The sequence below is a fragment of the Citrobacter sp. 172116965 genome (assembly GCF_013458095.1).
Lineage (GTDB): Bacteria > Pseudomonadota > Gammaproteobacteria > Enterobacterales > Enterobacteriaceae > Citrobacter > Citrobacter braakii.
In genome coordinates, this window is sequence record NZ_CP046673.1 from 2,640,128 (window position 1) to 2,755,470 (window position 115,343).

The 115,343-nt window shown below is 51.4% G+C and carries 106 protein-coding genes, 2 tRNA genes, 2 other RNA genes, 5 pseudogenes and 1 other annotated feature (2 of these 116 running past the window's edge); of the genes and pseudogenes, 56 read left to right on the forward strand and 59 right to left on the reverse strand.

Annotated elements, in window-relative coordinates; translation table 11 throughout:
- Positions 1 to 585 carry the 5' portion of a carbohydrate ABC transporter permease gene (locus GPJ68_RS12750; protein ID WP_003840754.1) on the reverse strand. 297 nt of this gene lie to the left of the window's left edge, so only the first 585 of its 882 coding nucleotides appear in the window; its start codon is at positions 583 to 585; its stop codon lies off the left edge, out of view.
- Between the two features lie 20 nt (positions 586 to 605).
- Positions 606 to 1,949, reverse strand: coding sequence for an ABC transporter substrate-binding protein (locus tag GPJ68_RS12755; RefSeq protein WP_180836699.1), 1,344 nt, complete (start codon positions 1,947 to 1,949; stop codon positions 606 to 608).
- Positions 1,950 to 1,973: 24 nt separating this feature from the next.
- Between GPJ68_RS12755 and GPJ68_RS12760 the strand changes: the two are divergent.
- Positions 1,974 to 2,896, forward strand: a pseudogene (locus tag GPJ68_RS12760) (IS5 family transposase).
- An 83-nt stretch (positions 2,897 to 2,979) separates the two neighbouring features.
- Here the strand turns inward: GPJ68_RS12760 and GPJ68_RS12765 are convergent.
- From GPJ68_RS12765 to pspA, 5 genes are all read right to left on the reverse strand, one after another.
- Positions 2,980 to 4,686, reverse strand: coding sequence for a sugar phosphorylase (locus GPJ68_RS12765; RefSeq protein WP_304488132.1), 1,707 nt, complete (start codon positions 4,684 to 4,686; stop codon positions 2,980 to 2,982).
- Positions 4,687 to 4,850: 164 nt separating this feature from the next.
- Positions 4,851 to 5,081, reverse strand: a complete 231-nt coding sequence (gene pspD, locus GPJ68_RS12770) for a phage shock protein PspD (RefSeq protein ID WP_047500373.1) — start codon at positions 5,079 to 5,081, stop codon at positions 4,851 to 4,853.
- A gap of 8 nt (positions 5,082 to 5,089) precedes the next feature.
- Positions 5,090 to 5,449: an envelope stress response membrane protein PspC gene (pspC, locus tag GPJ68_RS12775; protein ID WP_003020497.1), complete on the reverse strand. Its 360-nt coding sequence runs from the start codon at positions 5,447 to 5,449 to the stop codon at positions 5,090 to 5,092.
- A complete protein-coding gene (gene pspB / locus GPJ68_RS12780) occupies positions 5,449 to 5,673 on the reverse strand; it encodes an envelope stress response membrane protein PspB (protein ID WP_016153227.1) in 225 nt (74 codons plus the stop codon). The genes pspC and pspB overlap by 1 nt, the downstream gene beginning before the upstream one ends.
- A 54-nt stretch (positions 5,674 to 5,727) precedes the next feature.
- Positions 5,728 to 6,396 carry a phage shock protein PspA gene (pspA, locus tag GPJ68_RS12785; protein WP_016153228.1) on the reverse strand — a complete coding sequence of 223 codons (669 nt, stop codon included), beginning with the start codon at positions 6,394 to 6,396 and terminating at the stop codon, positions 5,728 to 5,730.
- A 155-nt stretch (positions 6,397 to 6,551) separates the two neighbouring features.
- Here pspA and pspF point away from each other — a divergent pair, with 155 nt between their 5' ends.
- Both pspF and GPJ68_RS12795 read left to right on the forward strand, forming a co-directional pair.
- Positions 6,552 to 7,541, forward strand: coding sequence for a phage shock protein operon transcriptional activator (gene pspF, locus GPJ68_RS12790; RefSeq protein WP_161800416.1), 990 nt, complete (start codon positions 6,552 to 6,554; stop codon positions 7,539 to 7,541).
- A gap of 93 nt (positions 7,542 to 7,634) precedes the next feature.
- Entirely contained in the window at positions 7,635 to 8,279 is a 645-nt protein-coding gene (locus GPJ68_RS12795; protein WP_032492467.1) for a quinolone resistance pentapeptide repeat protein QnrB10, read from the forward strand.
- A gap of 8 nt (positions 8,280 to 8,287) precedes the next feature.
- On the opposite strand, the gene GPJ68_RS12800 is transcribed toward GPJ68_RS12795, so the two are convergent.
- The gene (locus GPJ68_RS12800; RefSeq protein WP_104652053.1) at positions 8,288 to 8,611 is read right to left on the reverse strand and encodes a hypothetical protein; all 324 of its coding nucleotides are present in this window, start codon (positions 8,609 to 8,611) and stop codon (positions 8,288 to 8,290) included.
- Positions 8,612 to 8,924: 313 nt separating this feature from the next.
- On the opposite strand from GPJ68_RS12800, the gene sapA reads away from it, so the two are divergent.
- From sapA to sapF, 5 genes are read left to right on the forward strand one after another with little or no spacing between them, the layout of a single operon-like run.
- The gene (sapA, locus tag GPJ68_RS12805) at positions 8,925 to 10,568 is read left to right on the forward strand and encodes an ABC transporter substrate-binding protein SapA (RefSeq protein WP_104652054.1); all 1,644 of its coding nucleotides are present in this window, start codon (positions 8,925 to 8,927) and stop codon (positions 10,566 to 10,568) included.
- Complete coding sequence (gene sapB, locus GPJ68_RS12810; protein ID WP_003020545.1) at positions 10,565 to 11,530, forward strand: peptide ABC transporter permease SapB; 966 nt, start codon at positions 10,565 to 10,567, stop codon at positions 11,528 to 11,530. The genes sapA and sapB overlap by 4 nt, the downstream gene beginning before the upstream one ends.
- The gene (gene sapC / locus GPJ68_RS12815) at positions 11,517 to 12,407 is read left to right on the forward strand and encodes a peptide ABC transporter permease SapC (protein ID WP_016156640.1); all 891 of its coding nucleotides are present in this window, start codon (positions 11,517 to 11,519) and stop codon (positions 12,405 to 12,407) included. Before sapB ends, sapC begins: the two co-directional genes overlap by 14 nt.
- On the forward strand, positions 12,407 to 13,399 hold the full coding sequence (sapD, locus tag GPJ68_RS12820; RefSeq protein WP_016153234.1) for a peptide ABC transporter ATP-binding protein SapD: 993 nt from the start codon (positions 12,407 to 12,409) through the stop codon (positions 13,397 to 13,399). The genes sapC and sapD overlap by 1 nt, the downstream gene beginning before the upstream one ends.
- Position 13,400: 1 nt before the next feature.
- Complete coding sequence (sapF, locus tag GPJ68_RS12825; RefSeq protein ID WP_016153235.1) at positions 13,401 to 14,207, forward strand: peptide ABC transporter ATP-binding protein SapF; 807 nt, start codon at positions 13,401 to 13,403, stop codon at positions 14,205 to 14,207.
- A 38-nt stretch (positions 14,208 to 14,245) separates the two neighbouring features.
- On the opposite strand, the gene GPJ68_RS12830 is transcribed toward sapF, so the two are convergent.
- A complete protein-coding gene (locus tag GPJ68_RS12830; protein WP_016156641.1) occupies positions 14,246 to 14,935 on the reverse strand; it encodes an EAL domain-containing protein in 690 nt (229 codons plus the stop codon).
- Positions 14,936 to 15,377: 442 nt separating this feature from the next.
- On the opposite strand from GPJ68_RS12830, the gene fabI reads away from it, so the two are divergent.
- The 7 genes from fabI to osmB all read left to right on the forward strand — a co-directional run bounded on the left by fabI (position 15,378) and on the right by osmB (position 23,492).
- A complete protein-coding gene (fabI, locus tag GPJ68_RS12835) occupies positions 15,378 to 16,166 on the forward strand; it encodes an enoyl-ACP reductase FabI (protein ID WP_016156642.1) in 789 nt (262 codons plus the stop codon).
- A gap of 199 nt (positions 16,167 to 16,365) precedes the next feature.
- Positions 16,366 to 17,511, forward strand: a complete 1,146-nt coding sequence (locus GPJ68_RS12840; protein ID WP_172860449.1) for a carboxymuconolactone decarboxylase family protein — start codon at positions 16,366 to 16,368, stop codon at positions 17,509 to 17,511.
- A gap of 89 nt (positions 17,512 to 17,600) precedes the next feature.
- Entirely contained in the window at positions 17,601 to 19,535 is a 1,935-nt protein-coding gene (locus GPJ68_RS12845; RefSeq protein WP_047417275.1) for an exoribonuclease II, read from the forward strand.
- Between the two features lie 265 nt (positions 19,536 to 19,800).
- Positions 19,801 to 21,792: a cyclic di-GMP phosphodiesterase gene (gene pdeR / locus GPJ68_RS12850; protein WP_029139557.1), complete on the forward strand. Its 1,992-nt coding sequence runs from the start codon at positions 19,801 to 19,803 to the stop codon at positions 21,790 to 21,792.
- Between the two features lie 182 nt (positions 21,793 to 21,974).
- Positions 21,975 to 22,157, forward strand: coding sequence for a hypothetical protein (locus GPJ68_RS12855; protein WP_016153241.1), 183 nt, complete (start codon positions 21,975 to 21,977; stop codon positions 22,155 to 22,157).
- 95 nt (positions 22,158 to 22,252) lie between these two features.
- The gene (locus GPJ68_RS12860; protein ID WP_016153242.1) at positions 22,253 to 23,005 is read left to right on the forward strand and encodes a DNA-binding transcriptional regulator YciT; all 753 of its coding nucleotides are present in this window, start codon (positions 22,253 to 22,255) and stop codon (positions 23,003 to 23,005) included.
- Between the two features lie 268 nt (positions 23,006 to 23,273).
- Positions 23,274 to 23,492: an osmotically-inducible lipoprotein OsmB gene (gene osmB / locus GPJ68_RS12865; protein WP_003020583.1), complete on the forward strand. Its 219-nt coding sequence runs from the start codon at positions 23,274 to 23,276 to the stop codon at positions 23,490 to 23,492.
- Between the two features lie 90 nt (positions 23,493 to 23,582).
- Here the strand turns inward: osmB and yciH are convergent, their stop codons facing one another.
- The 5 genes from yciH to pgpB form a co-directional block, all read right to left on the reverse strand.
- A complete protein-coding gene (gene yciH / locus GPJ68_RS12870; RefSeq protein WP_016153243.1) occupies positions 23,583 to 23,909 on the reverse strand; it encodes a stress response translation initiation inhibitor YciH in 327 nt (108 codons plus the stop codon).
- Positions 23,910 to 24,647 carry an orotidine-5'-phosphate decarboxylase gene (pyrF, locus tag GPJ68_RS12875; protein WP_049043127.1) on the reverse strand — a complete coding sequence of 246 codons (738 nt, stop codon included), beginning with the start codon at positions 24,645 to 24,647 and terminating at the stop codon, positions 23,910 to 23,912.
- Between the two features lie 189 nt (positions 24,648 to 24,836).
- Positions 24,837 to 26,006 carry a lipopolysaccharide assembly protein LapB gene (gene lapB / locus GPJ68_RS12880; protein WP_047417273.1) on the reverse strand — a complete coding sequence of 390 codons (1,170 nt, stop codon included), beginning with the start codon at positions 26,004 to 26,006 and terminating at the stop codon, positions 24,837 to 24,839.
- Positions 26,007 to 26,012: 6 nt separating this feature from the next.
- Positions 26,013 to 26,321, reverse strand: coding sequence for a LapA family protein (locus GPJ68_RS12885; RefSeq protein WP_006684318.1), 309 nt, complete (start codon positions 26,319 to 26,321; stop codon positions 26,013 to 26,015).
- 149 nt (positions 26,322 to 26,470) lie between these two features.
- Positions 26,471 to 27,235 carry a phosphatidylglycerophosphatase B gene (pgpB, locus tag GPJ68_RS12890; RefSeq protein WP_046275276.1) on the reverse strand — a complete coding sequence of 255 codons (765 nt, stop codon included), beginning with the start codon at positions 27,233 to 27,235 and terminating at the stop codon, positions 26,471 to 26,473.
- A 202-nt stretch (positions 27,236 to 27,437) separates the two neighbouring features.
- Here pgpB and ribA point away from each other — a divergent pair, with 202 nt between their 5' ends.
- On the forward strand, positions 27,438 to 28,028 hold the full coding sequence (gene ribA / locus GPJ68_RS12895; protein ID WP_016153247.1) for a GTP cyclohydrolase II: 591 nt from the start codon (positions 27,438 to 27,440) through the stop codon (positions 28,026 to 28,028).
- 50 nt (positions 28,029 to 28,078) lie between these two features.
- On the opposite strand, the gene acnA is transcribed toward ribA, so the two are convergent.
- The 5 genes from acnA to topA form a co-directional block, all read right to left on the reverse strand.
- Entirely contained in the window at positions 28,079 to 30,754 is a 2,676-nt protein-coding gene (gene acnA, locus GPJ68_RS12900; RefSeq protein WP_180836702.1) for an aconitate hydratase AcnA, read from the reverse strand.
- A gap of 267 nt (positions 30,755 to 31,021) precedes the next feature.
- Entirely contained in the window at positions 31,022 to 31,192 is a 171-nt protein-coding gene (locus GPJ68_RS12905) for a hypothetical protein (RefSeq protein ID WP_172452829.1), read from the reverse strand.
- 3 nt (positions 31,193 to 31,195) lie between these two features.
- A complete protein-coding gene (locus GPJ68_RS12910; RefSeq protein WP_213238933.1) occupies positions 31,196 to 31,336 on the reverse strand; it encodes a YmiA family putative membrane protein in 141 nt (46 codons plus the stop codon).
- A gap of 314 nt (positions 31,337 to 31,650) precedes the next feature.
- A complete protein-coding gene (cysB, locus tag GPJ68_RS12915; protein ID WP_016153251.1) occupies positions 31,651 to 32,625 on the reverse strand; it encodes an HTH-type transcriptional regulator CysB in 975 nt (324 codons plus the stop codon).
- 208 nt (positions 32,626 to 32,833) lie between these two features.
- Positions 32,834 to 35,431, reverse strand: a complete 2,598-nt coding sequence (gene topA / locus GPJ68_RS12920) for a type I DNA topoisomerase (protein ID WP_016153252.1) — start codon at positions 35,429 to 35,431, stop codon at positions 32,834 to 32,836.
- 397 nt (positions 35,432 to 35,828) lie between these two features.
- Here topA and GPJ68_RS12925 point away from each other — a divergent pair, with 397 nt between their 5' ends.
- Positions 35,829 to 36,080: a YciN family protein gene (locus GPJ68_RS12925; RefSeq protein WP_003020616.1), complete on the forward strand. Its 252-nt coding sequence runs from the start codon at positions 35,829 to 35,831 to the stop codon at positions 36,078 to 36,080.
- Positions 36,081 to 36,133: 53 nt separating this feature from the next.
- Here the strand turns inward: GPJ68_RS12925 and sohB are convergent, their stop codons facing one another.
- The gene (gene sohB / locus GPJ68_RS12930) at positions 36,134 to 37,180 is read right to left on the reverse strand and encodes a protease SohB (RefSeq protein WP_016153253.1); all 1,047 of its coding nucleotides are present in this window, start codon (positions 37,178 to 37,180) and stop codon (positions 36,134 to 36,136) included.
- Between the two features lie 210 nt (positions 37,181 to 37,390).
- Here sohB and GPJ68_RS12935 point away from each other — a divergent pair, with 210 nt between their 5' ends.
- Positions 37,391 to 38,152 (forward strand): YciK family oxidoreductase, encoded by a 762-nt coding sequence (locus GPJ68_RS12935; RefSeq protein ID WP_016156651.1) that lies wholly within the window; start codon positions 37,391 to 37,393, stop codon positions 38,150 to 38,152.
- Positions 38,149 to 38,739, forward strand: coding sequence for a cob(I)yrinic acid a,c-diamide adenosyltransferase (cobO, locus tag GPJ68_RS12940; RefSeq protein ID WP_019076877.1), 591 nt, complete (start codon positions 38,149 to 38,151; stop codon positions 38,737 to 38,739). Before GPJ68_RS12935 ends, cobO begins: the two co-directional genes overlap by 4 nt.
- Before the next feature lie 83 nt (positions 38,740 to 38,822).
- Here cobO and rluB read toward each other — a convergent pair whose 3' ends face one another.
- From rluB to rnm, 3 genes are all read right to left on the reverse strand, one after another.
- Positions 38,823 to 39,698 (reverse strand): 23S rRNA pseudouridine(2605) synthase RluB, encoded by an 876-nt coding sequence (rluB, locus tag GPJ68_RS12945; RefSeq protein WP_006684306.1) that lies wholly within the window; start codon positions 39,696 to 39,698, stop codon positions 38,823 to 38,825.
- A 100-nt stretch (positions 39,699 to 39,798) separates the two neighbouring features.
- Entirely contained in the window at positions 39,799 to 40,419 is a 621-nt protein-coding gene (locus GPJ68_RS12950) for an L-threonylcarbamoyladenylate synthase (RefSeq protein WP_016153256.1), read from the reverse strand.
- Positions 40,416 to 41,294, reverse strand: a complete 879-nt coding sequence (gene rnm, locus GPJ68_RS12955) for an RNase AM (protein WP_104652189.1) — start codon at positions 41,292 to 41,294, stop codon at positions 40,416 to 40,418. The genes GPJ68_RS12950 and rnm overlap by 4 nt, the downstream gene beginning before the upstream one ends.
- Before the next feature lie 135 nt (positions 41,295 to 41,429).
- Here rnm and trpL point away from each other — a divergent pair, with 135 nt between their 5' ends.
- From trpL to trpA, 6 genes are all read left to right on the forward strand, one after another.
- Positions 41,430 to 41,474, forward strand: a complete 45-nt coding sequence (gene trpL, locus GPJ68_RS12960) for a trp operon leader peptide (protein ID WP_012905981.1) — start codon at positions 41,430 to 41,432, stop codon at positions 41,472 to 41,474.
- Positions 41,451 to 41,545 (forward strand) — a sequence feature (Trp leader region). (Overlaps the previous gene by 24 nt.)
- A gap of 23 nt (positions 41,546 to 41,568) precedes the next feature.
- Entirely contained in the window at positions 41,569 to 43,131 is a 1,563-nt protein-coding gene (locus tag GPJ68_RS12965) for an anthranilate synthase component 1 (protein ID WP_104652188.1), read from the forward strand.
- Complete coding sequence (gene trpD / locus GPJ68_RS12970) at positions 43,131 to 44,726, forward strand: bifunctional anthranilate synthase glutamate amidotransferase component TrpG/anthranilate phosphoribosyltransferase TrpD (RefSeq protein ID WP_003020639.1); 1,596 nt, start codon at positions 43,131 to 43,133, stop codon at positions 44,724 to 44,726. Before GPJ68_RS12965 ends, trpD begins: the two co-directional genes overlap by 1 nt.
- Before the next feature lie 3 nt (positions 44,727 to 44,729).
- A complete protein-coding gene (gene trpCF, locus GPJ68_RS12975) occupies positions 44,730 to 46,088 on the forward strand; it encodes a bifunctional indole-3-glycerol-phosphate synthase TrpC/phosphoribosylanthranilate isomerase TrpF (protein WP_104652193.1) in 1,359 nt (452 codons plus the stop codon).
- A gap of 10 nt (positions 46,089 to 46,098) precedes the next feature.
- Complete coding sequence (trpB, locus tag GPJ68_RS12980) at positions 46,099 to 47,292, forward strand: tryptophan synthase subunit beta (protein ID WP_003020645.1); 1,194 nt, start codon at positions 46,099 to 46,101, stop codon at positions 47,290 to 47,292.
- A complete protein-coding gene (trpA, locus tag GPJ68_RS12985; RefSeq protein WP_104652187.1) occupies positions 47,292 to 48,098 on the forward strand; it encodes a tryptophan synthase subunit alpha in 807 nt (268 codons plus the stop codon). Before trpB ends, trpA begins: the two co-directional genes overlap by 1 nt.
- Before the next feature lie 32 nt (positions 48,099 to 48,130).
- Here the strand turns inward: trpA and GPJ68_RS12990 are convergent.
- The 3 genes and pseudogenes from GPJ68_RS12990 to ompW all read right to left on the reverse strand — a co-directional run bounded on the left by GPJ68_RS12990 (position 48,131) and on the right by ompW (position 50,821).
- Positions 48,131 to 49,589, reverse strand: a pseudogene (locus GPJ68_RS12990) (GGDEF domain-containing protein).
- Positions 49,590 to 49,774: 185 nt separating this feature from the next.
- The gene (locus GPJ68_RS12995; protein WP_016153262.1) at positions 49,775 to 50,050 is read right to left on the reverse strand and encodes a hypothetical protein; all 276 of its coding nucleotides are present in this window, start codon (positions 50,048 to 50,050) and stop codon (positions 49,775 to 49,777) included.
- A 132-nt stretch (positions 50,051 to 50,182) separates the two neighbouring features.
- Positions 50,183 to 50,821, reverse strand: coding sequence for an outer membrane protein OmpW (gene ompW / locus GPJ68_RS13000; protein WP_016153263.1), 639 nt, complete (start codon positions 50,819 to 50,821; stop codon positions 50,183 to 50,185).
- Positions 50,822 to 51,104: 283 nt separating this feature from the next.
- Between ompW and GPJ68_RS25205 the strand changes: the two are divergent.
- The 4 genes and pseudogenes from GPJ68_RS25205 to yciA form a co-directional block, all read left to right on the forward strand.
- A pseudogene (locus tag GPJ68_RS25205) lies at positions 51,105 to 51,191 on the forward strand (YkgJ family cysteine cluster protein); the annotation flags it as partial.
- Between the two features lie 28 nt (positions 51,192 to 51,219).
- Positions 51,220 to 51,963, forward strand: a complete 744-nt coding sequence (locus GPJ68_RS13005) for a YciC family protein (protein ID WP_016153264.1) — start codon at positions 51,220 to 51,222, stop codon at positions 51,961 to 51,963.
- A 54-nt stretch (positions 51,964 to 52,017) separates the two neighbouring features.
- Positions 52,018 to 52,557: a septation protein A gene (locus tag GPJ68_RS13010; RefSeq protein ID WP_019076883.1), complete on the forward strand. Its 540-nt coding sequence runs from the start codon at positions 52,018 to 52,020 to the stop codon at positions 52,555 to 52,557.
- A gap of 165 nt (positions 52,558 to 52,722) precedes the next feature.
- On the forward strand, positions 52,723 to 53,124 hold the full coding sequence (gene yciA / locus GPJ68_RS13015) for an acyl-CoA thioester hydrolase YciA (RefSeq protein WP_016153266.1): 402 nt from the start codon (positions 52,723 to 52,725) through the stop codon (positions 53,122 to 53,124).
- Positions 53,125 to 53,199: 75 nt separating this feature from the next.
- On the opposite strand, the gene tonB is transcribed toward yciA, so the two are convergent.
- The gene (gene tonB / locus GPJ68_RS13020) at positions 53,200 to 53,916 is read right to left on the reverse strand and encodes a TonB system transport protein TonB (protein ID WP_046275300.1); all 717 of its coding nucleotides are present in this window, start codon (positions 53,914 to 53,916) and stop codon (positions 53,200 to 53,202) included.
- 224 nt (positions 53,917 to 54,140) lie between these two features.
- Here tonB and GPJ68_RS13025 point away from each other — a divergent pair, with 224 nt between their 5' ends.
- Positions 54,141 to 54,437, forward strand: a complete 297-nt coding sequence (locus GPJ68_RS13025; RefSeq protein WP_003020675.1) for a YciI family protein — start codon at positions 54,141 to 54,143, stop codon at positions 54,435 to 54,437.
- A gap of 51 nt (positions 54,438 to 54,488) precedes the next feature.
- Here GPJ68_RS13025 and GPJ68_RS13030 read toward each other — a convergent pair whose 3' ends face one another.
- Positions 54,489 to 54,662, reverse strand: a complete 174-nt coding sequence (locus tag GPJ68_RS13030) for a YciY family protein (RefSeq protein WP_016153268.1) — start codon at positions 54,660 to 54,662, stop codon at positions 54,489 to 54,491.
- A 142-nt stretch (positions 54,663 to 54,804) separates the two neighbouring features.
- On the opposite strand from GPJ68_RS13030, the gene cls reads away from it, so the two are divergent.
- Together cls and GPJ68_RS13040 are read left to right on the forward strand one after the other, a co-directional pair.
- Positions 54,805 to 56,265 carry a cardiolipin synthase gene (gene cls / locus GPJ68_RS13035; RefSeq protein WP_016156727.1) on the forward strand — a complete coding sequence of 487 codons (1,461 nt, stop codon included), beginning with the start codon at positions 54,805 to 54,807 and terminating at the stop codon, positions 56,263 to 56,265.
- Between the two features lie 34 nt (positions 56,266 to 56,299).
- Positions 56,300 to 56,629 (forward strand): HI1450 family dsDNA-mimic protein, encoded by a 330-nt coding sequence (locus GPJ68_RS13040; protein ID WP_003020691.1) that lies wholly within the window; start codon positions 56,300 to 56,302, stop codon positions 56,627 to 56,629.
- Between the two features lie 36 nt (positions 56,630 to 56,665).
- Here GPJ68_RS13040 and GPJ68_RS13045 read toward each other — a convergent pair whose 3' ends face one another.
- The 7 genes from GPJ68_RS13045 to ychE all read right to left on the reverse strand — a co-directional run bounded on the left by GPJ68_RS13045 (position 56,666) and on the right by ychE (position 64,591).
- Positions 56,666 to 57,502 carry an ion transporter gene (locus tag GPJ68_RS13045; RefSeq protein ID WP_104652185.1) on the reverse strand — a complete coding sequence of 279 codons (837 nt, stop codon included), beginning with the start codon at positions 57,500 to 57,502 and terminating at the stop codon, positions 56,666 to 56,668.
- 46 nt (positions 57,503 to 57,548) lie between these two features.
- Positions 57,549 to 58,553: a murein tripeptide/oligopeptide ABC transporter ATP-binding protein OppF gene (gene oppF / locus GPJ68_RS13050; protein WP_016156729.1), complete on the reverse strand. Its 1,005-nt coding sequence runs from the start codon at positions 58,551 to 58,553 to the stop codon at positions 57,549 to 57,551.
- Positions 58,550 to 59,563: a murein tripeptide/oligopeptide ABC transporter ATP-binding protein OppD gene (gene oppD, locus GPJ68_RS13055; RefSeq protein ID WP_003833364.1), complete on the reverse strand. Its 1,014-nt coding sequence runs from the start codon at positions 59,561 to 59,563 to the stop codon at positions 58,550 to 58,552. Before oppD ends, oppF begins: the two co-directional genes overlap by 4 nt.
- 11 nt (positions 59,564 to 59,574) lie before the next feature.
- The gene (gene oppC, locus GPJ68_RS13060; protein WP_003020701.1) at positions 59,575 to 60,483 is read right to left on the reverse strand and encodes an oligopeptide ABC transporter permease OppC; all 909 of its coding nucleotides are present in this window, start codon (positions 60,481 to 60,483) and stop codon (positions 59,575 to 59,577) included.
- Positions 60,484 to 60,497: 14 nt separating this feature from the next.
- Complete coding sequence (gene oppB / locus GPJ68_RS13065; RefSeq protein WP_003020708.1) at positions 60,498 to 61,418, reverse strand: oligopeptide ABC transporter permease OppB; 921 nt, start codon at positions 61,416 to 61,418, stop codon at positions 60,498 to 60,500.
- 121 nt (positions 61,419 to 61,539) lie between these two features.
- Positions 61,540 to 63,171 carry an oligopeptide ABC transporter substrate-binding protein OppA gene (oppA, locus tag GPJ68_RS13070; protein WP_016153271.1) on the reverse strand — a complete coding sequence of 544 codons (1,632 nt, stop codon included), beginning with the start codon at positions 63,169 to 63,171 and terminating at the stop codon, positions 61,540 to 61,542.
- 772 nt (positions 63,172 to 63,943) lie between these two features.
- A complete protein-coding gene (ychE, locus tag GPJ68_RS13075) occupies positions 63,944 to 64,591 on the reverse strand; it encodes an NAAT family transporter YchE (RefSeq protein WP_003020714.1) in 648 nt (215 codons plus the stop codon).
- A gap of 487 nt (positions 64,592 to 65,078) precedes the next feature.
- Here ychE and adhE point away from each other — a divergent pair, with 487 nt between their 5' ends.
- Positions 65,079 to 67,757 (forward strand): bifunctional acetaldehyde-CoA/alcohol dehydrogenase, encoded by a 2,679-nt coding sequence (gene adhE / locus GPJ68_RS13080; protein ID WP_016153272.1) that lies wholly within the window; start codon positions 65,079 to 65,081, stop codon positions 67,755 to 67,757.
- Positions 67,758 to 67,994: 237 nt separating this feature from the next.
- On the opposite strand, the gene tdk is transcribed toward adhE, so the two are convergent.
- Positions 67,995 to 68,612, reverse strand: coding sequence for a thymidine kinase (gene tdk / locus GPJ68_RS13085; RefSeq protein WP_019076935.1), 618 nt, complete (start codon positions 68,610 to 68,612; stop codon positions 67,995 to 67,997).
- Positions 68,613 to 69,235: 623 nt separating this feature from the next.
- On the opposite strand from tdk, the gene hns reads away from it, so the two are divergent.
- A complete protein-coding gene (hns, locus tag GPJ68_RS13090; protein WP_003020723.1) occupies positions 69,236 to 69,649 on the forward strand; it encodes a histone-like nucleoid-structuring protein H-NS in 414 nt (137 codons plus the stop codon).
- A 137-nt stretch (positions 69,650 to 69,786) separates the two neighbouring features.
- On the opposite strand, the gene galU is transcribed toward hns, so the two are convergent.
- The 3 genes from galU to rssA form a co-directional block, all read right to left on the reverse strand.
- Positions 69,787 to 70,695 carry a UTP--glucose-1-phosphate uridylyltransferase GalU gene (galU, locus tag GPJ68_RS13095; RefSeq protein ID WP_016153274.1) on the reverse strand — a complete coding sequence of 303 codons (909 nt, stop codon included), beginning with the start codon at positions 70,693 to 70,695 and terminating at the stop codon, positions 69,787 to 69,789.
- A 204-nt stretch (positions 70,696 to 70,899) separates the two neighbouring features.
- On the reverse strand, positions 70,900 to 71,913 hold the full coding sequence (rssB, locus tag GPJ68_RS13100) for a two-component system response regulator RssB (RefSeq protein ID WP_016153275.1): 1,014 nt from the start codon (positions 71,911 to 71,913) through the stop codon (positions 70,900 to 70,902).
- A gap of 90 nt (positions 71,914 to 72,003) precedes the next feature.
- The gene (rssA, locus tag GPJ68_RS13105; RefSeq protein ID WP_016156731.1) at positions 72,004 to 72,915 is read right to left on the reverse strand and encodes a patatin-like phospholipase RssA; all 912 of its coding nucleotides are present in this window, start codon (positions 72,913 to 72,915) and stop codon (positions 72,004 to 72,006) included.
- A gap of 111 nt (positions 72,916 to 73,026) precedes the next feature.
- Between rssA and GPJ68_RS13110 the strand changes: the two genes are divergently transcribed.
- From GPJ68_RS13110 to GPJ68_RS13135, 6 genes are all read left to right on the forward strand, one after another.
- Positions 73,027 to 73,482, forward strand: coding sequence for a YchJ family protein (locus tag GPJ68_RS13110; RefSeq protein ID WP_029139563.1), 456 nt, complete (start codon positions 73,027 to 73,029; stop codon positions 73,480 to 73,482).
- Positions 73,483 to 73,537: 55 nt separating this feature from the next.
- Entirely contained in the window at positions 73,538 to 74,380 is an 843-nt protein-coding gene (purU, locus tag GPJ68_RS13115; RefSeq protein ID WP_016153278.1) for a formyltetrahydrofolate deformylase, read from the forward strand.
- Between the two features lie 156 nt (positions 74,381 to 74,536).
- Positions 74,537 to 74,621: transfer RNA gene (locus GPJ68_RS13120), tRNA-Tyr, on the forward strand.
- Positions 74,622 to 74,657: 36 nt separating this feature from the next.
- Positions 74,658 to 74,742: transfer RNA gene (locus tag GPJ68_RS13125), tRNA-Tyr, on the forward strand.
- Positions 74,743 to 74,786: 44 nt separating this feature from the next.
- A non-coding RNA gene (locus GPJ68_RS13130) (RtT sRNA) lies at positions 74,787 to 74,918 on the forward strand.
- 44 nt (positions 74,919 to 74,962) lie between these two features.
- Positions 74,963 to 75,094, forward strand: a non-coding RNA gene (locus tag GPJ68_RS13135) — RtT sRNA.
- A 166-nt stretch (positions 75,095 to 75,260) separates the two neighbouring features.
- Here GPJ68_RS13135 and narI read toward each other — a convergent pair.
- From narI to GPJ68_RS13160, 5 genes are all read right to left on the reverse strand, one after another.
- Positions 75,261 to 75,938 (reverse strand): respiratory nitrate reductase subunit gamma, encoded by a 678-nt coding sequence (gene narI / locus GPJ68_RS13140; RefSeq protein WP_016153281.1) that lies wholly within the window; start codon positions 75,936 to 75,938, stop codon positions 75,261 to 75,263.
- Positions 75,938 to 76,648 (reverse strand): nitrate reductase molybdenum cofactor assembly chaperone, encoded by a 711-nt coding sequence (gene narJ / locus GPJ68_RS13145; RefSeq protein WP_016153282.1) that lies wholly within the window; start codon positions 76,646 to 76,648, stop codon positions 75,938 to 75,940. The genes narI and narJ overlap by 1 nt, the downstream gene beginning before the upstream one ends.
- Complete coding sequence (gene narH / locus GPJ68_RS13150; protein ID WP_003833388.1) at positions 76,645 to 78,183, reverse strand: nitrate reductase subunit beta; 1,539 nt, start codon at positions 78,181 to 78,183, stop codon at positions 76,645 to 76,647. Before narH ends, narJ begins: the two co-directional genes overlap by 4 nt.
- A complete protein-coding gene (locus GPJ68_RS13155; protein WP_016156733.1) occupies positions 78,180 to 81,923 on the reverse strand; it encodes a nitrate reductase subunit alpha in 3,744 nt (1,247 codons plus the stop codon). The genes narH and GPJ68_RS13155 overlap by 4 nt, the downstream gene beginning before the upstream one ends.
- Before the next feature lie 396 nt (positions 81,924 to 82,319).
- Positions 82,320 to 83,711: a NarK family nitrate/nitrite MFS transporter gene (locus GPJ68_RS13160; RefSeq protein ID WP_016153284.1), complete on the reverse strand. Its 1,392-nt coding sequence runs from the start codon at positions 83,709 to 83,711 to the stop codon at positions 82,320 to 82,322.
- Positions 83,712 to 84,051: 340 nt separating this feature from the next.
- Between GPJ68_RS13160 and narX the strand changes: the two genes are divergently transcribed.
- Together narX and narL are read left to right on the forward strand one after the other, a co-directional pair.
- Positions 84,052 to 85,848, forward strand: coding sequence for a nitrate/nitrite two-component system sensor histidine kinase NarX (gene narX / locus GPJ68_RS13165; protein ID WP_016156734.1), 1,797 nt, complete (start codon positions 84,052 to 84,054; stop codon positions 85,846 to 85,848).
- A complete protein-coding gene (narL, locus tag GPJ68_RS13170; protein ID WP_003020756.1) occupies positions 85,841 to 86,491 on the forward strand; it encodes a two-component system response regulator NarL in 651 nt (216 codons plus the stop codon). The genes narX and narL overlap by 8 nt, the downstream gene beginning before the upstream one ends.
- A gap of 21 nt (positions 86,492 to 86,512) precedes the next feature.
- Here the strand turns inward: narL and GPJ68_RS13175 are convergent, their stop codons facing one another.
- Positions 86,513 to 87,898 carry a YchO/YchP family invasin gene (locus tag GPJ68_RS13175; RefSeq protein ID WP_104652219.1) on the reverse strand — a complete coding sequence of 462 codons (1,386 nt, stop codon included), beginning with the start codon at positions 87,896 to 87,898 and terminating at the stop codon, positions 86,513 to 86,515.
- A gap of 175 nt (positions 87,899 to 88,073) precedes the next feature.
- Between GPJ68_RS13175 and GPJ68_RS13180 the strand changes: the two genes are divergently transcribed.
- Positions 88,074 to 88,427 (forward strand): DsrE/DsrF/TusD sulfur relay family protein, encoded by a 354-nt coding sequence (locus GPJ68_RS13180; RefSeq protein ID WP_049042858.1) that lies wholly within the window; start codon positions 88,074 to 88,076, stop codon positions 88,425 to 88,427.
- A 262-nt stretch (positions 88,428 to 88,689) separates the two neighbouring features.
- A complete protein-coding gene (locus GPJ68_RS13185) occupies positions 88,690 to 88,935 on the forward strand; it encodes a DUF1883 domain-containing protein (RefSeq protein ID WP_003833405.1) in 246 nt (81 codons plus the stop codon).
- A 54-nt stretch (positions 88,936 to 88,989) separates the two neighbouring features.
- On the opposite strand, the gene GPJ68_RS13190 is transcribed toward GPJ68_RS13185, so the two are convergent.
- Both GPJ68_RS13190 and chaB read right to left on the reverse strand, forming a co-directional pair.
- Positions 88,990 to 89,685, reverse strand: coding sequence for a gamma-glutamylcyclotransferase (locus tag GPJ68_RS13190; RefSeq protein WP_104652218.1), 696 nt, complete (start codon positions 89,683 to 89,685; stop codon positions 88,990 to 88,992).
- A gap of 197 nt (positions 89,686 to 89,882) precedes the next feature.
- On the reverse strand, positions 89,883 to 90,113 hold the full coding sequence (chaB, locus tag GPJ68_RS13195) for a putative cation transport regulator ChaB (RefSeq protein ID WP_016153288.1): 231 nt from the start codon (positions 90,111 to 90,113) through the stop codon (positions 89,883 to 89,885).
- A gap of 275 nt (positions 90,114 to 90,388) precedes the next feature.
- Here chaB and chaA point away from each other — a divergent pair, with 275 nt between their 5' ends.
- A complete protein-coding gene (gene chaA / locus GPJ68_RS13200) occupies positions 90,389 to 91,489 on the forward strand; it encodes a sodium-potassium/proton antiporter ChaA (RefSeq protein WP_016153289.1) in 1,101 nt (366 codons plus the stop codon).
- Between the two features lie 152 nt (positions 91,490 to 91,641).
- Here the strand turns inward: chaA and kdsA are convergent, their stop codons facing one another.
- Genes kdsA through hemA form a run of 6 tightly spaced genes read right to left on the reverse strand, consistent with a single transcriptional unit; the run spans position 91,642 to position 96,946 of the window.
- Positions 91,642 to 92,496: a 3-deoxy-8-phosphooctulonate synthase gene (kdsA, locus tag GPJ68_RS13205; RefSeq protein ID WP_016156739.1), complete on the reverse strand. Its 855-nt coding sequence runs from the start codon at positions 92,494 to 92,496 to the stop codon at positions 91,642 to 91,644.
- Between the two features lie 35 nt (positions 92,497 to 92,531).
- Positions 92,532 to 93,341, reverse strand: coding sequence for an invasion regulator SirB1 (gene sirB1, locus GPJ68_RS13210; RefSeq protein ID WP_104652217.1), 810 nt, complete (start codon positions 93,339 to 93,341; stop codon positions 92,532 to 92,534).
- A 2-nt stretch (positions 93,342 to 93,343) separates the two neighbouring features.
- Complete coding sequence (gene sirB2, locus GPJ68_RS13215; RefSeq protein ID WP_053389598.1) at positions 93,344 to 93,736, reverse strand: invasion regulator SirB2; 393 nt, start codon at positions 93,734 to 93,736, stop codon at positions 93,344 to 93,346.
- The gene (gene prmC / locus GPJ68_RS13220) at positions 93,733 to 94,566 is read right to left on the reverse strand and encodes a peptide chain release factor N(5)-glutamine methyltransferase (RefSeq protein ID WP_016156740.1); all 834 of its coding nucleotides are present in this window, start codon (positions 94,564 to 94,566) and stop codon (positions 93,733 to 93,735) included. The genes sirB2 and prmC overlap by 4 nt, the downstream gene beginning before the upstream one ends.
- Positions 94,566 to 95,648: a peptide chain release factor 1 gene (gene prfA / locus GPJ68_RS13225; RefSeq protein ID WP_016153293.1), complete on the reverse strand. Its 1,083-nt coding sequence runs from the start codon at positions 95,646 to 95,648 to the stop codon at positions 94,566 to 94,568. The genes prmC and prfA overlap by 1 nt, the downstream gene beginning before the upstream one ends.
- A gap of 41 nt (positions 95,649 to 95,689) precedes the next feature.
- The gene (gene hemA, locus GPJ68_RS13230; RefSeq protein ID WP_016153294.1) at positions 95,690 to 96,946 is read right to left on the reverse strand and encodes a glutamyl-tRNA reductase; all 1,257 of its coding nucleotides are present in this window, start codon (positions 96,944 to 96,946) and stop codon (positions 95,690 to 95,692) included.
- Between the two features lie 211 nt (positions 96,947 to 97,157).
- Between hemA and lolB the strand changes: the two genes are divergently transcribed.
- The 4 genes from lolB (at position 97,158) to dauA (ending at position 101,601) form a co-directional block, all read left to right on the forward strand.
- Positions 97,158 to 97,781, forward strand: coding sequence for a lipoprotein insertase outer membrane protein LolB (gene lolB, locus GPJ68_RS13235; RefSeq protein WP_016156741.1), 624 nt, complete (start codon positions 97,158 to 97,160; stop codon positions 97,779 to 97,781).
- A complete protein-coding gene (gene ispE / locus GPJ68_RS13240; protein WP_016156742.1) occupies positions 97,778 to 98,629 on the forward strand; it encodes a 4-(cytidine 5'-diphospho)-2-C-methyl-D-erythritol kinase in 852 nt (283 codons plus the stop codon). Before lolB ends, ispE begins: the two co-directional genes overlap by 4 nt.
- A 217-nt stretch (positions 98,630 to 98,846) precedes the next feature.
- Complete coding sequence (gene prs / locus GPJ68_RS13245) at positions 98,847 to 99,794, forward strand: ribose-phosphate diphosphokinase (RefSeq protein ID WP_001518537.1); 948 nt, start codon at positions 98,847 to 98,849, stop codon at positions 99,792 to 99,794.
- Positions 99,795 to 99,918: 124 nt separating this feature from the next.
- Entirely contained in the window at positions 99,919 to 101,601 is a 1,683-nt protein-coding gene (dauA, locus tag GPJ68_RS13250) for a C4-dicarboxylic acid transporter DauA (protein ID WP_029139565.1), read from the forward strand.
- A 97-nt stretch (positions 101,602 to 101,698) separates the two neighbouring features.
- Here dauA and GPJ68_RS13255 read toward each other — a convergent pair whose 3' ends face one another.
- The 4 genes and pseudogenes from GPJ68_RS13255 to GPJ68_RS25385 form a co-directional block, all read right to left on the reverse strand.
- Positions 101,699 to 103,162: an aspartate aminotransferase family protein gene (locus tag GPJ68_RS13255; protein WP_103283771.1), complete on the reverse strand. Its 1,464-nt coding sequence runs from the start codon at positions 103,160 to 103,162 to the stop codon at positions 101,699 to 101,701.
- Between the two features lie 15 nt (positions 103,163 to 103,177).
- A pseudogene (locus tag GPJ68_RS13260) lies at positions 103,178 to 104,485 on the reverse strand (diaminobutyrate--2-oxoglutarate transaminase); the annotation flags it as partial.
- A gap of 11 nt (positions 104,486 to 104,496) precedes the next feature.
- A complete protein-coding gene (locus GPJ68_RS13265) occupies positions 104,497 to 105,705 on the reverse strand; it encodes an IS4-like element ISVsa5 family transposase (RefSeq protein ID WP_001339197.1) in 1,209 nt (402 codons plus the stop codon).
- Positions 105,706 to 105,811: 106 nt separating this feature from the next.
- Positions 105,812 to 105,901 (reverse strand): annotated as a pseudogene (locus GPJ68_RS25385) (hypothetical protein); the annotation flags it as partial.
- 611 nt (positions 105,902 to 106,512) lie between these two features.
- Here GPJ68_RS25385 and lysC point away from each other — a divergent pair.
- Entirely contained in the window at positions 106,513 to 107,874 is a 1,362-nt protein-coding gene (gene lysC, locus GPJ68_RS13270; protein ID WP_104652216.1) for a lysine-sensitive aspartokinase 3, read from the forward strand.
- Between the two features lie 124 nt (positions 107,875 to 107,998).
- Here the strand turns inward: lysC and ychH are convergent, their stop codons facing one another.
- On the reverse strand, positions 107,999 to 108,280 hold the full coding sequence (gene ychH / locus GPJ68_RS13275) for a stress-induced protein YchH (protein ID WP_016153301.1): 282 nt from the start codon (positions 108,278 to 108,280) through the stop codon (positions 107,999 to 108,001).
- 274 nt (positions 108,281 to 108,554) lie between these two features.
- Between ychH and pth the strand changes: the two genes are divergently transcribed.
- Entirely contained in the window at positions 108,555 to 109,139 is a 585-nt protein-coding gene (gene pth / locus GPJ68_RS13280) for an aminoacyl-tRNA hydrolase (RefSeq protein ID WP_016153302.1), read from the forward strand.
- A 115-nt stretch (positions 109,140 to 109,254) separates the two neighbouring features.
- A complete protein-coding gene (gene ychF, locus GPJ68_RS13285) occupies positions 109,255 to 110,349 on the forward strand; it encodes a redox-regulated ATPase YchF (RefSeq protein WP_016153303.1) in 1,095 nt (364 codons plus the stop codon).
- 390 nt (positions 110,350 to 110,739) lie between these two features.
- Here the strand turns inward: ychF and GPJ68_RS13290 are convergent, their stop codons facing one another.
- Entirely contained in the window at positions 110,740 to 111,789 is a 1,050-nt protein-coding gene (locus GPJ68_RS13290; RefSeq protein WP_016153322.1) for an alpha/beta hydrolase, read from the reverse strand.
- 219 nt (positions 111,790 to 112,008) lie between these two features.
- Between GPJ68_RS13290 and GPJ68_RS13295 the strand changes: the two genes are divergently transcribed.
- The 4 genes from GPJ68_RS13295 to GPJ68_RS13310 all read left to right on the forward strand — a co-directional run.
- Positions 112,009 to 112,689, forward strand: a complete 681-nt coding sequence (locus GPJ68_RS13295; RefSeq protein WP_180836704.1) for a heavy metal response regulator transcription factor — start codon at positions 112,009 to 112,011, stop codon at positions 112,687 to 112,689.
- Positions 112,690 to 112,704: 15 nt separating this feature from the next.
- Positions 112,705 to 114,174 carry a heavy metal sensor histidine kinase gene (locus GPJ68_RS13300; RefSeq protein ID WP_180836706.1) on the forward strand — a complete coding sequence of 490 codons (1,470 nt, stop codon included), beginning with the start codon at positions 112,705 to 112,707 and terminating at the stop codon, positions 114,172 to 114,174.
- 70 nt (positions 114,175 to 114,244) lie between these two features.
- Positions 114,245 to 114,895, forward strand: a complete 651-nt coding sequence (locus GPJ68_RS13305; protein ID WP_046275297.1) for a flavodoxin — start codon at positions 114,245 to 114,247, stop codon at positions 114,893 to 114,895.
- Positions 114,896 to 114,946: 51 nt separating this feature from the next.
- Positions 114,947 to 115,343: the 5' portion of a DUF4405 domain-containing protein gene (locus tag GPJ68_RS13310; protein WP_180836708.1), read on the forward strand. 251 nt of this gene lie beyond the right edge of the window; only the first 397 of its 648 coding nucleotides appear in the window; it begins with the start codon at positions 114,947 to 114,949; the stop codon falls past the right edge of the window.

The following is a 115,343-nucleotide window of genomic DNA, read 5'->3' on the forward strand; positions in this document are numbered from 1 at the left end:
CTCATACAACGATTTATCAATCGTCTGTAAAATCGCCAGAAACGAGATAAAGGCATACGGGAAGTAGCGCCAGATGGCGAACAGCACGACCAGCGCGAAGCTGCTGCCGGGATTGTCGAACCACAGCGGTGCCTGATCGTAGAGATGCAACAGATCCACGCCGAGGTAGTTCACAATGCCGTAGCCGTTGTTGAACATGTATTTCCAGGCAAACACCAGCGAAATTGATGGCGTCACGTAAGAGAGGATGACCAGTGAGCGCGCCGTTTTCCGCAGACGAAACTCACGGTTAAAAAACATCGCTACGCCCAGCCCCAGTACCGTGCTTCCTGCCACAACCAGCGCGGTATACCAGACCGTCATCCACAGCGAATGCCAGAATCCGGGATCGGATAAGATACGGATATAGTTGCTCAACCCGACAAACGTAGACTCAATTTGCGGATTCAGCGGCAGTCGCATAAAGCTGATTTCGATGTTTGATATCATCGGCCACGCCACTAAACCGCCCAGCAACAGCAAGCTGGGCGCCAGCAGCAGCATGGCGAATGGCATATCAGATCGACCTGAAAAGAACTTATTCATCACGGCTTTCCATTTCCCCATTAGCGCTGTTCAACGAGGTCATCCAGTTTTTTCTGGCTCGCTTCAATCGTGGTGACGAGGTCGGCTTTACCTACCGTCACGTTGTGCACCATTGAGCTCACAACACCGGAGCCTGTGACGTCGCCCATGCGGGTGAAGTTCTTATCGCCGACGGCACCAAACACCTGGATATTCGGCAGTTCGGCAATCAGCTGATCGGGTAATTCACCCAGCGCTTTGATGACAGTGTTATCTTTCCACGTCGGGGTATTCACCACTGCTTTGTTGACCGGCAGCGCCGCCCCTGGCGACATCATGACCCAGTCCGCGATGTTGTCGGCCTGCTCCATAAAGGTGACAAATTTCTCTGCCGCTTCTGTCTCTTCAGACTTTTGACCCGCGGTAATGGTTAACGACGTCAGCATGCCGTAAACAGCAGAGTTTTTTTCCGTCGGCACCATAAAGCCCACATTTTTAGGATCGCCCTCTTTAATCACCGCCGGGAGGATATAGGTGGAATAAATCGCCATCGGCGCCGTGCCGTTCATGAACGCGTCTTTGACTTCCATGATGTCGTTTGAGCCCGGCATGGTGTTCATTGCCAATTGGCGGTAATACTGCAGCGCCTGCGCCATTTCAGGTGTGTTGAGCGTTATCTTTCCTTGCGCATCAAAAACGTTGGCCTGGTTTGAGAGCGCGAACTGGGAAAATGACTGTTCGGTCAAAACGCTTTCCGCCGTGGGCAGCGCAATACCATATTTCTTACTACCAGGATTGTTTAGCTTCTGCGCCACGCTCAGCAGTTGTTGCCAGTCTTTTGGCTCTTCCAGCCCAGCTTTTGCCAGCACATCTTTGCGATACCAGATCCCGCCAATCCAGGCGCTAACCGGAACCCCGGTCCAGGCGGTACCGTCTTCAGTGCGCACAATACGCAGCACGCCATCATAAAAAGTACCTTCACCTACGGCGTTGATGACCTGCGCTACGGCTTTACGATCGATAAGTGATTCTTTATCCATAACTTTCGCGTAGTCATGGCTGGTTTCAATGACTTCAGGCAGTGAACCGCTCCGCGCCAGGGTGATGACCTTGGTGTTGTACGCATCTTCTTCTACAGGAACCTGTTTGACACTGATCCCCGGGTTCTCTTTTTCAAAACGCTCAATCAGTTTTGCAATAACCGCCTGCCGCTCCTGTTCAACAGAAGAGTGCATAAATTCAATCGCAACAGAGGACGTTTTATCATCCTTACACCCGGAAACCAGGGCGCAGGAAACCAGTGCTGAAATCAGCACAATTTTAGTTTTAAGCGGCTTTGTTGAATAAATCGAACTTTTGCTGAGTTGAAGGATCAGATCACGCATCTTCCCGACAACGCAGACCGTTCCGTGGCAAAGCAAAAGTTCAAAATCACCAACTGGCCCACCTACAATAAAGCCCTCATCAACCGTGGCTCCATAACTTTCTGGCTGGATGATGAAGCTATTCAGGCCTGGTATGAGTCAGCAACACCTTCTTCACGAGGCAGACCTCAGCGCTATTCTGACCTTGCCATCACGACTGTGCTGGTCATTAAACGCGTATTCAGGCTGACCCTGCGCGCTGCGCAGGGCTTTATTGATTCCATTTTTTCTCTGATGAACGTTCCGCTACGCTGCCCGGATTACAGCTGTGTCAGCAGGCGGGCAAAGTCGGTTAATGTCAGTTTCAAAACGCCCACCCGGGGTGAAATCGCACACCTGGTAATTGATTCCACCGGGCTGAAGGTCTTCGGTGAAGGCGAGTGGAAAGTCAAAAAGCATGGCCAGGAACGCCGCCGTATCTGGCGTAAGCTGCATCTCGCCGTTGACAGTAAAACACATGAAATCATCTGCGCTGACCTGTCGCTGAACAACGTTACGGACTCAGAGGCCTTCCCGGGTTAATCCGGCAAACCCACCGGAAAATCAGGTCAGCCGCCGCCGATGGCGCTTACGATACCCGGCTATGTCACGATGAACTGCGGCGTAAGAAAATCAGCGCGCTTATCCCTCCCCGAAAAGGTGCGGGTTACTGGCCCGGTGAATATGCAGACCGTAACCGTGCAGTGGCTAATCAGCGAATGACCGGGAGTAATGCGCGGTGGAAATGGACAACAGATTACAACCGTCGCTCGATAGCGGAAACGGCGATGTACCGGGTAAAACAGCTGTTCGGGGGTTCACTGACGCTGCGTGACTACGATGGTCAGGTTGCGGAGGCTATGGCCCTGGTACGAGCGCTGAACAAAATGACGAAAGCAGGTATGCCTGAAAGCGTGCGTATTGCCTGAAAACACAACCCGCTACGGGGGAGACTTACCCGAAATCTGATTTATTCAACAAAGCCGTTTTAAGCATGAAATGTTCCTTTTTATTACTTAACCCACATGACCTGCCAGGCGTTCAACGTTAATTCTTTACCTGAAATAGTTTTACCGCTAATCAAATCAAATCCATTTTCAACATCAATACTAATGGTTTGCGTATGACCGCTGACATTAAATAATCCGGTAATTTTTTCGCCTGTTTCCGCCGTACGTTTAATTTGCATTACAGCCGGTGTAACACTGATAATCTGAAAATCACTATCAGGGTGAAATGCTTTATTACTACGACGTATTACAATTAATCGGGATAATTCATGATAAATAGCGTGGCGCAAACTGGTTTCATCTGCCAGCTCCGTTTCGATTTGGCTTATTTGATATTTTTTGCGGTTGATCGCGCGGTTATAACCTAGCGCCTCGACACCTTTATAATCATTGCGTGACCCAAGAATGCTTTGAATGTAAACCGCAGGTACACCCGGAAAACTCAGCAAAATGGCATGTGCGAGAATAAAGCGGGAAAAACGCTCGGCATCACTACAATTGCCTGGCGTCAGTGCGTCCATATATGTCACGTTAATTTCATACGGACTGCGACTACCATCAGGGTTATTTTTCCAGTTAACCAGCGCGCCTTCCTGTTGTAATTCCGTCACCAGGCGCACGATCTCGTCTTCAGGTAACAAACCACGTAATGGGTTGAGACCAATGCCGTCATGCGATGCGAGGAAATTAAACCAGGTGGTCTCACTGGACGGCAGTTCCAGTGATTGCGCCCACTGGCACAAGGTTGAGGTATCCTGGCGTTGTACCGCATGCAGCACCAGCGGCGGTAACGAGAACTGGTACACCATATGCGCTTCATCACGGCCATTTCCGTAGTAGGACACATTATCCTTATGCGGAACGTTTGTTTCGGTAATAATCGCCGTACCAGGCGCCGCGCAGTCAGCAATAGCGCGAAATAGTTTGATAAGCTGATGCGTTTTTTCCAGGTGAATACAGGTCGTTCCAGGCTCTTTCCACATAAAGCCAACCGCATCCAGGCGGACATAATCGGCGCCCTGCTCAAGATAACTCAATAGCACATCGACCATCGCCAGTAACACTATCGGGTTGGCATAGTTGAGATCAATCTGGTCGTCGCTGAACGTCGTCCATAAATAGCGTACGGTGTTATCTTTCAGCGTAAAAGGCGTCAGTAACGGTAATGCGCGTGGACGCGTTACGTTGCTCAGGTCCGTATCAGGATCCATCGCAATAAAGAAATCTTCATAACCGTCAAGCTGTTGCAAATAGTTATTAAACCATTCGCTTTTCGCTGACATATGGTTACAAACAAAATCAAACATCAGTCGACTGGATTTACCCAATTGCTTAATATCATTCCAGTCACCGGTTTCTTCAGCAACCTGATGGTAATTAATTACGGAAAAACCATCATCCGATGACCACGGATAAAACGGCAACAGATGCACATGAGAAAATGTCGACTTAAGCCATTCATTATAAAATTGATTAAACATCGGCAGTGGTTTTTTGCCTGCCCCGTGGAATTGATCGGCGTAGGTAATAAGAACCACATCGCCCTCGTCCCAATGCGCTTTACGGATTTTTTTAATTAATCCCTGTGATTTCTCTAAACGTGCAATCAGCGCTTCATAGTGGCATGAAGTAAACGTATCACCATAAACTTCTGCCAGGCATTTTTGGATTTTTTGGTTCACCTTCAATTCTCGTGGTAGCGGTCCCATGAATCAAGAGACTACTCTGCGGGAAATAAGCTGTCAATCGGCTGAGGTGGCCAGGAGGGGGATAATAAAAGAATTTTGGCAGCCAAAAAATCGTATTTGTGAGCTGCCGCAAATTAACAGTGGGAATGTTGATTAATTGTTGCTTGCTTTTGCTGATTCGGATATCAGCGTTGATTACCTGAATAGCGTTTCGATAATTTTGCCGCTGCCCGACTCAAAACCGGCTCCAGGACCAACGCCAGCAGCATTTTAAGCGGGCGTCGGGCGACGGACTTCACCGCCCACCCTGCTACCCCCGCCGGGCCGTAACGAAGCGCAGTTAAAAGCACCAGCTTACCTGCTATTTTAAAGCCCGGCTTAACCCTTTGCCCGGCACGTTGCCAGCGATTGTTCATTTCTATCCTCACAATTGGCGGAAACGGCTGCGCAATGAAAAGGTATCAGACGTGACATAACGCTCCATTTCACGCAAACGCTTTTCACTTGCCGCCAGCTCGCGATCGACGGCATCCAACAGCTCGCCGCTTGATGGCTGCTGCTCACCGGAAACCACATTGTCCGGCATCGGGTCCAACACAAACGTCAGCACGATGTAAGCGACGAAGGTGAAAAAGGCCAGACCAAAAAAGACGGACAACACCACCAGGATCCGTACCAGCTTCACAGGCACATCGAGGTAATGCGCAATACCTGCGCAAACCCCCTTCACCATGCCCTGTTGCGGAATACGCCACAGTTTTTTGTTCAGATTAACGCCTCCCATTAGCGGTCCCTCCAGTTTGGATGTTCAGCATCAAGGATGTCTTCCAGCGCCTGAATGCGCTCGCGCATCCGCTGTGCGTCATCGTTGAGTTCTACCAGACGTTGCTGTTCACTTTGCGCCAGTTCGCCACGACTGGAACGGTTGCTGTAATGCAGCCAGAGCCAAATCGGTAAAACGAACAGCACAAAGATGGTTAATGGGATAGCCAGAAATAGCGCGCTCATGAGTACTCCTTACAGGTGATGAGCGGCGGCGCGTTCGGGCGCCGCCAGATGTTATTATTGCTTATCTTGCTGCATTTTGGCTTTAAGTTGCGCCAGCTGCTCGCTGATTTCATCATCTGCTTTCAGATCAGCAAATTGCTGATCCAGAGACTGCTGTTTACCGAAGTTATGGCTTTCGGCCTCAGCTTCCATCTGATCGATACGACGCTCAAAAGATTCAAAGCGTGCCATCGCTTCATCCAGCTTACCGCTGTCCAGTTGACGACGAACATCACGCGAAGAGCTCGCAGCCTGATGGCGCAGCATCAATGCCTGCTGACGAGCACGGGTTTCACTGAGTTTATTTTCCAGCTCACCGATCTCTTTTTTCATTCGCGCCAGCGTATCGTCAACCAGCGTCACCTCATGCTCCAGAGAAGCAATCAGATCAGTCAGTTTCTGTTTTTCGATTAAGGCAGAACGCGCCAAATCTTCTTTCTCTTTACGCAGCGCCAGCTCGGCTTTTTCTTGCCACTCTGCCTGTTGTGCGCTGGCCAGTTCGATACGGCGAGATAATTGTTTCTTTTCTGCCAGAGCGCGTGCGGAGTTTGAGCGCACCTCAACCAGCGTGTCTTCCATTTCCTGGATCATTAACCGCACCAGCTTCTGCGGATCTTCAGCCTTTTCCAGCAACGCATTAATGTTGGCGTTCACGATGTCGGCAAAACGAGAAAAAATACCCATAATGTAATCCTCACTTACTGTTCTGATATCGGGCTATGCCCTGCTGTTTTCGTAATGCACTTGGCGTGCCAACTTTTTAACTAATTGATTTTAATATAAATATCTAATTTTACCTGACGGGAGAATTAGGGTAAATTGGTGAATAACACTAACAAGTGGTGAATTTCATCATGGCAGGATACAAAGACAATATTCTGGGCGAAGCGAACAGCTTTATTGAAGTGCTGGAACAGGTTTCTCATCTGGCGCCGCTGGATAAACCTGTACTGGTTATCGGTGAGCGAGGTACGGGGAAAGAGCTTATTGCCAACCGCCTGCACTACCTCTCCAGCCGTTGGCAGGGCCCATTTATTTCGCTTAACTGCGCAGCTCTCAACGAGAACTTACTTGATTCCGAACTGTTTGGTCACGAAGCCGGTGCGTTTACCGGTGCACAAAAACGCCATCCAGGACGTTTCGAACGCGCCGACGGCGGCACGCTGTTTCTTGATGAACTGGCGACCGCGCCAATGTTGGTACAGGAAAAACTGCTGCGCGTAATTGAGTATGGCGAGCTGGAACGCGTCGGCGGCAGCCAGCCCTTGCAGGTTAACGTGCGACTGGTCTGCGCGACCAATGCCGACCTGCCACGTATGGTCAGCGAAGGCACTTTCCGCGCGGACCTGCTGGATCGTCTGGCCTTTGACGTGGTGCAACTTCCCCCACTACGCGAGCGTCAAAGCGACATCATGTTAATGGCCGAACACTTTGCCATTCAGATGTGCCGCGAGATCGGGTTACCTCTTTTTCCGGGATTCAGCGCCGAGGCCAGAGAAACCCTCCTCCATTACCGTTGGCCGGGTAATATTCGTGAACTGAAAAACGTCGTGGAGCGCTCCGTTTACCGGCACGGTACCAGCGATTACCCGCTGGATGAGATTATCATTGACCCCTTCCGCCGCCACGTTGCGCAGCCACAGGCAGCACCACCAAAGCAGACATCTGTAGCATTACCGCTGGATCTGCGTGAATTCCAGCAGCAACAAGAGAAAGACTTTCTACAAACCAGTTTGCAGCAGGCGAAATTTAATCAGAAAAAAGCCGCTGAATTACTGGGCCTGACTTACCATCAGCTACGCGCGTTGCTTAAGAAACACCAGCTCTAATACGCATTTGCAGGTGTCATACTGGCGGGTTTGACGCATAACGTCATAAGGTTTACCATGGCGTCATTACTGTATAAAAACACAGGTATAGATATGACTCTGGCATTAGTTGGCGAAAAAATTGACAGAAATCGCTTCACCGGTGAGAAAGTTGAAAATAGTACATTTTTTAACTGCGATTTTTCAGGTGCCGACCTGAGCGGCACTGAATTTATCGGCTGCCAGTTCTATGATCGCGAAAGTCAAAAAGGATGCAATTTTAGTCGCGCAATGCTGAAAGATGCCATTTTCAAAAGCTGTGATTTATCAATGGCAGATTTCCGCAACGTCAGCGCATTGGGCATTGAAATTCGCCACTGCCGCGCACAAGGCGCAGATTTCCGCGGTGCAAGCTTTATGAATATGATCACCACGCGCACCTGGTTTTGCAGCGCATATATCACTAATACCAATCTAAGCTACGCCAATTTTTCGAAAGTCGTGTTGGAAAAGTGTGAGCTATGGGAAAACCGCTGGATGGGGACTCAGGTACTGGGTGCGACGTTCAGTGGTTCAGATCTCTCCGGCGGCGAGTTTTCGACTTTCGACTGGCGAGCAGCAAACTTCACACATTGCGATCTGACCAATTCGGAGTTAGGTGACTTAGATATTCGGGGTGTTGATTTACAAGGCGTTAAGTTAGACAACTACCAGGCATCGTTGCTCATGGAGCGGCTTGGCATCGCTGTGATTGGTTAGCTCAGCGTTTACACCGGGAGATGCGTTTGACGATTTACTTTTAACCAGTACGACTCCTGGCAAGCATTGTGAAATGTTTTCTCCAGTGGACGAATATCCTGACCTGCCGCATCAACGAGATGCCATCTAATGCTGCATTCTGGACAGGAACTTGATGAATATATAACCAATTCATTTTCGCGAGAACAACGAATAACCACTCCCGAATCATGAAGCCATGTCTTATTTATAATCTCAACTTCAGCCATGTCATCCCGTTTACTGACATCCTCAATACAAATAACATTTTTGCCTATTTTTATAGCATTGACGTAATCCGCTAAGTTGCTCATTTATTAAATATTCCCTTTGATTCGTACACTAACGCATTGTAATCGCTTATGCATTTTGTCACAGCGAGGAAACCGTAACAAATTACGCCAACTGTCCACATCCTGCACCGCGTTTATAGCAAGTCAGATGGGCCATGAAAATGCTAAGATAGTTAACAGAGTAGATTCAAAGTGGATAGCAGGTATGAATTTTGACCATGTCGCGGTGTTGAACTCGCGCTTATCGAGCCTGTTACTCCCAAACACAAACGGTAATGGCAAATGTCATTAAATATTAGTAAGATAGCCTCTTTATTTATAATCCTTTAAAATTATGCGCCTGGTTTTATCATCTCTGATCGTGATGGCTGGATTTCTGAGTGGTCAGGCTGCTGCCGCGCCTGAACAGGCTTCGCATGCTGATATTCGTGACAGCGGCTTTGTCTATTGCGTTAGCGGGCAGGTCAATACGTTCAACCCGCAAAAAGCGAGCAGCGGTCTTATCGTCGACACCCTGGCAGCCCAGCTGTATGACCGACTACTCGATGTCGATCCGTACACCTATCGACTGGTGCCTGAGCTGGCTGAAAGCTGGGAGGTGCTGGATAACGGCGCAACCTACCGCTTCCATCTGCGTCGTGACGTCCAGTTTCAGAAGACGGCCTGGTTCACCCCCACCCGCAAACTGAATGCGGACGACGTGGTGTTTACCTTCGAGCGCATCTTTGATCGCCAGCATCCGTGGCACAATGTAAACGGTAGCAGTTTCCCCTACTTCGACAGCCTACAGTTCGCCGATAACGTCCAAAGCGTTCGCAAGATGGACAACAACACCGTTGAGTTCCGCTTAACTCAGCCCGACGCCTCCTTCATGTGGCACCTCGCCACGCATTATGCCTCCGTGATGTCAGCAGAATATGCGGCTAAATTAGCAAAACAGGATCGTCAGGAGCTGCTCGACAGACAACCCGTCGGCACCGGACCGTACCAGCTTTCGGAGAATCGCGCAGGGCAATATGTTCGACTGCAGCGCCATGAAAAATTCTGGCGTGGTACTCCTCTGATGCCGCAGGTGGTTGTGGACCTCGGCTCTGGCGGCACCGGACGTCTATCGAAACTCCTGACCGGTGAGTGTGATGTTCTGGCCTGGCCCGCCGCCAGTCAGCTCAGCATTTTGCGTGATGACCCGCGCCTGCGTCTGACCCTTCGCCCAGGGATGAACATCGCCTATCTGGCATTCAACACCAATAAACCACCGATGGATAATCCCGCCGTGCGGCATGCGCTGGCGCTGGCCATTAATAACCAACGGCTGATGCAGTCCATCTACTACGGGACGGCGGAAACCGCAGCATCTATTTTGCCTCGCGCCTCGTGGGCTTATGACAACGAAGCTAAAATTACAGAGTACAATCCGGCAAAATCGCGCGAGCAGTTAAAAGCACTGGGGCTGGAGAACCTGACATTACAGCTTTGGGTACCCACCAGTTCTCAGGCCTGGAACCCCAGTCCACTGAAAACCGCCGAGCTGATTCAGGCTGACATGGCTCAGGTGGGTGTGAAAGTTAAAATCATTCCGGTAGAAGGTCGTTTTCAGGAGGCGCGATTAATGGATATGAACCATGATCTAACGTTATCCGGTTGGGCGACGGACAGTAACGATCCTGACAGTTTTTTCCGACCGTTGCTAAGCTGCGCCGCCATCAACTCGCAGACTAACTTCGCCCACTGGTGTAATCCGGAATTTGACAGCGTTCTGCGCAAGGCCCTCTCTTCGCAGCAACTCTCATCGCGAATTGATGCCTATGACGAAGCGCAAAATATTCTCGCGAAAGAGTTACCGATCCTGCCGCTGGCCTCTTCACTGCGTCTGCAGGCTTATCGTTACGATATCAAAGGACTGGTGCTGAGTCCGTTCGGCAATGCATCTTTTGCCGGGGTTTCCAGGGAAAAGAAAGATGAGGTGAAAAAGCCATGATTATCTTCACCCTGCGTCGTTTTTTATTGCTGCTGGTCACCCTTTTCTTTCTGACCTTTATTGGTTTCAGCCTGAGCTACTTCACGCCTCATGCGCCGTTACAGGGTGCATCGCTGTGGAACGCCTGGGTATTCTGGTTCAATGGCCTCATTCACTGGGATTTTGGTGTATCCAGTATTAACGGCCAGTTGATTTCAGAACAGTTGAAGGAGGTGTTCCCGGCGACGATGGAACTGTGCATTCTGGCCTTTGGTTTTGCGCTGATGGTTGGGATCCCCGTTGGTATGCTGGCAGGGATCACGCGGAACAAGTGGCAGGACCGCTGCATCAGCGCCTTAGCGTTGATGGGCTTTTCCATTCCGGTTTTTTGGCTGGCGCTGTTGCTCACGTTGCTCTTCTCACTGACTCTCGGCTGGCTTCCCGTTTCGGGACGCTTTGATCTTCTCTATGAAGTGAAGCCCGTTACCGGATTTGCCATTATTGATGCGTGGATCTCCGACTCGCCCTGGCGCGATGAAATGCTGGTCAGCGCAATCCGTCACATGGTGCTTCCGGTGTTGACGCTTTCCGTAGCCCCTACCACGGAAGTTATTCGCCTGATGCGAATCAGCACCATTGAGGTCTTTGATCAAAACTACGTTAAGGCGGCCGCCACGCGCGGTCTGTCACGCTTAACCATTCTGCGCCGTCACGTTCTGCACAACGCCCTTCCGCCGGTGATCCCGCGTCTGGGTTTACAGTTTTCCACCATGCTGACGCTGGCGATGATCACCGAGATGGTCTTTAGCTGGCCAGGTCTTGGCCGTTGGTTGATTAACGCAATTCGCCAACAGGATTACGCGGCAATTTCGGCGGGCGTCATGGTGATTGGCTCACTGGTTATCATCGTTAATGTCATCTCTGATATTTTAGGTGCCATGGCTAACCCTCTGAAACATAAGGAATGGTATGCCTTACGATAGCGTCTACAGCGAAAAGCGCCCGCCGGGTACGTTGCGCACCGCATGGCGCAATTTTTACGGCGATGCGACTGCGATGATCGGCCTGTATGGCTGCGCAGGATTGGCGATTCTGTGTATTTTTGGCGGTTGGTTTGCCCCTTATGGCATCGACCAGCAATTTCTCGGCTATCAGCTTTTACCGCCGTCATGGTCGCGCTATGGCGAAGTCTCATTTTTCCTCGGAACTGACGATCTCGGGCGTGACGTGTTAAGTCGCCTGCTCAGCGGCGCGGCCCCGACCGTTGGCGGCGCGTTTGTCGTTACCCTCGCCGCCACACTATGTGGCCTGTTACTGGGCGTGGTTGCCGGTGCAACGCACGGTTTGCGCTCCGCGGTGCTGAACCACATTCTGGACACCCTGCTCTCGATCCCTTCGCTGCTGCTGGCAATTATTGTGGTGGCCTTTGCCGGACCGCATCTGACACACGCGATGTTTGCCGTCTGGCTGGCGCTGCTGCCGCGCATGGTACGCTCCGTCTACAGCATGGTGCATGACGAGCTGGAAAAAGAGTACGTTATCGCCGCTCGCCTGGACGGCGCAACCACGCTCAATATCCTGTGGTTCGCCGTTCTGCCCAATATTACCGCCGGACTTATCACTGAAATCACCCGTGCGCTGTCGATGGCGATTCTGGACATCGCCGCGCTGGGTTTTCTCGACCTTGGCGCACAGTTGCCGTCACCAGAATGGGGAGCCATGCTTGGCGACGCACTGGAGCTGATTTATGTCGCACCGTGGACGGTTATGCTGCCAGGTGCGGCGATTATGATAAGCGTGCTGCTGGTTAACCTGCTGGGTGATGGCGTGCGCCGGGCAATTATTGCGGGGGTGGAATAATGCCATTACTGGATATCCGCAACCTGACCATTGAATTCAGAACCGGCGACGACTGGGTGAAGGCGGTTGACCGCGTCAGCATGACCCTCAATGAAGGTGAAATCCGCGGACTGGTTGGCGAGTCTGGATCGGGCAAGAGCCTGATCGCCAAGGCCATTTGCGGCGTCGCTAAAGATAACTGGCGCGTAACCGCAGACCGCATGCGCTTTGATGATATCGATCTGTTGCGCCTTTCCGCGCGTGAACGACGCAAGCTGGTCGGCCATAACGTTTCCATGATCTTTCAGGAACCGCAATCGTGTCTCGATCCGTCTGAGCGCATTGGACGACAACTGATGCAAAATATTCCGGCATGGACTTATAAAGGCCGCTGGTGGCAGCGCATCGGCTGGCGTAAACGCCGCGCGATTGAACTCCTGCACCGCGTCGGGATAAAAGATCATAAAGATGCGATGCGCAGCTTCCCGTATGAACTGACCGACGGCGAATGCCAGAAGGTGATGATCGCAATCGCCCTGGCTAATCAGCCGCGTTTACTGATTGCCGACGAACCAACGAACGCGATGGAGCCAACCACTCAGGCGCAAATTTTCCGCCTGCTGACCCGGCTGAACCAAAACAGCAATACCACCATTTTGTTGATCAGCCATGACCTGCAAATGCTCAGCCAGTGGGCTGACAAAATTAACGTGATGTACTGTGGGCAAACGGTGGAAACTGCGCCCAGTAAAGAGCTGGTGACTATTCCGCATCATCCTTATACCCAAGCGTTGATTCGCGCCATTCCTGATTTTGGTAGCGCAATGCCGCACAAAAGCCGCCTGAATACCATGCCAGGAGCCATTCCATTGCTGGAACAATTACCTATCGGCTGTCGTCTGGGGCCGCGCTGCCCTTATGCTCAGCGCGAATGTATCGAAACCCCAAGACTGACCGGAGCAAAGAATCATCTCTACGCCTGTCATTTCCCGCTGAACATGGAGAGAGAGTGAGATGGTAGAAACCCTGCTCGAAGTTCGTAATCTGAGCAAAACCTTTCGCTACCGGACGGGCTTATTCCGCCGTCAGACCGTTGAGGCCGTTAAGCCGCTGAGCTTTACCCTGCGCGAGCGTCAGACGCTCGCCGTCATAGGTGAAAATGGTTCCGGTAAATCTACGCTGGCGAAGATGCTGGCCGGTATGATTGAGCCCACCAGCGGTGAGCTGCTGATTGACGATCACCCGTTAAAATATGGTGATTATTCATTCCGTAGTCAGCGTATCCGTATGATTTTCCAGGATCCATCAACGTCGCTTAACCCACGGCAACGTATTTCGCAGATCCTCGATTTTCCGCTACGTCTGAACACCGACCTCGAGCCTGAACAGCGCCGCAAACAGATCATCGAGACCATGCGCATGGTCGGTCTGTTGCCTGACCATGTGAGTTATTACCCGCATATGCTGGCTCCGGGACAAAAACAGCGTCTGGGTCTTGCCCGAGCGCTCATTTTGCGACCCAAAGTCATTATCGCCGACGAAGCCCTGGCCTCTCTGGACATGTCGATGCGTTCGCAGCTCATCAATCTGATGCTGGAATTACAGGAAAAACAGGGAATTTCATATATCTATGTGACTCAGCACATCGGCATGATGAAGCACATCAGCGATCAGGTATTAGTCATGCACCAGGGTGAAGTGGTTGAACGCGGCAGTACAGCAGATGTTCTGGCCTCGCCGTTGCATGAGCTGACCCGTCGCCTGATCGCCGGTCATTTCGGCGAAGCGCTTACCGCTGACGCATGGCGTAAAGATCGCTAGCAGATGCAGCCCTCCTCAACCGGAGGGCAATTTTGCAATCAGTGACAAACATTTGGTAAGAGCAGTGTATCAACCTCGCTAAACGCGACCGAAGGGAAAAGGGATCCCTGCATCACCCAAACACCAGCCGCGCCTACTTCGTCGATAAGCTGTTTGGTTTCCACGCCCTCCACCGCAATGCGGTCGCAATATTCGCGGATGTTTTTAATTAGCACCGGGAACATCGGTTTTTCAGCCTGATCCAGGAAAAAACCACGATCCAACTTTACAACATCAAAACGACCGCAAACCAGCGGACTGGCCCCAATGCTGCCGGAGCCCAGATCGCCCAGCCATAATGCGTTTGGACCGTCGCAAAGTGAATTAATCAGCAGATTATTCAGACATACGGTATTCGTCAGAAAACGCTCTGAAAGTTCCAGGGCGACAAAAGGCATGGCATGTAGCGCCGATTTAACGCTCGGGTCGCCAATTGCCAGCAGCGCCATTTCATCAATGAGATTCAGAGTACAGAAAAGGTTGTGGCTCTCAAACCAATTACGCTTTTCGGCAATTAATCGAATTTGCTCGAGCATGAAATTACGTTTTTGTTCGCTATTCCACGCTGAAATGATGAACTCTGGATGTATCGGCGAAACCGTATCTGAAACAAACCGGACGCTCATCTCAACACCCAGTAACGTATCAGTTGTGTCTCTCATCGGTTCCGCGATGAAATGATAGTGCATAAGACCACTCCAATTGATCATAACTTCCTGATAATGCACTTTTAATCACAATCAATCAATAATATCGATCAATGAATAAATATCGATCGATAAAAACAATATATCATAACGAACTGAATACGGTCATATTTTTTGTTTTAAGAAAGTTCCTACATTGCTATGTTTTAAAACATAAGCTAGCAGTTAATAATACCATTGAGATGCCTTTAAAGCCTTGTATTTTCTCCATCCCCCCCGCGCTTCGCAGAATGAATGAGACTTAACCAGCGAAAGTGTTATAACCCTCATGCGTAATGAAAAGTGATTATCAGTAAGGGATGATAACTATTCTACAAGGCACAAAGAGTGGGATATAATTGCTGCCCCATTTCGAACCACCTTCAAATTGTGATCATAACTCATTGATTGCTAAAAATAAGCAATGACCATAAGGATTAAAGCTATGGGTTTTCTTTCCGGTAAGCGCATTCTGGTAACGGGTCTTGCCAGCAAACTGTCCATCGCCTGGGGTATCGCTCAGGCCATGCATCGCGAAGGGGCTGAACTGGCGTTCACCTACCAGAATGACAAACTAAAAGGCCGCGTCGAGGAATTTGCAGCTCAACTGGGTTCCAGCATCGTACTGCAGTGTGATGTGGCGGAAGACGCCAGCATTGATGCACTGTTTACCGAACTGGGCAAAGCCTGGCCGAAATTCGACGGTTTTGTGCACTCGATTGGTTTTGCGCCCGCAGACCAACTGGATGGCGACTATGTGAATGCAGTCACCCGCGAAGGCTTCAAAATTGCTCATGACATCAGCGCTTACAGCTTTGTGGCGATGGCAAAAGCCTGCCGTTCCATGCTGAACCCAGGCTCGGCGCTGCTGACGCTATCCTATCTGGGCGCAGAGCGCGCCATCCCTAACTACAACGTGATGGGCCTGGCAAAAGCCTCACTGGAAGCGAACGTCCGCTATATGGCTAATGCGATGGGTCCTGAAGGCGTGCGTGTGAACGCTATTTCCGCCGGTCCTATCCGTACACTCGCCGCTTCCGGCATTAAAGATTTCCGTAAAATGCTGGCGCATTGTGAAGCGGTTACGCCGATTCGCCGCACTGTAACCATTGAAGATGTGGGTAACTCCGCAGCATTTTTGTGCTCCGATCTCGCTGCCGGCATCTCGGGTGAAGTCGTTCACGTCGATGGTGGCTTCAGTATCGCGGCAATGAACGAACTGGAACTGAAATAATCGTAAGTCTTCTATGGGCGGTCTTGCCCCGCCCATGACTCTCCTCTGCCTGCCGCCATATATGCTTTTCTGATATTTATTATCACGGAACAATCTTTCATCCCCTCTTCTGCTTACGTCAGGATATTGCAGCGCAAACGATCCGGCGTAGTAGTAGACGACGTGTCCGGGTCGCCACTTTTTAGACCAAGGACCGCCCATGGAACAACGCCGAATTGAAGGCAAAAGCCACTGGTATCATGAGACGCAATCCAGCAAGCATCCGCAAGATATTCTGCCGCTGGTGCCGGAAGCCGCTCATGTCGACGACAGCTTTTTACTGGATCTGGCGATACCTGATGACGCCCTTTTGCCTTTTCAATCCTGGTTAACCCCTGCCCGTAAACTTGCCCAGGTTCTCTTCCCGGTTCACGTAAACCTGAATCAGATGCACACATTCAGCGCCTATGAGCGGATGAGTACGGCGCTAACTGTCGCTCAGGTGTATGGCGTCCAGCGATTGTGCAATCACTATGCCGCGCGGTTAACACCGCTTCCTGGTCCTGACTCGTCACGGGAAAGTAACCATCGGCTGGCGCAAATCACCCAATATGCTCGCCAACTTGCCAGCTCTCCTGACGTGATAGGCGCACGCGATCGCCAGCATCTGGATGCGGTCGGGCTGACCACCAGCGATAGTATTTTGATGAATCAAATCATCGGCTTCGTCGGTTTTCAGGCCCGGATCGTGGCCCTGTTTCAGGCCTGGTTTGGACATCCGGTGCGCCGAATACCGGGGCTGGATATACAGCAATTCGCTCACGCTTCGCCATTTAGTGCAACAAACGCTACCTGGCACGCTGCGCCATTCCCAATCGAAAAATATCCTGCTCAGGACGAGACGACGGCCAGACATTTTCCCGATGAGCTGCAAGCGTTGGTGCCATTACTGATTCATTCACCGGTCATTTTAGATTTATTCACGACACTGATTTCCAGTACCCGGTGCAGCGCTGTACCGGTGCGGGCATTTTCACTGGCGGCGCTAATGACGTCACGGATTAACGGCAGCGTGGCCTGCTTTAATGAACAGGCACATACAGCCAATGAATTAGCCAACGTTATCGCCCTGCTTCGCCAGGAGGAACGTGAATTACAGCGTTGGGAACAGCGACATCCGGTTGAGCGCGTCACCCTGCAGGCGGTACAATGGCTAACCCGAGCGCCCGACCGTTTTAGCGCCGCGCTGTTAACCCCTTTGTTCGATCAGGGCATCTCTTCTGAACAAGCGATTAACCTGCTGGCCTGGAGCGGATTGTGCGGATGGTTGAATCGCTTGAAAATCGCGCTGGGCGAGACTTATTAACCGATCCACTTACTGAAAGAGCGCTTGCCGCAACTGAGAGAATCGCGTAAAACTGTCAGCCGCTCTTTTAGCCACGAAAATAGACAATTATGCTTCAGGACAACCCGCTGCTAGCGCAGCTTAAACAGCAACTGCATTCCCAGACGCCACGTGCTGAAGGGGTGGTAAAAGCCACGGAAAAAGGCTTTGGCTTCCTGGAAGTCGATGCACAAAAAAGCTATTTCATTCCACCGCCGCAGATGAAAAAAGTGATGCATGGCGACCGCATTGTTGCGGTTATCCATACAGAAAAAGATCGTGAATCTGCCGAGCCGGAAGAACTGATCGAACCCTTCCTGACGCGCTTCGTGGGTAAAGTTCAGGGCAAAAATGATCGTCTGTCCATTGTGCCGGATCATCCGTTACTGAAAGAAGCGATCCCTTGCCGTGCCGCCCGCGGCGTTGAGCACGATTTTAAAGAAGGTGACTGGGCCGTCGCTGAAATGCGTCGCCACCCGCTGAAAGGCGATCGCACCTTCTATGCCGAGTTAACCCAATTTATCACTTTTGCTGATGACCACTTTGTCCCGTGGTGGGTCACGCTGGCACGCCATAATCTCGAAAAAGAAGCGCCGGACGGTGTGGCAACTGAGATGCTGGATGAAGGTCTGGTTCGTCAGGACTTAACCGCCCTCAACTTTGTCACCATCGACAGCGCCAGCACCGAAGATATGGACGATGCGCTGTATGCTGAAGAGCTGGCCGACGGCAAACTGCAATTAACTGTCGCCATTGCCGACCCTACGGCCTGGATTGCAGAAGGCAGCAAGCTGGATAAAACAGCAAAAATTCGCGCGTTTACTAACTATCTGCCGGGGTTCAATATCCCGATGCTACCACGCGAACTGTCTGACGATCTGTGCTCTTTACGCGCGAACGAAGTGCGTCCGGTTCTGGCTTGTCGTATGACCATCGCGGCGGATGGCGCGATTGAAGACAACATCACCTTCTTCGCAGCGACGATTGAGTCGAAAGCGAAGCTGGTCTACGACAACGTCTCCGACTGGCTGGAAGGCGCCGGCGACTGGCAGCCTGCAAATGACGCGATTGCTGAACAAATCCGTCTGCTACACCGTATTTGCCTGAGCCGCGGTGAATGGCGTCATAACCATGCTCTGGTATTTAAAGATCGCCCGGATTACCGTTTTGTTCTTGGTGAAAAAGGTGAAGTCCTGGACATCGTCGCTGAGCCACGCCGCATCGCAAACCGAATCGTGGAAGAATCCATGATTGCGGCAAACATTTGCGCCGCCCGCGTGCTTCGCGACAAGCTCGGCTTCGGTATTTATAACGTCCATATGGGATTCGACCCGGCCAACGCCGACGCTCTGGCCGCGCTGCTAAAAACCCATGGTATGCACGTTGATGCCGAGGAAGTCCTGACGCTGGAAGGTTTCTGCAAACTGCGCCGCGAGCTGGATGCGCAGCCTTCTGGTTTCCTCGACAGCCGAATTCGCCGCTTCCAGTCTTACGCTGAAATCAGTATCGAGCCAGGGCCGCACTTTGGGCTGGGTCTGGAGGCTTATGCCACCTGGACCTCTCCTATTCGTAAATATGGCGATATGATTAACCACCGTCTGCTTAAGGCCGTCATCAAAGGTGAAACCATCGCCCGCCCTGGGGATGATACCACGGTGCAAATGGCGGAACGTCGTCGCCTGAACCGGATGGCTGAGCGTGATGTGGGCGACTGGTTATACGCCCGTTTCCTGAGTGACAAAGCCGGGACCGATACCCGCTTTGCGGCCGAGATAATTGACGTCAGCCGCGGCGGTATGCGCGTACGTTTAGTTGATAATGGTGCAGTAGCATTTATTCCTGCCCCATTCCTGCACGCCGTTCGGGACGAGCTGGTATGCAGCCAGGAAAGCGGCACGGTGCAAATTAAAGGTGAAGTGGTTTACAAAGTCACGGATGTGATTGACGTAACCATCGCCGAAGTTCGCATGGAAACCCGCAGCGTTATCGCGCGTCCAGCCGCGTAACACGTATCAATCCAGCGACCTTTCTCATTTTGTGAAAGGTCGTTTCTTTTTCCCGCCCAAATTCCCACCACCGCACTACACTTCTTTCATTCGGTCAATTTTATTTTTTTACTTTTTTCAGTTCCGTTGGCTTTGCTTTTTACGGATTCTGGATTAAACATAAATATATAAAAAAAACAATACGTTCAGCCATAATCACCCCGAATGAATCATGGCTACCCATACTTTTGAGGCTCTATGCGCTTTAAACGGGATAGTACACATGATGAAAGACGTCCGGGAGCTGGTTACGTTGTATAGCTATGTGGGCACTCATAACCCCTACTGGCGTTTGTCAGAGGATTGCAACATCCTGCATTTCTCTATCGACGAAGCGTCAGAAGCTGATCAGACCATCGAATTATTACCTGAACAAGCCGATCGCATTCGCGAGATGACGGTGATCACGTCAAGTCTGCTAATGACGTTGCCCATTGAAGATGACGACATTCCCGTGCATCTGGTCGGTCGAAAAATCAATAAGCGCGAATGGGCCGGTAGCGCATCCGCCTGGGATGACACCCCTTCCGTCGCCCGCGATCTGGCCCACGGCCTCTCTTTTGCCGAACAAGTCGTTTCCGAAGCCAATTCCGTTATTGTCATTCTTGACCGCATGGGCAACATTCAGCGGTTTAATCGCCTGTGCGAAGAGTACACCGGCCTCAAAGAACGTGAAGTCATTGGTCAAAGTGTATTCACATTATTTATGAGCCGTCGTGAAGCGGCGGCTTCACGGCGCAATATTGAGGTCTTTTTTCGCGAAGGTAACTCGTATGAGGTTGAACGCTGGGTCAAGACCTGCAAAGGCCAGCGTCTGTTTCTGTTTCGCAATAAATTTGTGCATAACGGTAGCGGCAAGAACGAAATTTTTCTGATCTGTTCCGGGACCGATATCACTGAAGAACGCCGCGCGCAGGAACGACTGCGGGTGTTGGCGAATACCGACTCCATCACTGGATTACCAAACCGCAACGCAATTCATGAACTGATCAGTAATGCGATTGAGAACGCGGGCGATACGCAGGTCGGTATTGCGTACCTCGATCTGGATAACTTCAAAAAGGTAAACGATGCCTACGGGCATATGTTTGGCGATCAGCTACTACAAAGCGTGTCGCTGGCAATCCTCAGTTGCCTCGAAGACAACCAGATCCTGGCGCGATTTGGCGGCGATGAATTCATTGTTCTTGCCACCGAAACATCCCAGGGCACACTGGAAGCCACCGCATCACGCATTCTGACGCGCCTGCGCCAGCCCTTCCGCATCGGTCTGATTGAAGTCTATACCGGATGCTCTATTGGTATATCCCTCGCGCCTCAGCATGGTCAGGACTGCGAGAGCGTCATTCGTAACGCGGATACAGCCATGTACACCGCGAAAGAAGGCGGCCGTGGGCAGTTTTGTGTTTTTTCTCCGGAAATGAATCAGCGGGTATTTGAATATCTGTGGCTGGATACTAATCTGCGTAAGGCGCTGGATAACGATCAACTGGTTATCCATTATCAGCCAAAGATAACCTGGCGCGGTGAAGTGCGCAGCCTGGAGGCGCTGGTTCGCTGGCAATCTCCGGAACGCGGCCTCATTCCACCGCTGGAGTTTATCTCCTACGCCGAAGAATCGGGGCTCATCGTCCCGCTGGGGCGTTGGGTTATTCTCGACGTTGTGCGCCAGGTCGCGAAATGGCGCGACAAGGGAATAAACCTGCGCGTGGCGGTAAACGTTTCTGCCCGCCAGCTCGCCGACCAGACGCTGTTTACCGCACTTAAGCAGGTACTTCACGAGCTCAACTTTGAGTATTGCCCCATCGATGTTGAATTAACGGAAAGCAGTTTGATAGAAAATGAGCAACTGGCGTTGTCAGTCATTCAGCAGTTTAGCCAGTTAGGAGCGCAAATCCATTTGGATGATTTTGGTACCGGTTATTCGTCGCTGTCTCAACTGGCCCGCTTCCCGCTAGATGCCATTAAACTGGATCAGACCTTTGTCAGAGAGATCCACAAACAATCCATTTCACAATCGCTGGTACGGGCCATAGTTGCGGTAGCACAGGCGCTCAACCTGCAGGTCATCGCCGAAGGCGTGGAAAGCGCGAAAGAGGATGCGTTTCTGACCAAAAATGGCGTCAATGAGCGTCAGGGGTTTTTATTCGCCAAACCAATGCCAGCAGCCGCATTTGAACGTTGGTATCGCCGCCACCTGAGTAAAAAACTGCGCTAATGCAGAGAGAATGAAGGCGATAAATAGCCATAAATGGACATTACATGACGACGCTATCCGCATGTAATCACAGAATATATAATATTCTTCAATCGTTCAGGTTAATACTATTTTTCCCTTCTCTTTTGCCATGAAATTCTGCATCATGAAATTCAAACTCTATTGCCATTAGGATGACGACCATGTCTGATATCGACGCTCAGCGTCTGGCCGAACGTATTGATACCGTGCTGGATATCCTCGTTGCAGGTGATTACCACTCAGCCATCCACAATCTTGAAATTTTGAAAGCTGAACTGTTAAACACGGTCAAAGAAGATGCCGAATCTTTGGCGAAAAAGCAGAAGGCGCCATGGGAGATCTGATGACAGTGATCTTTTGATGTCGCTGCTATCAGCAAACTGCAGATAATGCAGTTTCCGTTTAATTTCCGATACGATATCGCAATAAAATTAATACTATGAATTCCCGACAACAATCTATTTTGCAGATGGTGACCGATAAAGGTCAGATGAGCGTCGCCGATCTGGCAAAAGTCACCGGTGTCTCCGAAGTGACGATTCGACAGGATCTGAACACGCTGGAAAAACAGAGTTACTTACGCCGAGCCCACGGTTTTGCTGTTTCATTGAACAGCGATGATGTTGAAACGCGCATGATGACCAATTTCACTCTGAAACGTGAACTGGCTGAATTCGCTGCATCTCTGGTCAGTCCAGGCGAATCCGTATTCATTGAGAATGGCAGCAGCAATGCACTTCTGGCCAGAACACTGGCAGAGCAAAAAGATGTCACCATCATCACCGTGAGCAGCTACATTGCTCATCTGCTCAAAGAAACGCCCTGTGAAGTGATTCTTCTCGGTGGAATTTACCAGAAAAAAAGTGAGAGCATGGTCGGCCCTTTAACTCGCCAGTTTATCCAGCAGGTACATTTCAGTAAGGCCTTTATCGGCATTGACGGCTGGCAGGCTGATACCGGTTTTACCGGACGCGATATGATGCGTTCTGACGTGGTTAACGCGGTGCTGGAAAAAGGCGCAGAAGTTATTGTGTTGACCGACAGCTCAAAATTCGACGCCATTCACCCTTACACGCTGGGTCCATTAGAGCGATTCAGCCGCGTAGTAACGGACTCCAGACTCAGCGCCAGCGTACAAATGCAGCTCGAACATTCAGGATTAATCGTCAATATCATTGATGCCCACGCATAAAATCTTCAGTAGATGGTTTGTCAGCAGACAAATCATCTGCTCTCTGAGAGTTATCTGACAATCCAATTAAGACTTTTTACCTGTCGTTAACAGGATAAAGTCGTAAAATTAATGTTAGCGATATAACAGGAACGAACCTCCAACTTCAGGATAGTGTTTGTAATGCCTTCGCTAAACGGTTTCACGGAAATATCTTCGATAGTCTTAATTTGACGCTATCCTTAAAGAACACTGGATTCCGTGAATCAATAATTCAGGAGAAAGTATTATGTTAGTAACGAGCAAAAAAATGACCGCTGCCATTCTGGCGATTACTCTGGCAATGTCGCTGAGTGCCTGCTCTAACTGGTCCAAACGAGATCGTAACACCGCAATCGGTGCTGGTGCAGGTGCAATAGGTGGTGCAGTCCTGACTGACGGTAGCACGCTGGGTACGCTGGGTGGTGCTGCAGTAGGTGGTATTATTGGCCACCAGGTGGGTAAATAATCTACGGTTAAACGGCTCGATATAATAATACGTTTACTTTTTCAGGTCTGTATTATTAAAAAGCCACGGAAATTTTCCGTGGCTTTTTTATTAACCGCCAGCCAGTTTAACTTTCATTCCTTTAGCTTCCAGCAGCGATTTAATCAGGTCGCGTTTATCCCCCTGAATTTCAATCACGCCATCTTTCACTGCTCCACCGCAACCACACTTTTTCTTCAGTTCTGCGGCTAATTTGGTCAGTTCGGCATCGTCTTGATCAATACCGGTAATCAGGCACACGCCCTTCCCTTTGCGACCACTGGTCTGGCGCTGGATACGAACAATGCCATCGCCTTTTGGACGCTCAGGCGCTGTTTTCGGTTCATCAATACGCCCGGAGTCGGTAGAGTAGACCAGACGAGAGTTTGAGTCGTTCATTTACGCACCTCGTTTCAGGGAAGCATTGATCATCTTCAGCGTCTGCGCGGGATCGGCCGACTGGGTAACCGGGCGACCAATCACCATGTAATCCACACCTGCTGACTGCGCCTGTTCCGGTGTCATAATACGACGCTGATCGCCCGCCTCGCTGCCTTCTGGACGAATACCCGGTGTCACCAGCTTAAATGCCTGGCCCAACACCTGCTTGAATCGCACCGCTTCCTGAGCTGAGCATACGACACCATCCAGACCACAATTCTGGGTTAAGCGCGCCAGTCTTTCAGCATAATCCGCAGGTGACAACGTCACGCCTAGATCGGCGAGGTCGCTGGCTTCCATACTGGTCAGAACCGTCACGGCAATCAGCAGCGGCGCATCCTGGCCAAAAGGCACTAAGGCTTCACGGGCTGCAGTCATCATACGCGCCCCGCCAGAAGCGTGAACGTTAACCATCCAGACGCCAAGTTCGGCAGCAGCGGCAACTGCATGCGCGGTGGTATTGGGAATATCATGAAATTTCAAATCAAGAAAGATGTCAAAACCACGCTGTTGTAGATCGCGAACCAACTGAGGTCCAAAAAGCGTGAACATCTCTTTGCCCACTTTCAAACGGCAATCACGAGGATCAATTCTGTCGACAAAAGCTAATGCTTTATCACGATTAGAATAATCGAGAGCGACAACGACAGGAGAATCGGTAACAGCACGAGAAGAAGATGAAGCAGTAAACGTCATGACCAGACCTTCTTGAGGATGGGCGCCCACGGCGGCGCGAAATGGGTAAACGGCGTGCATTCTACCTGCGGTAATAGAAAATTAACAGGCGCGATTACATTTCTGCCAGGCGAACCGGCAGCGGAGGTTGAGGATGGATCGATTACACACCAACAGTATGTTGTAACTAAAATAAGGTTTTTTTAAAAATTACAGCCCATCAAGTCCGCGAATGGGCTTAATGGTTGACCATGAACGGCAGGATGGACAGTGCCAGTAAAGCGTATACGCGGTAAAACCGCACTTCTGGCAGCTGTAACGCGGTTTACTGCGTACCTGCTCTCCGACCATATCGCGCAGAACCATCAGGCTCTCTTTGGCACGCCCTTCTTCGGCTTCGTGGAGATGATAATCCATCAGCTTGTGGAACACGCGCATCGTAGGATGACGTTGCAGCTGACGAGTGATATAGACCTGAGCGGTATCAGCCCCCTCACGCGCCTCAAGAATATCAGCCAGCATCAGTTCGGCGGCGGCACCAGTATTTTCCTCGACGGCCCGACGTAAAAACTCCGCCCACTCATCGTTTTTCCCCAGATGCTGGTAGCAGCTTTGCAGCATTTCCAGCGTTTCGCTGACCAGCTCTTTGTCCTGGGAAATGACCCGTTGCAGGCTTTCAACCGCCTTCGCGTAATCACCTTTTTCCATGTACACGCGACCCATCATGATGGATACCCGTGCACTGTTTTTGTCTGCCGCCGCGCCTTTTTTCAACAGCGTCATGGCGCGATCCATATCGTCGCTACCCATTTGCTGTAAGGCCAGTTCGCAGTAGAAGTGGGCTATCTCATTACGCTGCTTGTCTTTGCCGAGTTTCACCAGACGCTCTGCTACATCAATGGCTTTTTGCCATTCGCTGGTGGCCTGATAAATTTGCAACAGTTGCTGTAATGCGCCAACCCGAAAATCAGTTTCATCGGTAAGCTGATTGAACATGTCTTCCGCGCGGTCGTACAGTCCCGCGGCCATGTAGTCGCGCCCCAGCTGTTGCACGGCCAGCAAACGCTGCTCGTAGGTCAGCGAGGCACTTTCCATTAACGTTTGATGGATGCGGATTGCGCGATCGACTTCACCGCGAGAGCGGAACAGGTTTCCGAGGGTGAGATGAGCCTCAACGGTGCCTGTGTCCTCTTTTAGCATATCAAGGAACAGATCCACCGCTTTATCTTGTTGATTGCTCAGGAGGAAGTTAACCCCGGCGACATAGTCACGAGAAAGACGGTTAGCTTCATCCTGCTTGGTTTGTTGCGCACTTCTGCGACCCATATACCACCCATAGGCAGCGGCTACAGGTAAAAGCAGAAACAACAACTCCAACATAAATAATTATTCCTTCACAACCGACGAATCGGCAGATACCGCAACGTCGGTCGCAGGCGCAAGCTGGTTTTCCAGTCGTTTGATTTTACGTTCGGCGCGCGCAAGAGACACACGAACCTTCAGCCAGAAAAGGCCGCAAATTAGCCAACCAATCGCAAACCCTGCGGCAAACAATACAGCAAGCAGCGTAGAGATACGATACTCACCCTGAGCCAGCAGGTAATTAAACGTAACCTGTTGATCGTTTTGCGCACCCAATGTCACCGAAATAACAAAAATCGCCAACACCAGTAAGAAAATGAGTAAATATTTCACATTACTTCCCGTTATGTGGTTTGAGCGAATAAATCGTGTCCAACTTACCGCGTTGAGCCCTTTAAATTACCATTTTCACAACGAGTGCGAAACGGAAAAGCGCTTTCCACTTTCTGATTTGAGGGCAAAATTTGAAAAATCAATCATCGCTAGCTTTCTTGTTCTCGCTGCGCGATTTCTTTTTCCTCCTGCACTGGTGGGGTTAATGGTCCGCATACCCGCTGTGCAAGCCAGGTTGCCAGCGTCACCAACAGCCACGAAATCAGCGTTGCCACCACCAAATCACGGGGCCAGTGCATGCCTAACAGCAAGCGACTGCCCATCACGCCGGTCGCCCAGATCAGCAGAAACACAATCGTCAGCGTACGTCTGCGCGGCCATAACAGCCCTACGCCCAGTAAAGCCCAACTGGCGGCAAACATCGTATGTCCGGACGGAAAGGCAAACCCCGTTTCTTTTTGCCAGTGCTTGCGTAAAAACGTTGGAATATCCTGCTGTTCGGCCAATTGTTCTTTGACTAAATGCCCACGATCTTTACGTTTTAAAGTGTAGAACTCATCAACCGGAATATGGTGCGTTTTTTCCAACCACACGACAAAAGGTCGCGGTTCTTGCACCCTGTCTTTTACCCAGGACTTCACGCCCTGTCCCACTAAAATCGCCGCTGCCAGAATAGCAAACAGCATTACCGCGGCTTTAAGACGAAAACGCAGGCACCACAGAAACCATGCACAAAGCGCAACGTGAGTGATAATTCCCCACGGCTGCGTCACCGTTTCCGTTACCCAGTACAAGGACTTTAACCACCAGACATTGTGCCCTGGCTGCCAGCTCCAGCCTGATACCCATACGGCAACCGGCATGATAAGTAGCAGTCCGGTCCCCACTGCGGTGCGCTTTGCAATAGACAGCATTGCCTCTCCTTTCGTCGATAAGTATCACAATCATAACTGAAAAATTCACACGTCGGGAAAATTGACAATTTTGTGCCATTCCAAAAGCGAATCCGTGGTCGCGATTAGGTGAACGTCGTTGCCTTATGGCAAAATAGTGTAATACAGAACAGAAGCCGACAGGCGAAGGCACGACAAGTGCCAGCATAATCTGGAGAATTACATGCAGCTTAAACGTGTGGCAGAAGCCAAACTGCCAACCCCCTGGGGTGATTTCCTGATGGTGGGATTTGAAGAACTGGCAACCGGACACGATCATGTCGCACTGGTTTTTGGCGATATCACAGGCCAAACACCTGTCCTGGCGCGCGTCCACTCCGAATGTTTGACTGGTGATGCGCTGTTTAGCCTGCGTTGCGATTGCGGTTTCCAGCTTGAAGCGGCCCTCACCCACATTGCTGAAGAAGGGCGTGGTATTCTGCTTTATCACCGTCAGGAAGGACGCAACATTGGCCTGCTCAACAAAATCCGCGCTTACGCGTTGCAGGACCAGGGTTATGATACCGTTGAAGCGAATCATCAGTTGGGATTTGCGGCAGACGAGCGCGATTTCACGCTGTGTGCCGATATGTTCAAGCTGCTGGGCGTGGATGCGGTACGTTTGCTGACCAATAACCCGAAGAAAGTAGAAATCCTGACCGAAGCGGGAATCAATATTGTTGAACGCGTGCCGCTGATCGTGGGCCGTAATCCAAAAAATGAACATTATCTGGACACCAAAGCCGCCAAGATGGGACATTTGCTGGGCAAATAATCGTTGTCACCGCCTATCAAAAAGCCTGCTCTCGCAGGCTTTTTTGCATTTTAATTCAACATATTACGAATCACGTAGTGCAGAATGCCGTCGTTTTGGTAATACGTTAGCTCCGTCGCGGTATCAATGCGACAGCGGCATAGAATCACCTCTTTACGCCCATCTGCGCGTACCATACTCACCGGAACTGTCGCCCCCGGTTTAATGTTTTGTAGGTCCGTAATATCGATCGCCTCCTCACCGGTTAATCCCAGCGTTTTACGCGTGACGCCCTGCGGGAATTCCAGCGGTAAAATGCCCATGCCAATCAGGTTAGAACGGTGAATTCGCTCAAAAGACTCTGCGATAACCACGCGAACGCCCAGCAAACGTGGGCCTTTCGCCGCCCAGTCACGGCTGGAGCCGGAACCATACTCTTTCCCGGCAATCACCGCCAAAGGCACGTTCTCCTGCTGGTATTGCATGGCCGCATCATAAATAGCCACCACTTCGGTTCCCGGCAAATGACGCGTCATGCCACCTTCCACGCCAGGTACCATCTCATTGCGAATACGAATATTGGCAAAGGTACCACGCATCATCACTTCATGATTCCCGCGTCGCGAACCGTAGGAGTTAAAATCTTTACGCTCAACGCCATGGCTTTGCAGATAACGCCCCGCCGGACTGTCTGGTTTAATACTGCCGGCAGGAGAAATATGGTCGGTGGTAACAGAATCTCCGAGCATCGCCAGAATACGCGCACCGTGAATGTCCTGAACCGGATCCGGCGTAGCCTGCATACCATCGAAGAACGGTGACAAACGGATATAGGTCGAGTCAGACTGCCAGCCATAGGTATCAGCGCGATCAACCTGGATTGCTTTCCATTCTGGCGTGCCTTCAAAGACTTCAGCATACTCTTTATGGAACATGGCGGTAGAGACCTGCTCAACGGCGCGGGCAATTTCCTTGGCTGTCGGCCAAATATCTTTCAGATAAACAGGATCGCCTTTTCTGTCATGGCCTAACGGATCTTTCGTCAGGTTGATATTCATATTACCCGCCAGCGCGTAGGCCACCACCAGCGGCGGAGACGCCAGCCAGTTGGTCTTCACGAGCGGATGGATACGACCTTCAAAGTTACGGTTTCCAGAAAGCACTGCCCCAACTGTAAGATCGCCTTTTTTGATGGCTGTTTCGATAGGATCGGGTAAGGGTCCAGAGTTGCCAATACAGGTGGTACAGCCATAACCCACAAGATTAAATCCCAGCTCATCAAGGTACGGAGTGAACCCAGCCTTTGCCAGATAATCGGAAACCACCTTCGATCCTGGCGCCAACGAGGCTTTCACCCATGGCTGACGTTTCAAACCAAGCGTGACGGCTTTTTTCGCCAGCAGCCCCGCCGCCATCAATACGCTTGGGTTTGAGGTGTTGGTACAAGAGGTGATAGCGGCTATCACCACCGCGCCGTCCGGCAGCTTATACTGCTGACCGCTCATGGTATAGTCCACTGGCTGACGGTCTTTCAGCGAGCTATTCACCTCGAGTTCATTACTCGCCGAAAAGGCTTTCGGCACATCAGCCAGCACCACCCGATCCTGCGGACGCTTCGGTCCAGCAAGGCTTGCCTCTACGCTGCCCATATCCAGCTCCAACGAACTGGTAAACACAGGTTCATCCCCTGGGTTACGCCACATTCCCTGCGCTTTGGCATAGGCATTGACCAACTCAACCTGTTCCTCACTGCGCCCGCTCAGACGCATATACTCAAGGGTTATGTCATCGATCGGGAAGAAACCGCAGGTTGCGCCGTATTCCGGTGCCATGTTCGCAATGGTTGCTCGATCGGCCAGAGGTAAGGTGTCCAGCCCATCACCGTAGAATTCAACGAATTTACCGACTACACCGTGCTTACGCAGCATCTGGGTGACGGTCAGAACCAGGTCGGTGGCAGTGATGCCTTCCCGCAGTTTACCCACCAGTTTAAAGCCCACAACATCCGGGATCAGCATTGAGACCGGTTGACCCAGCATTGCCGCTTCAGCTTCAATGCCTCCAACGCCCCAGCCCAGCACACCGAGACCATTAATCATCGTGGTATGGGAATCGGTACCGACCAGTGTATCGGGATAAGCCACCCACTCACCGTCCTGTAACTCGCTCCAGACAGCTTTGCCAAGATATTCAAGGTTAACCTGGTGGCAAATCCCCGTACCCGGCGGTACAACGCTGAAGCGACTAAATGCCTGCTGTCCCCATTTCAGGAACACATAACGTTCATGGTTACGTTCCATTTCCAGGCGCACGTTTTCTTCGAAAGCATCATCATCACCGAAACGATCCACCGTTACAGAGTGATCAATGACAAGATCCACTGGCGAAAGCGGATTCACTTTTGCCGTATCCCCACCCAGACGTTTCACCGCTTCGCGCATGGCGGCGAGATCGACCACCGCCGGCACGCCGGTAAAATCCTGCATCAGAACACGAGCAGGTCGATAGGCAATTTCTCGATCGGCATGAGCGGTCTTCAGCCAATGCGCAAGCGCATGAATATCATCTTCGGTAACGGAATTACCGTCCTGCCAGCGAAGCAGGTTTTCCAGCAAAACTTTTAGCGATTTCGGTAAACGGGTGATATCACCCAGTGATTTAGCGGCCAGCGGCAGACTGTAGTAACGGTAGGTTTTATCTTTAACCTGCAATGTGTCCTTACTGGCTTCTCGTAGGGTCGACGACATAGCTCCTCCTTAATGACAGGGTTGGATCCCCTGGTTTTCCTCAGGGTTAGTATTAAAGATAACACAAACAAAATGTAACGCTTTGATAACAACTCAAATTGATAAAAGTGGAGGGCTACAAAAGGGGGAACTGAAGTATCTGGCGAGGAGAAAGGTTTAAGCGGTCAAGGTTAATACGGTGATAAGCATGGCTCATCACGATTGCCCGGAATAAAATATTTGCAGTTCAAGCCAACGAACTAATAATAATTTTAAAATTCGTATCAATTATTGTTTCTGTTCATCATCATCCGCAAACAGATCGATAAACGCCCGTTGTTCAGGAGAGAGTTTCCAAGTCGCTGGAATATTCGGCTTATTCTCTGCGCTGCGTTGACTCTCTTGTTCGTGGTCTTCCGGAGATGGCATCACGGTGGAGCGTTGTTCCAGTGTGGACATGACCTACCCCCACACATTCCAGGCCACGAGCGCGACAATAATCCAGAACACGGCAGAGCCAAGAAACACAGCGAACCAAGCTTTACGTTTCATCACGGGATCCCGGCGTGCTGGCTGGTTTCCTGAAGGCATCGCTAACCTCATACTATCGAAATCACTTATCATTTAAGCACCAAACAATCGGTACAATTAATCATCAGATAGGAGGAATCCTAATAAAAAAGGTCAAAAAAAGCCAGTTAATTTTCATACTCGACCTGATAAATAAATTAATTATTTGATCGGTTATAAATATTTGAGAGGGATTTTTGGCGACCTTACTAATTTGAAACTACTTTAGCAAGTGTTTACCATAAACAATATATGGTTAATATATAGAGGAAAAATATTGAATAGATTCAGACTCTGCCGTCGGTATCGCTTTATGTTTGAGGATACCGACGAGGTAACAGCCGTTATTATTTCTCAGGCAATTTAATATCTTTAAACATGGCTTCAATATCGTCATTGGAACGTAGCGCCACCGCCGTATCCACCACATCACGCGTCAGATGCGGCGCGAAACGTTGAATAAAATCATACATGTAACTGCGTAAAAAAGTGCTGCGACGAAAACCAATCTTGGTGGTGCTATGGCTGAAGATATCATGGGCATCAACGCGCACCAGGTCAGGGTCGGAGACAGGATCAACCGCCATACTGGCAATTACCCCCACGCCGAGGCCCAGGCGTACATAGGTCTTAATGACATCGGCATCGGTCGCGGTAAAAACTATACGCGGCTCAAGCCCCGCACGGTTGAACGCGGTGTCCAGTTCCGAACGTCCGGTAAATCCAAACGTGTAGGTCACCAGCGGATACTGCGCCAGTTCTTCAATAGACACGGCGGATTTGCCCGCCAACGGATGGTCCGGCGTAACGACAATCGAACGGTTCCAGTGGTAGCAAGGCAGCATCACCAGATCGTCATACAGGTGCAGGGCTTCCGTCGCGATAGCAAAATCTGCATTCCCTTTCGAGACGGCTTCGGCGATTTGCGTCGGCGATCCCTGGTGCATATGCAATGAGACCCGAGGATAACGCTCAATAAAGCCTTTAATGACGTTCGGCAAAGCGTAACGCGCCTGAGTGTGCGTGGTGGCGATATACAGTGAGCCTTTGTCCGGCCAGGTATGTTCGCCAGCAACGGACTTAATGGCGTCCACCTTCGACAAAACTTCTCGCGCGATTCGAATGACTTCCTGCCCCGCTGGCGTAACCTGGGTCAGGTGCTTACCGCTACGGGCAAAAATCTGGATGCCAAGTTCATCTTCCAGCATACGAACTTGCTTACTGATACCTGGCTGCGAGGTATAAAGCCCTTCCGCCGTTGAGGAGACATTAAGGTTGTGGTTCACCACCTCAACAATGTAGCGAAGCTGCTGTAATTTCATGTTAAGCCATCCCGATTTGCGCCATCAAATCATCGTTTCAGAGCAGGCTCGTTGGCGCTGCTAATACGATTTAATAATAAAAAGTGTGTTAACTATAACCACTATATCATTTCTATGTGAGCTGTATAGGGATGACAAAAAATAATACGCCAGAAACAAAAAGGGCCGCTTACGCGACCCTTTGAGGAGAAACTCAGCCGGAATGCTGTTATTTCTTCCCTTCTACCCATTTACCGTCAACGAAGAACGCGGACCAGCCGGTCGCCTTACCGTCTTTCTCCGCAGCAACGTATTGCTGCTTGGTTTTACGGCTGAAACGAACCATCGACTTGTTGCCGTCCGGGTCAGTCTGCGGCGCATCTGCCAAATAGCGCAGTTTTTCCGGCAGACGATCGCGGAAGCGGTACAACTCTTCAACCAGCGGCGCACGTGTCTCACGTGATTTCGGGAACGTATTTGCCGCCAGGAAGATACCTGCAGCGCCATCACGTAACACGAAATACGCATCAGATTTTTCACACGGCAGTTCTGGCAACGGAACCGGATCCTCTTTAGGTGGAGCAACTTCACCGTTACGCAGGATCTTACGGGTATTTTTGCACTCGTCGTTGGTACACGCCATGTACTTGCCGAAACGTCCCATTTTCAGGTGCATTTCAGAGCCACATTTCTCGCACTCAACGATAGGACCGTCATAACCCTTGATGCGGAATTCGCCTTCCTCGATCTCATAGCCATCACAAGTAGGGTTATTACCGCATACATGCAGCTTGCGCTTAGGATCGATAAGGTAGCTGTCCATCGCCGTGCCGCACTTCTGGCAGCGACGTTTGGCGCGCAAAGCGTTGGTTTCCGCATCGTCGCCTTCCAGCACGTTCAGCACTTCGTTTTCCGGCACCAGATTAATGGTGGTTTTGCAACGCTCTTTCGGGGAAAGCGCATAGCCAGAACAACCCAGGAAAACGCCAGTGCTGGCGGTACGAATACCCATCTTGCGACCGCAGGTTGGGCAATCAATGCTGGTCAGCACCATCTGGTTCGGACGCATACCGCCCTCTTCAGGATCTTTCTCGGCTTTATCCAGTTGCTGAGTAAAATCAGTGAAGAAGTTGTCGAGTACGCCCTTCCATTCGGCTTCGTGATTTGCCACCTGGTCGAGGCTGTCTTCCATCTGCGCGGTAAAGTCGTAGTTCATCAGTTCGCGGAAGTTTTCTTCCAGACGATCGGTGACGATTTCACCCATTTTTTCAGCGTAGAAGCGACGGTTCTCAACGCGAACATAACCGCGATCCTGAATCGTAGAAATGATCGACGCATACGTGGATGGGCGACCAATACCACGTTTTTCAAGCTCTTTCACCAGCGAAGCTTCACTGAAGCGCGCAGGCGGTTTGGTAAAGTGTTGCGCAGGTGTCAGTTCGATGAGCGTCAACGTATCGCCTTTATCCACCGCTGGTAAAATGCGGTCTTCATCGCCCTTACGCAGCGCAGGCATCACTTTCGTCCAGCCATCGAAGCGCAGAATACGACCACGCGCCTTCAGACGGAAATCACCCGCGCCCACCGTCAGCGTGGTGGAATCATATTTAGCAGGCGTCATCTGACAGGCAACAAACTGGCGCCAGATCAGCTGATACAGTTTTTGCGCATCGGCTTCCATATCTTTCAGCGATTCCGCCTGAACGGCGACATCGGAAGGACGGATAGCTTCGTGCGCTTCCTGCGAGTTCTCTTTGCTGGCGTACTGGTTCGCGCTCTCCGGCAGATACTTTTTGCCGAAATTATCGCTGATGTAATCGCGAACCATGTTCACCGCATCCTGACTCAGGTTGGTTGAGTCAGTACGCATATAAGTGATGTAGCCCGCTTCATACAAGCGCTGCGCCATCATCATGGTTTTCTTCACGCCGAAGCCCAGACGCGTGCTGGCGGCCTGCTGTAGCGTGGAGGTGATGAACGGCGCACCCGGCTTGCTGCTGGTCGGCTTATCTTCACGTTCCAGAACGCTGTAGCGCGCTTTTTCCAACAGGCTAACGGCGGCAAGCGTTTGTTCCCGGTTGACCGGACGGAACGGTTTATCATTCTGATGCGTCACCTCAAGCGGTAACGCGTCGCCGCCTGGCGTCGTCGTGTTAGCATCAATTTCCCAGAACTCTTCTGGAACGAATGCTTTGATTTCGCGTTCACGCTCAACCACCAGACGCACGGCAACCGACTGTACGCGGCCTGCTGACAGGCCTCGCGCAATTTTTTTCCACAGCAGCGGCGACACCATATAGCCCACAACACGGTCCATAAAGCGGCGCGCCTGTTGCGCATTGACGCGGTCGATGTTCAGCTCGCCCGGTTTTTCAAACGCCTGACGAATAGCGTTTTTGGTAATTTCGTTAAACACCACGCGACTGTAGCGGGTGTCGTCGCCGCCGATCACTTCCCGCAGGTGCCACGCAATGGCTTCCCCTTCGCGGTCAAGGTCGGTTGCGAGATAGATGTGGTCGGCTTTTTCAGCCAGTTGCTTCAGTTCAGAAACAACTTTTTCTTTACCGGGCAGCACTTCATAGCGCGCATCCCAGTTGTGCCACGGGTCAACACCCATACGATTGACGAGAGCGCCACGTTCATCCTTTTTGGGCTTTTTAGCCGTTTTGGTGGAGGTTGAGTCGGCGCTCTTTTTAGTTGCTGAGCCACTGGTCGGCAAATCACGGATATGACCGACGCTGGATTTCACCACGTAGTCATTACCCAGATACTTGTTGATCGTTTTGGCTTTTGCCGGGGACTCAACGATGACAAGAGCTTTACCCATATTCACCTTTACCTAATTTGATTCTTCCAGAATGCGTCGCACGTTGATTCACCTTCCACTGGCGACGAGACATCGATATGGTCTCTGCGTCGGCGGATATCAACCCTTAAACTGATTCGCGCTTGTAATGTAACTCTCATGTAACTGAGTTAACAGGCTTTTTCGCTCACAAACGCTATAGCACGACGGAGTATTGGTCGAATGTCAAGCAAATCTGTTGCCAGATTGACGAAAGCGTCACACTGTACCTGATAAAATGCGTTACGCAACTTTATTAGCATGCAAAAACAAATCTCGCCACTTGCAACACTGTCGTAAGACCTTCATTTAAGTCAGGGAATATTTGCCCATAAGCCGGGCTCGGCGTAGACTAATGTCCTTGTTTAAGGAGTAAATAATGCATAAAGACACTCAACCCATCGATCGCGAAACACTGCTGATTGAAGCCAACAAAATCATTCGTGAGCATGAGGACACGCTGGCGGGGATTGTCGCCACCGGCGTAACGCAGCGAAATGGCGTGCTGGTTTTCAGCGGAGATTACTTTTTAGACGAGCAAGGGCTACCGACGCCAAAAAGTACGGCGGTGTTTAATATGTTTAAACATCTGGCGCACGTACTTTCTGAAAAGTATCACTTGATCGATTAACACGAGAAATGATTTGCCGGATGACGGCTGCGCCTCATCCGGCAATTACAATTTTACATCAGCGGTTTTTGTCCTCGCTGCCACCAACGCATCAGTAGACGATCGGCGCTCTCGGCGGCACTGCCGGTAAAACGGTCCATCAGTTTTTTACGCTGCAGATAACGTACGTTCAATACGTCACGACCGTCCATCAGTCCGAGGATCACCTCATCACTGGTATTGATCTCATCCACCAGCCCGTTGGCCAGCGCCTGTTGACCAAACCAGTGTTCACCCGTGGCAACCTGCTCAATGTCCAGAGCCGGACGCATGCGCTGTACAAAATCTTTAAACAGATGATGGGTTTCGTTCAGGTCTTCGCGGAATTTCTGCCGCCCTTCTTCCGTGTTTTCACCAAGTAAGGTCAGCGTACGCTTGTACTGTCCGGCGGTGTGCAGTTCGATATCAATATCTTTCCCTTTCAGGAAGCGGTGAAAGTTCGGGATCTGTGCCACAACGCCAATAGAGCCGACAATAGCAAACGGCGCCGAGACAATTTTATCCGCCACGCAAGCCATCATATATCCGCCGCTCGCAGCGACTTTATCTACCGTAACGGTCAGCGGGATCTGCTTATCGCGCAGACGTTGTAACTGGGACGCGGCCAGGCCATAGCCGTGTACTACGCCGCCCGGACTTTCCAGACGAACCACGACCTGATCCTGGGGTTTAACGACCGCCAGCACTGCCGTCACCTCTTCGCGTAATGCGCTGACCTCATGGGCATCCATACTGCCTTTAAAATCAAGTACCCATACCCGTGGTTTATCAGATGACGTACTGTCTCCCAGTTTCGCTTTTGCCTTAGCGGCCTTCGCCTCAAGCTTGTGTTTCTTTTTCTGCGCCTTATGCCAGAATTTTTGCTGATGCCCATCCAATAAGGCCAGCGACAGGTCTTCTTTCATCTCTTTATATTGATCGCTGAGATTAATAACCCGCAATTCCCCACGCTGACGTTTGCGTTGTGTCGCGTTTACGATCAGCATAACTACCACCGCAATAGCCACCACGACAGTGACAATTTTTGCCAAAAACAACCCATATTCAGACAACAATTCCACGTGACCCACCTTGGTTAAACAACGCTACTTTCGCTCAGTGTACAACAGCCTTGTTAACCCGTCTTGCTTCATCCATTCAGTAAAAAGCATGACAACGCGTTCATTTTGCGGTGTTATTGCCTTTGGCTGATTGAAAAAGAACAGGGTTTAAGGCATAAAGCCCAAAAGTTATCGCGAACGAGATGGCCAGGACGTCGCCGAGGAGTAGCCGTGCATTATCAACCGAAACAAGATCTTCTACAGGACCGCATTATTCTGGTCACCGGTGCCAGCGATGGTATCGGGCGTGAAGCCGCACAGACCTACGCGCGTTACGGCGCGACCGTTATTCTGTTAGGGCGTAACGAAGAAAAACTGCGTCAGGTTGCCCGCTCCATCGCCGAAGAAAAAGGTACGCAACCACACTGGTTCACGCTGGATCTGCTCACCTGTACGTCTGACGAATGCCACCAGCTCGCACAGCGCATTGCCGCGCATTTCCCGCGTCTGGATGGCGTACTGCATAATGCCGGATTGCTCGGTGACATTTGCCCGATGAGCGAGCAAAACCCGCAGGTATGGCAGGACGTGATGCAGGTAAACGTAAACGCCACCTTTATGCTGACTCAGGCATTGCTGCCGTTGTTGCTCAAATCCGATGCCGGATCGCTGGTCTTTACCTCCTCCAGCGTCGGTCGCCAGGGGCGCGCCAACTGGGGGGCATACGCCACCTCCAAATTTGCTACCGAAGGAATGATGCAGGTTCTGGCTGATGAATATCAGAACCGCCACCTGCGCGTAAACTGTATCAATCCTGGTGGAACGCGTACCGGCATGCGAGCCAGCGCGTTCCCGACGGAAGATCCGCAAAAATTGAAAACCCCCGCCGATATTATGCCGCTCTACCTGTGGCTGATGGGCGATGACAGCCGCCGTAAAACCGGTATGACTTTCGATGCCCAGCCGGGCCGTAAACCAGGAATCGCCCAATGAGTGAAGAACGCTATCAGCAGCGCCAGCAGCGCGTAAAAGACCGGGTTGACGCCCGTGTTGCCGCCGCCAAAGACGAGCGCGGGATTATTATTGTGTTCACCGGAAATGGTAAGGGTAAAACCACCGCCGCGTTCGGTACCGCCACGCGCGCAGTAGGCCACGGTAAAAAAGTCGGCGTAGTGCAATTTATTAAGGGGACGTGGCCAAACGGTGAACGTAACTTACTCGAACCCCACGGCGTTGAGTTTCAGGTCATGGCGACAGGATTTACCTGGGAAACGCAGAACCGCGAGTCGGACACCGCAGCCTGTATGGCCGTGTGGGAACACGGCAAGCGGATGCTGGCCGACGCTGAGCTGGATATGGTGATACTGGACGAGCTGACCTACATGGTTGCATACGACTATCTGCCGCTCGACGAGGTCATCAATGCCCTAAACGCGCGCCCTGCCCATCAAACGGTCATTATCACCGGTCGTGGATGTCATCGCGATATTCTGGAGTTAGCGGATACGGTCAGCGAGCTGCGGCCGGTTAAGCACGCCTTTGAAGCGGGTGTGAAAGCCCAGATGGGGATCGATTACTGACAGTAGGCCGGATAAGGCGCTTACGCCGCATCCGGCTCCACGCTAACGCCTGATGGCGCGTTGCTTATCAGGCCTACTCATGATTAACCGTTGTTGCTGCGACCGCCCGGACGACGGCTGCCGCCAACCTGAGAGTGGCGCTTCACCGCACGGCGGATCTGGTTTGCCTTCATACGGCGACGATCTTTCTCGACGGCAACTTTAGAGGTGGTTTCCGGCTTCAGTTCCACCAGTTCACGCAAATAGTTGGTCTGCGCGAGGTCAAGTTCCGTCCAGCCGCCACGCGGCAGGCCCTTCGGCAGTGGGATATCACCGTAACGTACACGGATAAGGCGGCTTACCTGCACGCCCACGGCTTCCCACAGGCGACGGACTTCACGGTTACGCCCTTCGGTCAACGTGACGTTATACCACTGGTTGATCCCTTCACCGCCGCTGAACTTGATCGTTTTAAATGCGGCCGGACCATCTTCCAACTGCACGCCACGACTCAGATCGCGCAGTTTTGCGTCATCAACCTGACCAAACACACGCACCGCATATTCACGTTCAACTTCGCGGCTTGGGTGCATCAGACGGTTCGCCAGTTCGCCATCGGTGGTAAACAGCAGTAAACCACAGGTATTCACGTCCAGACGTCCCACGGCAATCCAGCGCGCATCGCGCAGTTTTGGCAGACGATCAAACACGGTCGGACGACCTTCCGGGTCGTTACGGGTACACAGTTCACCTTCTGGCTTGTAATAAGCCAGAACACGGCAGATTTGCTCCGCAGATTCTTTCACCGAAATCAGATGACCGTCGATACGGATTTTCAGACCCGGCGTAACTTCAACGCGATCGCCGAGCGTGGCAATTTTGCCATCAACGCTCACGCGACCCGCGGCAATTATGGATTCAATTTCACGGCGAGAACCGTGGCCAGCGCGCGCCAGCACTTTTTGTAACTTTTCGCTCATAGAGCTTCCTTTAGATGTCGCCTTCACAGGCGTCGAACAGGAGAATCAACGGCGCCAGTCAGCGCCATTTTAAGGCCGCGTAGTATAGCGGTTCGCGCCCTTATAAGAAAGGTTTAACGTCGCCAACGCCTTCGCGCAATACCACCGGGGAATCATCGGTTAAATCAATGACCGTGGTTGGCTGCTGACCGAGATATCCACCGTGGATAATCAAATCCACCACTTTCTCCAGACGATCTTTGATTTCTTCCGGATCTGACTCGGTAAATTCGCTGCCCGGCAGCATCAGTGATGTAGAGAGCATAGGCTCGCCCAGCGCTTCCAGCAGCGCCAGCGCAATCGGATTCGAGGGTACACGCAAACCGATGGTCTTACGTTTTTCCTGCAACAGTCGACGTGGTACTTCTTTCGTCCCCTTCAGGATGAACGTGTAGTTGCCCGGCGTGTTGTTTTTAATTAAACGGAAGGCCACGTTGTCGACAAACGAATAGGTCGACAGTTCGGACAGGTCACGACACATCAGCGTAAAGTTGTGCCCGTCCGGCAGGTGACGGATGCGACAAATGCGCTCCATTGCGCCTTTATCTTCAATTTTGCAACCCAACGCATAGCCGGAATCAGTTGGATAGACGATCACCCCTCCTTTACGCACGATTTCAACGGCCTGATTGATCAGGCGCTGCTGTGGGTTTTCGGGATGAATATAAAAAAACTGGCTCATACTTTCCTCTCTGTGGTCTCGGGCTGTTCCCAAAGTTGCCAGACGCCTTCTACGCCTGCGGGCAACCAGAGTTTACGACCCAGCTCAATCCATGGGCAGGGTAGATGAAAATCAGACCCTTGCGATGCCCACAGTTGATGCTGACGCGCAAGCGTCGCCAGATGGGTGCGTTCATTGGGAGACTGCTGGCACTGTGCCACTTCCATCGCGTCGCCGTGATGTTCAGCAAAATGCGCAACCAGTCTTTTCAGCCACTTAGCGCTAAGATCGTACCGCCCAGGATGAGCCAGAACTGCCTTACCGCCAGAATGATGAATGACATCAATAGATTGTTCTATTGTACACCACTGTGGCGGAACGTAACCGGTTTTCCCACGAGCAAGATATTTTTTAAAGACATCCGCCATGGTTGTGGCTTTTCCGCACTCCACCAGGAAACGCGCGAAATGCCCCCGAGTGATCGCCCCGCCATCAGCCAGGCGTAATGCCCCTTCCCACGCGCCGGGAATATGCGCTTTGTCGAGTCGTTCAGCAATCAGGCGCGCGCGCTGCTGACGACGTTCCGTTTGCTGCGCCAGAAATTCGCACATCATTGGATGGGCGATATCAATGTTCAGACCCACGATATGGATCTCATGGTTTTCCCAGACTGTTGATATCTCGACGCCAGGGATCAAATTTAACGCTAAACCCGCACGTGAAATTTCTTCTCTTGCCGCCGCAATACCCGCCGTGGTGTCATGATCGGTGATCGCCAGTGTACCGACTCGCATCTCTACCGCACGGTGTACTAAGGCTTCTGGCGTTAATCGCCCATCGGAGGCTGTAGTATGACTGTGCAGGTCATAAATCACTGCGTAATTCGTGTCGCTCAATGCGGCTCCCGTTTCACTAAATGTCTTAACCCGCTCATCATAGCGGTTTAGACAAATATACTGAAATCAGGTGTTGACTTTATTCCATCGAACTAGTTAACTAGTACGCAAGTTCACATGAAGAAGGTATCTGAGATGAAAGCAACATTTGTTCTGCACGGTTGGTGGCGCACTTCCTGATTTCGGGCAGTGTCTTACGTCTGCAATATGCAACCAGATACCCGGCCCGCCAAATGAGCGGGCTTTTTTTTGAACAAAATTAATGAGAATAACGATGCAAACACAAAAACCGACACTCGAACTGCTTGCCTGCGATGCCGCCTACCGTGAAAATCCGACGGCGCTGTTTCATCAGGTGTGTGACGCACGTCCGGCAACGCTGCTGCTGGAATCTGCCGATATCGACAGCAAAGACGATCTGAAGAGCCTGCTGCTGGTCGACAGCGCATTACGCATTACCGCCATCGGTGACACTGTCACCATTCAGGCATTATCCGCTAACGGCGCATCGCTGCTGCCGCTGCTGGATGCTGCCCTGCCAGCGGGTGTTGAGAACAAACAACAGCCGAATGGTCGCCATCTGCGATTCCCTGCCGTTAGCCCGCTGCTGGATGAAGACGCCCGCTTATGTTCCCTGTCCGTATTTGATGCCTTCCGTTTATTGCAGGAGCTGGTTAATGTTCCTGCGCAAGAACGTGAAGCGATGTTCTTCGGCGGTCTGTTTTCCTACGACCTGGTTGCCGGTTTTGAAGATTTACCTCAGCTTGAAGCGGGCAACCGTTGCCCTGACTACTGCTTCTATCTGGCAGAAACGCTCATGGTCATCGACCATCAGAAGAAAAGCACCCGCATTCAGGCCAGCATATTTACCCCCAGCGATGCAGAAAAACAGCGTCTTAATGCCCGTCTGGCGCAACTGAGCCAGCAGCTTACCGAACCTGCGCCGCCGCTGCCCGTTACTGAAGTTCCGCACATGCGCTGCGAATGCAATCAGAGCGATGAAGAGTTTGCCGCCGTAGTTCGTGGTATGCAAAAAGCCATTCGCGCTGGCGAAATTTTCCAGGTGGTTCCATCCCGTCGTTTCTCGCTGCCCTGCCCGTCACCGCTGGCGGCCTACTATGTGCTGAAGAAAAGTAACCCCAGCCCGTACATGTTTTTTATGCAGGACAACGATTTCACACTGTTCGGCGCCTCTCCGGAAAGCTCGCTGAAATACGATGCCACCAGCCGGCAGATTGAAATCTATCCGATTGCCGGGACCCGCCCACGCGGTCGTCGTGCGGACGGTTCACTGGACCGCGATCTCGACAGCCGTATTGAGCTGGAGATGCGTACCGATCATAAAGAGCTTTCCGAGCACCTGATGCTGGTAGACCTGGCGCGTAACGACCTGGCGCGCATCTGCACGCCCGGCAGCCGCTACGTTGCTGACCTCACCAAAGTGGATCGTTATTCCTTCGTTATGCACCTGGTTTCCCGCGTAGTCGGCGAGCTGCGTAGCGATCTGGATGTGCTGCATGCTTACCGCGCCTGTATGAACATGGGTACGCTAAGCGGCGCGCCGAAAGTTCGCGCCATGCAACTTATCGCCGAGGCCGAAGGCCGTCGTCGCGGCAGCTATGGCGGTGCAGTAGGTTACTTCACGGCCCATGGCGATCTGGATACCTGTATTGTGATTCGTTCCGCCCTCGTGGAAGACGGTATTGCCACCGTACAGGCTGGCGCCGGAATTGTTCTGGATTCCGTTGGGCAGTCAGAAGCCGATGAAACCCGTAATAAAGCGCGTGCGGTTCTGCGTGCTATCGCCACCGCACACCACGCACAGGAGACCTTCTAATGGCTGACATTCTGCTGCTCGATAATATCGACTCTTTTACCTATAACCTGGCAGATCAGCTGCGTACTAACGGTCATAACGTGGTGATTTACCGCAACCATATTCCGGCCCAGACATTAATAGACCGCTTAGCGACCATGAAAAATCCGGTGCTGATGCTCTCCCCAGGTCCAGGTGCGCCAAGCGAAGCGGGCTGCATGCCGGAGCTGTTAACCCGCCTGCGCGGCAAGCTGCCGATCATCGGCATTTGTCTGGGGCATCAGGCCATTGTCGAGGCCTATGGTGGATACGTGGGACAGGCGGGGGAAATCCTGCACGGCAAAGCGTCCAGCATTGAACACGACGGTCAGGCAATGTTCGCCGGGCTGGCAAATCCGCTGCCGGTGGCACGCTATCACTCGCTGGTTGGCAGCAACGTTCCGGCCGGATTGACCATCAACGCCCACTTTAACGGCATGGTGATGGCGGTACGTCACGATACCGATCGCGTATGTGGCTTCCAGTTCCATCCAGAATCCATTCTGACCACCCAGGGCGCACGTCTGCTGGAGCAAACGCTGGCCTGGGCGCAACAGAAACTCGAACAGACTAATACGCTGCAACCTATTCTGGAGAAACTGTATCAGGCCCAGACGCTGTCTCAGCAGGAAAGCCACCAGCTGTTCTCCGCCGTGGTACGCGGTGAACTGAAGCCGGAACAACTGGCTGCGGCGCTGGTGAGCATGAAAATTCGCGGCGAGCACCCGAATGAAATTGCCGGTGCGGCAACCGCGTTGCTGGAAAACGCCGCCCCGTTCCCGCGACCTGATTATCTGTTTGCCGATATTGTCGGTACCGGCGGTGATGGCAGCAACAGTATCAATATTTCCACCGCCAGCGCCTTTGTGGCGGCCGCTTGCGGACTGAAAGTCGCCAAACACGGCAACCGCAGCGTCTCCAGCAAGTCGGGCTCTTCAGATCTGTTAGCGGCTTTTGGCATCAATCTGGATATGAACGCCGATAAATCCCGTCAGGCACTTGACGACCTCGGTGTGTGTTTCTTGTTTGCGCCGAAATACCACACCGGTTTTCGCCATGCCATGCCGGTACGCCAACAGTTGAAAACCCGTACGCTGTTTAACGTCCTCGGCCCGTTGATCAACCCGGCACATCCGCCGCTGGCGCTGATCGGCGTTTACAGTCCGGAACTGGTGCTGCCAATTGCCGAAACGCTGCGCGTGTTGGGGTATCAGCGGGCAGCCGTGGTGCACAGCGGCGGCATGGATGAAGTTTCGCTGCATGCGCCGACCATTGTGGCGGAGCTGCATGATGGCGAAATCAAGAGCTATCAACTGACGGCGGAAGACTTTGGCCTGACACCTTACCACCAGGAACAGCTGGCTGGCGGCACGCCGGAAGAAAACCGTGACATTCTTAGTCGCTTGTTACAAGGTAAAGGTGAAGCCGCTCATGAAGCTGCTGTTGCCGCGAATGTCGCCATGTTAATGCGTCTGCACGGTGAAGAAGATTTAAAAGCCAATGCGCAAACCGTGATTAATGTACTGCGCAGCGGCGCGGCCTATGACCGTGTCACTGCACTGGCAGCAAGAGGGTAAATGATGCAAACCGTTTTAGCGAAAATTGTCGCAGACAAGGCGATTTGGGTAGAAGCCCGCAAACAGCAACAACCGCTGGCCAGCTTTCAGAATGATGTTCAACCCAGCTCTCGTGATTTCTACGATGCGCTGCAAGGTGCACGCACCGCCTTTATTCTGGAGTGCAAAAAAGCGTCTCCGTCAAAAGGCGTGATCCGTGATGACTTCGACCCGGCACAGATTGCGGGCGTATATAAACAATATGCTTCTGCGATTTCCGTACTGACCGATGAGAAATATTTCCAGGGGAGCTTTGATTTCCTGCCCATCGTCAGCCGCATCGCACCGCAACCGATTCTGTGTAAGGACTTTATTATCGATCCTTACCAGATTTACCTGGCGCGTTTCTATCAGGCGGACGCCTGTCTGCTGATGCTGTCGGTGCTTGATGATGAGCAATATCGTCAACTCGCCGCCGTCGCCCACAGTTTGAAAATGGGCGTACTGACTGAAGTCAGTAACGATGAAGAGCTGGAGCGTGCTATCGCACTGGGTGCCAAAGTCGTCGGTATCAACAACCGTGATTTACGCGACCTGTCGATCGATCTGAATCGCACCCGCCAACTGGCGCCGCGACTGGGTCATGGCGTAACCGTCATCAGCGAGTCCGGTATCAATACCTATGGTCAAGTGCGAGAACTCAGCCACTTCGCCAACGGTTTTCTGATTGGCTCTGCGTTGATGTCGCATGATGATCTGCATGCTGCCGTGCGTCGCGTTCTGCTCGGCGAAAATAAAGTCTGCGGTTTAACCCGGGCTCAGGATGCAAACGCGGCATACGAAGCGGGTGCCATTTACGGCGGGTTGATTTTTGTGTCCACATCGCCACGCGCGGTCAGCGTTGAACGCGCACGCGAGGTCATGACCGGCGCACCGCTGCAATATGTCGGGGTGTTCCGCAACACAGAGATCACCGACGTGCGCGAAACAGCGGTGGCTCTGGGGCTAACAGCCGTGCAATTGCATGGTAGCGAAGACCAGGCCTATGTTGACGCCCTGCGCGACGCGCTACCCGAACAGGTGCAAATCTGGAAGGCATTAAGCGTCAGCGAAACGTTGCCAGCTCGTGATTATCAGCACGTCGATAAATACGTATTCGACAATGGTCAGGGCGGCAGCGGTCAACGCTTCGACTGGTCACTTTTAGGCGGACAATCGCTGGATAACGTTTTACTGGCTGGCGGACTCGGCGCTGATAACTGCGTTGACGCGGCAAAAACCGGCTGTGCCGGTCTCGATTTCAATTCTGGCGTAGAGTCACAGCCGGGCATCAAGGATGCACGTCTTTTGGCTTCGGTCTTTCAGACGCTGCGCGCATATTAAGGAAAAGGACATGACAACATTACTCAATCCGTATTTTGGTGAATTTGGCGGTATGTATGTGCCACAGATTCTGATGCCTGCCCTGCGCCAGCTGGAAGAAGCTTTTGTCAGCGCGCAAAAGGATCCTGAATTTCAGGCGCAGTTTACAGACCTGCTGAAAAACTATGCTGGTCGTCCAACTGCACTGACCAAATGCCAGAACATTACTCAAGGCACCAACACTACGCTATATCTCAAACGTGAAGATTTGCTGCACGGCGGCGCGCACAAAACCAACCAGGTGCTGGGCCAGGCATTGCTGGCGAAACGTATGGGGAAAACGGAGATCATCGCCGAAACCGGCGCGGGCCAGCACGGTGTTGCATCAGCTCTCGCCAGCGCACTGCTGGGGCTGAAATGCCGTATTTATATGGGTGCAAAAGACGTTGAACGCCAGTCGCCAAACGTTTTCCGTATGCGTCTGATGGGGGCTGAAGTTATCCCGGTTCACAGCGGTTCTGCAACGCTGAAAGATGCCTGTAACGAAGCGCTGCGCGACTGGTCTGGCAGCTACGATACCGCGCACTATATGCTCGGTACGGCGGCGGGTCCACATCCCTTCCCGACCATTGTTCGTGAATTTCAGCGCATGATCGGCGAGGAAACTAAAGCGCAGATCCTTGAAAAAGAAGGTCGCCTGCCGGACGCGGTTATCGCCTGCGTGGGCGGCGGTTCTAACGCCATCGGTATGTTCGCGGACTTTATTAATGAAACCAGCGTCGGTCTGATTGGCGTCGAGCCTGGCGGTCATGGGATTGAATCAGGGGAACATGGCGCACCGTTGAAGCATGGTCGTGTCGGGATTTACTTCGGCATGAAGTCCCCGATGATGCAGACCGAAGAAGGACAGATTGAAGAGTCTTACTCTATTTCCGCGGGGCTGGATTTCCCGTCTGTCGGGCCGCAGCATGCGTATCTGAACAGCATTGGTCGCGCCGATTATGTTTCGATCACCGACGACGAAGCGCTCGAGGCCTTCAAAACGCTGTGTCTGCACGAGGGGATTATTCCGGCGCTGGAGTCCTCCCATGCCCTGGCACACGCATTGAAAATGATGCGTGAAAACCCGGAAAAAGAGCAGTTACTGGTGGTTAATCTCTCCGGTCGCGGCGACAAAGACATTTTCACCGTACACGATATTCTGAAAGCGCGAGGGGAAATCTGATGGAACGTTACGAAAACCTGTTTGCACAGCTGAAGGACCGCAAAGAAGGTGCTTTTGTCCCCTTCGTAACTCTGGGCGATCCGTCTGTTGAGCAGTCACTGAAAATCATTGATACGCTGATTGAAGCCGGTGCCGATGCCCTTGAGCTCGGTATTCCGTTCTCCGATCCGCTGGCTGACGGTCCAACCATTCAGGAAGCCACCCTGCGTGCGTTTGCCGCCGGCGTCACGCCGTCGCAATGCTTTGAAATGCTGGCGTTGATTCGCCAGAAGCACCCTACGATTCCCATTGGCTTGCTGATGTATGCCAACCTGGTGTTTAGCAAGGGCATTGACGAGTTTTACGCCCAGTGTGAAAAAGTGGGCGTGGATTCCGTGTTAGTGGCCGATGTTCCCGTTGAGGAGTCCGCGCCATTCAGAGCTGCGGCGCTCCGCCACAACATTGCGCCAATTTTTATCTGCCCACCGAACGCTGATGAAGAACTGCTGCGCCAGATAGCCTCTCATGGCCGCGGCTATACCTATTTGCTTTCGCGTGCGGGCGTGACCGGTGCAGAAAATCGAGCGGCATTACCGCTGCATCACCTGGTCGAAAAGTTGAAAGCATATGATGCTCCGCCTTCTTTACAGGGGTTTGGTATCTCTGCGCCTGAGCAGGTAACCGGCGCTATTGACGCTGGCGCTGCCGGCGCTATTTCCGGCTCGGCAATAGTGAAAATCATTGAGAAAAATGTTGCGGCACCGGAACAGATGCTGACTGAGCTGAAAGCTTTTGTCAGCGCGATGAAAGCCGCCACCCGGCAGTAAGCTAAATCAACCGCCAGAGACTTCTGGCGGTTTTACGCTTCTTTCGTGTGCTTCATTTTATACATGGCGCTATCTGCATTCTGAATAGCCACATCCAGTTCACCGTTCACCTCTGCAATCCCCCACGATATTGACAATGGCACGGTATGACCGTCCACTACAAACACATGGCTGGTCACCTGCCCGCTGATACGTTGAGCAATTGCGATGGCATCAGTTGCCTGCGAGCGAAACAGCAGGATCATAAATTCATCCCCGCCGGTACGAATCACAATATCGTGGCTGGTGCGGGTGTTTGATAACAATTTGCAGCGCACGATCGCCTGCCGCGTGACCCCAGGTATCATTGACGGCCTTGAACTTATTGCAGTCCAGTAGCACCACCGAACAGTGTGATAAATCTCGGCGCTTGATGATGTCGAGTATTCGGCGATTAAAGCAACCGGTCAGGGTGTCTATATAAACCTTCAGGTCGCTTTCGTTTAGCCATGATTTTAGCGAGAAACTAATCATGATGAAAAAGAACGGCGCCAGCAGGATCACGATCCCGGCATGGGTATCGCGCGTCATAAAACGGCCTAATGAAAGCGAATAGTGCAGCGCATATTTCTCCGAAAAATTGCGCACTAAAAAACGGGATTGACCTGTACATTTACCGGATAAACAGAGACTTTCATTGTTGGTCAAATTTACCAATTCCACATTCAGCTCTGGTGGGAGCTGGTAGTCAAATGCTTGAGCCAACGCTTCCTGCAATTCGGGCTTTGAATGGTCATAAACCAGATAGGCCACGATTTGGTCTGATATCTCTTTGCCAGACAGATCGTAGATATAGCTCACCACGCTGTAAGCTTTTTCACCGGTAATTTTATCGGTATAGAAGTTCGTTGAACTAAGGGCTTTGTTTTTGACGTTTTTTTGCAACAGTCGGGTATAGAAATCGACCGGCGGATAGAAAAAGTTGGTGAGATCCCGCGCCATTTCAGAATTTGAGAAACTGAAGTTGCGCGAATCGGAAGCCATAAACCAGTAAAAATAATCTGAATTTTTGGCGATAATATAACGATGTGCATCGAAGCTGCCCGGATTTAGCTCATTAACCATACCGCGAATAAACTCCGCCGCCGTATACATACACAGCGCGTTGTGGCTGGCTTGCTGGGCAATAATTGTCCCCGTTACTGAATGCAGACGCTTTGGGTCGGCGTTAATTCCCCATTCAATCTCATTGCGGGGAACAAATTGTGAAATATCGCCACATTGCTCACCCGATTTAATATGGTGATAGCGCTCACCAATCGCATCGGCGATCAGCTCATTATCGTTAAAAATGTCCATCATGCGCGCTTGCATGCGGTTAACACCGTCACTGACTGCAGCCATCCGCTGCTCATAAATTATAAACAGAAACAACGACGTAAATATCAACGTAATGAGCCCTGATACCAGCAGTGCCTGCCTGTTTCTGAGCTTGTCCTGCACAATCTTCACGAGTTCACCCTGATAGTTAACATATTGCCAAACCGGTTACCCGTTTCTGTCATTGCATAGCTGCGCTGTATGTTGATTGAGAATGTTAACCGTCCCTAAGCTGATGCCTTAGAAGCCCGCCGTTGTGTGCGCTAAAGTTACAGACTTATACAATAAAAGCACATTTTTGTTAACATAAATGCAAACTAATCATCACCCTCAATCGGATACCCTGCCCGACGAATAGCCTCACGACAATCGCTCACGCCTGCGGCATAGCCCGCTTCGATCTCACAAACAGGACTGGCGCTGCAATAAGGTAGTTTAACCGGAGTCGCAATGCGTTTCTCCAGCACTTCAATTTTATCCATAAAATTCAATAAGTCACGCGCGGCGCTCACGGCGAACTCTGCCGTTTCATCTCCGGTGAATGGTTCCAAAAGTGTGATTTTTTGTTGTAGCAGGTGGCGAGTCAACATCATCGTCAATGCCCTCAAAGCCAGTTTGCTTAAAGAGTAGCATTACATCGACGGGGAGAAAGGCAGGAAGAAATAAACTGGTAATAAAAAAGCTGACCGTGGAACGATCAGCTTTTCCGTATTTTAATCACGGACTTAGAAGCGATAACCCGCGGAGAACATAAACACCCACGGATCGAGGCGGACGCTGTCATGCTGCTGCGCGCCAGCCAGTTTATAGCTCGCGGTGGTGTCGATATCCATGTACCAGACCGACATGTTAATCAGCCAGTCGCGGTTAATCAGATAGTCCATACCCACTTGCCCTGCTGCGCCCCAGGAGTCTTTCAGGCTCAGGTCAGATAAACCGGTTTCTTTGCCGTTATTGTTAAAGCCTTCGTCAAAGAAGGTGGTGTAGTTCACACCGACACCAACGTAAGGACGCAGTTTGCTGCTGGAATCGCCGAAATACCACTGTGCCATTAAGGTTGGTGGTAAATGGTGAACGGTCGCAATATCACCTGTTGTGGCAGTGCCAATTTTATGGCGGAACGGCGTAGCTGCCAGTAATTCAACACCGATATTGTCGGTTGCCATGTAGGTAAATGTCAGACCCAACTGCGTGTTATTGCTGACATCAAAGCCACCCAGGCTTCCCAGCGTACCACCCGCGCCTTCCGTCGGTCTGACGGTGGCAGAACCTGCACGAATAAAGAATTCTCCGGCCTCATGCGCAAATACGTTACCAGAGAGAAGAGTTGTTAAAGCCACTGCTGCAACTGTTAATTTTTTCATGTCCGCTCCATCGTTATGGTTATAAAAGCGGAACGAATATACCCACATTGGAGTAATAAGTGATCTAACCTGGATCACATTGACTTTGATAATTTAACATTTATTGATCCAAATTAAGTTAGAACTTGCATTCAAAATCCTGGTTAACCTAATTCAGATCAATTTTGATATATTTTCGCCACGCAAGTACCTGGCCTCCGTTGCAGAATAGCGATGGTTATTTGTTCGTGATGCGCAGAGAACAACCAACGTTCTTGCATGACGCTGAAGTCATAGTCAAAAATTACCGGGGCTTTACAAAGATATGCTTTTCCATACACCGCGCGATGCTGCCACTGTAGAGTTATCCAGGGTACAATTGCCCACAAATGAACACCTGCAAAACTCAAGGAGAGTGCATGTCTATCACGGCGAAATCCGTTTACCGTGACACGGGAAACTTTTTCCGTAATCAATTCATTACCATCTTGCTGGTATCGTTGTTGTGCGCGTTTATCACAGTGGTGTTAGGGCATGCCTTTTCTCCCACCGACGCACAAATTGCGCAACTTAGTGAAGGCGATCAGTTAACCAGCAGCGTGGGATTGTTCGATCTGGTGCAAAACATGACCCCGGAGCAACAGCAAATTTTGCTACGCGCTTCCGCGGCGTCGACGTTTTCCGGTCTGATTGGTAATGCCATCCTCGCCGGAGGCATTATCCTGATGATTCAGCTGATTTCAGCCGGTCATCGGGTCAGCGCGTTACGCGCCATCGGTGCCAGCGCGCCGGTTTTGCCGAAGCTGTTTATTCTGATTTTTCTGACTACTCTGCTGGTGCAAATCGGTATTATGCTGGTGGTGGTACCCGGTATTCTGCTGGCTATCCTGCTGGCACTTGCACCGGTGATGTTAGTACAGGACAAAATGGGTGTCTTTGCCGCGATGCGCAACAGTATGCGTCTGGCGTGGTCGAATATGCGCCTGGTTGCACCAGCAGTGATCGGTTGGCTGTTGGCAAAAACGTTGTTGTTGCTTTTTGCGCCAAGTTTTGCGGTACTTACGCCAAATGTAGGCGCGGTATTGGCGAATACGCTGAGCAATATGATCTCCGCCGTATTGCTGATCTATTTGTTCCGCCTGTACATGCTAATTCGCCAATAAACCCTGAACGCATTCCGGGCTTGTACCCGGTGCTTTTGATGACGGAATCGAAGAATGAAGCAGTTTCTTGATTTTTTACCGCTGGTTGTCTTTTTTGCTTTTTATAAGCTCTATGACATCTACGCGGCGACCTCGGCGCTGATTGTTGCGACGGCTGTGGTTTTGATTTACAGCTGGGTCCGCTATCGCAAGGTCGAGAAGATGGCATTGATCACTTTTGTTCTGGTAGCCGTGTTCGGTGGCCTGACCATTTTCTTCCACAATGATGAATTCATTAAGTGGAAAGTAACGGTGATTTACGGGCTGTTTGCCGGTGCGCTGCTGGTTAGCCAATGGGTAATGAAAAAGCCGCTGATTCAGCGCATGTTAGGTAAAGAGCTGAGCTTGCCACAGCCGGTTTGGATAAAACTTAACTTCGCCTGGGCCGTCTTCTTTATCCTGTGCGGTCTGGCGAATATCTATATCGCGTTTTGGCTACCGCAGAATATTTGGGTCAACTTTAAAGTATTCGGCCTGACCGCCCTGACTTTACTATTTACGTTACTGAGCGGAGTCTATATTTACCGCCACCTTCCGCAGGAAGATAAATCGTAATAAATGCTCGCCAGATCTCCGGATCTGGCGAATTTTTATCCCTTCGCGTTCCTTGTTGCCATCAACCTGGCTTACTTCCGCCGCGCAGGCCGCATCCCCTCTGTTCTCAGCGCGTAAATTCTAGTAGCATCGCGCCTGTAATCTTTCTCTATAGTCGGTTCTACAATGACAACAACGAATAACACTCCCCAGGGCGAACTGGTTTTACGCACTCTGGCTATGCCTGCCGATACCAACGCAAACGGTGATATTTTTGGCGGCTGGCTGATGTCACAAATGGATATAGGTGGCGCTATTCAGGCCAAAGAGATCGCACATGGTCGCGTGGTAACGGTGCGGGTTGAAGGAATGAGCTTTTTGCGCCCGGTTGCCGTGGGCGATGTGGTTTGTTGCTATGCACGCTGCGTGAAACGCGGGACGACCTCGATCAGCATTAATATTGAAGTCTGGGTGAAGAAAGTCGCTTCAGAACCTATCGGCCAGCGCTATAAAGCTACCGAAGCCCTGTTTATCTACGTTGCCGTTGATAAAGACGGTAAACCGCGGCCGATTCCCTCCCTGGCCTGATAGCACGCGCAAGCATCGCCATCCGGCAATCATTCTGCCGGATTTGGCGACGTAACGCCAAATCCGGCCTGATGCTTACTCGATCTGTGTTGTGCCGTTCAGGCGGAAAACAATATTCACCACCAGCCCGGAACCTGGCTTACCGGCTTCATAACGCCATCTGCGCATCGCATTTTTCACTTCACGCTCAAACATATTTGCAGGCTGTGCGGACAGAACTTCCACATTTTCAACCCGGCCATCCGAGGTCACGTCAAATTTGACTTTCACACGGCCTTCAATGCGCAATGCCTGTGCACGTGCCGGATATTGAGGCTGATTACGACTTAAGGCTCGCGGACCCGATGGTACGCTCACCGCCGGTTTAGTGGTTGCCGGAGCGGTACTGGTTGTTGGACGAGCAGGCGCCGTATTTTCAAACGGGGATACCGGACGCGGCTCTGCTGGTTTAACATCACGCTTCGGCTGCTCTTCCACCTTTTTCACCGGTTTTGGCTTCGGTTTAGGCTTGGGCTTCGGTTTCTCAATCACTACCGGCGCTTCTTTTGGCGGTTCGGGGATCGGTTCTGGCTCCGGTTCAGGCTCGACGACGGGTTCCGGCGGCGGCTGAACGGCCTGAGGAGGTTCAAGATCGGCAGGCGCAACCATCGTAACGGAGATCGGCTGCGCTGGCGCAGGCAGTTCAATAACCTGATGTACCGAGGTATACAGCAAACCTGCCACTACAGCACCATGAATGCCGACAGAAAGTAACGTAGGCCAGGGAAAGCGACGAGGTAAATCAAGGGTCATTGAAGTCATAATCGTTTCAGTAAAAAAACCAGGCCCTGATTTTAAATGCAAATAGCAATCATATTCAATAAGACCGTGAAGCTAACTGGCATTTAAAACGCGATTTTATGATAAAAAACCATTTTCAAAGTATGGCCTTAACATATTAGTTATCTTTCCGTTGCAGTTACCAGGCCTTTCCAATAACGTAAATATGACCTTTTACCGTTCAAGGAGCTCTACCCGTGCTGTACGTTATTTACGCTCAAGATATCGCAGACTCTCTCGAAAAACGTCTTTCCGTACGCCCTGCTCATCTGGCTCGTCTGCAACTCCTTCATGACGAAGGCCGTTTGCTCACGGCGGGTCCTATGCCAGCGGTTGACAGTAACGATCCGGGCGCCGCAGGCTTTACCGGCTCAACGGTGATTGCAGAATTTGAATCTTTAGAAGCCGCGCAGGCATGGGCGGAAGCCGATCCCTACGTGGCGGCAGGTGTTTACGCGCAGGTTTCAGTAAAACCGTACAAAAAAGTATTTTAAAAACAAAACGAAAAGCAGACATTGGGCACCGACAGCGGTGCCCTTTTGAGATCAGATGTTGTGGATCGCAAACAGCAACGAGTTACGTTGATGGTTGAGAATACACTTTCTGATGGTATGGATACGCATATTACGGCGCGATTGTCCTTCAAGCCAACGTGCTTTACGGCGGCTAGCCTGACGCAGCATCCGCCAGCGTCCCACTTCCGTTCTACTACGCTTCATGTTTACTACTCTTTCAGTCACTGAGCGGCCATTATAACGCCACACCGAATGCAGACCAGTGGTTTTCCCGTGTTTTTATTTGCCAGATTAATCCTGATGCGTAAACTCTTAACAATACGCTTTCAAAAGGATTTTTAAATTTATGACAACCTTCTACACCGTGGTGAGTTGGCTGGTCATTCTGGGTTACTGGGTACTCATTGCTGGCGTAACATTACGCATTCTAATGAAACGACGCGCAGTGCCCTCCGCAATGGCCTGGCTTTTGATCATCTATATTCTGCCATTGGTAGGGATCATTGCTTATCTTTCCTTCGGTGAGCTCCACCTGGGTAAACGTCGCGCCGAACGCGCCCGGGCAATGTGGCCGTCAACGGCCAAGTGGCTGAACGATCTTAAAGCCTGTAAGCATATTTTTGCGCAGGAAAACAGCAGCGTCGCGTCATCCTTATTTAAGCTGTGCGAGCGTCGTCAGGGAATCGCTGGCGTTAAAGGGAATCAACTGCAGTTGCTCACCAGTTCAGAGGACGTGATGCAGGCATTGATCCGTGATATTCAACTGGCGCGTCACAACATCGAGATGGTGTTCTACATCTGGCAACCGGGCGGTATGGCCGATCAGGTCGCCGAGTCATTAATGGCTGCCGCAAGGCGTGGAATTCACTGTCGCCTGATGCTGGACTCCGCGGGTAGCGTGGCGTTCTTTCGCAGCCCATGGGCGGCGATGATGCGTAACGCGGGTATCGAGGTTGTTGAAGCGCTGAAAGTAAACCTGATGCGTGTATTTTTACGACGTATGGACCTGCGTCAGCACCGCAAAATGATCATGATCGATAACTATATTGCTTATACCGGCAGCATGAACATGGTCGATCCCCGTTTCTTCAAACAAGATGCAGGCGTCGGGCAATGGGTGGATTTGATGGCGAGAATGGAAGGCCCGGTAGCCACCGCTATGGGCATTGTCTATTCCTGCGACTGGGAAATTGAGACCGGCAAGCGCATTCTGCCCCCGCCGCCAGACGTCAATATCATGCCGTTTGAGCAGGCCAGCGGCCACACCATTCACACTATAGCTTCGGGACCTGGTTTCCCTGAAGATTTGATTCATCAGGCGCTGTTAACCGCGGCTTATTCGGCGCGTGAATATTTAATTATGACCACGCCCTACTTCGTTCCCAGTGACGATCTGCTGCACGCGATCTGTACAGCGGCGCAGCGCGGGGTTGACGTCAGTATTATTCTTCCACGCAAGAATGATTCCCTGCTGGTTGGCTGGGCAAGCCGGGCCTTTTTCACTGAGCTGCTGGCCGCTGGCGTTAAAATCTATCAGTTCGAAGGTGGCTTACTGCACACCAAGAGCGTACTGGTCGATGGCGAGCTGAGCCTGGTCGGTACCGTTAACCTGGATATGCGCAGTCTGTGGCTCAATTTTGAAATCACGCTGGTCATTGATGATGCCGGATTCGGTGGCGATCTCGCGGCAGTACAGGATGATTATATTTCGCGTTCCCGTCTGCTTGATGCCCGTTTGTGGGTAAAACGACCACTCTGGCAGCGGATCGCTGAGCGACTGTTTTACTTCTTTAGTCCGTTGCTGTAAAACGTGCCCATCAGACAGTAAACAGGTAGTCATTATGGATATGGATTTGAACAATCGCCTGACTGAAGACGAAACGCTTGAGCAGGCTTATGATATTTTTCTCGAACTGGCTGCGGACAACCTGGATCCAGCCGACATCATTCTGTTCAATTTACAGTTTGAAGAGCGCGGTGGTGCCGAGTTATTCGACCCGGCAGAAGACTGGCAGGAGCATGTTGATTTTGACCTGAACCCTGACTTCTTTGCCGAAGTGGTGATTGGTCTGGCAGATACAGAAGACGGCGAGATTAACGATATTTTTGCGCGCGTTTTATTATGTCGCGAAAAAGATCACAAACTCTGCCATATTCTCTGGCGCGAGTAACAAACAAAAAAGCTGCTCTCGCAGCTTTTTTCATTTTTATCCCGGCAGTTTACTTCCGCAGCGGTTACAAAACTGCGCACTATGTTCATGCTGCGCCTGCTGACACTGTGGGCATCTACGCTGATATCCTCGCTGTTGGAACGCACTGCTCATGTGTGTGGTTATCAATCCGGTCGGTATCGCAATCACAGAGTATCCAATCAGGATAAGCACTGACGCCACCATGCGTCCCAACGGCGTGTGCGGTGTAATGTCACCGTAGCCGACGGTGGTGACCGTAACAATTGCCCAATACACAGACGCATTCAGCGTAGAAAAGCCATATTTGGGCCCTTCTATCAGATACATCATCGCGCCGAAAACAACCATCAGAATGGCAATAAAGGAATAGAACAACATCAGTTGATGACGGGCGCTTTTTAACGCATTCCAGAACACTCGCAGAGAAGGCATAAAACGCAGCAGCTTGAGAATACGCAAGACGCGCAGGACACGCATCGCTCGCCAGGCGAAGACATAGCTCAGACTGATTTCAGGCCATAGCCACATCACGTACAGCGGTAAAATGGTGGCCAGATCGATAATCCCCCAGAAGCTAAACACATATTTTGCGGGATTGGCCCAGCTGCATAAGCGAAGAAAATATTCGAGGGTAAAGACCAGAGTAATAAAGATCTCCAGCCAGACAAAAATGCGCCATTCCTCAAAGGTTAAATGGTATTGCGTCCCGACCCCGGACTCAATGAAGATAACAATAACGCTGAGCAAGGCGAACAGCGCGCACATACCTTCAAAGCGACGCCCTGAACGGGTGTTTAAATCGAATAATTTGCGATAGAGCGCGCGGCGGACAGAAGAGACTAAACCTGACACATATACCTCACCAAAAAGAAGGGCTGACCTTTGTCAGCCCTCTGGATTATAGCGGGTCTACTTTCAGGCAGGAAACTGCGTGACGGAAACTTCCTTCGAGAACCGGGCGGGTTTTTGCGCATTCCGGTCCGGCAATCGGGCAGCGCGTACGGAACACGCAGCCGGAAGGAGGATTAATCGGCGACGGCAATTCGCCTTCCAGCAACTGGATAACCTTGTTCCTTTCCTGATCCGGGTCGGGAATTGGCACTGCAGACATCAACGCTTTGGTATAAGGGTGCAGCGGATTATGGTACACCTCATCATAAGTCCCTAATTCCACCGCGTGTCCGAGATACATGACCAGCACGCGATCGGAGATATGTTTCACCACCGCCAGGTCGTGAGCAATGAAGATTAACGATAATCCCATTTCACGCTGTAGCTGTTGTAACAGGTTGACCACCTGGGCCTGAATGGATACGTCCAGCGCCGAAACCGGTTCATCGCAAATAATCAGCTTCGGCTCGAGGATCAGCGCCCGGGCAATACCAATACGCTGACACTGGCCGCCGGAAAACTCATGCGGGTAGCGGTTAATCAGATTAGGCAGCAACCCCACCTTCATCATCATCGCCTTCACACGGTCGCGGACTTCCTGGCCAGACAGGTTCGGATGATAAGTCCGCAGCGGTTCGGCGATGATTTCACCGATGGTCATGCGCGGGTTCAGTGATGCCAGCGGATCCTGGAAAATCATCTGAATATCGCTACGCACTTCCCGCCACTCATCGGGTTTCATGCCCAGCAAATCTTTACCCAGCCAGGCGACTTTTCCATCGGTGGCTTTCACCAGGCCAATAATCGCACGGGCAAAAGTCGATTTTCCACAGCCTGATTCGCCGACCACGCCCAGGGTTTCACCTTCATACAGTCGCAGAGTCACGCCATCAACCGCTTTCAGGGTTTTAGATGGCTGCCAGAACCACTGCTTGCCGTCTTTAATGTCGAAATGGACTTTAAGATCGGCAATTTCAAGGAGCACTTTTCGTTGTTCGGTGACCGCATTCATACCAGTTCCTCCACCGGTTTAAAGCAGGCGCGCAGGCGGCCCGGACTAAACTCTTCCAGTGGCGGAGCACTGCTACAGATTTCCATCGCATGCGGGCAACGCGGCTGGAATGGACAGCCTTTTGGTAGACGCAACAGGTTCGGCGGATTGCCCGGAATAGTCAGCATCTCTTCCCCTTCGGCATCCAGACGAGGTACGGCATTCAGCAAACCAATCGAATACGGATGAACGGGCTTATAAAAGACATCCCGCGCGCTGCCATATTCCATGGTGCGTCCGGCGTACATCACCAAAACTTTATCGCAAATACCGGCCACTACTCCCAGATCGTGGGTGATCATGATAATCGCAGTGTTGAATTCGCTTTTCAGTTCATTCAGCAGGGTCATGATTTGTGCCTGTACCGTAACATCAAGCGCAGTAGTCGGCTCATCGGCTATCAGTAATTTAGGCCTGCACAACAGCGCCATGGCGATCATCACGCGCTGACGCATCCCGCCGGAGAATTCATGCGGATACATTTTCATACGCTTACGCGCTTCCGGCATTTTCACCGCATCCAGCATTCTGACCGATTCTTCAAAGGCTTCCGCTTTGCTCATGCCTTTATGCAGCATGAGAACTTCCATCAACTGCTCGCCGACTCGCATGTACGGATTGAGAGAGGTCATCGGGTCCTGGAAAATCATCGAGATTTGCTCGGCGCGCAGTTTGTTCAACTCACGTTCCGGTAAATTCAGAATTTCACGTCCGTTGAAAGTTGCAGAACCTCCGATACGGCCATTTGCCGCCAGCAGGCCCATCAGGGCAAAGGCCGTTTGCGATTTCCCTGAACCGGATTCCCCAACAATACCCAGCGTTTCTCCAGCTCGCAGAGAAAAGTTTAAATCGTTTACCGCAGTCACATCGCCGTCGGGGGTGGCAAACGTCACGCGCAGATCTTTAACGTTCAGTAGTGCGTTAGCCTGTTGTTGCGCGAGCGGCGCGGTTGAGGTTTCAATTACGCTCATGGCTGCACTCCTTAACGGTCTTTCGGGTCGAGGGCATCACGCAGGCCATCGCCAATAAAGTTAAAACAGAACAAAGTGACCACCAGGAATCCTGCCGGGAAGAGCAGCAGCCATGGTGAGACTTCCATCGAGTTGGCACCATCACTCAGCAACGCCCCCCAGCTACTTAACGGCTCCTGCGTCCCTAATCCCAAAAAGCTCAGGAAGGATTCAAACAGGATCATGCTGGGCACCAGCAACGAAGCGTACACCACCACCACGCCCAGCACGTTCGGCACAATATGACGGATAACGATGCGCACGGTAGATACCCCACCCACTTGCGCAGCTTCAATAAACTCTTTGCGCTTGAGACTCAGCGTTTGTCCACGCACGATACGCGCCATATCCAGCCAGGATACCATCCCAATAGCGACAAAAATCAGCAGGATATTTTGCCCAAAGAAGGTGACCAGCAGAATCACGAAGAACATGAACGGGAAGGAGTTGAGGATTTCCAGCAGACGCATCATCACGGAGTCGATTTTACCGCCGAGGTAGCCCGACAGAGAACCGTATAGCGTGCCGACAACTACCGCGACCAACGCCGCGGCAATGCCGACCATCAACGAGATGCGACCGCCAATCGCCACACGAACCAGCAGGTCTCGACCTGACGAGTCGGTGCCGAAATAGTGTCCGGATTCCGTATCCGGCGCGCTGGACATCATGCCCCAGTCGGTATCGAAGTAGGTAAACTGCGACAGCATCGGCGCCAGCGTCACAAACAGCGCAATAATCACCAGCACGACCAGGCTTGCTACCGCCGCGCGGTTATGCATAAAGCGTCGACGCGCGTCCTGCCACAGACTGCGGCCCTCGACCTCCAGCTTTTCACTGAAATTCTCCAGCGCTTCGCTGTTTTTCTTACTTAACATCATAGCGAGCTCCAGTATCAGTAACGAATTTTCGGGTCGATAACGGCATACAGCACGTCAACAATCGCGTTAAACACGATGGTCAGCGTCCCTACCAGTATGGTGAGGCTCAGGACCAGCGAATAGTCGCGGTTTAACGCACCATTGACGAACAGCTGGCCAATGCCCGGCAAACCATAGATGGTTTCAATAACCATCGAACCGGTAATAATGCCGACAAATGCTGGTCCCATATAGGACAGCACAGGCAACAGCGCAGGTTTTAACGCATGGCGGAAAATAATCCGCCGCATCGGCAACCCTTTAGCGCGCGCGGTACGAATAAAGTTAGAGTGCAGCACTTCAATCATCGAACCGCGGGTAATACGGGCGATACTGGCGATATAAGCCAGTGACAAGGCCACCATCGGCAGGATCATAAATTTCAACGCCCCGCCGTTCCAGCCGCCTCCGGGCAGCCATTTCAAGGTTATGGCAAATATCATGACCAATAAGGGAGCGACCACGAAACTGGGGATAACTACCCCGGTCATTGCCACCCCCATCACCGTGTAGTCCCAACGCGTATTTTGTTTCAGCGCGGCTATCACCCCTGCACTAACGCCAACGAGGACCGCCAGAATAAAGGCCGCAGCTCCCAGCTTCGCAGAAACCGGAAAGCTCGATGCCACAAGGTCGTTTACCGTATAGTCTTTATATTTAAAAGATGGCCCAAAATCGCCATGCGCCAGCTGCTTGAGGTAGCTGAAGTACTGCGTCGAGATAGGATCGTTAAGATGATATTTCGCTTCGATATTAGCCAGTACCTCTGGCGGTAACGCGCGTTCCCCAGTGAATGGACTTCCCGGCGCAAGGCGCATCATAAAGAATGAAATCGTAATAAGTATAAACAGCGTCGGAATCGCTTCCAGACAGCGACGTAATATAAATTTTAACATTGCCCGTACCTTCTGGCGTGTGCCTTTACACCTCTTCTACCCCGACGTTCAGGTAAAGCGGTGTTAATAGTTCGAAGAAAAAAGACACTGTGGGGCAAAATGATTGCCCCACGTCTTGCCATTAATGCTTGATAATATACAAGTCTTTAACGTGGATATTATCCATCGGGTCTTTACCGGAGTATCCGCCAACCCATGGTTTCACCAGGCGGGCGTTAACATAGTAATAAACCGGTACAATCGCAGAATCTTTATCCAGCTGCTGTTCCGCTTTCGAATACAGTTCGCTGCGCTGCGCTTCATCAGTCACTTTCAGCGTATCCGCAATCAGCTTATCAAACGCAGGGCTCTTATAGTGGACTGTGTTGTTGGAGCTGTCAGACAGCACCATATTCAGGAAGGATGTTGGTTCGTTGTAATCCGCACACCAGCCCGCACGCGAAACATCATAGTTACCCTGATGGCGCGTATCGAGGAACGTTTTCCATTCCTGGTTTTCCAGCTTCACGTTGGCGCCCAGATTTTTCTTCCAGATAGATGCCGCAGCGATGGCCAGCTTTTTATGCAGATCTGAGGTGTTATACAGCAGGTCAAAGGTCAACGGTTTTTCAGCGGTATACCCGGCTTCAGCCAGCAGTTTTTTCGCTTCTTCATTACGTTTTTCCTGAGACCATTTGAACCACTCAGGTTCAACCAGTTTCGCGCCATCGGTGTAAGGAGGGGTAAAGCTATACGCCGGCAGGTCCCCCTGGTTTTTAACTTTGTTGACGATAATGTCACGATCCAACGCCAGTTTCAGGGCGGTACGAACACGAACATCGTTGAACGGTGCTTTCTGGTTGTTGATTTCGTAATAATAGGTGCACAGATACGGGTCAACGTGAACTTCGTTCGGGATCTCTTTTTTCAGTTTCTGGAATAACTCGATCGGCATGTTGTTATAGGTCATGTCGATTTCGCCGCTGCGATAGCGGTTAACGTCAGTCACTTCAGAAGAAATTGGCAGGTAGGTAACCTGGTTAATAACCGTTTTGGCGTTGTCCCAGTAGTTGGTGTTACGCTCAAGTACAATGCGCTCGTTGACCACCCAGTCTTTCAGCTTATAGGCGCCGTTGGTGACGATGTTAGCGGGCTGGGTCCATTTCTCACCGTATTTTTCAACCGCTGCTTTAGGAACCGGAGAAACGGATGAGTGCACAAGCAATTTGTAGAAATAAGGAACAGGCTCGCTCAGGGTGACTTCAAATGTATGATCGTCGAGAGCTTTGACACCGAGATCGGTGATCGGCTTTTTGCCGGCGATAATATCGTCAATATTGACAATGTGACCGTACTGTAAATAACTGGCGTACGGTGACGCGGTATTTGGATTAGCCAGGCGTTGCCAGCTATACACGAAATCTTGCGCGGTAACAGGCGTGCCGTCAGACCATTTAGCGTCTTTACGCAGATGGAATGTCCACACCTTAAAGTCTTTATTTTCCCACTTTTCAGCCACGCCAGGCGATGGTTTGCCATCGACATCGCTGATTAATAAACCTTCAAACAGGTCACGGTTGATATTGGATTCAGGTACACCTTCGATTTTATGTGGATCGAGTGACTGAACTTCCGAACCGTTATTACGCACCAGAGTCTGCTTTTCAGCAAGCTGCACACCTGCTGGCACAACTGCCGCCGTAGCAACATTCCCAGCGATTAGCGCAGTTAGGATCCCCGCAGCTACTAAACTTTTTTTAGTGATGTTAGTCATTGTGTTTGTACTCCCTCATTATTATGGCTGGTTTTTTAACCAGACTGTTAATCCTGTCAGGATCCCTGTACGGCACCGGAGATTTTCTGCCGTCAGGTAGTTTCTTGTTTTACTGCTTGCTATCACCGACTTTATTTATTTCTGGCGATTCGTATGACCGCCTTGCGTCGATTATCTACGTGCCTCCCCTGCCGGAAACACGTTATTACCCTGTTGAGAGAAACTAATTGAAAATGATTCTCATCAACGTGAATTCTTCTGCATAATACCTGGCCGGAAAGTATCAAATGCGTTTCTTAACCGCCAATACATTTTACAAATTTGTTAACCAATTCTCTTTTATTGGAAATAAATCTCACTAAAAAAGTCTTACGAATGAAAGATTATGACAATAAAACGATGAAAATCAATACATTGCATAACGCGCAGTGTTAACTCCCCAGTCCTGTGTCAACACCACGCCAAAATGCACATAAATTTAACAATTGGTTATTAATTAGCACATTCATCTAAAAAAAACGCTGAAATAACTAATAACATTTCGATAATCCTTCAGCAAGCCCCAGAGTATGATGTTAATAAAATAACAGTGACATCGGGATCCCTCTGGTGGACCATTGAGTGTTATATCCATAAAATCAATGAATAAATTAATGAATAACCATCAGATATTTTTATATTTCTATGCTGATTTTCAACTTTAGTGAGAAGTTTTACTAATAACGAATGGAAACGGAGCCGAAAGAGGCTCCGTTGATGCCGAAGAGGAATATCAGGCAAGTAAACCGGGGAAAATGGACTTGATTCCAGTCACAATGAATTCGATCCCTAAGGCCATTAACAACAACCCCATAATACGCGTAATGACGTTGATACCGGTTTGGCCCAGCAGCCGTACCAGCCACGGTGCCATGCGAAACAGTCCCCAACAGCACAGGGCAAACAACGCAATCGCCACAAAAAAACCAAACAGGTTAATCGCACTGTGATAACGCGTACCCCAAACAATAGTTGAGCTTATCGCCCCTGGCCCCGCCATAAGCGGCAATGCCAGCGGCACTACGCCGATACTTTCGCGGATTGCTGTTTCTGATTTTTCCTGTTTGTTTTGCTTATCTTCGCCCAGTTTTCCGCTAATCATCGACATTGCGATAGTCACCACCAGAATGCCGCCGGCAATCCTGAACGAATCTATCGAGATACCGAAGAGCTGAAGAATACCGTCACCAAGGAACAGCGAAGTCCACAGGATGATGGCAACCGACAGGTTTGCCGTAAGGTTGGTTTTATTTCGCGCAGCAGCCGTTTGATAGCTGGTCATACTGATAAAGACAGGGATGATCCCGACCGGGTTAACCAATGCGAATAACCCAATGAAAAATTTAAAATAGACAGGAAAATCAAATAGCGTTTGGATCACGGTTAGCTCCGAAGCGTTAGCCGGATAAAATGAGTCATAAAAATTGATAAAATCCGCGCTGAAGATACGCCTTTTGTCAGCATACTTCACCTTCTATCTGTGTATATCTACGTAAATACACTTCCAATACTTAGTGTTATTAATATGTATTAAATATGCTAATGTTAATAGCATTCATCCCACCAATTCATTAACACTTACCGATAAACGCTAAAAGGGCCTGCTGAAAGGTGTCAGCTTTGCGAAATTTTGATCCAGATCACGCAATTACTACTCAGAAGTGAGTAATCTTGCTTACGCCACCTGGAGGTAGCGCGTTAGAATTAAGTGGCGCTAGCGTATAAGCTCTTTTAGTAAATCAAGGTAAAGTGGACGTTAATTAACCGTTTGATTTTCAAAACGTTACACAAATTTTCGTCGATCTGTCTATACTCTCGTATCGAGCAGATGATTTACTAAAAAAGTTTAACATTATCAGGAGAGCATTATGGCTGTTACTAATGTCGCTGAACTTAACGCACTTGTAGAGCGCGTAAAAAAAGCCCAGCGTGAATATGCCAGTTTCACTCAAGAACAGGTTGACAAAATCTTCCGTGCCGCCGCTCTGGCTGCCGCAGACGCTCGAATCCCTCTCGCGAAAATGGCCGTTGCCGAATCTGGCATGGGCATCGTCGAAGATAAAGTGATTAAAAACCACTTTGCTTCCGAATACATTTATAACGCATATAAAGACGAAAAAACCTGTGGTGTACTGGCTGAAGACCACACTTTCGGTACCATTACCATCGCTGAACCGATTGGTATCATCTGCGGTATCGTTCCAACCACTAACCCGACTTCTACTGCAATCTTCAAATCACTGATCAGCCTGAAGACGCGTAACGCCATCATCTTCTCTCCGCATCCGCGTGCTAAAGATGCCACTAACAAAGCGGCTGATATCGTTCTGCAGGCAGCAATCGCTGCTGGCGCACCGAAAGATCTGATCGGCTGGATCGATCAACCTTCCGTAGAACTGTCAAACGCGCTGATGCACCACCCGGACATCAACCTGATCCTTGCGACCGGTGGTCCAGGCATGGTTAAAGCAGCATACAGCTCCGGTAAACCGGCAATCGGTGTAGGCGCAGGTAACACCCCTGTGGTTATCGATGAAACCGCTGATATCAAACGTGCTGTTGCATCTGTTCTGATGTCTAAAACCTTCGATAACGGCGTAATTTGTGCTTCTGAACAGTCCGTTGTCGTTGTTGACTCTGTATACGACGCAGTACGTGAGCGTTTCGCGACTCACGGCGGCTACATGCTGCAAGGCAAAGAGCTGAAAGCCGTTCAGGACGTTATCCTGAAAAATGGCGCGCTGAACGCGGCTATCGTTGGTCAGCCGGCATACAAAATTGCTGAACTGGCAGGCTTCTCCGTACCAGAAACCACTAAGATTCTGATCGGTGAAGTGACAGTTGTTGACGAAAGCGAACCGTTCGCTCACGAAAAATTGTCTCCGACGCTGGCAATGTACCGTGCGAAAGACTTCGAAGACGCCGTTATTAAAGCTGAAAAACTGGTTGCGATGGGCGGTATCGGTCATACCTCTTGCCTGTACACCGACCAGGACAACCAGCCTGAACGTGTTGCTTACTTCGGTCAGATGATGAAAACCGCACGTATCCTGATTAACACCCCAGCTTCTCAGGGTGGTATCGGTGACCTGTACAACTTTAAACTCGCGCCTTCCCTGACTCTGGGTTGTGGTTCCTGGGGTGGTAACTCCATCTCTGAAAACGTTGGTCCTAAGCACCTGATCAACAAGAAAACCGTTGCTAAGCGAGCTGAAAACATGTTGTGGCACAAACTTCCGAAATCTATCTACTTCCGTCGTGGCTCTCTGCCAATCGCACTGGATGAAGTGATTACCGATGGTCACAAACGTGCGCTGATCGTGACCGACCGCTTCCTGTTTAACAATGGCTATGCTGACCAGATCACCTCCGTGCTGAAAGCTGCTGGCGTTGAAACCGAAGTGTTCTTTGAAGTGGAAGCTGACCCAACTCTGACCGTTGTACGTAAAGGTGCTGAGCTGGCTAACTCCTTTAAACCAGACGTGATCATCGCGCTGGGTGGCGGTTCCCCGATGGACGCCGCGAAAATCATGTGGGTTATGTACGAACACCCAGAAACCCACTTCGAAGAACTGGCACTGCGCTTTATGGACATCCGTAAACGTATCTACAAGTTCCCGAAAATGGGCGTAAAAGCGAAGATGGTTGCCGTCACCACCACTTCTGGTACCGGTTCTGAAGTTACTCCGTTTGCGGTTGTTACTGACGATGCAACTGGTCAGAAATACCCGCTGGCAGACTATGCGCTGACTCCGGATATGGCGATTGTTGACGCCAACCTGGTGATGGATATGCCTAAGTCCCTGTGTGCGTTCGGTGGTCTGGATGCCGTCACTCACGCCCTGGAAGCTTACGTATCCGTGCTGGCTTCTGAGTTCTCCGACGGTCAGGCTCTGCAAGCGCTGAAACTGCTGAAAGAAAACCTGCCAGCGTCCTACCACGAAGGTTCTAAGAACCCGGTAGCGCGTGAGCGTGTACACAGTGCAGCAACCATCGCCGGTATTGCGTTTGCTAACGCCTTCCTGGGTGTATGTCACTCAATGGCGCACAAGCTGGGTTCTCAGTTCCACATTCCTCACGGTCTGGCGAACGCCCTGCTGATCAGCAACGTTATTCGTTATAACGCGAACGACAACCCGACTAAACAGACTGCATTCAGCCAGTACGACCGTCCGCAGGCTCGTCGTCGCTACGCTGAAATCGCAGACCATCTGGGTCTGAGCGCACCGGGCGACCGTACTGCTGCAAAAATCCAGAAACTGCTGGGCTGGCTGGACGAAATCAAAGCTGAACTGGGTATTCCTAAGTCTATCCGTGAAGCTGGCGTTCAGGAAGCTGACTTCCTGGCACACGTGGACAAACTGTCTGAAGATGCGTTTGATGACCAGTGTACTGGTGCTAACCCGCGTTACCCGCTGATTTCTGAACTGAAACAGATCCTGATGGATACCTACTACGGTCGTGAATACAGCGAAGATCAAACCGCCGTTAAGACTGAAGCAGTAGCTGCTCCGAAAGCTGAGAAGAAAGCGAAGAAATCCGCTTAATTCATCCAGATAAGTTTTAGTTTCACCATAAACGGTCCCGAATTGGGGCCGTTTTTTTTTGCATCTTACGTTATCAGAATCGAAACATGACCAATTCAGCGACGTTTAAAGTATGGACCTGTAAAAGGATGCTTAGGAGGATGCGAGAATAGCGTCAGGAGAGTGTCTGATAGGGTAGCGAACATTAGCGAATGCTCAGCCTACCCTGTGCTAATAAGCGCCCAGAAGCGCGTAGAGTTAGTCGTGGTTGTGTCGTTCTTGTATCGCCGTCAGAGAGCCCTCAGACTGTGCTTGCTTATAATGCTTACGGCACACCGATACATAGCGTTCGTTCCCGCCAATCACCACCTGTTCGCCCTCGTTATAAGGTCGTCCTGCCTGATCAAGACGCAACACCATGCTGGCCTTACGCCCACAGAAACAAATGGTTTTTAATTCAACCAGTTTATCTGACCACGCCAACAGGTATTCGCTGCCGCCAAATAACTCACCACGAAAATCGGTACGCAAGCCGTAGCACAACACGGGAATATCCAGCTGATCGACAACCTCAGATAATTCATAAACCTGCTGTCGAGTCAGAAACTGCGACTCATCAACCAGTACACAGTGAATTCTTTGCTGCTCATTCTCAGCCCGAATCTCTTCGAACAATGATGAATTTTGGTTAAACAATTTTGCAGGTGACGACAGACCTATACGCGAACTTACTTTTCCAGCACCAAAGCGGTCATCAATTTCCGCTGTATATACCACGGCACGCATCCCACGTTCCTGATAATTGTACGAAGATTGCAGCAATGCAGTCGACTTACCGGCATTCATTGCAGAATAGTAAAAATATAGCTGTGCCATTGACCGTAGGCCCTCACCCGGGGAAATAAATATGGGCAGGATTGTACCATATTTCACGAACGTGTCGGTGTAGCGTTGCCTGCATAGGCGTATAAATAGGCGTTCAGACTCGCTCAGTGTCGCCTAAATAACCGATCCTTTAAGTGACACGGGAGCGTGAGTACACTCCAGCCATGGCCCAGGTAGCCTGAAACTCGATGGGTATATACACACTCTTTCACAAATAGTGCTCATGAAATTTATCCATACCTCTTATCTTCTTACGGCAATAAAGAAACCCTTCCCTTATTGTTATTGAATCTACCCACTGTCGCCATGTATTAGCGAATTCATGTAAGCAAAACTAATACAAAAGGTTGAAATCACTGCAAAGAGATACTATTTGTACACCATAAAATGTGACCTGAATCTTGAATTTTTACTCTCAGCCGCTGAGAAGCCCCCTCACCAATAAGCCTTTTTTATGCCCAACGTCGCGGTGAATTTAAGACAGATGAATTAATTCTGATACTAAATAAAGCGCAATTTTGAATTCCTTACATTCCTGGCTATTGCACAACTGAATTTATCGCTCTATTATTAGCTCAACAAACCACCCCCAATATAAGTTTGAGATTACTACAATGAGCGAAGCACTTAAAATTCTGAACAACATCCGTACTCTTCGTGCGCAGGCAAGAGAATGTACTCTGGAAACGCTTGAAGAAATGCTGGAAAAATTAGAAGTTGTTGTTAGCGAGCGCCGTGAAGAAGAAAGCGCTGCAGCTGCTGAAGTTGAAGAACGTACTCGTAAACTGCAACAATATCGTGAAATGCTGATCGCTGACGGCATTGACCCGAACGAACTGCTGAATAGCATGGCTGCTGTTAAATCTGGCACCAAAGCTAAACGCGCTGCACGTCCGGCTAAATATAGCTATGTTGACGAAAACGGTGAAACTAAAACCTGGACTGGTCAGGGTCGTACACCGGCAGTGATCAAAAAAGCGATGGAAGAACAAGGTAAACAACTGGACGATTTCTTAATCAAAGAATAATTCAGAAATAGTTTGCTTAAAATCCCGCCAGTGGCGGGATTTTTTTTACCTGTACTTCGCACAGTCCCTACCCAGTTCAGGTATAAAAAAACGGTGCTGGATTAACAGCACCGTTCAGACCTGATAATACCAGCAGGTTACTTCTTAATACCCATCTCATCTTCCAGCCAGGCTTTAAATTCAGCGCCGAGAGTATTATGGCGAATACCATATTCAACGAACGCCTGCATATAGCCCAGCTTATTACCACAGTCATGGCTTTTGCCCTTCATGTGATAAGCTTCAACCGTTTCTTTTTCAATCAGCATATCGATAGCATCAGTCAGCTGAATTTCGTCACCGGCTCCCGGAGGCGTTTTTGCCAGCAGAGGCCAGATATCCGCGCTAAGGACGTAACGCCCCACGACGGCCAGATTAGATGGCGCCACATTCGCTTTCGGCTTTTCAACAACGCCAACCATCGGTACGCTTTCGCCCGGCGCTAATTCAACGCCTTTACAATCAACAACACCATAAGCGGTAACATCTTCTACCGGCTCAACCATAATCTGGCTGCTGCCTGTTTCATCGAAACGATGAATCATTTCGGCAAGGTTGTCGCGTGATAAATCAGATTCGTATTCGTCAAGAATGACATCCGGCAAGATAACCGCAACGGGCTCATCGCCAACCACCGGGTGCGCGCACAATACCGCGTGGCCCAGACCTTTGGCCAGTCCCTGACGCACCTGCATAATAGTGACATGTGGCGGACAAATAGATTGCACTTCTTCCAGAAGCTGGCGTTTTACACGTTTTTCCAGCATAGCTTCAAGTTCAAAGCTGGTATCGAAGTGGTTTTCAATCGAATTTTTAGACGAGTGAGTTACAAGTACAATTTCAGTGATGCCCGCAGCAATACATTCGTTTACGACGTACTGAATTAATGGCTTATCAACCAACGGTAGCATCTCTTTCGGGATTGCTTTCGTAGCCGGTAACATCCTGGTTCCTAATCCCGCAACCGGGATAACGGCCTTTTTGACTTTTGAATTAAGGGCAGCCATTTAAAACTCTCCTGGACTGTTCATGTATTGAACGTGTTCATCAATCTGTATCGCATCCAAGTATATCAGTACCGCGACAAGCTTCTGGTCTGAAAAGGACGCGCGTCGGTATAATTAAGATAAATACGAATAAATCTGGCGCTGATAGTAGCACTCACAGCATGAGGGGGGTGAGCCAATTTCATTCTCACGCCACTCGGTTGTTCATTCTGCAGACAACATCAGGCGCAGCCGACCACCTGCCCCCCAAATTTGGCATTGCCAGGATTCGCAACGTTGGCTCAGTTGATTAAGATACGCATTCCCTAAGGTTCCCAACGGAACGCCATTGCTGATTTGTACATTGTGGGAACCTGTATTTAATGTCGCATTCAGCCCTGCTGATACCAGAATCAGGTTTTTTAATCCGCTGTGGTAATAACCCACCAGCAAAGGGAATTGTCCGGGCAAATTAGCCTGACGCAATAAATGGTTAACCTGTTTCAATAACGCACCGAGCTCCGGCAATCGTTGATTTTGATGCGCGAGCTGTTCCTGCAGCAAACCGTTAAATAGCGCCCGCAGTAACAATGCTGCCAGAACGCCATTATCCCCTGCCCGCGTCACATCCAGACAATAAAACGCAAGGTCATGGTCCGATAGCGGTGCAATATCCAGTACCAGCCCCGGCTGATCGGCAGCCACCAATTGACGATAGTTGATCCGACATCGTGAAATAACTTGCGACACAGGAGGCTGTAATTCTTGCAACAGCTTTGCTGCAGCGGCGGGATCACCAACCATCGCATCCCAGTCACGAAACAGCCGCTCTTCTTCTTCCACGCGTGAATTAAACATATTCGGATACAGACACGCAAAGACGGTTTCGCGTAGGCGGTTCAGGTCCTTTACCGGCTTTAGCAGCACATCATCCACACCCAATCGCAGTGCTTTGGCTATATCAGACATGTTTTCCGTCGCTGATATCACCAGGATTGGGGTCTGATCGCCACGATTACGCAGATACTCTACTAGCTTAAGGCCGTTCATTCGTGGCATAGCCAGGTCGCAGATAATCAGGTCGGGGTTAAAGTGCCCGAGTAATTCAAGTGCTTCAAGTCCATCGCCAGCTACCGCCGTTGTCGCTCCCAAAGAGGAAAACCATGAGTCCATGAGTGAGCGAAATACCGGCTCATCCTCAACGATAAGAATCTGTTTTCCGACCAATGGCTGCGTCATATTCTCCCCCCTGACTGGCTTTAGTAAATAGTGGCATGCTATTGCTACTCACGCCTGTCAGAATTTGCTTAAGTGTTGATAAAAAATGCGTTAGATGTTGGTTTTCACCAGGGGTAGAAGCTCATCCATTTTCTTCTCGACCGCCAGTTGTCCAGCAGCAATGGCTGCGCTGGCGCGGTGAAAATCCAGCGTGGATATTTGCGGACAAAACGGCTGAATCAGGATATCTGGCGGGTCACCGGCCATGCGGTTACGTTTCAGACGGTTTTCCAGAACCTGAATAGAAGTCGTCATGATCTCCATCGCCGTCGGCGCGGTTACCGCACGCCTGGCCGTTATGTTGCTCAAGCGCTCTTTCAGTCGGGCACGCCATGAAAGCGCGTCGACATCATCACCCGTTTCGGCATCACTGCTGACGTTAAAGGAGAGTAAATCTTGCTGCATAAGATGCGCATCGTGTTGCAGATCGACGGCAATAACGATGTCAGCGCCCAGCGCGCGAGTTAAGGATACAGGAACGGGATTCACCACCGCGCCATCGACCAGCCAGTAACCATTATGCGCTACAGGGGACATCAGACCAGGAATACTGCAGGAGGCCCGAACAGCCAGGTGCAAATCACCTTCCGTGAACCAGAGCTCCCGACCCGTACTCAGATTAGTAGCCACAGTTGCGAAACGGCGAGTGCATTGCTCAATTGCTTCTACCGGCATGACATTACGGTACTGATTGAATACCCGTTCACCACGCAGTAAACCGCCCCTGCGCCACGAGAGATCCATCAGACGTAAGACATCCCAATAGCTGAAAGAACAAACCCATTGTTCGAGAGCAGGTAACTTATTGCATGCGTAGGCTGCACCAACCAGCGAACCAATGGAGCACCCTGCCACAATATCAACATCAATGCCCATATGCTTTAGGGCCTTAATAACGCCAATATGCGACCAACCTCGCGCCGCGCCGGAACCTAGCGCCAGCCCAATTTTTATTTTTCTCATTGTACGTACAAACTTCCCCTGGCTTGCAGACGTAGCAACATCGCTACCGCTCAGTTAACATAGTGCTACCCTGGCGTTTTTACGCCGTTTTTTTATTCCAGGGAGTACTTTGTGTCTCAGCTTTGTCCCTGTGGTAGCGCTGTCGAGTATAGCCTATGTTGCTACCGTTATGTGTCCGGCGCGCAAGTAGCACCTACGCCGTCACACCTCATGCGTTCTCGTTACTGTGCTTTTGTGATGAAAGACGCAGATTACCTTATCAAGACCTGGCATCCGGACTGTCATGCAGCCGAGTTTCGCGACGACATTATCGCAGGATTTAGCCACACCGAATGGCTCGGGCTGACCGTTTTTGAACAACAAACGGCAGACACAGAAAATATCGGCTATGTCAGCTTTGTTGCGCGATTTTCTGAACAAGGTAAAACAGGTGCAATTATCGAGCGCTCTCGTTTTTTAAAAGAAAACGGTCAGTGGTACTATATAGACGGTACACGCCCTCAAATTGGACGAAACGATACCTGCCCTTGTGGCTCCGGTAAAAAATTTAAAAAGTGCTGCGGCTAATCAACGCCCGACAGTATCAATTTTGCAAACATTCTCAACAGGATCACCGCTGCAAATGCATTCATTACAACGAAAAGTGCTGCGTACTATTTGCCCGGACCAAAAAGGTCTGATCGCGCGCATTACGAATATCTGTTACAAGCATGAACTGAACATCGTGCAGAACAATGAGTTCGTGGACCACCGTACCGGGCGCTTTTTTATGCGTACCGAACTGGAGGGTATTTTTAACGACGTCACGCTGCTTGCCGATCTGGATAGTGCCCTACCAGATGGCTCCATTCGTGAATTAACACCAGCAGGACGCCGCCGTATCGTCATCTTGGTCACCAAGGAAGCACATTGTCTGGGTGATCTGTTAATGAAGGCCAATTATGGCGGGCTGGATGTTGAAATCGCCGCTGTGATCGGCAACCACGAGACGCTGCGACCTTTGGTTGAACGGTTTGATATCCCGTTTGAGCTGGTCAGCCACGAAGGTTTAACGCGTGACGAACATGATCTGAAAATGGCCGACGCTATCGACGCGCACCAACCTGACTATGTCGTGCTGGCAAAATACATGCGCGTTCTAACACCAACGTTTGTTTCACGCTTCCCGAATAAGATTATCAATATTCACCATTCATTCCTGCCAGCGTTTATTGGCGCTCGCCCTTACCATCAGGCTTATGAGCGCGGTGTGAAGATCATCGGTGCGACAGCCCACTACGTGAATGATAACCTCGATGAAGGCCCAATCATTATGCAGGACGTAATTCATGTGGATCACACCTACACCGCGGAAGACATGATGCGTGCGGGCCGCGACGTTGAGAAAAATGTATTAAGCCGCGCGCTGTATCAGGTTCTGGCTCAACGCGTCTTTGTTTACGGTAACCGAACGATTATTCTGTAATCGATTGATAATTGAATTGGTTACCTTTACATCTTTACGCGTAAAAATCAGGCAACCAGTTCTTTTTTATCAACGGAATACTTTACAGGGGCGCATCATTTGATATGATGCGCCCCGCTTCCAACGGAAGCAGGCCAGTAACTAGCATTACCCCGTGGTGGGGTTCCCGAGCGGCCAAAGGGAGCAGACTGTAAATCTGCCGTCATCGACTTCGAAGGTTCGAATCCTTCCCCCACCACCATTCATTCCGATAGATTCATAAAATTAGTATACCCCTGGTGGGGTTCCCGAGCGGCCAAAGGGAGCAGACTGTAAATCTGCCGTCATCGACTTCGAAGGTTCGAATCCTTCCCCCACCACCATCACCTCATAAAGCACCAGCATCCAATCCATCTGTAATGTCTCATATTCTGCCCAAGCGGGAAGGATGAGAAGCTTCGACTAAGGTTCGATTCGAGCGTTAGCGAGAAAGCGTTGCCGCAGGTAACGACCCGAAGGGCGAAGCGCACCGCGCTGAGTAATCCTTCCCCCACCACCATCACTTCATAAAGCACCTGTATCAAATCCATCTGTTATGCCTCATATTCTGCCCAGACGGGAAGGATGAGAAGCTTCGACTAAGGTTCGATTCGAGCGTTAGCGAGAAAGCGTTACCGCAGGTAACGACCCGAAGGGCGAAGCGCACCGCGCTGAGTAATCCTTCCCCCACCACCATCACCCCATAAAGCACCAGCATCCCATCCATCTGTAATGCCCCATACCCGACCCTCGATCAAGCCTCAATTCGGGTCGGCAATTTGCCTGATGCACAATGCTTATCCGACAATTAGTCGTAAAAAAACCCCGCCGGAGCAGGGTTTTGTCTGACACAGATAACCGATTAATGACGCGCACGAACAATCTGGTATTTGCGCGTCAGATATTCGACCGGAACGCTCCAGATGTGCACCAGACGCGAGAACGGGAACAACAGGAACAGCGTCATACCCAGCACCAGGTGCATACGGAAAATGAACGCAACGCCATCCAGATATTGAGACGCACCACCCTGGAAGGTCACCACTGTCTGCGCCCAGTTCACCAGCTTCATCATCTCGCTGCCGTCCATATGCTGGGCGGAGAACGGAATGGTCAGCAGGCCCAGCGCACACTGGATCACCAGCAGGGAGAGGATCAGAATGTCCGCTCCGGTAGTGGTCGCCCGCACACGTGGGCTGAACAGGCGGCGTTTCAGCAGCAGGACGCCGCCAATCAAACACATCACACCACTGGCACCACCCGCGAACATCGCCATCTTTTGTTTCACTTCAAGCGGCAGCCACGCTTCATACATCCAGTGTGGTGTCAGCATGCCAAGGAAGTGCCCGGCAAAAATCCCCAGGATCCCGATGTGGAACAGGTTTGACGCCAGGTTCATCCCTTTGCGATCCAGCATCTGACTGGAAGCCGCGCGCCAGGTATACTGCCCATAGTCATAACGCAGCCAACTGCCAATCAGAAAGACAGAACCCGCGATGTATGGATAGATGTCAAAGAAGAACGTATTCAGGAAGTGCATTATTGCTGTCCTCCGGTGGTGATATTCAGATACTGCGGCGCAACAGCCCCGGCAAAACGACGCTGGTGAGCGGAAATTTCCGACTCACCACACCCCTGATCGGCGAAGAATTTCACCTGCTCTTCTTCCCAGACCGCATCCAGCGCTTGTGGGGTATCGTCACGCGCTTCATCTGCAATTTTTTCAGCCACTTTATCGCTGTCGATAACGGTATTCGCCAGTTTTAACAGCAGATCGAACAGCACCGCATAACGGCTTTCACGCTGTTGCAAGCGAGCGCTGAGCAGCGCCAGAATCGGCGCGATATCCTGTAACCCCCCTAATGCTTCGCTTTTCGGCAACTGCGCAAGGTATTCCAGATACAGCGGCAGATGATCGGGAAGTTCGCGGCTGTCGAGCTGCAGACCGTGCTGTTCATACTGCGCCATCAAGTCAACCATAGCCTGACCACGATCGCGGGACTCGCCGTGTACATGTTCAAACAGCAACAACGAGGTGGCGCGGCCACGGTCAAACAGTTCGCTATAGCTTGCCTGCACATCCAGCATGTCCTGCGCGGTGAGATCGCGCAGGAAAATGCCCAGAGTCTGGGCATCCTCTTTATCCAGGTTCTCAGATGACGCGAGTGCATCGAAAAGTTCCTGCTGATGCTGCCACAAGGCAGCATCCGGGTACTCGAGCAGACGCGAAACAATGACAAGTTCAATCATTGGTGCGGCTCCGTTTTGCTGGTCACATCGACAGCGTCGATGCGGCGGCTGTTGAACAGATTGAATTTAGTATCAGAACCGTGGCAACCGTCACCGAAGGTAAAGCCACAACCGCTTTTCTCCGGGAACGCGTCACGCGCCAGTTCACGATGGCTGCTCGGTACCACGAAACGATCTTCGTAGTTAGCAATCGCCAGATAACGATACATTTCCTGTGCCTGCGCTTCGCTTAAGCCCACCTCTTCCAGCGCACGGGTATCAACTTTACCGTCAACGGTTTCCGCACGTTTGTAGTGACGCATCGCCAGCATACGTTTCAGCGCCAACAGTACCGGCTGAGTGTCGCCTGCGGTCAGCAGGTTCGCCAGGTACTGAACCGGGATACGCAGACTGTCAACGTCCGGCAGAATACCGTTGCTGCCCAGCTCGCCCGCATCGGCGGCAGACTGGATCGGTGACAAAGGCGGCACGTACCAGACCATCGGTAGCGTGCGGTATTCCGGATGCAGCGGCAGCGCCAGCTTCCAGTCCATCGCCATTTTGTAAACCGGCGACTGCTGTGCTGCATCAATGACGCTCAGCGGAATACCATCTTTCAGCGCTTGTTCAATAACAGCCGGATCGTTCGGATCGAGGAACACGTCCAGTTGACGCTGATACAGATCTTTCTCGTGCTCCGTGCTTGCCGCACTTTCGATCGCATCTGCGTCATACAGCAGTACGCCGAGGTAACGAATACGGCCTACGCAGGTTTCGGAGCAAACGGTCGGCTGACCGGCTTCGATACGCGGGTAGCAGAAAATGCACTTCTCAGATTTCCCGCTCTTCCAGTTGAAGTAGATCTTCTTATACGGGCAGCCAGTGATACACATACGCCAGCCGCGGCATTTGTCCTGGTCGATCAGCACGATGCCATCTTCTTCACGTTTGTAGATAGCGCCGCTTGGGCAGGTCGCCACGCACGCCGGGTTAAGGCAATGCTCACACAAACGCGGCAGATACATCATGAAGGTATTTTCGAACTGACCGTACATCGCCTTCTGCATGTTTTCGAAGTTCTGGTCTTTGGCGCGTTTTTCGAACTCGCCCCCCAAAATTTCTTCCCAGTTCGGACCGCTGGTGATTTTATCCATCCGCTGACCGGTGATCAGCGAACGCGGACGGGCAATCGGCTGCGCCTTACTGTCTGCTGGGGCGTTGTGCAACGTTTGGTAGTCAAAATCAAACGGCTCATAGTAATCATCCATGCCCGGCAGATGCGGGTTAGCAAAGATTTTACCCAGCAGCAGTGCTTTGTTACCCATGCGCGGCTGCAGCTTGCCATTGATTTTACGGATCCAACCGCCCTTCCATTTTTCCTGGTTTTCCCAGTCGTTCGGGAAGCCAACGCCAGGCTTACTTTCGACGTTATTGAACCAGGCGTACTCCATACCTTCACGGCTGGTCCAGACGTTTTTGCAGGTCACTGAACAGGTGTGGCAGCCGATGCACTTATCGAGATTCAGCACCATGCCGACTTGTGAACGAATTTTCATTTTACGCTCTCCTGTACCTGGTCATTGCCTTCGCCATCCAACCAGTTAATGTTCTTCATCTTACGTACAACTACGAACTCATCGCGGTTTGAACCGACGGTACCGTAGTAGTTAAAGCCGTATGCCAGTTGCGCATAACCACCGATCATGTGAGTTGGTTTCGGCGTAATACGGGTTACCGAGTTGTGGATCCCGCCGCGCTGCTGGGTGATTTCAGAACCCGGCAGGTTAACGATACGTTCCTGCGCGTGGTACATCATGGTCATCCCGGCCGGCACACGCTGGCTGACAACTGCACGCGCCGTCAGCGCCCCGTTGCTGTTGAAGACTTCGATCCAGTCGTTATCTTCGATACCCAGATCCTTCGCATCAACTTCACTCATCCACACAATCGGACCACCGCGAGACAGCGTCAGCATCAGCAGGTTGTCGCTGTAGGTGGAGTGGATACCCCATTTCTGGTGCGGCGTCAGGAAGTTGAGCGCTTTTTCCGGGTTACCGTTAGATTTCTCGCCGATCACCGCTTTCACCGAACGGGTGTCGATTGGCGGACGATACACCAGCAGGCTCTCACCGAAGTCACGCATCCACTGGTGATCCTGATACAACTGCTGGCGACCAGATAGCGTACGCCATGGGATCAGCTCATGAACGTTGGTATAACCGGCGTTATAAGACACATGTTCATCTTCCAGACCTGACCAGGTCGGACTGGAGATAATTTTGCGCGGCTGCGCCTGGATGTCACGGAAACGAATTTTTTCGTCTTCTTTATTCAGCGCCAGATGCGTATGGTCACGACCAGTAAATTCACTCAGCGCCGCCCAGGCTTTAACGGCAACCTGACCGTTAGTTTCCGGAGCCAGCGTCAGGATCATCTCAGCAGCATCAATGGCGGTATCCAGCATCGGTTGGCCTTTCGCCGGACCGTCAGCCTTGGTGTAGTTGAGCTTACGCAGCAGATCCATTTCGCTCTGGGTGTTCCAGGCAATCCCTTTACCGCCGTTACCGATTTTTTCCATCAATGGACCGATGGAGGTGAAACGCTCGTACGTTGCCGGATAATCACGCTCAACGGTCATGATGTGCGGCGCCGTAACACCTGGAATCAGGTCGCATTCCCCTTTTTTCCAGTCCTTCACGTCCAGCGGCTGCGCCAGTTCAGCGGCGGAGTCGTGCTGTATCGGCAGCGTAACGACGTCGGTTTCTTTACCGAGGTGCCCCACACAAACTTCAGAGAATTTCTTGGCGATGGCTTTATAGATTTCCCAGTCGCTCTTCGATTCCCAGGCCGGGTCAACGGCCGCAGACAGAGGATGAATAAACGGATGCATATCCGAGGTATTCATGTCGTCTTTTTCATACCAGGTAGCGGTCGGCAGCACGATATCGGAATACAGACAGGTACTCGACAGGCGGAAGTCCAGCGTAACGACCAGATCCAGTTTGCCGTCCAGTCCGTTATCCTGCCATTCCACTTCTTCTGGCTTCACGCCGCTCTGCTGGCCGAGATCTTTGCCCTGAATACCATGTTCAGTACCCAGCAGATACTTGAGCATGTACTCGTGGCCTTTACCGGAAGAACCGAGCAGGTTTGAACGCCAGATAAACAGGTTACGCGGATGGTTTTTACCGTTTTCCGGCTGCTCTGCCGCAAAGCGAATAGAACCTTCTTTCAGGGATTTAACGGTGTAGTCCACCGGCGTCATACCTGCTTTCTGCGCTTCTTTCGCGATATACAGCGGGTTAGTCCCTAACTGCGGCGCAGACGGTAACCAGCCCATACGTTCAGCGCGAACGTTAAAGTCAATCAAATGACCGCTATAGCGGGATTTGTCTGCCATCGGGGACAACAGTTCCTGCGCAGTCACCGTCTCATAGCGCCATTGGCTGGAGTGGTTATAGAAGTAGGAGGTGCTGTTCATATGACGAGGCGGACGCTGCCAGTCAAGAGCAAACGCCAGCGGCTGCCAGCCGGTTTGCGGACGCAGTTTTTCCTGCCCTACGTAGTGGGCCCAGCCGCCGCCGCTCTGGCCGATACAGCCACAGAACACCAGCATATTGATCAGGCCACGATAGTTCATATCGAGGTGGTACCAGTGGTTCAAACCGGCGCCGACGATAATCATCGAACGACCGTGCGTTTTATCTGCGTTATCCGCAAATTCACGGGCGATGCGTACAATCTGAGAACGTGATACGCCTGTAATTTTTTCTGCCCACGCTGGCGTGTACGCTTTCACATCATCGTAGCTGGTCGCGCAGTTTTCATCGTTCAGACCACGTTCCAGGCCGTAGTTGGCCATCGTCAGATCGTAAACGGTGGTCACCAGCGCCGTAGAGCCATCGGCCAGTTGCAGGCGTTTAACGGGCAACTTATGCAGCAGAATGTTTTCCAGTTCGACTTTACTGAAGTGCTCGGTGCCTTCGCCACCAAAGTACGGGAAGCCCACTTCAGCGATATCATCCTGGCTACCCAGCAGGCTGAGCTGCAGTTCAGTTTCATCACCGGACGTGCCATCGCGCTGCTCAAGGTTCCATTTGCCTTTTTCGCCCCAACGGAAACCAATTGAACCGTTTGGCGCAACCATTTCGCCGTTGCTGTTGAAAGCGACAGTTTTCCATTCCGGGTTATTTTCCTGGCCCAGAGAGTCAACCAGATCCGCAGCACGCAGCATACGACCAGCAGCATAGTAGCCGTCGCGCTCTTCGAGCATCACCAGCATTGGCATGTCGGTATAACGACGAACGTAGTCGGTGAAATATTGGCTCGGGTTATCGAGGTGGAACTCGCGCAGCATGACATGACCCATCGCCATTGCCATCGCCGCATCGGTTCCCTGCTTCGGAGCCAGCCACAGGTCGCACAGTTTGGCGATTTCTGCGTAGTCCGGGGTAATTGCTACTGTTTTGGTGCCTTTATAACGAACTTCAGTAAAGAAGTGCGCATCCGGGGTACGGGTCTGCGGTACGTTAGAGCCCCATGCCAGAATGTAGCTGGAGTTATACCAGTCGGCAGATTCCGGTACGTCGGTCTGCTCGCCCCAGGTCTGCGGGGAAGCTGGCGGCAGGTCACAGTACCAGTCATAGAAGCTCAGGCAGGTCCCGCCAATCAGCGACATATAACGTGCGCCGGACGCATAAGAAACCATCGACATCGCCGGGATCGGCGAGAAGCCTGCGACGCGGTCAGGACCATAGGTTTTGATGGTGTAAACGTTAGATGCGGCAATCAGCTCATTCACTTCCTGCCAGGAAGAACGAACGAATCCACCACGACCACGCGCTTGTTTGAAGCTTTTTGCTTTATCGGCGTCTTCGATAATGGATGCCCATGCATCTACCGGATCGCTGTGCAGTCTTTTTGCTTCACGCCACATCTTCATCAGACGTTTGCGCATCAACGGGTATTTCAGACGGTTAGCGCTGTAGAGATACCATGAATAGCTTGCACCACGCGGGCAGCCGCGAGGCTCGTGGTTGGGCATATCTGGACGAGTGCGTGGGTAGTCAGTTTGCTGGGTTTCCCAGGTCACCAGACCATTTTTCACATAGATTTTCCAGCTGCATGAGCCGGTGCAGTTTACACCGTGGGTTGAACGCACGATTTTGTCATGCTGCCAACGCTGGCGGTATCCATCCTCCCAGTCCCTATTGGTATTGAGAAGCTGGCCGTGCCCATCGGCAAAGGTTTCGCCCTTCTGCTTGAAGTAGCGAAACCGGTCCAGGAATTTACTCATCGGTTTTCTCCTGTAGGAGCCTGACGGCTCTCTGATAAATCGACATTGCTTGATTGAGAGCGAAGGTAACGCTCTGAAAGGGCGTGAGAATTGATAACGATCAAGGCAGGCAGGGATGAAAATTAAGGGTCGATTTTCACATACCCCCTTAGTGGGATATCGACAAATCAATCAACATATTGAATTTTATTGAGTTTTTTAAACCCACTCATCATACAAATGTTAAATTCTTTATAAGTGGGTATTAAGGGGTATCCCCCCTGTTTAGCATATTACGAGCACCGTTCTAACAGGCTGTTGTCGCGTCACAATATAAAAGTATGTTGTAACTAATGGCGGGCAAAAAAAAGCGCGGTCTAACACCGCGCAATGGATAATCAACAGTTACTACTTTTTTTACTTTTTAGAATGACGTCCGTACACCGCCCAGGTGATAACCACACAGGCGACATAGAAGATCAGGAATACTTTCATCGCATCGACCGGGGAGCCAGTTAATGCCAGGGACGTACCGAATGCTTTCGGGATAAAGAAGCCGCCGATCGCACCAATAGCTGAGATAAAGCCCAGCGCCGCCGCGGTGTCGGTCGCCGCCTCGCGCATCGCTTTCTCTTCTGAACCGCCTTCAGCTTTCACTCTGTCCATCGTCAGCTTGCGAAAGATAACAGAGATCATCTGGAAGGTTGAACCACTCCCCAGACCAGCCGTCAGGAACAGCGCCAGGAACACCGCAAAGAAGGCGATGAAGTTGCCACCGACACCGTTTGATGGCAGCGTCAGGAACAGTAAGGCACTGAAAATAGCCATCAGCACGAAGTTCACCAGTGTTACGCGGGTCCCCCCCAGTCGGTCAGAGATTGCGCCGCCTGCTGAACGAGCCAGAGCGCCAATCAACGGTCCAAAGAAGGCGTAATGCAGGATCTGTACCTCAGGAAACTGCGTTTTTGACAGCATCGCGAAACCGGCAGAGAAACCGATAAATGAACCGAAGGTTGCCAGATACAGCAGGCTCATAATCCACAGGTGCCCGCGTTTCAGCACCGGCAGTTGCTCTTTCAGCGAAGCTTTTGAGGTTGCCAGTTCATTCATACCAAACCATGCGGCCAGCGTTAATACAGCCAGGAACGGGACCCAAATCCATGCGGCGTTTGCCAGATACAGCTGCGTACCATCCGGTTGTTCAACACCCTGGCTGCCAAATGCGGCAAAGATTGACAGTGAAACCACCAGCGGAGCGACTAACTGCATCACGCTGACGCCCATGTTACCCAGACCACCGTTCAGACCCAGCGCGCCGCCCTGTTTCTGTTTTGGAAAGAAGAAGCTGATGTTTGCCATGCTGGAGGCAAAGTTCGCACCGGCAAAACCGCACAACAGCGAGATAATGATAAAGGTACTAAATGGCGTGGAGGTATCCTGCACCGCAAAACCTAACCATACGCAAGGAATGATCAGGATACCGGTGCTGAACGCCGTCCAGCGACGTCCACCAAACAGGGGGACCATAAAGGAGTACGGTACACGCAGCAGCGCGCCGGACACCGAAGGTAATGCCGTCAGCATGAACAGTTGTTCAGTGGTGAAATCAAATCCGACTTTCGGTAAGTTCACCGCCACGGCGCTAAATAACATCCACACGCAAAACGCCAGCAGCAAGCAAGGGACGGAAATCCACAGGTTACGGCTGGCGATTCGATGACCACGCTGCTGCCAGAAGGCGGGATCTTCCGGCCGCCATTCAGTAATTACAGCTCCAGATGCCCTTTCCGGGGCAGATGAGTGACTCATAGACACCTCTGATACTTGTTTCGATGCCTGCCACATTAGGGTTTACAGCTGGAGGTAAATTGATATAAATCAAAGGAAAAGGTGTCATTATTGATGCCTGAAATTTATCATCATCCTAAATGAGTACATAACTTCGATAAAAAAGATGTGGTTTTTCACGCTTCTGTCGTCCCCTACTCCCCCTCGTTTAGGATCTCTCCCTCTTGCGGCAATTAAGGGGTAGCCCGTTTGAGGTATGGGTATACTCCAGTGTATCGCCGAGAATAACGCCACTGCCTGCAGCAGAATCGTCATTCAATAAGGTTTTCGGTTTTACGAAAACCCGAAGGAACAAGTCACCATGTTTAAACGTTGTCTTTCCCCGCTTACGCTGGTCAACCAGGTGGCGCTGATTGTTTTATTGTCTACTGCCATCGGCGTGGCGGGTATGGCAGTCTCTGGCTGGCTGGTTCAGGGCGTTCAGGGTAGCGCGCATGCAATCAACAAAGCGGGATCGCTACGCATGCAAAGCTATCGCCTGCTGGCGGCCATACCGCTGGACGCCAACGATCAACCACTGCTGGATGAAATGGAGCAAACGGCGTTTAGCCCGGAATTGACGCGTGCCGCGCAGCGTGACGGACAACAGGCGCAGTTAAAAGCCTTACAGGATTACTGGCACACCAAACTGGCACCGGGGCTTGCGCATGCGCAAACGCCTGATGCGGTAGCGCAGGATGTCAGGCGCTTTGTGGGCGGACTGGATAAGCTAGTCACCGCCTTTGACCATACCACCGAGTTACGCATTGAACGCGTCGTCTTGCTGCATCGCCTGATGGCCGTATTTATGGCATTGCTGCTGGTCTTCACCATTATCTGGCTGCGCGTGCGCCTGTTACAGCCGTGGAAACAACTACTGGCGATGGCGCGAGCCGTCAGTCAACGTGATTTTACCCAACGCGCACATATCAGTGGGCGTAATGAGATGGCAGCGCTGGGCTCGGCGCTGAATAATATGTCGGAAGAACTGGCCGAAAGTTACGCGGTGCTGGAACAGCGGGTACAGGAGAAAACGGCGGGTCTGGAGCACAAAAATCAGATCCTCTCTTTCCTGTGGCAAGCCAACCGCCGCCTGCACTCTCAGGTGCCGTTGTGCGAACGCCTCTCTCCGGTACTGAACGGCCTGCAAAATTTGACCCTGCTGCATGATATTGAACTGCGGGTCTATGATCTGGAAGATGAAGATAATCATCAGGAATTTACCTGCCAGTCCAATGTTAGCTGTGATGAGAAAGGCTGCCATTTGTGTCCGCGCGGTACGCTACCCGCCATTGACGGCGGTATCACACTGAAATGGCGGCTAACCGACGCCCATACCCAGTATGGTATCCTGCTCGCGACTTTGCCGTACGGACGCCATCTCAGCCACGATCAGCAGCAACTGGTTGATACCCTGGTTGAGCAACTGACCGCAACGCTTGCACTCGACAGGCATCAGGAGCGTCAGCAGCAGTTGATCGTGATGGAAGAGCGTGCCACCATTGCGCGCGAACTTCATGATTCTATTGCACAATCGCTCTCCTGTATGAAGATGCAGGTGAGCTGTTTGCAGATGCAGGGCGATGCGCTTTCAGATAACTGCCGCGAGCTGCTCAGTCAGATTCGTAACGAGTTGAACGCCTCCTGGGCGCAACTGCGCGAGCTGTTAACGACATTCCGTTTACAGCTGACGGAACCTGGATTAAGACCGGCGCTGGAAGCCAGCTGTCAGGAATACAGCGCGCGTTTTGGTTTTACGGTTAAGCTGGATTATCAGCTGCCACCGCGTCTGGTCCCTTCGCATCAGGCGATTCACCTGCTACAAATTGCGCGCGAAGCCCTGAGCAACGCCCTCAAACACTCTCAGGCCGATGAAGTGGTCGTGACGGTGGTGCAAAATGGTAAGCAGGTCAAACTAACAGTGCAAGATAACGGCTGCGGCGTACCGGAAAACGCCGAACGCAGTAACCACTACGGCATGATAATCATGCGCGACCGTGCGCAGAGCTTGCGCGGCGATTGCCGTGTACGCCGTCGCGAGACAGGCGGTACTGAAGTTGCTGTCACTTTTATTCCCGAAACAAACTTCACAGAAGTCCAAGGAGATACCCATGAGTAATCTGGAACCGGCAACCATCCTGTTGATCGACGATCATCCGATGCTGCGAACCGGTGTAAAACAGCTTGTCAGCATGGCGCCCGATATCACCGTTGTCGGCGAAGCCAGCAATGGTGAGCAGGGTATCGAGCTGGCAGAATCCCTTGATCCCGATCTGATCCTTCTTGATCTCAACATGCCCGGCATGAACGGTCTGGAAACACTCGACAAGCTGCGTGAGAAATCACTGTCAGGCCGTATCGTCGTGTTTAGCGTATCCAACCATGAAGAAGACGTGGTTACTGCACTGAAGCGCGGTGCCGACGGTTATCTACTGAAAGATATGGAGCCGGAAGATTTGCTGAAAGCATTGCAGCAAGCGGCTGCCGGTGAAATGGTGCTGAGCGAAGCCTTAACGCCGGTTCTGGCCGCCAGCCTACGCGCCAATCGTGCAACGTCCGACCGTGATGTTACTCAACTGACGCCGCGCGAACGCGATATTCTTAAGCTCATCGCCCAGGGCCTGCCTAACAAGATGATCGCCCGCCGCCTGGACATCACCGAAAGCACGGTAAAAGTTCACGTGAAGCATATGCTGAAGAAAATGAAGCTCAAATCACGTGTTGAAGCCGCGGTATGGGTGCACCAGGAACGTATTTTCTGATAACGCGCGCATGCGTCATTGTTAACGAGGATCATTTTCCGAAACGCTAGTAAACGGTTCGGTCAGTGATAGCGTGATCTCATTGGAAGAGACACGCTGGCCCTGCTCATCTTCTACCACCACAGACAACCGCCAGCGGTTCGTCGCACCTTCTCTGCTGTCCCACTTCGGCATAATAATCGTCCAGCCCTGCGCGCTTCGGTTATTGCTGCCAGCCGTTAAGCTCAACGCCTGAGTATCGCCCTGCCACGTCAGGTGGCGGATCCCATGCAAACTACGCACCTGCAGCTTCAGCGCCACCGTCTCTCCCGGTTTGAGATCCCAGGGCGGCGTGGCCAAAAATACCGACAGCGTTTTACGCTGGCGATACTCCAGCGTCGGCAAATTGTTACGCTGCGGATCGTCATAACGACTGCCGCGCAGTGAACGGCTGTTCGCCACCTCACTGACCATCAACTGTTTTTTTAACGGCACGCCAAAACGGTAACTAAGGGTTAAGCCGAGGTTATTCTGGCTGATGCCGCTTTCCCCCTGCTTATGCTGCGCTGTCACCGTGATTAGCGGCACCGGTGTATAGCTCAGCCCGAGGTTCACCGCCACCGGATTGTGATACCCGGTTCCCGAATGAAATAGATCCACCCGGTCGCCAAAATACTGTTCCACGCTGACGCTGGTATTGAGGTGTTGATAGAACGGCATCCGCATTTGCGCGGTCAGATCGTAGCCGCGGGCCATCCGTTGTTGCTGGATTGCAAAACGATCCTGCCAGGAAGACAACGGTTGATAATAGTTAGCGGATAAGCGCAAATATTCGCCCCACGCCTCTGCGCCGAGGCCTCCGCGGGGCAGATTTTCATCCAGTAAGTTGTCATAAAAGGTGTTGTAACCCAGTAACCAACCGTCGCGTACCCAACGTTGCCCAATCCCCGCATTACTGACTAAGCCGTCGTCCTGTTGCGTCACTCCTAGCTGGCTCCAGGTAAGATAACGTTGGTTGTCCTGCCACGGCACAAACCAGCTTCCCCGACTCCCGGTAAAACTGCCTTCGTTATCAACCTGCAACCCGATACTGGCATTTCCCCAGGGAGAGAGCCAGGACTCCAGTTGCTGATTCACCTGTTCGCTGACCGTATCACGCACCTGGCCAAACGCGAACTGCTTCGCCTGTTCACCGGTATCAAGCCCGTTATCAGTCATGCTGGCTTCACCAAACGCTTTGACCATTTCGGCAAAATGCTTTTCGCCTGCCCGCGACTCCGGGGCCATACCAAGATCGGGCAAGCCATCACTATTGTTATCGAAAGGGTTTTCAGCCTGGTGCACAAAGGACGACTGCGCGTTAGCAGTACCGCCTGCCAGCGGCAAGAGTGCGAATACAGCAAGAGAAGAATAGATAATACGGCTCAAATCGTTAGTGGTTTCTTACATCAATTAGCCACAGTGGCATACTTATCTTAAACCATAACGTTTTCAGCGTTGATTTTCAGCCCCTCCCCCTTTTTTCGGCATTATCCTGGCATTGAGAAATAGGTGTAACATACGTGTCGGTTATTAACGCTTACATGCAGTAACAGGAGTAAAAATGCAAAAGATAGTGATCGTCGCAAACGGAGCGGCTTATGGAAGCGAATCGTTATTTAACAGCCTGCGTCTGGCTATCGCCCTGCGCGAACAAGAAGCCGCTCTCGACCTGCGTCTGTTTTTAATGTCTGATGCCGTAACCGCAGGATTACGTGGTCAGAAACCCGCGGAAGGCTACAATATTCAGCAAATGCTGGAGATCCTGACAGCGCAAAATGTTCCGGTAAAACTATGCAAAACCTGCACCGATGGTCGTGGGATCACGGCGCTGCCGTTAATTGATGGAGTGGCCGTCGGCACGCTGGTAGAACTGGCTCAATGGACGCTGGCTGCAGATAAAGTGTTGACCTTCTGATACACCGTTTTCAGGCAAGCGCACTGAAAGTGTCGATAATTTCCGGATTTAATATTTGATGGGCGCGGTTTCGTTGAACGTTAGCACGCCCGTTCAACCCTTTTGAGGTGTTTTGTCACTTTTGTTTAATCGTTATGCCATTTTTTGATCAAAATCAGCATCCTGTTGCTCCCCCTTTGGTGTTATGCAATGAGTGAAATGTGAACAACATCACGCAGCACTTTCGACAGAAAGTACGTTGTTTTCAAGAACGGGGTGAAAAATGGCATTAGTGAAGGCAAGTTTAAAGTTATTTGGTGGCGATACGGTGGTTGTGCGCTGTTCCGAGCGCTGTCACATCCATCTGATGAGCGAAAAAAATCACGTCAAAGACACGCAGTCCGACATCTTAAGCGTGCAGGATCGTGATAACGCATGGTTGACCGTGCCCTATACCGGCGTCTGGAACGTGCTGATCGACAGCCACAGTCAGTCGCTTGAGCATTCGATAAGTTATATTGCAGCCTAAGCGTGACATGCCCGAAAAGCACCTGGCTTTCGGGCATACAATTCCACACCGGGTTCAGGCAAACCCTGGCCGCATAATGCCTTCCGGCAGGTTCTCTCCCAACAATCGTTTGACCGTGATCACCAGATCATTAAGACAATCATCCTGCATCCCCAGCTTGACCAGCTCTTGTTCCAGCGAGAACAGATACTGGGCATTAGTGCCTAAAGGTCCGCTGGCCGCGGCAATAAGCGGCGCGATCACCTGCGCGCGCGTGTCTGACTCAAACAGCGGATGGCGCGGATCCATAATAAACACCAGCGCGTTCACCGTACGGCCGTCATCAAGCGCCAGCTGGCACCAGGTCGGCAGATAGCATCCGGTGATCATTTCTCGCTTCCACAACAGAGAAAGCTCTTGTTCCAGCGACGCGTCCGGCAAGCGGTAGGCCACACCGGTGGTACGTCCGCCCTCTTTCAGGGCCAGCATGCGGCCTGGCTGACACGCCGTTCCTCGCCCCGCCGTCAGGCGCAGACAAAATGCACGGTGCCAGCCGACTAATGTCCCGGTACAGGACTCTTCAAACTCTAAGGCCGGGTTCCACATCAACGATCCATAACCGAAGATCCACACCGGTCCATCATCTGGTCGACAAGCGAGCGTGGCGGCCAGTGAGGCTGCACGTTGTTCCGCTGACCAGAGTAGTGATTCTTCAATAGCACCAAATGCCGTCTTACAGTCGGCATTCAATAAAAAATCACGCGTTAACACCTTACACCTCCGCCACTGCTGCTTCCCTGCGACAACTTTTTTTGACGCCTTCCGGGCTTTTTTACTGCTCATTTTGAAACCAATAGCTGGACAATAGGCAATTCACCGCTCGCTTGCAAGCCAGTAACCGCGCGGCGTAGCACGATTCGCTAACGCCTGATGCAAGCGAGTTTATAAAGGCATTATAATTGATACTGTTACGTCTTTTTATGCCATTTACCATCATCACCTTTTTGGTAATCATTTTTAACCGCGGCCCACGCCACCTTATGTGCCGTCTCTTCTCGGGTGGCATCGTCACGGCGGTCAGATTTGTCTTTATACTGTTCCCAGGCGCTGTTGAAAGCTTCTTTATAAATGTCCTGAGCATGGGCTGGCAGAACGTGCTGCACGCTGTCAGGCAGATCGCTTTTAGATTTATAGGGCATTGTGAACTCCTCTTTTTAGGCTAAACCTTAAGTGTGGTTAACAATGCGGCGAGACGCCAATAATGGACATTTTTAGAAATTTTCTTTACCTAACCTTCTGTTAATTAAACAGTCTATAAACAAGAAATTTGTTTTTGGCCGCTTTGAGAGGGAAAACAGGTGATGTAGTAAAATTTCGTAAAATGTCACCTACAAAACCACGTTTTCTGTTATTTTTTACATTCTTTAATACTTTTTATAATTATAAATACCTGCAGAGATGGAGAATTAATGCAATGACACAAGCACATGAGGCGGTAAAAACCCGCCACAAGGAGACCTCTCTCGTCTTCCCGATTTTGGCGCTGGTAGTACTGTTCTTCTGGGGGAGCAGTCAGTCACTACCAGTGGTCATCGGTATTAATGCGCTGGCCCTTATTGGTATATTAAGCAGCGCATTCAGCGTTGTCCGTCATGCGGACGTATTAGCGCATCGACTTGGCGAACCCTACGGGTCGCTGATACTCAGTTTGTCCGTTGTTATTCTTGAAGTCAGCTTAATCTCCGCATTAATGGCAACCGGCGATGCCGCACCTACGCTCATGCGCGATACGCTGTATTCAATCATTATGATCGTAACCGGGGGTCTGGTCGGTTTTTCATTACTGTTAGGTGGCCGTAAATTTGCCACTCAGTATATGAACCTATTTGGTATTAAGCAGTATTTAATCGCCCTGTTCCCACTGGCCATTATTGTGCTGGTATTCCCGATGGCGTTGCCGGGGGCAAATTTCACTACCGCGCAGGCGCTGTTGGTGGCGTTAATTTCTGCGGCGATGTACGGCGTATTTTTGCTGATTCAAACTAAAACGCACCAAAGTCTGTTCATTTACGAGCATGAAGACGAGGGTGACGACGATGACCCGCATCACGGTAAGCCGTCTGCGCACAGCAATCTGTGGCACGCCGCCTGGCTTATCATTCATCTGATCGCTGTTATTGCCGTGACCAAGATGAACGCCAGCCCGCTTGAGACCTTGCTGACTGAACTGAATGCGCCAGTCGCATTTACGGGTTTCCTGGTCGCGTTACTGATCCTCTCGCCTGAAGGACTGGGCGCACTGAAAGCGGTTCTGAGCAATCAGGTACAGCGGGCAATGAATTTATTCTTCGGTTCGGTATTAGCCACAATTTCGCTGACCGTACCGGTGGTGACGCTGATTGCATGGGCAACCGGGAATGATTTGATGTTTGCGCTGGGTGCGCCAGAGATGATTGTGATGGTTTCATCACTGGTTCTGTGTCAGATCTCTTTCTCCACCGGACGCACCAATGTGCTTAACGGTGCAGCGCATCTGGCACTGTTTATCGCCTATCTGATGACAATATTTGCCTGATTATTATTTTAGACGTACCCCACGGTCCTCTTCAGGGCCGTTTTCTTTTCTGCCGATATAACACAATCAATGGCGCGTCTGGTGCCTGACGGCGACCTTTATACCCTTTTCAAACAGCAGGCCGGAGGGAAACTCCGGCCTGTCACACTCACTTAGTTCTCGGTATCCAGCTCGTCGAAGCTTTTCACCAGGTCATCAATCGCTTTAATCTGCGTCAGGAACTGTTCCAGCTTCGCCAGCGGCAGCGCGGATGGGCCATCGCATTTCGCATTGGCTGGATCCGGATGCGCTTCAATAAACAGACCTGCCAGACCAACGGCCATACCGGCACGCGCAAGTTCGGTAACCTGCGCACGACGACCACCGCTTGCTGCGCCAAACGGATCGCGGCACTGCAGCGCATGGGTAACGTCAAAAATCACCGGTGAGTTGCCGGAGACTTTCTTCATCACGCTGAAGCCCAGCATGTCCACAACCAGGTTGTCATAACCAAAGTTCGCACCACGGTCGCACAGAATAACCTTATCGTTGCCGCCTTCATGGAATTTATCCACGATGTTGCCCATCTGAGCCGGGCTGATGAACTGCGGTTTCTTCACGTTGATTACGGCACCGGTTTTCGCCATCGCTTCCACCAGATCGGTCTGACGAGCAAGGAATGCCGGAAGCTGAATCACATCCACCACATCAGCAACAGGCTGTGCCTGGCTGGCTTCGTGAACGTCGGTGATCACTTTTACGCCAAAAGTCTGTTTCAGTTCCTGGAAGATTTTCATCCCTTCTTCAAGGCCCGGTCCACGGTAGGAGTGAATGGAAGAACGGTTGGCTTTATCAAAGGAGGCTTTAAACACGTAAGGGATACCCAGTTTTTGAGTAACGGTTACGTAGTGCTCACAAATGCGCATCGCCAGATCGCGGGATTCCAGCACGTTCATTCCGCCAAACAGCACGAACGGCAGGTCATTTGCCACGTTGATGTCGCCAATGCTAACCACTTTTTGTTTCATAGGATCGCCTTAAACGGTAGGTAAAGTGTGATTAATCAATGCAATACAATTTGTTTGTGCGAAATATTATTAATTTGCGCACGAATCATTTCGCTGATCGGGTCTTCCGGACACTGTTCAACGAAATAACTTAAATCTGTCAGCGCAACATGTTCGCACTCGAGCTGCGCGTATATTAAACCACGATCGCGAATTTCATACGGATCTTCAGGATTAAACTGCAATAGTGCTTCACTGGCACGCAGCGCCAACTCCATTTGCCGCTCTTCCATCAGTGATGATTTCAGCGTGTCGAGCAGTTTGCGGATCACTTCCGCGTTATCCGCCTCATCCAGGTCTTCGTTAAACAGCTCCGCGACCGGGCTGATGTTCCCCTTCAACCACACTTCCAGCGTGTGCTCATTTAACGTTTCGCCATTGAATGGATTGATTAGCCACATTTCACCATCGAGCGACTCAATACGAAGGATCAGTTGCGTCGGGAAAATCACCGGTACCAGCGGCAGCTCCAGTCTGTTGGCAATCCACAATAAGATCGCCCCCAGAGACACGGCGCTACCCTGCCGATTTTTCAGTACCTGGTCAAGCCAGAGTGCATCAGAAAGACGATAGACGCCGTGGGTATCCGTAAATCCCCATTCGCCGTAAAAAAGTGCCAGCAGTTTTTCCAGTTGCTCATCCTGAGACAGGAGCTGGCTAATTTCTTCTTGCGCCAGACTGACCAGACGTTCCAGTTCGTCATAGACAGTTTGTGTTGGAAAATCCAGACGGATAGACTCCGACGCCAGGATCATCCCATCACACAATGGCGCTTTATTAAATTCGAAATCAGCTAACGACCTCATGCTTACCCCAGTAACGGTATTTTTGTGGTGGCGAGTTTAATGATGATGTACAGCACCACCAGCGCCAGCGGAAATGCGACTAATCGCGCCTGCTGACTGCGCGCCCGACGATTATCGAGCGCAATAAAACCCAAAACGATGTAAATGATAACCCCAAACAGCTTTTCAGTCAGCCATGTCCCGTGCTCAGTGAATGGCAGGATGTGCGCTTTAACCATTAACGCCACGCCGCTGAGTAATAAAACGGTATCCACAACCGGTGGCACAATGCGCGTCCAGCGTGCGCAGGCAAGACGCGAGTCGGTGTAACGCCACCAAAAACGCAGCGTCAGCAAGCCAACGGAAAGCGCAATACTGATGAGATGAATGTTGAGTAACACACTGAAGGTACTCATGATGGGATGCGTCCAAGCGTAATACGCTCGTTGCCGCCATAATCACGACAGGTTTCAACCGCCTGGTAACCCGCACGAGTAAAGACGTCCCGGACGGCCTGCCCCTGCTGCCAGCCATGTTCCAGCAACAGATAGCCGCCGGGCGTTAACACGCGCTGAGACTGGTCAATGATATGCACAATATCCGCCAGCCCCCGATCGCCCGCCACCAGTGCCGACAGAGGTTCAAAGCGTACATCGCCTTGCGCCAGATGCGGATCCTGTTCGTCGATATACGGCGGATTGCTGACAATCATATCAAACTGCTGTCCCTGCAAAGCGCTGAACCAGTTGCTTTGCAGCACGCAAACATTGTCGATGCCCAGATGCTGTTTGTTGCGAGTGGCCAGCGCAACAGCATCCGGCATGCGGTCAACCGCCGTTACCGCGCAATCCGGACGTTCGGTTGCCAATGCCAGCGCAATGGCGCCCGTGCCGGTTCCCAAATCGAGAATGCGGCACGCTGACGCCGGCAGGCGAGCCAGCGCCTGTTCCACCAGACACTCAGTATCCGGACGAGGGATAAGCGTAGCCGGAGACACAAACAGCGGCAGCGACCAGAACTCCCGCACGCCGGTTAAATGCGCCACCGGCTCACCCCGCTGACGGCGCTCCAGTAATGTGTCGAGCTGTTGACGCTGCGCCTCGGTTAATACCGTTTCACCGAAAGCCAAAATAAAGGTGCGTCCCTTACCGGTAACAAACTCGAGCAAAATCTCGGCGTCACGGCGCGGGCTTTCACTTGCCTGTAATTGGCTTATCGCTTCACGCAGCCAGTGCTGATAATCCATTAATCCTGCTCGGACAACGCCGCCAGTTGGTCGGCCTGGTATTCCTGGACAATTGGCTCAATGAGCATATCCAGTTTGCCTTCCATCGCTTCATCCAGACGGTAGAGCGTCAGGTTAATGCGGTGATCGGTCACGCGACCCTGCGGGAAGTTATAGGTACGGTTGCGATCGCTGCGATCGCCGCTGCCCAACAGATTGCGACGTTCAGAGGCTTCGGCCTGTTGACGTCTTGCCACTTCGGCGGCACGAATTCGCGCCCCCAGCACCGACATCGCTTTCGCTTTGTTTTTATGCTGCGAACGTTCGTCCTGGCATTCCACTACGATACCGGTCGGCAAGTGGGTAATACGGATTGCGGAGTCGGTGGTGTTAACGTGCTGACCCCCTGCGCCTGATGAGCGGAAGGTATCAATACGCAGATCGGCCGGGTTGATGTCCGGCAGTTCGGCATCTGGTAGTTCCGGCATGACCGCGACCGTACAGGCCGAGGTGTGAATACGGCCCTGTGACTCCGTCGCAGGTACGCGTTGCACACGATGCCCACCGGACTCAAATTTCAGTCGACCGTACACGCCTTCGCCGCTAATTTTAGCAATGACTTCTTTAAACCCGCCATGTTCGCCTTCGCTGGCGCTCATGATCTCTACCCGCCAGCGACGCGATTCAGCGTAACGGCTGTACATGCGGAACAGATCGCCGGCAAACAGCGCGGCCTCATCACCACCGGTTCCCGCACGCACTTCGAGGAAGGCGTTACGTTCGTCATCAGGATCTTTAGGCAACAGCAGAACCTGCAGATGTTGCTCCAACTGCTCGCATTTATCTTTTGCTTCACGCAGTTCATCCTGCGCCATTTCACGCATTTCAGGATCGTCGAGCATCATCTGAGCCGTCTCGATATCTTCCTGAACCTGTTGCCAGTCCGTAAAACAGCGAGATACATCGCTTAATTGCGCATATTCGCGCGACAGCGCACGAAAGCGTTCCTGGTCTGCGATAGTACCCGCATCCCCGAGCAGCGCCTGAACTTCTTCATGGCGTTCATGCAGGGCTTCCAGTTTGGCAACGATAGAAGGCTTCATAGGCGTAAATGCACCCTGTAAAAAATAAGATTGGTGTGCTGCTACTCCAGCCCGAGGCTGTCGCGCAGAATATTCAGGCGTTCACTATCCCCGTCACGGGCGGCCTGTTGAAGTGATTTGGTTGGTGCATGGATCAAGCGGTTGGTCAGTTTCCAGGCCAGATCCTGCATAATGGCTTGCGCATCACCACCCTGTTGAAGAGCAGCCAACGCTTTGGCAGTCAGTTCATCACGGATCTGTTCTGACTGACTGCGATACTCGCGGATAGTTTCACTTGCGCCCTGAGCGCGTAGCCAGGCCATAAATTCGCTGGTTTCCTGCGCCACAATGGTTTCGGCTTCCACGGCCGCCGCTTTGCGCTGGGCCAGGTTATGCGAAATGATGCTTTGCAGGTCGTCAACGCTGTACAGATAGGCGTTGGACAACTTACCCACTTCCGGCTCGACATCGCGCGGTACGGCGATATCCACCAGCAGCATAGGTTGATTACGGCGATTCTTAAGCGCGCGCTCCACCATTCCTTTGCCGATAATCGGCAGCGGGCTGGCGGTAGAACTGATAATAATATCGGCATCCTGTAAACGCGCGTCGATATCACTCAGCGAAATCACTTCGGCGCCGACTTCATCCGCCAGCACCTGCGCACGCTCGCGGGTACGGTTGGCGATGATCATCTTCTTCACTTGATGCTCACGCAGGTGTCGCGCCACCAGCTCAATGGTTTCGCCTGCGCCCACTAACAGCACGGTCACCGTGGAGAGCGATTCAAATATCTGCCGCGCCAGCGTACAGGCGGCAAAAGCCACGGACACGGCGCTGGCACCGATGTCTGTTTCTGTACGTACACGTTTAGCGACAGAGAATGATTTCTGGAACATGCGCTCCAGCGCACTGGCGTTCAGGTGACCTTTTTGCGAATCCGCAAAAGCTTTTTTCACCTGCCCCAGAATCTGCGGTTCACCAAGCACCAGCGAATCCAGACCGCTGGCAACACGCATCAAATGACTGACGGCGTCGTTGTCCTGGTGCCAGTACAGGCTATTGCGCAAGTCTTCTTCATTAAGATTATGGTAATCGCACAGCCAGCGAACCAGCGCTTCTTGCAGGTTATCCTGCTCTTCAACGCTGAGATACAGTTCCGTACGGTTACACGTCGACAGCACCACCCCGCCCTGCACCATTGGCTGCGCAAGCAGGCTGTCCAGCGCCTGATCGAGCGTATCCGGCGAAAACGTTACGCGTTCTCGCAGCGATACAGGTGCCGTTTTATGGTTAATACCAAGCGCTAAAAGGGTCATGTGTGCGGGAATAGTACCAGCGTTGATAAGGTTAGACTGGGTGCATCATACAGGATGCGTGCGGTCAATAAAAGAGACTGCCCCCTTTTGGAGTAATAGCTTAGTGCACAAATTTGAGCGATTTAAGATAACTTGAACGTAGACGATGTATGATGGCGGCGCTAGCATTAAGAGTTATAACTGCAACGTATCTCAAGGATTTGTCATCATTATGACCCTGCCTGATTTTCGCCTGATTCGCCTGCTGCCGCTCGCGGCCCTGGCTCTTACCGCCTGTACGCTCAATGCGCCGAAAGGTCCCGGCAAAAGCCCTGACTCTCCACAGTGGCGCCAGCACCAGCAGGAAGTACGCGCCCTGAACCAATATCAGACGCGCGGTGCATTTGCGTATATTTCCGATCAACAGAAAGTCTATGCCCGCTTTTTCTGGCAACAAACCGGACAGGATCGCTACCGTCTCCTGCTGACCAATCCCCTGGGCAGCACTGAACTGGAACTCAATGCCCAGCCGGGCAACGTCGAACTTGTCGATAACAAAGGCAAGCACTACACCGCTGACGACGCCGAAGAGATGATTGGTAAGCTGACCGGCATGCCTATTCCATTGAATAGCCTGCGCCAGTGGATCCTTGGCCTGCCGGGAGACGCCAGCGATTACAAACTCGACGATCAGTATCGTCTGAGTGAAGTGAACTACAGCAAAGACGGTAAAAACTGGAAAGTGGTCTATAGCGCCTACGACAGCAAAATTAATCCTGCGATGCCGGCAAACATGGAACTGTCCGACGGCGATCAGCGTATTAAGCTGAAAATGGATAACTGGATTGTGAAATGATGACCCACTGGCCCTCTCCGGCAAAACTGAATCTGTTTTTATACATCACCGGGCAGCGTGCGGACGGTTATCACACTTTGCAAACGCTATTCCAGTTTCTTGATTATGGCGACACGATAGGTATTGTGCTGCGTGGCGACGGCGAAATCCGCCTGTTAACGCCGGTGGAAGGCGTTGCACATGAAGACAATCTCATTGTCCGTGCGGCGCGCTTGCTGATGAAGGCGGCGTCTGAAAGCGATCGCCTTCCCAAAGGGAGCGGCGCCGATATCAGTATCGAAAAACGCCTACCGATGGGCGGCGGTCTTGGCGGAGGTTCGTCGAATGCGGCTACCGTCCTGGTGGCGCTGAATCACCTTTGGCAGTGCGGACTTTCGGTTGATGAACTGGCAGGACTCGGCTTAACGCTGGGGGCGGACGTTCCCGTATTCGTGCGCGGCCATGCGGCCTTTGCTGAAGGCGTAGGTGAAATTCTGACCCCGGTCGAGCCAGAGGAAAAATGGTATCTGGTCGCACACCCGGGAGTCAGTATTCCGACGCCGGTGATTTTTAAAGATCCCGACCTCCCGCGCAACACGCCAAAAAGGTCAATAAAAACGTTACTAAAATGTGAATTCAGCAATGATTGCGAGGTTATCGCAAGAAAACGTTTTCGCGAGGTTGATGCGGCGCTTTCCTGGCTGTTAGAATACGCGCCGTCGCGCCTGACTGGTACAGGGGCTTGTGTCTTTGCTGAATTTGACACTGAGTCTCGTGCTCGCCAGGTGCTTGAGCAAGCCCCGGAATGGCTCAAAGGCTTTGTGGCGAAAGGTGTCAACCTCTCCCCATTGCACAGAGCGTTACTCTAAATCGTTCGGGTTTCAGGAAGATGGCGAAATATGCCAGCACACATGAAACGTGAAAGATGACGAGTAAGCCGGGCAAGCTGAGTTGCGGTGACAACGTCACCCTGTTCCAGACGTTGCATCGCGCTCTTTAATACACCGCATGGAGAGGATACTGCCTGGCCCGCACAGTTTTCGGCAGATTCTTTCCACCAATGGACGCATGCCTGAGGTTCTTCTCGTGCCTGATATGAAGCTTTTTGCTGGTAACGCCACCCCGGAACTAGCACAACGTATTGCCAACCGCCTGTACACTTCACTCGGCGACGCCGCTGTAGGTCGCTTTAGCGACGGCGAAGTCAGCGTACAAATTAATGAAAATGTACGCGGTGGTGATATTTTCATCATCCAGTCCACTTGTGCCCCTACTAACGACAACCTGATGGAATTGGTCGTTATGGTTGATGCGCTGCGCCGTGCTTCCGCAGGCCGTATCACCGCCGTTATTCCTTACTTCGGCTATGCACGTCAGGATCGTCGCGTACGTTCCGCTCGTGTACCGATTACTGCTAAAGTCGTCGCTGATTTCCTGTCCAGCGTTGGCGTTGACCGCGTCCTCACCGTTGACCTGCATGCTGAACAGATCCAGGGTTTCTTTGACGTACCGGTTGATAACGTATTCGGTAGCCCGATCCTGTTAGAAGACATGCTGCAGCTGAATCTGGACAACCCGATTGTGGTTTCTCCGGACATCGGTGGTGTCGTGCGTGCCCGCGCTATCGCTAAACTGCTGAACGATACCGACATGGCTATCATCGACAAACGACGCCCGCGCGCGAACGTTTCTCAGGTGATGCACATTATTGGTGACGTTGCAGGTCGTGACTGCGTGCTGGTTGATGATATGATCGATACCGGCGGTACGCTGTGTAAAGCAGCAGAAGCACTGAAAGAACGTGGTGCAAAACGCGTATTTGCTTACGCTACCCACCCGATCTTCTCAGGTAATGCGGCAAACAACCTGCGCAATTCAGTGATTGATGAAGTCGTTGTCTGTGACACTATTCCACTGACTGACGAAATCAAAGCACTGCCAAACGTGCGTACATTGACCCTATCGGGTATGCTGGCCGAAGCGATTCGTCGTATCAGCAACGAAGAATCCATCTCTGCTATGTTCGAGCATTAATCGAGCCCGGCTCAAAAACCCGCTGCGGCGGGTTTTTTTATCTGCAACATCTATTTGTATGACTTATGCCTCCTTCACCTGCCATTTAGTTGACAGATGATGCGCTCATGGATGAAACATTATTGTGAACAGATTATTTTCCTCACATGTGATGCCTTTCCGCGCCCTCATCGACGCTTGTTGGAAAGAAAAATATACCGCTTCTCGCTTTACCCGCGACCTGATCGCCGGGATAACCGTTGGGATCATTGCCATTCCGCTGGCGATGGCCCTGGCAATAGGCAGTGGCGTGGCGCCGCAGTACGGCTTGTATACCTCAGCCGTGGCTGGGATTGTTATCGCCCTTACCGGGGGTTCACGTTTTAGCGTATCTGGACCAACTGCCGCCTTCGTGGTGATTCTGTATCCGGTGTCGCAACAGTTTGGGCTGGCAGGCCTGCTGGTCGCAACGCTAATGTCCGGGATATTCCTGATCCTTTTCGGCCTCGCCCGTTTTGGTCGCCTGATCGAATATATCCCGGTATCCGTTACGTTAGGTTTTACATCGGGTATTGGTATCACCATCGGTACCATGCAGATTAAAGATTTTCTCGGTCTGCAAATGGCCCATGTCCCGGAGCACTACCTGCAAAAGGTCGGCGCGCTGTTTATGGCCCTGCCAACCCTCAACGTTGGCGATGCCGCAATTGGCGTGGTGACGCTGGGGATCCTGATTTTCTGGCCGCGTCTGGGGATCCGACTGCCGGGCCACCTTCCTGCACTGCTGGCAGGCTGTGCGGTAATGGGGATTGTGAACCTGACCGGCGGCCATGTCGCCACCATCGGTTCTCAGTTCCACTACATTCTGGCTGATGGCTCGCAGGGTAATGGCATCCCGCAGTTGCTGCCGCAACTGGTATTACCGTGGGACATGCCGGAGTCAAACTTTACCCTGAGCTGGAGTTCGTTACAGGCGCTGTTACCGGCCGCCTTCTCCATGGCGATGCTCGGGGCGATTGAATCTCTACTGTGCGCCGTCGTACTTGATGGGATGACTGGCACCAAGCATAAAGCCAACAGTGAGCTGATTGGCCAGGGCCTGGGTAACATCGTGGCACCGTTCTTCGGTGGTATCACCGCCACGGCGGCAATTGCCCGTTCTGCGGCAAACGTCCGCGCCGGGGCGACCTCACCAATTTCAGCGGTCATCCACGCGATTCTGGTGATCCTTGCCCTGCTGGTGCTTGCGCCGCTGCTTTCCTGGTTACCGCTTTCCGCCATGGCCGCCCTGCTGCTGATGGTGGCATGGAACATGAGTGAAGCGCATAAAGTGGTGGATCTGCTGCGTCATGCGCCAAAAGACGACATCATTGTCATGCTTATGTGTATGTCGCTGACGGTGCTATTCGACATGGTGATCGCCATCAGCGTCGGTATCGTTCTCGCCTCCCTGCTGTTTATGCGTCGTATCGCGCGCATGACGCGTCTGGCGCCGGTCAACGTAGACGTACCTGACGATGTGCTGGTGCTGCGCGTTATTGGCCCACTTTTCTTTGCCGCTGCGGAGGGATTATTTACCGATCTCGAATCGCGTATTGCAGGTAAACGTATCGTGGTCTTGAAGTGGGACGCGGTCCCGGTACTGGATGCCGGTGGTCTGGACGCTTTCCAGCGTTTTGTAAAACGCCTCCCGGAAGGATGTGAACTGCGGATCAGTAATCTGGAATTCCAGCCGTTACGTACCATGGCGCGCGCGGGCATTCAGCCGATTGCTGGACGCCTGACGTTCTTCCCGAATAAAGACGCCGCGCTGGCAGATATCAGCTGACGTGTAGCCCGGCCAAGCGAAGCGCCGCCGGACTACAAATGACAGGCAAAAAAATGGCTCCCGGGTGTGGGAGCCATTTTTATAATCAGCTTATTGCTTACGCGTTCAGCAGTTGCTCAGCTGTCGCTTTCACGCTTGCCAGCAGGACTTTAACATCCTCCAGACACACCGTTGGGTTCAGCAGCGTCAGCTTCAGGCAGGTTACGCCATCCGCTTCGGTCACGCCAACATTGGCGCTACCAGAAGCCAGCAGAACGTCGCCAATACGCTGGTTCAACAGCGCAACGAACGCCATGTCGTCACTGTGCGGACGGAAACGGAACAGCACGCTTGCCAGTTGCGGCTCCATCACCAGTTCCAGGTGTGGCTGCGTTTTCACAAACGCAGCCACATCACGCGCCAGCGTTACGCCGTTATCAATGATTTCGGCATACTTCTTTTTGCCCAGCGCTTCGAGCCCCATCCACAGCTTCAGCGCGTCAAAACGGCGCGTGGTCTGCAGCGATTTCGACACCAGATTCGGTACGCCCGCCTCTTCATCAAAATCAGAGTTCAGGTACGCCGCCTGGTAACGCATCAGCTCGTAATGACGCGCGTCTTTCAGCAGGAACGCGCCGCAGCTGATGGTCTGGAAGAACTGTTTGTGGAAGTCCAGCGTCACGGAATCCGCCAGTTCAAGGCCGTTCAGGAAGTGACGATACTGCTCAGAAAGCAGTAACGCCCCGCCCCATGCTGCATCCACATGCATCCAGATCTGGTGTTCTGCCGCCAGCGCCGCAATGTCCGCTAACGGATCGATTGCGCCCGCATCGGTAGTACCAGCAGTGGCGACAATCGCCATCACCTGTTCGCCGTTGGCTTTCGCCTGGGCCAGCTTGTCTTTCAGGTCAGCCAGATCCATGCGTGAGAACGCATCGGTCTTCACCTGGGTGACGGAACGGTAACCCAGCCCCATCAGCGCCATGTTCTTCTGCACAGAGAAGTGCGCGCTTTCAGAGCAAAATACTTTGATTTTGCTCAGGTCGCCGGTCAGACCATTCTGCTGAATGGAATGCCCCTGGCGGGCAAAGAAGGCGTCGCGCGCCAGCATCAGGCCCATCAGGTTGCTTTGGGTGCCACCGCTGGTGAACACGCCCGCGTCGCCTGCCGCATAGCCCACCTGCTCACGCAACCATTCGATCAGTTTGATCTCAATGATGGTCGCCGACGGGCTCTGATCCCAGGAGTCCATACTCTGGTTGGTGGCGTTGATCAACACTTCTGCCGCCTGGCTAATCACCAGGCTCGGGCAGTGCAGGTGCGCCACGCACTGCGCATGGTGAACCAACAAGCTGTCTTTCAGAAAGTATTCAACCGCACGCTCAATAGCGGCCTGGTTGCCCAGGCCCTGAGACGTAAAATTCAGGTTGATACGTTCGCGCAGTTGCTCAACGGTTTTGCCCTGATACATCTCAGGCTGCTTCAACCATTCAACGACCGCTTGCGTACTCTGCTCGATAGCGTCCTGGTAGGCAGCAATGCTTTGTGCCGAGCCGGACAGAATCGGATTTACGTCTGACATTCGATCCAACTCCGTTTAAACCGGCTTCACGCCAGCGCCCAGCAGGGCATTTTCGAATTTATCGAGGAAAATCTCCAGCTCTGCGTTGGTGATCAACAGAGACGGCAGCAGACGCAGTACGCAACCGTTACGGCCGCCACGCTCCAGAATCAGGCCGTTTTCGAAACATTTTTTCTGCAGCAGCGCGGAAAGCTCTCCATCGGCCGGGTAGCAGCCCATGTGATCCTGCGCTTCGTTCGGCTTAACGATTTCCAGACCAATCATCAGGCCCAGACCACGTACCTGGCCGATAACCGGGTAACGTTTCTGCAGGTCAGTCAGTTTGCCTTTCAGCCACTCGCCCTGCGCAGCAACTTTATCGGCAATCTTGTCGTCTTTGAGGATTTTCAGCGTTGTCAGACCGGTCGCCATCGCCAGTTGGTTGCCGCGGAAGGTGCCAGTGTGGTGGCCCGGGGCCCACGCATCGAACTGCTTTTTAATGCCCAGTACCGCCAGTGGCAGACCGCCACCAACCGCTTTGGACATCACGATGATATCCGGCTCAATACCGGCGTGTTCGAAGGCGAACAGTTTACCCGTGCGCGCGAAGCCAGCCTGAACTTCATCGATAATCAGCAGAATGCCGTGTTCCTGGGTCACTTTACGAATACGCTGCAGCCACTCGATCGGAGCCGGGTTTACCCCGCCTTCGCCCTGCACCGCTTCGAGGATCACGGCAGCCGGTTTACGCACGCCGCTCTCAACGTCGTTGATCAGGTTTTCGAAGTAGTAGGTCAATGCTTTGACGCCAGCGTCGCCGCCGATACCCAGCGGGCAACGGTACTGATGCGGATACGGCATAAACTGCACTTCCGCCATCATGTTGCTGACGGCTTCTTTCGGCGACAGGTTGCCGGTCACGGACAGCGCGCCGTGGGTCATCCCGTGGTAGCCACCGGAAAAGCTGATGATGCTGGAACGGCCGGTAACTTTCTTCGCCAGCTTCAGCGCCGCTTCAACGGCATCGGCACCGGACGGCCCGGTGAACTGCAGGCAATACTCTTTGCCCTGGCCCGGTAATAAAGAAAGTAAATACGATGAGAATTCATCTTTTAACGGTGTGGTAAGGTCAAGCGTATGTAACGGTAAGCCGCTTGTGATGACACTTTGAATGCTCTGCAGCACTTCAGGATGATTATGACCAAGCGCCAGGGTTCCGGCACCTGCCAGGCAATCAAGATATTGATTATTTTCTACGTCAGTAATCCAGACGCCCTGCGCTTTAGCAATCGCTAATGGCAGTTTACGTGGATAGCTGCGGACATTAGATTCAAACTCAGCCCTGAGAGATCCCCTCATAATTTCCCCAAAGCGTAACCATGTGTGAATAAATTTTGAGCTAGTAGGGTTGCAGCCACGAGTAAGTCTTCCCTTGTTATTGTGTAGCCAGAATGCCGCAAAACTTCCATGCCTAAGCGAACTGTTGAGAGTACGTTTCGATTTCTGACTGTGTTAGCCTGGAAGTGCTTGTCCCAACCTTGTTTCTGAGCATGAACGCCCGCAAGCCAACATGTTAGTTGAAGCATCAGGGCGATTAGCAGCATGATATCAAAACGCTCTGAGCTGCTCGTTCGGCTATGGCGTAGGCCTAGTCCGTAGGCAGGACTTTTCAAGTCTCGGAAGGTTTCTTCAATCTGCATTCGCTTCGAATAGATATTAACAAGTTGTTTGGGTGTTCGAATTTCAACAGGTAAGTTAGTTGCTAGAACCCATGGCTCCTTTGCCGACGCTGAGTAGATTTTAGGTGACGGGTGGTGACAATGAGTCCGTGTCGAGCGCTGATTTTTTCGGCCTTTAGAGCGAGATTTATACAATAGAATTTGGCATGAGATTGGATTGCTTTTAGTCAGCCTCTTATAGCCTAAAGTCTTTGAGTGACTAGATGACATATCATGTAAGTTGCTGATAGGTTTCCAGTTTTCCGCTCCTAGGTCTGCATATTGTACTTTTCCTCTTACTCGACTTAACCAGTACCAACCCAGCTTCTCAACGGATTTATACCATGGCACTTTAAAGCCAGCATCACTGACAATGAGCGGTGTGGTGTTACTCGGTAGAATGCTCGCAAGGTCGGCTAGAAATTGGTCATGAGCTTTCTTTGAACATTGCTCTGAAAGCGGGAACGCTTTCTCATAAAGAGTAACAGAACGACCGTGTAGTGCGACTGAAGCTCGCAATACCATAAGTCGTTTTTGCTCACGAATATCAGACCAGTCAACAAGTACAATGGGCATCGTATTGCCCGAACAGATAAAGCTAGCATGCCAACGGTATACAGCGAGTCGCTCTTTGTGGAGGTGACGATTACCTAACAATCGGTCGATTCGTTTGATGTTATGTTTTGTTCTCGCTTTGGTTGGCAGGTTACGGCCAAGTTCGGTAAGAGTGAGAGTTTTACAGTCAAGTAATGCGTGGCAAGCCAACGTTAAGCTGTTGAGTCGTTTTAAGTGTAATTCGGGGCAGAATTGGTAAAGAGAGTCGTGTAAAATATCGAGTTCGCACATCTTGTTGTCTGATTATTGATTTTTCGCGAAACCATTTGATCATATGACAAGATGTGTATCCACCTTAACTTAATGATTTTTACCAAAATCATTAGGGGATTCATCAGAACTCAGCCTGTCTTGCTAAAAAGGTATCATTGCTCTGTGGTAATGAATTAGCACTTAAAGTATCAATACGGACTTTATCCGTCATCATATCACTCCTACAACCAGGTGTAGATTAACGCCTGATTGAATAAATGGTTATAAGGGTTACCTGTAAAAAAGCGCGGCTAATATATGTTGTTTTAGCCCTGGACTCAATCATTTATTTTTCAACACATTTAGCGGGTGTTTTTTCTTTATAATTCAAAGTGTAACAGCCACCCTTCATTACGAAATCCTAAAGAAATATATCTATTTAATTAACAATTACCGTAGCCAATTGCAACGCATACGATGTTATAAAAACCATGTAATTTTCATGTTTTTATTATTTTTTTACACGTTTTTACCATTAATAATGTACGCGTTTTCTTGTTACGACATGATTTTTCACTTATTTGTCGATAAATCGAATAAAAAAGTCGATCCCTAAATATAAATCACTTAGTATGGCGCGCTTATTTGCAGGCTATGTAAATAAAATTAATGCGCAGCACCCGGTAACGCGTACAGGCGACACGCGTTTTCGACAACAGGAATTCCCTGGGTTGTCAGCAGAAATGTTCGCGGGCGGACATTTCGTAAGGCGAACACCGTTTCCCCTTATGCCGAGAATGAAAATTTTCTAGCCATACTTTTATGGCGCCCTGATATGAGATTGTTATGACTCGCATTTATCCACCATCCGTCGTTGCCAAATTTGGCGGCACCAGCGTCGCTGATTTTGATGCGATGAACCGAAGCGCCAGCATTGTCCTTGCTGATCAAGATGTCCGTTTAGTCGTGCTGTCTGCTTCAGCAGGCGTTACAAACTTACTGGTCGAGCTTTCTGAAGGTCTGGAAACGCATCAACAATTAGATAAGCTTGAGACCTTACGCGCCATCCAATACAACATTATTTCCCGCCTGAAGCAGCCGTCCGTTATCAGCACGGAAATCGATAATCTTCTCAACAACATCCGCCATCTTGCACAAACGGCGACCGTTTCACCGTCTGATGCGCTAAGCGATGAATTGGTCAGTCACGGCGAGCTGATGTCCTCTTTACTGTTTACTGAAGTCTTACGTGAACGGCATGCCGAGGCCGGGTGGTTTGACGTCCGCAGCGTGATGCGTACCAACTCGAGTTTCGGCTGCGCCGAACCCGAACTCAGTACCCTGCACCACCTGGTGGAGACTCACCTGCGCCCTCGTCTTGAGCAAGCGATTATGGTGACCCAGGGGTTTATCGGCCGGGATGCCGCAGGGCATACCACTACGCTGGGACGCGGTGGTAGTGATTACACGGCGACGCTTCTCGGTGAGGCGCTTCACGCCGCACGCGTGGACATCTGGACCGATGTCGCAGGGATCTACACCACCGATCCGCGCATTGCGCCGCGGGCCAAACGGATTGACCACATCTCATTTTCCGAGGCCAGCGATATGGCCGCCTTCGGTGCGAAGGTCCTCCACCCGGCTACGCTGCTTCCGGCAATGCGTAAAAGCATTCCGGTTTTTGTTGGCTCAAGTAAGGATACGGCTGCCGGTGGTACGCTGGTGCATAACACCACCGACAACCCACCTCGCTATCGTGCGCTTGCCGTGCGCCGTAAACAGACGCTGTTGCGATTACATAGTCTGGAGACACAACCGTCCGGTTCTTTCCTGGCGCAGTCCTTCGCCATTTTAGCTCGCCACGCGGTCACGGTGGATTTGGTTACAACCTCAGAGAACAGTATTGCGCTGGCGCTGGACGCGACTCACGCTACCTCAGGTGAAGATCATATACTGACCAGCGCATTGTTTACCGCATTATCCTCCCACTGTCGTGTGGAAGTGGAAACCGGATTGGCATTGGTGACTTTGGTGGGGAATCGGCTGACTCAGGCGGCGGGAGTTTGCAAAGACGTTTTTGCCTGGCTTGAAGGGCATACGGTGCGAATGATTTGCCACGGCGCGTCAAATGACAACCTGTGTTTCCTGTTGCCCGCTGAAGACGCGGATAGCGCGGTTAAAACGTTACATTATCGGTTATTCGAATAACGTTTCTTATATTCCGTAGCGAATATAAAAGTGCGTTCTATGCAAGGATAATGAACAAGCAGAGTCCTGGTTTTTCAACCAGGACTTTGTATTCAAACCGCAGCCCTCTCTGCCGGGAAACGATTTAGTTATGACGATGAGTGGTATCACCGCGACGACAGCGTTTGTCATAATGGCGTACCCACCAGTAACGGTCACTGATTTGCTCGTGCCCGCCCACTCTGGCTCCCGCCAACCACAGAACACCACCTACAAAAATACTGAGCACGGCACCATGTGCGAAAAACTGTGGCAGATTAAATTGCGGCAATTGGTTTAAAATAGAGTAACCAACACCCCCCACCATCACCACCAACCCTAAAGCCATGAGCACGTTACCGAGTAACGAAGCGTTTTTGCGTTTCATGTGTCACCTCCGGAACTTTGGGTTGCTACAGGGAATACCCCTAATCCTTATGTGTAAAGTATAGACAACACTGCCGTTCGCAAGTGCGGGAGCGATCACAATTACAAACACTCGCGCAACAAAACTTTACAAATAAGCTACTGAACATACTCAATTTCTAATAGTCCATTTGTGCAATTATTCAGCTTTTGGCGATTAGTACGCAGTTTTTTGTCAAGAGCAGCGTCAGACAGTAAACTACACGTCGTTTATGGAAACACTCAGGACAAAACACGTGACGATTAAATTGATTGTCGGCCTGGCGAACCCCGGCGCAGAGTATGCGGCAACGCGACACAACGCAGGCGCATGGTATGTCGATTTACTGGCAGAGAGATTACGCGCGCCCCTGCGTGATGAGCCGAAATTCTTCGGCTACACCTCCAGAGTAACGCTCGAAGGGGAAGATGTCCGTTTGCTGGTACCGACCACATTTATGAATCTCAGCGGCAAGGCAGTAGGTGCGATGGCCAGTTTTTATCGTATCAATCCCGATGAAATTTTGGTCGCGCACGACGAATTAGACCTGCCGCCTGGCGTGGCAAAATTTAAGCTCGGTGGCGGTCATGGCGGACATAATGGCCTGAAAGACATCATCAGCAAGTTGGGCAATAACCCCAACTTTCATCGTTTACGCGTGGGAATTGGTCATCCGGGTGATAAAAACAAAGTTGTCGGATTTGTTTTAGGCAAACCGCCTGTTTCAGAACAGAAGTTAATTGATGAAGCAATTGACGAAGCGGCACGTTGTACCGAGATTTTATTCAAAGATGGCCTGACCAAGGCAACGAGCCGGTTACACACCTTTAAAGCGCAATAAGCAGGGATGTGCGGCATTTTTCTCGCGTGCTGTGTATAATAGGCAGAGTTATTTACTTTTCTACAATCTGTTTTCCATAACAGGTTGAATATCAAAAGATTAAGGTGATTTAAACATGGGATTCAAATGCGGTATCGTCGGTTTGCCAAACGTAGGCAAATCCACCCTGTTCAACGCGCTCACAAAAGCGGGTATTGAAGCGGCAAACTTCCCGTTCTGTACTATCGAGCCGAACACAGGTGTTGTCCCGATGCCCGATCCGCGTCTGGATCAGTTGGCCGAAATCGTCAAACCGCAGCGTATCCTGCCAACAACGATGGAATTCGTCGACATTGCCGGTCTGGTAAAAGGCGCGTCCAAAGGCGAAGGTCTGGGTAACCAGTTCCTGACGAACATCCGTGAAACCGAAGCTATCGGCCACGTGGTTCGCTGCTTTGAAAACGACAACATCATCCACGTTAATAACAAAGTGGATCCGGCTGACGACATTGAGGTTATCAATACCGAACTGGCGCTGTCTGACCTGGATACCTGTGAGCGCGCTATCCATCGCGTACAGAAGAAGGCCAAAGGCGGCGATAAAGACGCTAAAGCGGAACTGGCTGCACTGGAAAAATGCCTGCCACAGCTGGAAAACGCTGGCATGCTGCGTGCGTTGAAAACGCTGACCGATGAAGACAAAGCGGCTATCAAATACCTGAGCTTCCTGACGCTGAAGCCAACCATGTATATCGCCAACGTCAACGAAGACGGTTTTGAAAACAACCCATACCTCGATAAAGTGCGTGAAATCGCCGCAGCTGAAGGCTCCGTGGTTGTTGCAGTTTGCGCTGCCGTTGAAGCTGACATCGCAGAACTCGATGATGCTGACCGTGAAGAATTCATGGCTGAAATGGGTCTGGAAGAACCTGGTCTGAACCGCGTAATCCGCGCTGGTTACGAACTGCTGAACCTGCAGACCTACTTCACCGCTGGCGTGAAAGAAGTTCGTGCATGGACCATTCCTGTTGGCGCAACGGCTCCGCAGGCGGCGGGTAAAATTCATACTGACTTCGAGAAAGGCTTTATCCGCGCACAAACCATCGCGTTTGAAGATTTCATCACCTATAAAGGTGAACAGGGCGCGAAAGAAGCCGGTAAGATGCGTGCAGAAGGTAAAGATTACATCGTTAAAGATGGCGATGTGATGAACTTCCTGTTCAACGTCTAAATAAAACTTCTCGTCTCATGAGGTTTCATCAAATCTCATGAATATCGAAAAAGTCTATAAAATCCACGCAATTGCGTGGATTTTTTCATTTCATAGAGTGTGCATCTGTCTCGTAACGAGACAGTACAAACAAGGACTCGTTATGCTCACCGGCACTCAATGCCGTAATGCTAAACCTAAAGTTGGCCTGGACCACGAAGTAAAACCTTACAGGCACAAAATAACCCTCAGATGTCGCTGCCGTTTTATGAATTTCATTCATAGCGGCTATTTAATGTGCGTAATTATCTTTCCTCCCGACTTCGTTAGTCTTGGTCACATGCGGACACACTCATTATGTCCTGATATGACCAGCCTGAGTGGCTGGCCAAAGGTATCGTCTGATAGGGGTTAAATACTCTTATCGAAGAAGACGTCCAGCTTTTGCAAAGCCTTGTCGACGTACTCAGGAACCCAATACGTCTCGATATGGGTAGCGCCATCGATCAGGAAGAGTTCTTTGTCTTTTGTACCGGTGGCTTTCGCAAACGCATCTTCCGTCATATAGAGCGTATCGGCTTTTGTACCAGCAATCATCAGCAGCGGTTTATTGATGAGATTGATATGGTCCGTAACGTCAAAACTCATCAAATCTAACAGGCTACTTGTCGTGTATTTAAACGTAGAGTTCGGGTGCGCGTGAGTTTTCCAGTAGTACTCATAGCCCTGTCGATATAAGGCAAAAGGTAACTTAGCGATCTGTTCATCAGTCAGATTGGCATCACCGGAGTACAGGACTTCGCCTCCGGAAGCTTCCTGAGCACGTGCGTCAGAAGCCTGCTGAAGACGCTGCTGAATAGTATCCAGCTGTGAGTCCTGAAAACCGTTGCGGCGCACCAGGCCTGAATTAAACATGCTGATGGTTGCGATCGATTTAAACCGTTGATCCGTTTCGGCCGCAACAAGTGAATAACCGCCACCTCCGCAAATACCCAGCAGACCGAGGCGGGAAGTATCCACTCCCGGATACTGGCTGATGTAGTCAGCCATGCCGTGGATATCCTCGATGCGATTAGCGGGTTTATCCACGCTGCGAGGCATCCCACCGCTCGCGCCCTGATAAGCCGCGTCGGCAGTAATCGTGATGTAGCCCTGCTCGGCGAGACGCTGGGCATACAAACCTGCGACCTGCTCTTTTACGCCGCCATTCGGATGTGCAACCACCACGGCAGGGTATTTTTTGGCGGGATCGTAGTTAGCAGGGGTATAGACATTCGCAGCTATCTGTATGCCATGCAGATCGTACTTCACCGGATGAATGTTGACCTTGCCTTTGACGTTCTCAGTAATGGCGCCGTCATAGGCCAGGGTGAATGGATTTTTTTTGTAATCAGCCGCATTGACTGAGGTGGCCCCGGTTATTGCCGTGAGCAGTATTGCAGTTAACAGATTGAATTTCATGGTCTCTCCCGATGAGTTTCAGGCTTGCGGATTTAAATGTGCAGACTCAGGTTAGAGAGAGAGGCCTGTCAGCATCGTGACAGGTAAATAACATTTTTGTCAGCAAGCAGGCTGAGATGGCTTCATGTTTCTGACAATGCTGTCAGGTAAGCGTCAGCTTTATGTTGGCAATCAAGAGGCAGAATAAGCCCGATTGAACAGTTAAGAGGAAATCCCGTTATGCGCCTGTTGCTAGTCGAAGATGAAGAAAAAACGTCAACCTATCTCAACCGTGCGTTGAGTGAATCCGGATTTACGGTAGATGTCTCTGCAGATGGCGCAGAAGGTCTTCATTACGCGCTGGAGCTTGACTACGACGCGATAATCCTTGATGTGATGCTGCCGGGGATGGATGGCTACCGGGTACTCGAGGGGGTGCGGGCCGTCAAACAAACGCCGGTACTGATGCTCTCGGCCCGCGGTTCGGTCGACGAGCGCGTCAAAGGGCTTCGGCTTGGCGCGGATGATTATCTCCCCAAACCCTTCTCTCTTATCGAACTAGTGGCGCGCATTCAGGCTCTGGTGCGTCGCCGCTCCACGGATGGCGCAGACATCACCCAACTGCAAATTCACGATCTGCATCTCGACCTGCTGGCCCGCCGCGTATTTCGCGCCGGAACGCGACTTGAGTTGACCGCAAAAGAGTTTTCCCTGTTAAGTCTTCTGGCCCGGCATCAGGGGGAGATCCTGTCAAAAATGATGATTGCTGAGCAGATATGGGACATGAATTTTGACAGCGATGCCAATGTGGTTGAAGTCGCCATTAAACGTCTGCGAGCCAAAGTGGATGCCCCATTCGACGTCAAACTGTTACATACCGTTCGTGGCATGGGATATGTCCTCGAAGTCCGGTCGAAATAAATGAAGAGGCTCAGCATGCCTAAACGTTCCATCTCCGTTCACCTGGCGCTGATGTTTGCCTTATCCGCGCTGCTGATTGTGTCCATTATCGGTATCTTGCTCAGAAGCTCCTTACATGACTCTTTGCAAAAGCAGATGCACAACGAACTGTTGTTCCGGGAATCATTAATGAGTCCGTGGATCGCCGCACGAACCTCGGCTGACGGCTGGTCGACGTTGGCTAATAAATTTACTCTGCTAACCAATTCTGAAGGTGAGCGCGTTCGCTACTGGATAGTGAGCGATAACCCGCGCTTTAGCATGGGGGGAATACCACCGGTGGGCATTCAGTGGTCTTCTTTGCAGGAGGGATTTAATAAAGTGCCCGGCGCATCGGAAGGTGCATGCTCACTGTTCCTGTTAGTGAAAACCATCCCTGCCAACGGTGAAAGGCCTGAGCTGCGCTATGTGGTTGCCATCGACTCTACGCCGTATATGGGCACACTTGATGCGTTCACACGGACGCTGCTGATTATTGCCGCGCTGGGCGTACTGATTGTCGCCTTACTGGGATACGTTGTTTCACGGATTGGCCTGCGTCCGGTGGACATGCTCAGTCAGCAGGCACAACACCTTGCACCAGGTGACCATGGCCAGCGCCTGAATACCCGCGCGTTGCCCGAAGAACTGCAGCAACTGGCATCATCATTTAACGGCGTGTTAGAGCGTCAGGAAATCGCCTGGCGACAGCTCGAGAGCTTTAATGCCGATGTTGCGCATGAACTTCGTACCCCGCTGACTAACCTGATCGGTCAGACGCAACTCGGGCTATCACGCCGACATTCACAAGATGAACTGGAAGAGTTATTGGGTTCCAATCTGGAAGAGCTTGAACGCATGACGTCGATAGTTAACGACATGCTGTTCCTGTCTCATGCGCACGCGGGTGAACATGCTTCCCAGCTTACGCAAGTCTCCCTGCGCGAAGAAACACTGAAAACAGCGGAATATGTTGAACCCTCTTTTGCTGAAAAACAGCTTTCGCTGGAGGTTGAGGGCGACGTCACGGCGCATATCGACAGGCGGCTGTTTCACCGTTCACTGGCTAATTTGCTGGAAAATAGCGCCAGGCATTCCCCCTCCAATAGCACGGTTACGGTGCGCTTAAGCGAAAAAGGCAATCAAGCTTGTGTAGACGTTTCTAACCCTGGCGATCCGATAGCGCCAGAGCACTTACACCGGCTTTTCGAACGGTTCTATCGTGTTGACACCTCCCGAGCCAGGAGTGATACCCATCATGGGCTGGGCCTGTCGATCGTCCGCGCCGTCGCCATTATGCACCGGGGAGATGTCTTTGCCCGTAGCGAGAACGGTATCAATACCTTTGGCCTGACGTTTGCTAAACAGCCTGACGCTATCCGACCCGGGAGACTGATTTCAGAGACAAAATCGGGATCTCCGCGCGCAAAGACTTCTGACAAAATTGTCAGAGAGTCGTCAGTCTGATGTCAGGCTATCTGCGCCAGAATCACTGCTGATACTCACCACGGCTGATTGAAGGAATGAAACAGTGAGAATGAAAAAGGTATTTAGCGGGTTTCTGGCGATGATGGTCATGGGGCTTCTGGGGCAGCCCGCGTTCGCATCAGAGGATTCATCCGCACACGCCCGCACGCTGATTATCTACTTTTCACAACCAGAGGAGATGAAACCTGGTGCCGTGGATGGTTTTTCCGGGGCCAGCGTATTACAAAAAAATACGCCAGAGACCGGCAGCACGCAGTTTATTGCGCAACTGATTCAGAAGCAGACTCACGGCGACCTGTTTCGCATTGAAACCGCCACTCCCTACCCTCGCCAGCATGATGCACTTTTGCGCGTTGCCGAAAAGGAACAGCAAACGAAAGCCAGACCCTCGCTAAAAACGCCGCTCCCTGACCTGAGCAGTTACGACACCATTTACGTCGGCTACCCCATCTGGTGGTATACCATGCCAATGGTGATATACAGCCTCTTTGAGCAAAATGACTTTGCAGGCAAAACGGTCGTTCCCTTTACCACCCATGGTGGCAGCAGGTTAGCCGACTCCCTGCGAGAAATTGCTCGCATGCAGCCACAGGCCAAATTAGTCACTCGTGCGCTCGCGATCTCGCGCAACGATATTTCAGCTCCTGACGTACCCGCGCAGGTTGAGCAATGGGTAAAACAAGTCCAGCCACAGCGTTAATCCCTCGACATGAAGAAAATTTATATTTTTCAGGTCATGCAGGATGCGCTGATGACGTTACTTCTGTTGGTATTGATGGGATTTCACCTTCACGGTGAAATCGTGCATGAATGGGCGGGTATTATTTTTACGCTGCTCATCATGCTGCATTTATATCTTAACCGGCATCGCTTGTGGTCACTGTCGCCCAATATTCCGTTAACCATGCTGGTAGTTAACAGAATCATTAATGCAGTGACATTCGTTGTCATTCTGACCGCGATTGTATCGGGCATGATGCTGTCCCGACATATCCTTCTGGACCAGGCGTTCCACAACCCTGCGAGCTGGGTCAGGAAAGTACACATGACGTCGGTCCACTGGGGAATGCTCATTCTGGCGCTGCATATCGGGTTGCACTGGAAAATGCTGGCAACCTTTTTCTGCCGGGTCCTGAACATCTCCAGCA

What these genes read in the sequence shown, in the direction of transcription:
- GPJ68_RS12755 (WP_180836699.1), bottom strand. Translation starts at nt 1,949, where the DNA reads ATGCGTGATCTGATCCTTCAACTCAGCAAAAGTTCGATTTATTCAACA.
- GPJ68_RS12765 (WP_304488132.1), bottom strand. Translation starts at nt 4,686, where the DNA reads ATGGGACCGCTACCACGAGAATTGAAGGTGAACCAAAAAATCCAAAAA.
- pspD (WP_047500373.1), bottom strand. Translation starts at nt 5,081, where the DNA reads ATGAACAATCGCTGGCAACGTGCCGGGCAAAGGGTTAAGCCGGGCTTT.
- pspC (WP_003020497.1), bottom strand. Translation starts at nt 5,449, where the DNA reads ATGGGAGGCGTTAATCTGAACAAAAAACTGTGGCGTATTCCGCAACAG.
- pspB (WP_016153227.1), bottom strand. Translation starts at nt 5,673, where the DNA reads ATGAGCGCGCTATTTCTGGCTATCCCATTAACCATCTTTGTGCTGTTC.
- pspA (WP_016153228.1), bottom strand. Translation starts at nt 6,396, where the DNA reads ATGGGTATTTTTTCTCGTTTTGCCGACATCGTGAACGCCAACATTAAT.
- GPJ68_RS12795 (WP_032492467.1), top strand. Translation starts at nt 7,635, where the DNA reads ATGACTCTGGCATTAGTTGGCGAAAAAATTGACAGAAATCGCTTCACC.
- GPJ68_RS12800 (WP_104652053.1), bottom strand. Translation starts at nt 8,611, where the DNA reads ATGAGCAACTTAGCGGATTACGTCAATGCTATAAAAATAGGCAAAAAT.
- sapA (WP_104652054.1), top strand. Translation starts at nt 8,925, where the DNA reads ATGCGCCTGGTTTTATCATCTCTGATCGTGATGGCTGGATTTCTGAGT.
- sapB (WP_003020545.1), top strand. Translation starts at nt 10,565, where the DNA reads ATGATTATCTTCACCCTGCGTCGTTTTTTATTGCTGCTGGTCACCCTT.
- sapC (WP_016156640.1), top strand. Translation starts at nt 11,517, where the DNA reads ATGCCTTACGATAGCGTCTACAGCGAAAAGCGCCCGCCGGGTACGTTG.
- sapD (WP_016153234.1), top strand. Translation starts at nt 12,407, where the DNA reads ATGCCATTACTGGATATCCGCAACCTGACCATTGAATTCAGAACCGGC.
- sapF (WP_016153235.1), top strand. Translation starts at nt 13,401, where the DNA reads ATGGTAGAAACCCTGCTCGAAGTTCGTAATCTGAGCAAAACCTTTCGC.
- GPJ68_RS12830 (WP_016156641.1), bottom strand. Translation starts at nt 14,935, where the DNA reads ATGCACTATCATTTCATCGCGGAACCGATGAGAGACACAACTGATACG.
- fabI (WP_016156642.1), top strand. Translation starts at nt 15,378, where the DNA reads ATGGGTTTTCTTTCCGGTAAGCGCATTCTGGTAACGGGTCTTGCCAGC.
- GPJ68_RS12840 (WP_172860449.1), top strand. Translation starts at nt 16,366, where the DNA reads ATGGAACAACGCCGAATTGAAGGCAAAAGCCACTGGTATCATGAGACG.
- GPJ68_RS12845 (WP_047417275.1), top strand. Translation starts at nt 17,601, where the DNA reads ATGCTTCAGGACAACCCGCTGCTAGCGCAGCTTAAACAGCAACTGCAT.
- pdeR (WP_029139557.1), top strand. Translation starts at nt 19,801, where the DNA reads ATGAAAGACGTCCGGGAGCTGGTTACGTTGTATAGCTATGTGGGCACT.
- GPJ68_RS12855 (WP_016153241.1), top strand. Translation starts at nt 21,975, where the DNA reads ATGTCTGATATCGACGCTCAGCGTCTGGCCGAACGTATTGATACCGTG.
- GPJ68_RS12860 (WP_016153242.1), top strand. Translation starts at nt 22,253, where the DNA reads ATGAATTCCCGACAACAATCTATTTTGCAGATGGTGACCGATAAAGGT.
- osmB (WP_003020583.1), top strand. Translation starts at nt 23,274, where the DNA reads ATGTTAGTAACGAGCAAAAAAATGACCGCTGCCATTCTGGCGATTACT.
- yciH (WP_016153243.1), bottom strand. Translation starts at nt 23,909, where the DNA reads ATGAACGACTCAAACTCTCGTCTGGTCTACTCTACCGACTCCGGGCGT.
- pyrF (WP_049043127.1), bottom strand. Translation starts at nt 24,647, where the DNA reads ATGACGTTTACTGCTTCATCTTCTTCTCGTGCTGTTACCGATTCTCCT.
- lapB (WP_047417273.1), bottom strand. Translation starts at nt 26,006, where the DNA reads ATGTTGGAGTTGTTGTTTCTGCTTTTACCTGTAGCCGCTGCCTATGGG.
- pgpB (WP_046275276.1), bottom strand. Translation starts at nt 27,235, where the DNA reads ATGCTGTCTATTGCAAAGCGCACCGCAGTGGGGACCGGACTGCTACTT.
- ribA (WP_016153247.1), top strand. Translation starts at nt 27,438, where the DNA reads ATGCAGCTTAAACGTGTGGCAGAAGCCAAACTGCCAACCCCCTGGGGT.
- acnA (WP_180836702.1), bottom strand. Translation starts at nt 30,754, where the DNA reads ATGTCGTCGACCCTACGAGAAGCCAGTAAGGACACATTGCAGGTTAAA.
- GPJ68_RS12905 (WP_172452829.1), bottom strand. Translation starts at nt 31,192, where the DNA reads ATGTCCACACTGGAACAACGCTCCACCGTGATGCCATCTCCGGAAGAC.
- GPJ68_RS12910 (WP_213238933.1), bottom strand. Translation starts at nt 31,336, where the DNA reads ATGAGGTTAGCGATGCCTTCAGGAAACCAGCCAGCACGCCGGGATCCC.
- cysB (WP_016153251.1), bottom strand. Translation starts at nt 32,625, where the DNA reads ATGAAATTACAGCAGCTTCGCTACATTGTTGAGGTGGTGAACCACAAC.
- topA (WP_016153252.1), bottom strand. Translation starts at nt 35,431, where the DNA reads ATGGGTAAAGCTCTTGTCATCGTTGAGTCCCCGGCAAAAGCCAAAACG.
- GPJ68_RS12925 (WP_003020616.1), top strand. Translation starts at nt 35,829, where the DNA reads ATGCATAAAGACACTCAACCCATCGATCGCGAAACACTGCTGATTGAA.
- cobO (WP_019076877.1), top strand. Translation starts at nt 38,149, where the DNA reads ATGAGTGAAGAACGCTATCAGCAGCGCCAGCAGCGCGTAAAAGACCGG.
- rluB (WP_006684306.1), bottom strand. Translation starts at nt 39,698, where the DNA reads ATGAGCGAAAAGTTACAAAAAGTGCTGGCGCGCGCTGGCCACGGTTCT.
- GPJ68_RS12950 (WP_016153256.1), bottom strand. Translation starts at nt 40,419, where the DNA reads ATGAGCCAGTTTTTTTATATTCATCCCGAAAACCCACAGCAGCGCCTG.
- GPJ68_RS12965 (WP_104652188.1), top strand. Translation starts at nt 41,569, where the DNA reads ATGCAAACACAAAAACCGACACTCGAACTGCTTGCCTGCGATGCCGCC.
- trpD (WP_003020639.1), top strand. Translation starts at nt 43,131, where the DNA reads ATGGCTGACATTCTGCTGCTCGATAATATCGACTCTTTTACCTATAAC.
- trpCF (WP_104652193.1), top strand. Translation starts at nt 44,730, where the DNA reads ATGCAAACCGTTTTAGCGAAAATTGTCGCAGACAAGGCGATTTGGGTA.
- trpB (WP_003020645.1), top strand. Translation starts at nt 46,099, where the DNA reads ATGACAACATTACTCAATCCGTATTTTGGTGAATTTGGCGGTATGTAT.
- trpA (WP_104652187.1), top strand. Translation starts at nt 47,292, where the DNA reads ATGGAACGTTACGAAAACCTGTTTGCACAGCTGAAGGACCGCAAAGAA.
- GPJ68_RS12995 (WP_016153262.1), bottom strand. Translation starts at nt 50,050, where the DNA reads ATGATGTTGACTCGCCACCTGCTACAACAAAAAATCACACTTTTGGAA.
- ompW (WP_016153263.1), bottom strand. Translation starts at nt 50,821, where the DNA reads ATGAAAAAATTAACAGTTGCAGCAGTGGCTTTAACAACTCTTCTCTCT.
- GPJ68_RS13005 (WP_016153264.1), top strand. Translation starts at nt 51,220, where the DNA reads ATGTCTATCACGGCGAAATCCGTTTACCGTGACACGGGAAACTTTTTC.
- GPJ68_RS13010 (WP_019076883.1), top strand. Translation starts at nt 52,018, where the DNA reads ATGAAGCAGTTTCTTGATTTTTTACCGCTGGTTGTCTTTTTTGCTTTT.
- yciA (WP_016153266.1), top strand. Translation starts at nt 52,723, where the DNA reads ATGACAACAACGAATAACACTCCCCAGGGCGAACTGGTTTTACGCACT.
- tonB (WP_046275300.1), bottom strand. Translation starts at nt 53,916, where the DNA reads ATGACCCTTGATTTACCTCGTCGCTTTCCCTGGCCTACGTTACTTTCT.
- GPJ68_RS13030 (WP_016153268.1), bottom strand. Translation starts at nt 54,662, where the DNA reads ATGAAGCGTAGTAGAACGGAAGTGGGACGCTGGCGGATGCTGCGTCAG.
- cls (WP_016156727.1), top strand. Translation starts at nt 54,805, where the DNA reads ATGACAACCTTCTACACCGTGGTGAGTTGGCTGGTCATTCTGGGTTAC.
- GPJ68_RS13040 (WP_003020691.1), top strand. Translation starts at nt 56,300, where the DNA reads ATGGATATGGATTTGAACAATCGCCTGACTGAAGACGAAACGCTTGAG.
- oppF (WP_016156729.1), bottom strand. Translation starts at nt 58,553, where the DNA reads ATGAATGCGGTCACCGAACAACGAAAAGTGCTCCTTGAAATTGCCGAT.
- oppD (WP_003833364.1), bottom strand. Translation starts at nt 59,563, where the DNA reads ATGAGCGTAATTGAAACCTCAACCGCGCCGCTCGCGCAACAACAGGCT.
- oppC (WP_003020701.1), bottom strand. Translation starts at nt 60,483, where the DNA reads ATGATGTTAAGTAAGAAAAACAGCGAAGCGCTGGAGAATTTCAGTGAA.
- oppB (WP_003020708.1), bottom strand. Translation starts at nt 61,418, where the DNA reads ATGTTAAAATTTATATTACGTCGCTGTCTGGAAGCGATTCCGACGCTG.
- oppA (WP_016153271.1), bottom strand. Translation starts at nt 63,171, where the DNA reads ATGACTAACATCACTAAAAAAAGTTTAGTAGCTGCGGGGATCCTAACT.
- adhE (WP_016153272.1), top strand. Translation starts at nt 65,079, where the DNA reads ATGGCTGTTACTAATGTCGCTGAACTTAACGCACTTGTAGAGCGCGTA.
- tdk (WP_019076935.1), bottom strand. Translation starts at nt 68,612, where the DNA reads ATGGCACAGCTATATTTTTACTATTCTGCAATGAATGCCGGTAAGTCG.
- hns (WP_003020723.1), top strand. Translation starts at nt 69,236, where the DNA reads ATGAGCGAAGCACTTAAAATTCTGAACAACATCCGTACTCTTCGTGCG.
- galU (WP_016153274.1), bottom strand. Translation starts at nt 70,695, where the DNA reads ATGGCTGCCCTTAATTCAAAAGTCAAAAAGGCCGTTATCCCGGTTGCG.
- rssB (WP_016153275.1), bottom strand. Translation starts at nt 71,913, where the DNA reads ATGACGCAGCCATTGGTCGGAAAACAGATTCTTATCGTTGAGGATGAG.
- rssA (WP_016156731.1), bottom strand. Translation starts at nt 72,915, where the DNA reads ATGAGAAAAATAAAAATTGGGCTGGCGCTAGGTTCCGGCGCGGCGCGA.
- purU (WP_016153278.1), top strand. Translation starts at nt 73,538, where the DNA reads ATGCATTCATTACAACGAAAAGTGCTGCGTACTATTTGCCCGGACCAA.
- narI (WP_016153281.1), bottom strand. Translation starts at nt 75,938, where the DNA reads ATGCACTTCCTGAATACGTTCTTCTTTGACATCTATCCATACATCGCG.
- narJ (WP_016153282.1), bottom strand. Translation starts at nt 76,648, where the DNA reads ATGATTGAACTTGTCATTGTTTCGCGTCTGCTCGAGTACCCGGATGCT.
- narH (WP_003833388.1), bottom strand. Translation starts at nt 78,183, where the DNA reads ATGAAAATTCGTTCACAAGTCGGCATGGTGCTGAATCTCGATAAGTGC.
- GPJ68_RS13155 (WP_016156733.1), bottom strand. Translation starts at nt 81,923, where the DNA reads ATGAGTAAATTCCTGGACCGGTTTCGCTACTTCAAGCAGAAGGGCGAA.
- GPJ68_RS13160 (WP_016153284.1), bottom strand. Translation starts at nt 83,711, where the DNA reads ATGAGTCACTCATCTGCCCCGGAAAGGGCATCTGGAGCTGTAATTACT.
- narX (WP_016156734.1), top strand. Translation starts at nt 84,052, where the DNA reads ATGTTTAAACGTTGTCTTTCCCCGCTTACGCTGGTCAACCAGGTGGCG.
- narL (WP_003020756.1), top strand. Translation starts at nt 85,841, where the DNA reads ATGAGTAATCTGGAACCGGCAACCATCCTGTTGATCGACGATCATCCG.
- GPJ68_RS13180 (WP_049042858.1), top strand. Translation starts at nt 88,074, where the DNA reads ATGCAAAAGATAGTGATCGTCGCAAACGGAGCGGCTTATGGAAGCGAA.
- GPJ68_RS13185 (WP_003833405.1), top strand. Translation starts at nt 88,690, where the DNA reads ATGGCATTAGTGAAGGCAAGTTTAAAGTTATTTGGTGGCGATACGGTG.
- chaB (WP_016153288.1), bottom strand. Translation starts at nt 90,113, where the DNA reads ATGCCCTATAAATCTAAAAGCGATCTGCCTGACAGCGTGCAGCACGTT.
- chaA (WP_016153289.1), top strand. Translation starts at nt 90,389, where the DNA reads ATGACACAAGCACATGAGGCGGTAAAAACCCGCCACAAGGAGACCTCT.
- kdsA (WP_016156739.1), bottom strand. Translation starts at nt 92,496, where the DNA reads ATGAAACAAAAAGTGGTTAGCATTGGCGACATCAACGTGGCAAATGAC.
- sirB1 (WP_104652217.1), bottom strand. Translation starts at nt 93,341, where the DNA reads ATGAGGTCGTTAGCTGATTTCGAATTTAATAAAGCGCCATTGTGTGAT.
- sirB2 (WP_053389598.1), bottom strand. Translation starts at nt 93,736, where the DNA reads ATGAGTACCTTCAGTGTGTTACTCAACATTCATCTCATCAGTATTGCG.
- prmC (WP_016156740.1), bottom strand. Translation starts at nt 94,566, where the DNA reads ATGGATTATCAGCACTGGCTGCGTGAAGCGATAAGCCAATTACAGGCA.
- prfA (WP_016153293.1), bottom strand. Translation starts at nt 95,648, where the DNA reads ATGAAGCCTTCTATCGTTGCCAAACTGGAAGCCCTGCATGAACGCCAT.
- hemA (WP_016153294.1), bottom strand. Translation starts at nt 96,946, where the DNA reads ATGACCCTTTTAGCGCTTGGTATTAACCATAAAACGGCACCTGTATCG.
- lolB (WP_016156741.1), top strand. Translation starts at nt 97,158, where the DNA reads ATGACCCTGCCTGATTTTCGCCTGATTCGCCTGCTGCCGCTCGCGGCC.
- ispE (WP_016156742.1), top strand. Translation starts at nt 97,778, where the DNA reads ATGATGACCCACTGGCCCTCTCCGGCAAAACTGAATCTGTTTTTATAC.
- GPJ68_RS13255 (WP_103283771.1), bottom strand. Translation starts at nt 103,162, where the DNA reads ATGTCAGACGTAAATCCGATTCTGTCCGGCTCGGCACAAAGCATTGCT.
- GPJ68_RS13265 (WP_001339197.1), bottom strand. Translation starts at nt 105,705, where the DNA reads ATGTGCGAACTCGATATTTTACACGACTCTCTTTACCAATTCTGCCCC.
- lysC (WP_104652216.1), top strand. Translation starts at nt 106,513, where the DNA reads ATGACTCGCATTTATCCACCATCCGTCGTTGCCAAATTTGGCGGCACC.
- ychH (WP_016153301.1), bottom strand. Translation starts at nt 108,280, where the DNA reads ATGAAACGCAAAAACGCTTCGTTACTCGGTAACGTGCTCATGGCTTTA.
- ychF (WP_016153303.1), top strand. Translation starts at nt 109,255, where the DNA reads ATGGGATTCAAATGCGGTATCGTCGGTTTGCCAAACGTAGGCAAATCC.
- GPJ68_RS13290 (WP_016153322.1), bottom strand. Translation starts at nt 111,789, where the DNA reads ATGAAATTCAATCTGTTAACTGCAATACTGCTCACGGCAATAACCGGG.
- GPJ68_RS13295 (WP_180836704.1), top strand. Translation starts at nt 112,009, where the DNA reads ATGCGCCTGTTGCTAGTCGAAGATGAAGAAAAAACGTCAACCTATCTC.
- GPJ68_RS13300 (WP_180836706.1), top strand. Translation starts at nt 112,705, where the DNA reads ATGCCTAAACGTTCCATCTCCGTTCACCTGGCGCTGATGTTTGCCTTA.
- GPJ68_RS13305 (WP_046275297.1), top strand. Translation starts at nt 114,245, where the DNA reads ATGAAAAAGGTATTTAGCGGGTTTCTGGCGATGATGGTCATGGGGCTT.